At 32.8% G+C, this 84,433-nt stretch carries 84 protein-coding genes and 1 riboswitch (1 of these 85 running past the window's edge); of the genes, 37 read left to right on the top strand and 47 right to left on the bottom strand.

The window, feature by feature from the left end; translation table 11 throughout:
- A partial coding sequence (locus GBO31_RS07340; protein WP_219007683.1) for a hypothetical protein occupies nucleotides 1–1,577 on the top strand: 1,577 nt, incomplete at its 5' end.
- A 128-nt stretch (nucleotides 1,578–1,705) separates the two neighbouring features.
- On the opposite strand, the gene GBO31_RS07335 is transcribed toward GBO31_RS07340, so the two are convergent.
- Nucleotides 1,706–3,112, bottom strand: coding sequence for an MATE family efflux transporter (locus GBO31_RS07335; RefSeq protein WP_219007682.1), 1,407 nt, complete (start codon nucleotides 3,110–3,112; stop codon nucleotides 1,706–1,708).
- 305 nt (nucleotides 3,113–3,417) lie between these two features.
- Here GBO31_RS07335 and GBO31_RS07330 point away from each other — a divergent pair, with 305 nt between their 5' ends.
- The 3 genes from GBO31_RS07330 (at nucleotide 3,418) to GBO31_RS07320 (ending at nucleotide 5,578) form a co-directional block, all read left to right on the top strand.
- Entirely contained in the window at nucleotides 3,418–3,750 is a 333-nt protein-coding gene (locus GBO31_RS07330; RefSeq protein WP_219007681.1) for a T9SS type A sorting domain-containing protein, read from the top strand.
- Nucleotides 3,751–3,885: 135 nt separating this feature from the next.
- Nucleotides 3,886–4,866, top strand: coding sequence for an acyl transferase (locus tag GBO31_RS07325; protein WP_219007680.1), 981 nt, complete (start codon nucleotides 3,886–3,888; stop codon nucleotides 4,864–4,866).
- A gap of 262 nt (nucleotides 4,867–5,128) precedes the next feature.
- Entirely contained in the window at nucleotides 5,129–5,578 is a 450-nt protein-coding gene (locus tag GBO31_RS07320; RefSeq protein WP_219007679.1) for a YHS domain-containing (seleno)protein, read from the top strand.
- Nucleotides 5,579–5,704: 126 nt separating this feature from the next.
- On the opposite strand, the gene tyrS is transcribed toward GBO31_RS07320, so the two are convergent.
- From tyrS to GBO31_RS07305, 3 genes are all read right to left on the bottom strand, one after another.
- Nucleotides 5,705–7,000, bottom strand: a complete 1,296-nt coding sequence (gene tyrS / locus GBO31_RS07315; RefSeq protein WP_219007678.1) for a tyrosine--tRNA ligase — start codon at nucleotides 6,998–7,000, stop codon at nucleotides 5,705–5,707.
- A 93-nt stretch (nucleotides 7,001–7,093) separates the two neighbouring features.
- A complete protein-coding gene (locus GBO31_RS07310; RefSeq protein WP_219007677.1) occupies nucleotides 7,094–7,834 on the bottom strand; it encodes a tetratricopeptide repeat protein in 741 nt (246 codons plus the stop codon).
- Between the two features lie 4 nt (nucleotides 7,835–7,838).
- A complete protein-coding gene (locus GBO31_RS07305; protein ID WP_219007676.1) occupies nucleotides 7,839–8,426 on the bottom strand; it encodes an RNA polymerase sigma factor in 588 nt (195 codons plus the stop codon).
- Between the two features lie 192 nt (nucleotides 8,427–8,618).
- Between GBO31_RS07305 and GBO31_RS07300 the strand changes: the two genes are divergently transcribed.
- A complete protein-coding gene (locus GBO31_RS07300) occupies nucleotides 8,619–11,528 on the top strand; it encodes a CHAT domain-containing protein (RefSeq protein ID WP_219007675.1) in 2,910 nt (969 codons plus the stop codon).
- Between the two features lie 93 nt (nucleotides 11,529–11,621).
- Nucleotides 11,622–12,635: an NAD-dependent epimerase/dehydratase family protein gene (locus GBO31_RS07295; RefSeq protein WP_219007674.1), complete on the top strand. Its 1,014-nt coding sequence runs from the start codon at nucleotides 11,622–11,624 to the stop codon at nucleotides 12,633–12,635.
- Here GBO31_RS07295 and GBO31_RS07290 read toward each other — a convergent pair.
- From GBO31_RS07290 to GBO31_RS07280, 3 genes are read right to left on the bottom strand one after another with little or no spacing between them, the layout of a single operon-like run.
- A complete protein-coding gene (locus GBO31_RS07290) occupies nucleotides 12,601–13,146 on the bottom strand; it encodes a DUF4296 domain-containing protein (protein ID WP_219007673.1) in 546 nt (181 codons plus the stop codon). The two genes, GBO31_RS07295 and GBO31_RS07290, sit on opposite strands and share 35 nt — an antisense overlap.
- Complete coding sequence (locus GBO31_RS07285; RefSeq protein ID WP_219007672.1) at nucleotides 13,143–14,483, bottom strand: dihydroorotase; 1,341 nt, start codon at nucleotides 14,481–14,483, stop codon at nucleotides 13,143–13,145. The genes GBO31_RS07290 and GBO31_RS07285 overlap by 4 nt, the downstream gene beginning before the upstream one ends.
- Before the next feature lie 2 nt (nucleotides 14,484–14,485).
- On the bottom strand, nucleotides 14,486–15,217 hold the full coding sequence (locus GBO31_RS07280; protein ID WP_219007671.1) for a polyprenol monophosphomannose synthase: 732 nt from the start codon (nucleotides 15,215–15,217) through the stop codon (nucleotides 14,486–14,488).
- Between the two features lie 175 nt (nucleotides 15,218–15,392).
- Here GBO31_RS07280 and GBO31_RS07275 point away from each other — a divergent pair, with 175 nt between their 5' ends.
- Together GBO31_RS07275 and GBO31_RS07270 are read left to right on the top strand one after the other, a co-directional pair.
- Complete coding sequence (locus GBO31_RS07275; protein WP_219007670.1) at nucleotides 15,393–16,046, top strand: DUF4271 domain-containing protein; 654 nt, start codon at nucleotides 15,393–15,395, stop codon at nucleotides 16,044–16,046.
- A gap of 31 nt (nucleotides 16,047–16,077) precedes the next feature.
- Complete coding sequence (locus GBO31_RS07270; protein ID WP_219007669.1) at nucleotides 16,078–16,824, top strand: uroporphyrinogen-III synthase; 747 nt, start codon at nucleotides 16,078–16,080, stop codon at nucleotides 16,822–16,824.
- 85 nt (nucleotides 16,825–16,909) lie between these two features.
- Here GBO31_RS07270 and pckA read toward each other — a convergent pair whose 3' ends face one another.
- The gene (gene pckA, locus GBO31_RS07265) at nucleotides 16,910–18,526 is read right to left on the bottom strand and encodes a phosphoenolpyruvate carboxykinase (ATP) (RefSeq protein WP_219007668.1); all 1,617 of its coding nucleotides are present in this window, start codon (nucleotides 18,524–18,526) and stop codon (nucleotides 16,910–16,912) included.
- A gap of 67 nt (nucleotides 18,527–18,593) precedes the next feature.
- Nucleotides 18,594–18,977 carry a DUF423 domain-containing protein gene (locus tag GBO31_RS07260; protein WP_219007667.1) on the bottom strand — a complete coding sequence of 128 codons (384 nt, stop codon included), beginning with the start codon at nucleotides 18,975–18,977 and terminating at the stop codon, nucleotides 18,594–18,596.
- A 153-nt stretch (nucleotides 18,978–19,130) separates the two neighbouring features.
- On the opposite strand from GBO31_RS07260, the gene GBO31_RS07255 reads away from it, so the two are divergent.
- Together GBO31_RS07255 and GBO31_RS07250 are read left to right on the top strand one after the other, a co-directional pair.
- Nucleotides 19,131–20,501, top strand: coding sequence for a saccharopine dehydrogenase family protein (locus tag GBO31_RS07255; protein ID WP_219007666.1), 1,371 nt, complete (start codon nucleotides 19,131–19,133; stop codon nucleotides 20,499–20,501).
- Between the two features lie 67 nt (nucleotides 20,502–20,568).
- The gene (locus tag GBO31_RS07250) at nucleotides 20,569–21,039 is read left to right on the top strand and encodes an Lrp/AsnC ligand binding domain-containing protein (RefSeq protein ID WP_219007665.1); all 471 of its coding nucleotides are present in this window, start codon (nucleotides 20,569–20,571) and stop codon (nucleotides 21,037–21,039) included.
- 53 nt (nucleotides 21,040–21,092) lie between these two features.
- On the opposite strand, the gene GBO31_RS07245 is transcribed toward GBO31_RS07250, so the two are convergent.
- The 6 genes from GBO31_RS07245 to GBO31_RS07220 form a co-directional block, all read right to left on the bottom strand.
- Entirely contained in the window at nucleotides 21,093–21,785 is a 693-nt protein-coding gene (locus GBO31_RS07245) for a zinc metallopeptidase (RefSeq protein WP_219007664.1), read from the bottom strand.
- A 106-nt stretch (nucleotides 21,786–21,891) separates the two neighbouring features.
- The gene (gene ald / locus GBO31_RS07240; protein WP_219007663.1) at nucleotides 21,892–23,007 is read right to left on the bottom strand and encodes an alanine dehydrogenase; all 1,116 of its coding nucleotides are present in this window, start codon (nucleotides 23,005–23,007) and stop codon (nucleotides 21,892–21,894) included.
- Between the two features lie 133 nt (nucleotides 23,008–23,140).
- Entirely contained in the window at nucleotides 23,141–23,401 is a 261-nt protein-coding gene (locus GBO31_RS07235; protein WP_219007662.1) for a SemiSWEET family sugar transporter, read from the bottom strand.
- 126 nt (nucleotides 23,402–23,527) lie between these two features.
- Nucleotides 23,528–26,341, bottom strand: coding sequence for a leucine--tRNA ligase (gene leuS, locus GBO31_RS07230; RefSeq protein WP_219007661.1), 2,814 nt, complete (start codon nucleotides 26,339–26,341; stop codon nucleotides 23,528–23,530).
- A 59-nt stretch (nucleotides 26,342–26,400) separates the two neighbouring features.
- Nucleotides 26,401–27,342 (bottom strand): ketopantoate reductase family protein, encoded by a 942-nt coding sequence (locus GBO31_RS07225; protein ID WP_246615794.1) that lies wholly within the window; start codon nucleotides 27,340–27,342, stop codon nucleotides 26,401–26,403.
- Between the two features lie 20 nt (nucleotides 27,343–27,362).
- The gene (locus tag GBO31_RS07220; RefSeq protein WP_219007660.1) at nucleotides 27,363–28,499 is read right to left on the bottom strand and encodes a hypothetical protein; all 1,137 of its coding nucleotides are present in this window, start codon (nucleotides 28,497–28,499) and stop codon (nucleotides 27,363–27,365) included.
- Between the two features lie 263 nt (nucleotides 28,500–28,762).
- Between GBO31_RS07220 and GBO31_RS07215 the strand changes: the two genes are divergently transcribed.
- The 6 genes from GBO31_RS07215 to GBO31_RS07190 all read left to right on the top strand — a co-directional run bounded on the left by GBO31_RS07215 (nucleotide 28,763) and on the right by GBO31_RS07190 (nucleotide 32,698).
- A complete protein-coding gene (locus GBO31_RS07215; protein WP_219007659.1) occupies nucleotides 28,763–29,641 on the top strand; it encodes a cell division protein FtsX in 879 nt (292 codons plus the stop codon).
- A gap of 15 nt (nucleotides 29,642–29,656) precedes the next feature.
- Nucleotides 29,657–30,046: a hypothetical protein gene (locus tag GBO31_RS07210; RefSeq protein WP_219007658.1), complete on the top strand. Its 390-nt coding sequence runs from the start codon at nucleotides 29,657–29,659 to the stop codon at nucleotides 30,044–30,046.
- A 70-nt stretch (nucleotides 30,047–30,116) separates the two neighbouring features.
- Complete coding sequence (locus GBO31_RS07205) at nucleotides 30,117–30,383, top strand: DUF3098 domain-containing protein (RefSeq protein WP_219007657.1); 267 nt, start codon at nucleotides 30,117–30,119, stop codon at nucleotides 30,381–30,383.
- Between the two features lie 59 nt (nucleotides 30,384–30,442).
- Nucleotides 30,443–31,237, top strand: a complete 795-nt coding sequence (locus tag GBO31_RS07200) for an undecaprenyl-diphosphate phosphatase (RefSeq protein ID WP_219007656.1) — start codon at nucleotides 30,443–30,445, stop codon at nucleotides 31,235–31,237.
- Nucleotides 31,238–31,246: 9 nt separating this feature from the next.
- Entirely contained in the window at nucleotides 31,247–31,954 is a 708-nt protein-coding gene (gene truB, locus GBO31_RS07195; protein ID WP_219007655.1) for a tRNA pseudouridine(55) synthase TruB, read from the top strand.
- A gap of 33 nt (nucleotides 31,955–31,987) precedes the next feature.
- Entirely contained in the window at nucleotides 31,988–32,698 is a 711-nt protein-coding gene (locus GBO31_RS07190) for an energy transducer TonB family protein (RefSeq protein ID WP_219007654.1), read from the top strand.
- Nucleotides 32,699–32,703: 5 nt separating this feature from the next.
- Here the strand turns inward: GBO31_RS07190 and GBO31_RS07185 are convergent, their stop codons facing one another.
- Nucleotides 32,704–33,315, bottom strand: coding sequence for a thioredoxin family protein (locus GBO31_RS07185; protein WP_219007653.1), 612 nt, complete (start codon nucleotides 33,313–33,315; stop codon nucleotides 32,704–32,706).
- A gap of 172 nt (nucleotides 33,316–33,487) precedes the next feature.
- On the opposite strand from GBO31_RS07185, the gene GBO31_RS07180 reads away from it, so the two are divergent.
- Nucleotides 33,488–34,051 carry a DNA-3-methyladenine glycosylase I gene (locus tag GBO31_RS07180; protein ID WP_219007652.1) on the top strand — a complete coding sequence of 188 codons (564 nt, stop codon included), beginning with the start codon at nucleotides 33,488–33,490 and terminating at the stop codon, nucleotides 34,049–34,051.
- Between the two features lie 2 nt (nucleotides 34,052–34,053).
- Here GBO31_RS07180 and upp read toward each other — a convergent pair whose 3' ends face one another.
- The 4 genes from upp to GBO31_RS07160 form a co-directional block, all read right to left on the bottom strand.
- Nucleotides 34,054–34,707 carry a uracil phosphoribosyltransferase gene (upp, locus tag GBO31_RS07175; RefSeq protein WP_219007651.1) on the bottom strand — a complete coding sequence of 218 codons (654 nt, stop codon included), beginning with the start codon at nucleotides 34,705–34,707 and terminating at the stop codon, nucleotides 34,054–34,056.
- Nucleotides 34,708–34,733: 26 nt separating this feature from the next.
- Nucleotides 34,734–35,372: a leucyl/phenylalanyl-tRNA--protein transferase gene (aat, locus tag GBO31_RS07170; RefSeq protein ID WP_219007688.1), complete on the bottom strand. Its 639-nt coding sequence runs from the start codon at nucleotides 35,370–35,372 to the stop codon at nucleotides 34,734–34,736.
- A 234-nt stretch (nucleotides 35,373–35,606) separates the two neighbouring features.
- Nucleotides 35,607–35,981, bottom strand: a complete 375-nt coding sequence (locus GBO31_RS07165; protein WP_219007650.1) for a DUF3127 domain-containing protein — start codon at nucleotides 35,979–35,981, stop codon at nucleotides 35,607–35,609.
- 8 nt (nucleotides 35,982–35,989) lie between these two features.
- A complete protein-coding gene (locus GBO31_RS07160) occupies nucleotides 35,990–36,865 on the bottom strand; it encodes a flavin reductase family protein (RefSeq protein ID WP_219007649.1) in 876 nt (291 codons plus the stop codon).
- Between the two features lie 133 nt (nucleotides 36,866–36,998).
- Here GBO31_RS07160 and GBO31_RS07155 point away from each other — a divergent pair, with 133 nt between their 5' ends.
- Both GBO31_RS07155 and GBO31_RS07150 read left to right on the top strand, forming a co-directional pair.
- Nucleotides 36,999–38,216 carry a sensor histidine kinase gene (locus tag GBO31_RS07155; protein ID WP_219007648.1) on the top strand — a complete coding sequence of 406 codons (1,218 nt, stop codon included), beginning with the start codon at nucleotides 36,999–37,001 and terminating at the stop codon, nucleotides 38,214–38,216.
- A 37-nt stretch (nucleotides 38,217–38,253) separates the two neighbouring features.
- Nucleotides 38,254–38,616 carry a hypothetical protein gene (locus tag GBO31_RS07150; RefSeq protein WP_219007647.1) on the top strand — a complete coding sequence of 121 codons (363 nt, stop codon included), beginning with the start codon at nucleotides 38,254–38,256 and terminating at the stop codon, nucleotides 38,614–38,616.
- Nucleotides 38,617–38,623: 7 nt separating this feature from the next.
- Here GBO31_RS07150 and GBO31_RS07145 read toward each other — a convergent pair whose 3' ends face one another.
- The 3 genes from GBO31_RS07145 to greA form a co-directional block, all read right to left on the bottom strand.
- Nucleotides 38,624–39,040, bottom strand: coding sequence for an acyl-CoA thioesterase (locus GBO31_RS07145; protein ID WP_219007646.1), 417 nt, complete (start codon nucleotides 39,038–39,040; stop codon nucleotides 38,624–38,626).
- Between the two features lies 1 nt (nucleotide 39,041).
- Nucleotides 39,042–39,431, bottom strand: coding sequence for an HIT family protein (locus GBO31_RS07140; RefSeq protein WP_219007645.1), 390 nt, complete (start codon nucleotides 39,429–39,431; stop codon nucleotides 39,042–39,044).
- 121 nt (nucleotides 39,432–39,552) lie between these two features.
- On the bottom strand, nucleotides 39,553–40,029 hold the full coding sequence (gene greA, locus GBO31_RS07135; protein WP_219007644.1) for a transcription elongation factor GreA: 477 nt from the start codon (nucleotides 40,027–40,029) through the stop codon (nucleotides 39,553–39,555).
- A 132-nt stretch (nucleotides 40,030–40,161) separates the two neighbouring features.
- On the opposite strand from greA, the gene GBO31_RS07130 reads away from it, so the two are divergent.
- Nucleotides 40,162–40,596, top strand: coding sequence for a hypothetical protein (locus tag GBO31_RS07130; protein WP_219007643.1), 435 nt, complete (start codon nucleotides 40,162–40,164; stop codon nucleotides 40,594–40,596).
- Here GBO31_RS07130 and moeB read toward each other — a convergent pair.
- On the bottom strand, nucleotides 40,589–41,656 hold the full coding sequence (moeB, locus tag GBO31_RS07125; protein ID WP_219007642.1) for a molybdopterin-synthase adenylyltransferase MoeB: 1,068 nt from the start codon (nucleotides 41,654–41,656) through the stop codon (nucleotides 40,589–40,591). The genes GBO31_RS07130 and moeB overlap by 8 nt on opposite strands.
- 133 nt (nucleotides 41,657–41,789) lie before the next feature.
- Between moeB and GBO31_RS07120 the strand changes: the two genes are divergently transcribed.
- Complete coding sequence (locus GBO31_RS07120; protein ID WP_219007641.1) at nucleotides 41,790–42,401, top strand: hypothetical protein; 612 nt, start codon at nucleotides 41,790–41,792, stop codon at nucleotides 42,399–42,401.
- A gap of 10 nt (nucleotides 42,402–42,411) precedes the next feature.
- Here GBO31_RS07120 and thiH read toward each other — a convergent pair whose 3' ends face one another.
- The 9 genes from thiH to thiS form a co-directional block, all read right to left on the bottom strand.
- Nucleotides 42,412–43,527 carry a 2-iminoacetate synthase ThiH gene (gene thiH, locus GBO31_RS07115; protein WP_219007640.1) on the bottom strand — a complete coding sequence of 372 codons (1,116 nt, stop codon included), beginning with the start codon at nucleotides 43,525–43,527 and terminating at the stop codon, nucleotides 42,412–42,414.
- 26 nt (nucleotides 43,528–43,553) lie between these two features.
- Entirely contained in the window at nucleotides 43,554–43,910 is a 357-nt protein-coding gene (locus GBO31_RS07110; RefSeq protein WP_219007639.1) for a four helix bundle protein, read from the bottom strand.
- A 57-nt stretch (nucleotides 43,911–43,967) separates the two neighbouring features.
- A complete protein-coding gene (locus GBO31_RS07105; protein WP_219007638.1) occupies nucleotides 43,968–44,744 on the bottom strand; it encodes a thiazole synthase in 777 nt (258 codons plus the stop codon).
- A 3-nt stretch (nucleotides 44,745–44,747) separates the two neighbouring features.
- Nucleotides 44,748–45,392: a thiamine phosphate synthase gene (locus GBO31_RS07100; protein WP_219007637.1), complete on the bottom strand. Its 645-nt coding sequence runs from the start codon at nucleotides 45,390–45,392 to the stop codon at nucleotides 44,748–44,750.
- A gap of 5 nt (nucleotides 45,393–45,397) precedes the next feature.
- Nucleotides 45,398–45,766 (bottom strand): four helix bundle protein, encoded by a 369-nt coding sequence (locus GBO31_RS07095; RefSeq protein WP_219007636.1) that lies wholly within the window; start codon nucleotides 45,764–45,766, stop codon nucleotides 45,398–45,400.
- A gap of 54 nt (nucleotides 45,767–45,820) precedes the next feature.
- Complete coding sequence (locus GBO31_RS07090) at nucleotides 45,821–46,579, bottom strand: hydroxymethylpyrimidine/phosphomethylpyrimidine kinase (RefSeq protein WP_219007635.1); 759 nt, start codon at nucleotides 46,577–46,579, stop codon at nucleotides 45,821–45,823.
- A 6-nt stretch (nucleotides 46,580–46,585) separates the two neighbouring features.
- Nucleotides 46,586–47,194: a thiamine phosphate synthase gene (locus GBO31_RS07085; RefSeq protein ID WP_219007634.1), complete on the bottom strand. Its 609-nt coding sequence runs from the start codon at nucleotides 47,192–47,194 to the stop codon at nucleotides 46,586–46,588.
- Between the two features lie 105 nt (nucleotides 47,195–47,299).
- Nucleotides 47,300–49,159: a phosphomethylpyrimidine synthase ThiC gene (thiC, locus tag GBO31_RS07080; protein WP_219007633.1), complete on the bottom strand. Its 1,860-nt coding sequence runs from the start codon at nucleotides 49,157–49,159 to the stop codon at nucleotides 47,300–47,302.
- Nucleotides 49,160–49,206: 47 nt separating this feature from the next.
- Nucleotides 49,207–49,407, bottom strand: a complete 201-nt coding sequence (gene thiS / locus GBO31_RS07075; protein ID WP_219007632.1) for a sulfur carrier protein ThiS — start codon at nucleotides 49,405–49,407, stop codon at nucleotides 49,207–49,209.
- Between the two features lie 73 nt (nucleotides 49,408–49,480).
- Nucleotides 49,481–49,576: riboswitch (TPP riboswitch) on the bottom strand.
- Between the two features lie 229 nt (nucleotides 49,577–49,805).
- Between thiS and GBO31_RS07070 the strand changes: the two genes are divergently transcribed.
- Nucleotides 49,806–52,250: a hybrid sensor histidine kinase/response regulator gene (locus GBO31_RS07070; protein ID WP_219007631.1), complete on the top strand. Its 2,445-nt coding sequence runs from the start codon at nucleotides 49,806–49,808 to the stop codon at nucleotides 52,248–52,250.
- On the opposite strand, the gene GBO31_RS07065 is transcribed toward GBO31_RS07070, so the two are convergent.
- From GBO31_RS07065 to GBO31_RS07045, 5 genes are all read right to left on the bottom strand, one after another.
- Nucleotides 52,247–53,599: a sigma-54-dependent transcriptional regulator gene (locus tag GBO31_RS07065; RefSeq protein ID WP_219007630.1), complete on the bottom strand. Its 1,353-nt coding sequence runs from the start codon at nucleotides 53,597–53,599 to the stop codon at nucleotides 52,247–52,249. The two genes, GBO31_RS07070 and GBO31_RS07065, sit on opposite strands and share 4 nt — an antisense overlap.
- 183 nt (nucleotides 53,600–53,782) lie before the next feature.
- Nucleotides 53,783–54,112, bottom strand: a complete 330-nt coding sequence (locus tag GBO31_RS07060; protein ID WP_219007629.1) for a hypothetical protein — start codon at nucleotides 54,110–54,112, stop codon at nucleotides 53,783–53,785.
- 199 nt (nucleotides 54,113–54,311) lie between these two features.
- The gene (gene arfB, locus GBO31_RS07055; protein WP_219007628.1) at nucleotides 54,312–54,713 is read right to left on the bottom strand and encodes an alternative ribosome rescue aminoacyl-tRNA hydrolase ArfB; all 402 of its coding nucleotides are present in this window, start codon (nucleotides 54,711–54,713) and stop codon (nucleotides 54,312–54,314) included.
- Complete coding sequence (locus GBO31_RS07050; RefSeq protein WP_219007627.1) at nucleotides 54,710–56,275, bottom strand: DUF4301 family protein; 1,566 nt, start codon at nucleotides 56,273–56,275, stop codon at nucleotides 54,710–54,712. Before GBO31_RS07050 ends, arfB begins: the two co-directional genes overlap by 4 nt.
- 238 nt (nucleotides 56,276–56,513) lie before the next feature.
- Nucleotides 56,514–57,146, bottom strand: a complete 633-nt coding sequence (locus GBO31_RS07045) for a 4'-phosphopantetheinyl transferase family protein (protein WP_219007626.1) — start codon at nucleotides 57,144–57,146, stop codon at nucleotides 56,514–56,516.
- Between the two features lie 136 nt (nucleotides 57,147–57,282).
- Here GBO31_RS07045 and ahcY point away from each other — a divergent pair, with 136 nt between their 5' ends.
- Nucleotides 57,283–58,599, top strand: coding sequence for an adenosylhomocysteinase (gene ahcY / locus GBO31_RS07040; protein WP_219007625.1), 1,317 nt, complete (start codon nucleotides 57,283–57,285; stop codon nucleotides 58,597–58,599).
- A gap of 197 nt (nucleotides 58,600–58,796) precedes the next feature.
- On the opposite strand, the gene GBO31_RS07035 is transcribed toward ahcY, so the two are convergent.
- The 4 genes from GBO31_RS07035 to GBO31_RS07020 form a co-directional block, all read right to left on the bottom strand.
- Entirely contained in the window at nucleotides 58,797–59,132 is a 336-nt protein-coding gene (locus GBO31_RS07035) for a hypothetical protein (protein WP_219007624.1), read from the bottom strand.
- A 94-nt stretch (nucleotides 59,133–59,226) separates the two neighbouring features.
- Nucleotides 59,227–59,487 (bottom strand): 50S ribosomal protein L27, encoded by a 261-nt coding sequence (rpmA, locus tag GBO31_RS07030; protein WP_211073876.1) that lies wholly within the window; start codon nucleotides 59,485–59,487, stop codon nucleotides 59,227–59,229.
- 45 nt (nucleotides 59,488–59,532) lie between these two features.
- Complete coding sequence (rplU, locus tag GBO31_RS07025) at nucleotides 59,533–60,207, bottom strand: 50S ribosomal protein L21 (RefSeq protein ID WP_219007623.1); 675 nt, start codon at nucleotides 60,205–60,207, stop codon at nucleotides 59,533–59,535.
- Between the two features lie 96 nt (nucleotides 60,208–60,303).
- Nucleotides 60,304–60,777, bottom strand: a complete 474-nt coding sequence (locus GBO31_RS07020; protein ID WP_219007622.1) for a DUF4199 domain-containing protein — start codon at nucleotides 60,775–60,777, stop codon at nucleotides 60,304–60,306.
- Between the two features lie 169 nt (nucleotides 60,778–60,946).
- Between GBO31_RS07020 and GBO31_RS07015 the strand changes: the two genes are divergently transcribed.
- Together GBO31_RS07015 and GBO31_RS07010 are read left to right on the top strand one after the other, a co-directional pair.
- Nucleotides 60,947–62,272, top strand: coding sequence for a M16 family metallopeptidase (locus GBO31_RS07015; protein ID WP_219007621.1), 1,326 nt, complete (start codon nucleotides 60,947–60,949; stop codon nucleotides 62,270–62,272).
- A gap of 17 nt (nucleotides 62,273–62,289) precedes the next feature.
- Nucleotides 62,290–64,356, top strand: a complete 2,067-nt coding sequence (locus GBO31_RS07010; protein ID WP_219007620.1) for a M16 family metallopeptidase — start codon at nucleotides 62,290–62,292, stop codon at nucleotides 64,354–64,356.
- Between the two features lie 50 nt (nucleotides 64,357–64,406).
- Here the strand turns inward: GBO31_RS07010 and GBO31_RS07005 are convergent, their stop codons facing one another.
- From GBO31_RS07005 to mutY, 5 genes are all read right to left on the bottom strand, one after another.
- Nucleotides 64,407–65,282, bottom strand: a complete 876-nt coding sequence (locus GBO31_RS07005; protein ID WP_219007619.1) for a DMT family transporter — start codon at nucleotides 65,280–65,282, stop codon at nucleotides 64,407–64,409.
- 80 nt (nucleotides 65,283–65,362) lie between these two features.
- A complete protein-coding gene (gldD, locus tag GBO31_RS07000) occupies nucleotides 65,363–65,938 on the bottom strand; it encodes a gliding motility lipoprotein GldD (protein WP_219007618.1) in 576 nt (191 codons plus the stop codon).
- Nucleotides 65,925–67,262 carry a gliding motility-associated protein GldE gene (locus tag GBO31_RS06995; protein WP_246615792.1) on the bottom strand — a complete coding sequence of 446 codons (1,338 nt, stop codon included), beginning with the start codon at nucleotides 67,260–67,262 and terminating at the stop codon, nucleotides 65,925–65,927. Before GBO31_RS06995 ends, gldD begins: the two co-directional genes overlap by 14 nt.
- A gap of 24 nt (nucleotides 67,263–67,286) precedes the next feature.
- Nucleotides 67,287–67,754, bottom strand: coding sequence for a single-stranded DNA-binding protein (locus GBO31_RS06990; RefSeq protein WP_219007617.1), 468 nt, complete (start codon nucleotides 67,752–67,754; stop codon nucleotides 67,287–67,289).
- 40 nt (nucleotides 67,755–67,794) lie between these two features.
- Nucleotides 67,795–68,853, bottom strand: a complete 1,059-nt coding sequence (gene mutY / locus GBO31_RS06985) for an A/G-specific adenine glycosylase (RefSeq protein ID WP_219007616.1) — start codon at nucleotides 68,851–68,853, stop codon at nucleotides 67,795–67,797.
- A gap of 131 nt (nucleotides 68,854–68,984) precedes the next feature.
- Here mutY and GBO31_RS06980 point away from each other — a divergent pair, with 131 nt between their 5' ends.
- The 12 genes from GBO31_RS06980 to GBO31_RS06925 all read left to right on the top strand — a co-directional run.
- Entirely contained in the window at nucleotides 68,985–69,275 is a 291-nt protein-coding gene (locus GBO31_RS06980; protein ID WP_024768281.1) for an HU family DNA-binding protein, read from the top strand.
- A gap of 281 nt (nucleotides 69,276–69,556) precedes the next feature.
- Nucleotides 69,557–71,095 (top strand): Rne/Rng family ribonuclease, encoded by a 1,539-nt coding sequence (locus tag GBO31_RS06975; RefSeq protein ID WP_219007615.1) that lies wholly within the window; start codon nucleotides 69,557–69,559, stop codon nucleotides 71,093–71,095.
- 284 nt (nucleotides 71,096–71,379) lie between these two features.
- Complete coding sequence (locus GBO31_RS06970; protein WP_219007614.1) at nucleotides 71,380–75,096, top strand: hypothetical protein; 3,717 nt, start codon at nucleotides 71,380–71,382, stop codon at nucleotides 75,094–75,096.
- Nucleotides 75,097–75,109: 13 nt separating this feature from the next.
- Nucleotides 75,110–79,312 (top strand): DUF6443 domain-containing protein, encoded by a 4,203-nt coding sequence (locus GBO31_RS06965; protein ID WP_219007613.1) that lies wholly within the window; start codon nucleotides 75,110–75,112, stop codon nucleotides 79,310–79,312.
- A complete protein-coding gene (locus GBO31_RS06960; RefSeq protein ID WP_219007612.1) occupies nucleotides 79,313–79,624 on the top strand; it encodes a hypothetical protein in 312 nt (103 codons plus the stop codon).
- A gap of 493 nt (nucleotides 79,625–80,117) precedes the next feature.
- The gene (locus tag GBO31_RS06955) at nucleotides 80,118–80,720 is read left to right on the top strand and encodes an REP-associated tyrosine transposase (protein WP_219007611.1); all 603 of its coding nucleotides are present in this window, start codon (nucleotides 80,118–80,120) and stop codon (nucleotides 80,718–80,720) included.
- Between the two features lie 103 nt (nucleotides 80,721–80,823).
- Entirely contained in the window at nucleotides 80,824–81,516 is a 693-nt protein-coding gene (locus tag GBO31_RS06950) for a hypothetical protein (RefSeq protein WP_219007610.1), read from the top strand.
- Nucleotides 81,517–81,686: 170 nt separating this feature from the next.
- Complete coding sequence (locus tag GBO31_RS06945; RefSeq protein ID WP_219007609.1) at nucleotides 81,687–82,037, top strand: hypothetical protein; 351 nt, start codon at nucleotides 81,687–81,689, stop codon at nucleotides 82,035–82,037.
- 252 nt (nucleotides 82,038–82,289) lie between these two features.
- Nucleotides 82,290–82,763, top strand: a complete 474-nt coding sequence (locus GBO31_RS06940) for a hypothetical protein (protein WP_219007608.1) — start codon at nucleotides 82,290–82,292, stop codon at nucleotides 82,761–82,763.
- An 83-nt stretch (nucleotides 82,764–82,846) separates the two neighbouring features.
- On the top strand, nucleotides 82,847–83,041 hold the full coding sequence (locus tag GBO31_RS06935; protein ID WP_219007607.1) for a hypothetical protein: 195 nt from the start codon (nucleotides 82,847–82,849) through the stop codon (nucleotides 83,039–83,041).
- A gap of 120 nt (nucleotides 83,042–83,161) precedes the next feature.
- Nucleotides 83,162–83,737, top strand: coding sequence for a hypothetical protein (locus tag GBO31_RS06930; protein WP_219007606.1), 576 nt, complete (start codon nucleotides 83,162–83,164; stop codon nucleotides 83,735–83,737).
- 598 nt (nucleotides 83,738–84,335) lie between these two features.
- On the top strand, nucleotides 84,336–84,433 hold the start of the coding sequence (locus GBO31_RS06925) for a cellulase family glycosylhydrolase (protein WP_219007605.1). Its footprint extends 1,375 nt past the window's final position; 98 of the gene's 1,473 nt are visible here — the first part of the coding sequence; it begins with the start codon at nucleotides 84,336–84,338; its stop codon lies beyond the right edge, outside the window.

Here is an 84,433-nt window from a genome sequence, read left to right as displayed (position 1 = left end):
GAGCTTGGGGTGGATTAGTAATCTGTGGAGATGCTACCACTACTGAAGGAACAGATGCTACTGCTGAAGTTGGTGGTCTTATCTATGGTGGTACTAATAATACTGATGATTCTGGTAGTATTAACTATCTAATCATAAGAGATGCTGGTGCACAAATCAATGCGGATTCTCAGTTTAACGGTCTTTCCTTATATGCTGTAGGTTCTGGAACTTCTATCACTAATGTAGCAATCATTAACGGAACTGATGATGGTGTTGAATTTTTTGGAGGAACTGTATCTGCAACAAATATGTACTTAGAAAACAATGAAGATGATTCTGTTGACTGGACTGAAGGTTGGAATGGAACACTTACCAATGCATATGTTACTAATACAATCGCTAGTTTCTCTACTGCTATCGAAGCTGATGGTGTAAACAACAACCCAACACTTGTTAACTTTACTGCAATCTCTTCTACTGGAGGTACAGCTATCCAAATCAAAAATGATTCTGGTGCAACTATCAACGGTTTAACATTAACTGGTTTTGATACTTCTTTCGACTTTAGAGACAATGCTCCAGCTTCTAACTTACAAATTGATGGTGCTGACGCTGATACTGCTGCTGATGCTGTATTTAGTTCTTCTTCTACAAATGCTAGTTTATTTGCATGGGTAATTGATGCAGGAACTGGAACTGGAAACGTTCTTCCTGCTACTATTTCTAGTAATCTTACTCTTGATGCTTCGGTTGCATATGAAATAAATGGACCTGTTTTAGTAAGTAACGGTGCTACATTAACTATTCCTGCTGGAACTACAATTACTTCTGAGTCTGGAACTGCTAACTACTTAGCTGTTTTAAAAGGTGCTTCTATCGATATCCAAGGAACTATGGCGAATCCAGTAGTTATGGAATCAACAGATGGTGAAGCTTGGGGTGGATTACTTATTTGTGGTGATGCTACTACTACTGAAGGTGTAGATGCAATCGCTGAAGTTGGTGGTCTTGTATATGGAGGTACTAACGACACAGATGATTCTGGTTCTATCAACTACTTAGTACTTAAAAATACTGGTGCTCAGATCAACGCTGATTCTCAGTTCAACGGTTTAACTTTATATGCCGTTGGTAGCGGAACATCTATCTCTAACGTTGCTGTTATCGGTGGTTCTGATGATGGAGTTGAATTCTTCGGAGGAACTGTGGATATGACTAATTTCTATGCTGAAAATCTTGAAGATGATGCTGTAGATTGGACTGAAGGTTGGAATGGAACACTTACAAACACATATGTAAACATTACAATCGCTGATTTCTCTACAGCTATCGAAGCTGATGGTGTAAATAACAACCCAACACTTGTTAACTTTACTGCTGCTTCTACAATGGGAGGAACAGGAATCCAGATTAAAAACAATTCTGGTGCTACTATCAATGGACTTACACTAACTGGTTTTGATACTCAGTTTGATTTTAGAGATAGTGCTCCAGCTTCTAACTTACAAGTAAATGGTGCAGATGCTGCTGAAGGATTAATGTACAGTAATTCTACTACTACCGCTGCTGATTTTGCTTGGGCAACTTCTTTATAATAATTATTGAGGGATAATAAATATCTCTTTATCATAAAGTAAAAAACCGCTTCAAAGATTGAAGCGGTTTTTTTATATCAATAATTAGTGATTGTCACAAACAAAAGTCTTTTTCATACCTAATTCATCTACACTTTCACTGATTTCCAATTTCCTTTTCTAAACCATATGATACTGATCACTGCAATGAGTACTTCTGCAAAGGTAATGGCAAGAAAAACTCCCATAGCTCCCCAATCAAATAAGATAGCAGCTAGGTAAGCAAAAGGTAATTGAAACACCCAAAAACAGAAGAAATTAATAATTGTAGGTGTTTTGGTATCTCCAGCTCCATTAAACGACTGAATAATAACCATTCCATAGGCATAAAACACATAACCGGCAGCAATCACACGAAGACTTAATGCTCCATAAGTAATTACTTTTGGTTCCTCACTAAAAAACCCAATAATATATTCGGCCAATATCAAGTATACAAAGGAAACGAACACCATAAAGATTGCATTATACTTACCTGTTTTCCATACAGATTGTTCAGCTCGTTCAGGTTTACCAGCTCCTAAATTTTGTCCTACCAAAGTCGCAGCAGCATTACTCATACCCCAAGAAGGCATTAAGGTAAACATCAAAACACGAATCGCAATCGTATATCCTGCTAATACTTCGCTACCAAACTCTGCCATAATTCGCATTAAAAATACCCAGCTTGACGTTCCAATTATAAACTGTCCAATTCCACCAAGAGAAACTCTAATTAGATTAAGCATTACTTGAGATCGAAGCACTATGTCTTTGAAGGTGACTTTAATTTTACTCCAACCAAAGAACAAAATCAATAGTTGCAATATGACCGCAGTTCCTCTCCCAATCGTCGTAGCAATAGCTGCTCCTTGAACTCCAAAACCTGGAATGGGTCCAAACCCAAAAATAAATAGTGGGTCCAAAATAATATTAAGAACATTAGAAACAATCAATACAATCATCGCTACTGATGCGTCTCCTGCTCCTCTAAATACTGCATTGATCAAAAACAACAGCATGATGGTCATATTACCACCTAACAAGACCTGCGTATACCCATATCCTTCAGCAATAAGATCTGGTTCTGCTCCCATCAGCGCTAAAATTTCTTTTGGAAATAGTATCCCAACAATACTAATTAATATTGCTACTGTAATTCCTAGAAATATAGATTGTACCGCAGCCTGTGAAGCGCCTTCGATATCTTTTTCTCCCACTCTTCGCGCAACAATTGCAGTGACTCCCATACTGAGACCAATAGCTACAGCATATATTAATGTGATTACAGATTCGGTAATACCAACAGTTGCAATTGCATTGGCTCCAAGACTAGAAACCCAATATGCATCTACTAATGCAAAAATGGATTCCATCATCATTTCTAAAATCATAGGAATCGCTAGCATGAATACTGCTCTGCGAATACTGCCAGACGAAAATTCTTTTTCTTTGCCAGTTACAGCTGTTTTAAAATAAGAAAATAGTTTAGTAAAGGTTAGTTTGTTTTGTGCCATGAAAATAGGATTATGTTTAAAAAAAAGATAGAATGGAAAGGTGACTAAAAAGAAGGTTTTTTAGTCAAATAATACCGAATTCGATATTTCCATAAATGTGTACATAAATCCTTATAACTTCATAATGGACAAAGATGGGACTTTTTCCCGAGACAACAAAAAAGAAAAACCTTAATTTAGAAAAGGATATCCCATAAAAGTGAAAATAAATTTGTTCTTTTGTAGATATTTAACATATAAAAATGGTTCCCCCAACTCTATTTTTAATAAAATATTGTACTTTTATAGTCCCAAAATAAAGTTTTATGAAGAAAATCTACTTACTACCCATACTTATCGGCCTTTTTGTCCTCTCCTTTTCTTCAGGAGTTAGGGCACAATCATCCTTTGAAATAAACGACCAAGAAGAAATAAGAGTATTTCCAAATCCAGTTACGGGAGACGTACTTAATATTACATCAACATCTGGGAAATCTATAACGTGTAGAGTGTTTAATGTTCTAGGAAAAACTGTTTTGTTTAAAGTAGTGACAACTAGAGAACCTAAATTAGATATTTCTTCATTGCCTCCTGGAGTATATGTTTTGAAAATTAAATCTGGCAAAAAGAACTTTTCTAGAAAGTTAGTGAGACAATAATTACTTATTTCTTTATAAAATACATTTTTTGATATCAATTGTTTCGATATCATTATACTATAATACTTTTAAAACACTCTATCTGAAAAGAGTGTTTTTTTATACCTTTGTTGTAACAATACGCTGAAAGGTTTTATGCTATCTGAAAAAATTTTTGGGATTAAAAATGATGAAGAATTTGAGCAACTAGCCCTAAGAGTTTTCCAACATCAATATATAAATTGTAAGGTTTATCAACGTTTTTGTAATCTACTTGGTGTTACAAAAAATTCAGTAAAACAAATCACAGATATACCTTTTCTTCCTATTGAGTTTTTTAAAAAGGAGAAAATTGTCAGCGCTCCATCCAACGTTCAACAAACCTTCACTAGCAGTGGTACCACAGGAAGCATTACTAGTAAACATTATGTTACGAATCTAAAAATTTATGAAAATAGCTTCAGAAAAGCCTTTCATTATTTTTATGGCGATATTACTACCTATACTGTACTAGCTTTATTGCCATCCTATCTAGAAAGAGAAGGCTCTTCTTTAGTATACATGGCAGATCAGTTGATTAAAGACAGTAAAAATTCTAATAGTGGGTTTTATCTCAATGAAACAGTAGCTCTTCTGCAGACCATTCATGAACTATCTGAAAAACAAGAAAAAGTATTAGTGATTGGTGTTTCCTTTGCACTACTTGATATTGCAGAAAAACAATCTTTATTTCTGAATGATAATATAACTATTATGGAAACAGGTGGAATGAAAGGGAGACGAAAGGAAATGATTCGAGAAGAGTTACACACTACTCTAAAAAATGGATTTGGAGTATCCAAAATCCATAGTGAATATGGAATGACCGAGTTGTTATCTCAAGCGTATTCTAAAGGAGATGGATTGTTTTATTGTCCACCTTGGATGAAAATCTCTGTACGAGATCCAGAAGATGCTCTAACTTTATTTGAACATAACAAAACTGGCGGCATCAACATTATTGATCTAGCCAATATAAATTCCTGCTCCTTTATTGCCACGCAAGATTTAGGTAAAACTTATAAAAATGGAAGTTTTGAGATCTTAGGTAGATTTGATAATAGTGATATCAGAGGATGTAATCTCATGTTATTGTAAGCAATACGAATACGCTACAACTTATACTAGAAGTTTGCACTAAATACTATCGTTAAAATATTGTTATTATCTGAAAGAGCTTGCTATTTTATGCAACATGGTTCTAATTAAGACGTATTTATAAATGTATAACGTTTTTAGGATATCGGCATATAAAACTTGCTACATTCAATTCACTAAAAACCTATAATTATGTTAAAATTGTAATGTTCCTATTTTTTTACGACTGAATCGGTGTAACAACAAAAAAATAGTACAACAAATGAAAAAGTTCATAATCTTACTGTTTTTAGGATTAGCCACCAACTTAACAGCACAGAAGATTGATTACAATCTAAAAAAAGGATTTGTAGCAGAAGGATACGATGTTACAGAATACTTTAACAACAAAGCTGTAAAAGGAGAAAGTAAATACGCCACTACTCATGATAATGTGAAATATAAATTCGCAAGTCAGGGGAATTTGGATAAATTTAAAAAGAACCCAGAAAAATTTGTCCCTCAATATGGTGGATATTGTGCCTACGCGATTGGAGCAAAAGCAGAAAAGGTAGACATAGATCCTGAAACTTATGAAATAAGAGATGGTAAACTGTACTTATTCTATAACTCTTGGGGTATTAATACTCTAACTAAATGGAATGATGAAGGTGCAGAAGCATTAAAAAATAAAGCCGATGTAAATTGGCAGAAAATAAAAACGAAAAAATAATCGAGTATATCGATAAACGTATAGAACGCTAAGTTTTTTTCAATAATTGATTGGTTAGTTGACAAAGCCTGCTAAGAAGTATTTCTTGCAGGCTTTGTTTTTTTTATACAGTTTTATATTTTGTACTTATACAACTCTAATCACAAAATAGTTTTTCTTTCCTCTTTGTAAAAGAACAAATTGATTATTGATCAGATCATTTGAAGAGATAGCATATCCCTCTTTTACTTTTTCTTTATTAACAGAAATAGAATTTTCTTTCAATGCTCTTCTTGCTTCTCCATTCGATTTTAAAAATCCCGTATGTTCTGCTAAAGCTCCTATAATATCTAATCCGTTATTTATAATATCTTTAGCTATTTCAGCTTGTGGAACGCCATCAAACACATCTAAAAACGTAGCTTCGTCTAAACCTTTTAAATCTTCAGAAGTTGATTTACCAAACAAAATATTAGAAGCTTTGATTGCATTGTCTAGATCTTCTTGAGAATGTACCATAACAGTAATTTCGTCTGCTAACTTCTTCTGAAGAATTCTTTGATGTGGCGCTTCGTTATGAGCTACAATTAAGTTTTCGATTTCCTCTTTCGTGAGAAAAGTAAAAATCTTAATATATTTTTCAGCGTCCTGATCACTTGTATTTAACCAATACTGATAAAATTTATAAGGTGATGTTCTTTTGGCATCCAACCAAACATTACCACCTTCTGATTTACCAAATTTAGAACCATCGGATTTTGTAATTAACGGACACGTAAGCGCATATCCTTTTCCTCCTCCAATTCGTCTAATCAACTCTGTTCCAGTTGTAATATTACCCCATTGATCGCTACCTCCCATTTGTAAGGTGCAATCATGTTCTTTATACAAGTGTAAAAAATCATACCCTTGCACTAATTGATAGGTAAATTCTGTAAATGACATTCCATCTGAAGATTCCGACGAGATTCTATTTTTTACAGAATCCTTAGCCATCATATAATTTACGGTGATATGCTTACCTACATCTCTAATAAAGTCAAGAAATGAAAACTCCTTCATCCAGTCATAATTATTAACCAAGACAGCAGCATTAGACTCATTGCTTTCAAAATCTAGAAATTGTGCTAGTTGTAATTTTATAGCTTCTTGATTATGGCGAAGTGTTTTTTCATCTAAAAGATTCCTTTCTGCAGATTTTCCAGAAGGATCTCCAATCATTCCTGTAGCACCACCTACTAAAGCAAAAGGCTTATGTCCTGCTCGTTGATAATGAGCTAATAACATAATTGGTACTAAATTTCCTATATGCAATGAATCAGCGGTTGGATCAAAGCCTACGTATGCAGCTCGCATTTGCTCCATTAAATACTCTTCTGTACCGGGCATTGTATCGTGTAGCATTCCTCGCCAACGTAGTTCTTCTATAAAATTTACAGCCATTTGTGTAATGTTCAAATTATGGCGCAAAGATAAAAATATGGATTATATAGCCCTATGAATAGTTTAGAAATTACCTTTTCACTTTTAAAAACACTAGTCTTCTAATTTTGTTAAAAGCTCTTGTGCTTTTTCTCTATAAATACCATCAAAATCAATAATTTTTCTGAGTAACACGGAAGCTTTTTTAACCTCTTTCAATTTTAAATATGTTAAAGCACTATACCAATTGGCATTCTCAGAATATTTACTATCTAATCTTATTTGTTCGAATTGCTTTAATGCATCTTGTTCTCTTCCTAAATTGAGATAACTATTCCCTAAATATAACCTCATCTGCTCAGTTAATGAAAAAGAAGTGTCTTGAGAAAGGATTGCAACAACCTTTTCATAATTACCTTGTTCATAATTTTTCATAACAAGATCTAACTCAGTAGCAGCAGATCCTCTTGTTACATCTTCCACTGGATATACTTCATAATATGCCGTGTATAAATCCATTAAATCATCTGAAGTATTTAGGGTATTCCATAACAAAGTTCCCACTCCAATAAGAATCACAATTGAGGCTGCTATTTTCCAGAATAAAGAGTATGATATAGAAGCACTTTTTGAATTTTCTTGTTTTATCTCTTCACTTATCTTTTGCAATTTTTCCTTAAACCGAAGTGTATCTGTATCACTCAATACTCTTTGAAGTTCGCGATGTTTTTCTACTTCGAGTTCTAGCTCAGAATTCATAGTCATTTCTTTTTCAAAAGCTATCGTCTCTTCAACAGACATTTGTTTTGCTAAGTAAAGTTCTATTCTTTCAAATAATTCCTGAGTTCTTTCCATCACATTATTCTTTTATAGAAGTTACTTTCAACTCTTTGTACATTGGATCTTTTTCTAATTTTTCAATCAATGATTTTTTACAATCATATTTCTTTTTTCTAGCATGTCCCTCTGAATACTTAGTTATACTCGCAATTTCTTTCATACTCTTACCATCAAATACTAGACGTAATATCTCTTTGCAGGAATCGCTCAAAGCAAGGAAATATTTTCTGTACAAATGCTCACGCTCTTTTTTTTCTAATTCTTCACTAATCGAAATGTCTGTTCCTTCATTCTCCTTTATAATCCCAGGATCTACTATCATTTTTTTTCTCTTTCTTAATCGACTTAGCCAAAGATTTTTACAAACCCCGTAAAGATAAGATCTAACAGTAACATTTTCATGAATGTTTAAGGAACCTTCTTTTAGTTTTTCATAAATAACAACTAGCGCATCCTGAAAAACATCTTCTGCATCTCTCGTATCACCTGAGTTATTAAGGATATAACTCTTTATATAACTATAATTATTTTGATAGAATACTTTAATAGCTTGTTCATTACCATCTCGAATTCCATCTAAAATTTTACGTTCTTCATTAGTACTCATATGTTAATGTCCTAAAACTGCAATCTGTTACCCTTTACGCCAAATTTTATGCATTTGTAAAAGTAACGTTTTTATGTTTTTTGTTATTAACAAAATATGTGGTTATATTTTTAACAAAGTATACACAACAAAATTAAGATGGGTTTAATTGAAAAAGTGAAGCATCTTGTCAAGATACCAATATCATAATTTATGAAACGACTGGAATATTTTTTTACCTTGAAGATCATACATCTTGTTATTATTTTTATTCCAATATGTAAAACTTTTGCCCAATTTCCTAAAGACACTTTACTAGCCAATAAATACCTGAAAAAAGCTGAGCTTCTATTCGAACAAAAAAAACTTGAGCTTTCTGTTGAATATTATAAAAAAGCATTGAATGTTGAATCTAAAATTTATGGTCAGAATCATGAAAAAATTATCATCCATTATCATAGAATAGGCTTAATTTACAGAAACTTAGGTGAGCATGAAATTGCTCTTGATTATTTTGAAACCTTTGTGAGGCTGTCAATTAAGAAATACGGATGGCGTCATTTTTATACAGGAACAGGGTTTCTGTATATTGGTGTTACCTATAAAAGTCTATTGCAATATGACTTAGCTTTAGAGAATTACGAAAAATCTCTTCTCATATCCCAGTATTCCCAAAAGAAAGATATGGTAGCTTTTACCTATGAAAATATTGGTGATGTGTATATTAAGAATGGGGAACACAAAAAAGCAATTGAATATTATAATAAAAGTATAGATATAGGGACTAAACTTTTTGGAGAAAACTATACCGAAAATGGAATAAGCTATCAGAAAATTGGTAATCTTTATAAGGATCAAAAAAAATATGATAAATCATTAACTAATTATTTAGAAAGTCTTAGGATACACATTCATGCTTATGGAGAAAATAAAATCAAATTAGCCCAGCTTTACATAGATATCGGGGATATTTATGGCTACAAAAAAGAGCATGATATTTCATTATCTTATTATCAAAAATCTCTTAAATCTTATATGACTGTTTTGGACATGAATGATCCTAAAGTCGTAAACCTAAACCTAAGAATTGCAAATATCTATATACAAAAAAATGAATATGACAATGCTTTGCAATACTATCAAAAGGGTTTAGCTATTTTTCAAAACAATTATGACAACAAGCATATAACGTCTGATTTTTATCTCAATATCGCAAAAGTTTATAACAAGAAAAAAGAGTTTACCAAAGCAATATCCTACTATGACAAGGCTGTAAATGCTAACAGAAAATCAAAGTTTTCAGATAATCAACAAATCACTTTTGATCCTACTGAATATTATGACTTAAAACTACTTTTAACAGCACTTCAGGGAAAAGCAATTACACTCCAATTAAAATACGAAGAATTTGAAAAAATAGAAGATTTATGCGCTAGTATTGAAATATACGAACAAGCAGATATACTTATTAATTATATTAGAAAATCCTATCAAGATTATCAGGAAAAACTTTTGTTTGCAGAAAATGCTAGGGTTGTTTATGCCAACGCTATTAAAGCTTTATTTAAGTATTATAAGGAAATAGAGGCTGCACAAATTCTTGAAAAAATAATTTATTATATAGAGAAAAGTAAAGCAAATACTCTTAAAGATTTAATCAATGAATCAAAAACTAAAAAATTTGCCGGACTATCCAGCAAGCTACTTGAGTTAGAAAAAAATCAACGAGCCAATCGTGCATTTTATCAATCAAGAATAATCGACGAAACATCAAAGTCTACTATCAATAAATCTAAAATTCAGGAATATGAAAACAAATTATATCGACTTAGCCAAACAGAAGATTCGTTAGCTATTGTATTAAAAAAGAACTATCCAAAATATCATAAATTAAAACACCAAAATTCATTGATTTTAGTGGATGATATACAAAACATGTTATCACTACAAACTACTCTTTTAGAATTTTTTATCAGTAATGATATTGTCTATATTTCTATTATAAATAAAAACAAAATTTCTATAAAAGAGCTTTATATTCCTAATTTAAAAGAAAAAATATCTCAGTTTAGAAGAACTATTGAAGATCGAAATACTAATACTTACAAAAAAATAGCACGTGCACTTTATAAGGATATTATATTACCAATTGAAAATGAAATCTCTGGGAATGAACTAATTATTGTACCCGATGGCGAACTATGGTATCTTAATTTCGATTTGCTGCTTAGTAAAGATGATATTACCAATAATCCAAAAGAGTTATCATATGTTTTAAAAAAGTATGCAATTTCATATGCTAACTCTGCTAACTTATTGTTTTCTAGTCAGAAGAAAAGTATTTTCAATTTCAAACAATATCAAGGAGAATGCTTAGCTTTTTCTTTTTCAAGTGAGTCTAATGAACAAAGTTTAAATACAATAAGCTTAGCCAATCTTACAGGATATGAAAAAGATTTACCAGGAACACGCAAAGAAATTAAAGCTATTGCTAATATCATCAATGGGAATTATTTTTATGGATCCAATGCGGTAGAAACCAATTTTAAAAAGAATGTCAGCAAATATGATTTTCTACATCTTGCATTGCATGGAAAAGTAGATAATGAACATCCTGAAAATTCGAAATTATTTTTTACGCAGAATAAGGATACTACCGAAGACAATCTACTATACAGTCATGAATTATTTGCCTTAGAGATTCCAGCAGAACTTACCGTACTTAGTGCCTGTAACACAGGAACAGGAAAAATTGCCAAAGGTGAAGGAATTATGAGTTTAGGTACAGCTTTTCAATATGCAGGAGCTAAAAGTCTATTATTAAGTAGCTGGGAAGTATCAGATCTCACTGCTCCAGACTTAATGACTAACTTTTACCTGAATTTAAAAACAGGAATGACAAAATCCAAAGCACTACAACAAGCAAAGCTACAATATTTAAACAATGCGGATATTAACCGGATCCATCCATTCTACTGGGGAAATTTTTATTTACTTGGAGATATCAATCCCGTCCAATTTGGAAATTATTATTGGTATTGGATAGTTATAGGGATTGTAACCATAACCCTACTTCTGATATTCTTACTTTGGTATCGCAAGAAAAATATTCTTAAACAATAAAAGTGCAATTAAATTTGAATATAACTTCTTTTTTAATTGATACCATATAAATTTATCGTTTATTCTTTACATTAGTATTACAGAACTATAACAATGATATTAGTCACGGGAGCAACAGGTTTAGTGGGTACTCATTTACTGATTAAACTATTACATGAGAAAGAACAGATTCGAGCACTATACCGAACAGAGGAAAAGAAGGAATATGCGAAAAGTGTATATTTACAATGCTGCAACCTTGAAGATCAGATAGCTTTTGATACCATTGAATGGATTCAATGTGACCTCACAGATATCCCTACATTAACAAAAGCTTTTCTTGGAGTTACTAAAGTTTATCATTGTGCAGCAATGATTTCTTTTAATCCTTCACATTTCAAAAAATTACGTAAAACAAATATCGAAGGTACCGCAAATATTGTAAACCTATCATTAATTCACAATATTCAAAAACTCTGTTATGTAAGTTCTATCGCTACTTTAAGCGAAAACACATTACAAACTCCCATTAATGAATCCTCAGAATGGAATCCAGAAATCTCGGATTCGGTTTATGCTATTACAAAATATGGAGCAGAAATGGAAGTTTGGAGAGGCACTCAAGAAGGGTTGGATGCAGTTATTGTAAATCCAGGTATTATAATAGGCCCCGGCTTTTATAACTCTGGTAGTGGTTATTTATTCAAAAAAATATTTAAAGGAATGAAATATTACACGACAGGAACTACTGGCTATGTTGCCGTAGAAGATGTGGTAGAAATCATGTTCCGACTTACCAACAGTACCATTAAAAATCAAAGATATATTTTGGTTGGTGAAAATCTAAGCTTCAAAAGTGCTTTTACCATGATTGCCAAATCGTTACAGAAAAAAGCACCGAAAACTAAAATATCTCCTTTAACCATTAAAATAGCTTATTACCTTCAAGAATTTAGTCATTTCTTTTTTAGAACTAAAAAAATATTATTTAAGTCCTCTATAAAAAGTGCTTTTACAAATTCATTTTATGAAAATGAAAAAATTAAAAAAGAACTTTCTTATAACTTCGTATCTATAGAAAAAGCGATAAAAACTACTGCTTCTTTTTTCTTGAAGCAGCTGGAATAGATTTACTTCTTTTCTTTACCGCGTTTTCCATTTCAAGATTCATCAACTCTTCTTTAATATCGTCAAGTTCTCCGCTATTCTTTTTACCCTCTTTTGCATATATAGAGTCTTTTTTAGCTCTTTTTATTGAGTCATTAATCCTTTTTATAGAGTCTTCTTCTTTCTTTAACTTTTCAAATTTTATTTTAGATATTTCTATCTTTTTTTTCACCTTCCCAAAGATTTCCTCGTATCTATCTAGTTCGCTAACGTACCATCTATTATTTTCTGCAAATACGATGCTATCTATCCCATGCTTTTCCAAGATGTAAGATTCAGGATTTATTTTTTCAATATCAAAAACCTTCTTGTAACTTCCTTTAGCAGCTTTTACAAAAGCAATGTCAGCAAGGATTTCAATCATTTTATCTTCTTCGATGAGATTTTTGGGTTTATCAACCTTATCCAGATTTTGACAAGAAAAACTCAAAAGAACCAACAATAGAACACTATAAATTACACTCTTTTTCATCTATCAAAAGTTAATCTTTGTGCATTTTTAACATCGTAAAACTTAAAGTTCTTATACACCAAACTACCATTTATAAAAGTATGCGTAATTCTAGATTTAAAGGTAGTTCCTTCAAATGGTGACCAACCGCATTTGTATGCTATATTATCAGAGTTCACTGTCCAAGGAGCATTCAGATCAACCAAAACAGCATCAGCACAATATCCTTCTTTAATATATCCTCTTTTAGAAACTTGAAATAAAATTGCTGGATTATGACACATTTTTTCCACTATTTTCTCCAGAGAAATTTTACCTTTATGATAAAACTCTAACATTGCTGGTAACGCATGCTGTACTAAAGGTCCACCAGAAGGCGCTTTGGTATATACATTACTCTTTTCTTCTTTGGTGTGCGGAGCATGATCCGTAGCAATAACATCTAATTTATCTTCTAATAAAGCTTTAAATAACGCATCACGATCTTTAGAGGTTTTTACGGCAGGATTCCACTTTATAAAAGTTCCTTTTTGCTTATAATCTTCATCAGAAAACCATAGATGATGGATACAAACTTCTGCTGTTATTTTTTTCTCTTTTAGAGGAATTTTATTAGTAAATAATTCAAGCTCCTTTGCTGTAGAAAGATGAAACACGTGTAATCTCGCTCCTGTTTTCTTTGCCAGTGCCACGGCGCTAGAAGAAGATAGATAACAAGCTTCTTCACTTCGGATTACGGGATGCATTTCAATAGGAATATCATCTCCATACTGTTCTTTATATTTGGCTGTATTATTCCTGATGGTTTCTTCATCTTCACAATGAACTGAAATTACCAGATCTGTAGACGAAAAAATCTTTTCTAAAACTTCAGGATTATCGACTAACATATTTCCTGTGGAAGAACCCAGAAAAAGTTTAAGACCCGCTACTTTACTAGGATCTAGTTTTATAATCTCTTCTAAGTTATCATTTGTTCCTCCGAACATAAACGAATAATTTGCATAGCTAGTTTTTGCAGCTATATCAAATTTCTCCTCTAACTTTTCTATAGTTGTTGTCTGAGGATTCGTATTTGGCATTTCCACAAACGAAGTGATCCCTCCTGCTACAGCCGCTCTAGACTCTGTTTCTATGGTTGCTTTGTGTGTTAATCCTGGTTCTCTAAAATGAACTTGATCATCAATTACACCTGGTAAAAGATATTTACCTTCTGCATCAAAAACTTGAACATCTGGAGATTTTGCACTAATCTGAGATGCGATTTCCTTAAAAAATCCATTTTCGATGTAAACATCTCCATTAAAAATTTTTCCTTCATTAACAATGTTCGCATTCTTAATTAATACACTATTCATAATTATATATCATAACTATTAAACAAACTCTTTAATTTCATTGCCAAAACTCCAAAAACAGCTTCAGAAATGATTCCTTTACTCATTTTAGAATTCCCACGCGTTCTATCCGTAAATATTACGGGAACTTCTTTTATTTTAAATTTTAATAGGTGTGCTTTAAACTTCATTTCGATCTGAAAAGCATAACCCACAAATTTGATCTTATCTAAATTAATTTTTTCCAGGACTTCTCTTTTGTAACAAACAAAACCAGCTGTAGTATCATGAATATTCATTCCTGTTATTAACCGTACGTATCTTGAAGCGCCCCAAGACAATAAGACTCTACTCATAGGCCAGTTTACTACATTAACTCCAGTGACATATCTTGATCCTATAGCGACATCAGATGATCCTTTTGTACAAGCATTGTATAATCTTATTAAATCATTTGGATTATGAGAAAAATCTGCATCCATTTCAAAGATATATTCATAAGAATTTTCCAATGCCCATTTAAACCCAGTTATGTAGGCAGTTCCCAAACCTAATTTCCCTTCCCTTTCTACCAAAAACAAGTTTTCTTGATATATCTCTTGCAGCTCTTTTACCTTTGCTGCTGTTCCGTCCGGAGAATTATCATCTACGATTAAAATATCAAAATCACGTTGTAATGCAAGCACATTTTTAATAATACGCTCTACATTTTCAATTTCATTATAGGTAGGTATAATTACTAAGGAGTCTACCATCTAAGCTGTTTTCAGGCAAATATAACTAAATAATCACTAGATTATTTTTTGTTTTTAGTGCAATATTACGGTTTGGTAATATAACTATCTGAGGAAATTGGTGTTGCAAAATTATTTAGTTTACTTTCATTTTCTATTGTAATTAGGATGACTTAATTTTGACCCACTAATTATTATGGAATTTATAACTAGAGAGATCATTACTAACGATTGGATAACCATTGTATTTATGGTTTGTATTGCATTATTGGCTTCTGCAAAGCTTATAAACACAGTGCTATTTCACGAATTCGCAATGCTCTTTAACACCAACAAATATGTTGTTCTAAATCAGAAAGGAAATAAACTCTCTACAGCATTTAATGCAGTTTTAATTCTGGCTCAAATACTTTCAATTTCTCTTTTTGCCTATTTATGTGTAGATATTTTTGAGTGGAAAGGAGAACCTTTGAATTTTATATTGTATTTTAAAATAGTTTTACTGTACTTATTCGTATTTATATGTAAAATTTTGGTAGAAAAAATCATTTCTGTCATTTTTTCAATGGAGAGTTTAATCGAGGATTATTTATTCTACAAAATATCATATCGTAATTTTTTAGGCGTTATTTTATTACCTTTTAATTTATTATTCGTTTATGCTGCAAAACCTTCAAAAATTGTTCTAATATCCATTATTGTTTCTTTGGCGCTATTAAACCTAATTACCCTCTTTTCGGCGTACAAGAGAAATGAAAACATCATTTTAAACCACTTGTTTTATTTTATTTTGTATCTTTGCACACTTGAAATTGCACCCTATTTTATGCTTTACAAGCTAATTATATAATTTAGGAATACGCTTATTAATAAAGATATATATGAAAGTGAAAACGATTTTGGTCTCGCAACCGGAGCCTAAAGTAGAGAATTCGCCTTATTTCGAGCTTGAAGAAAAGGAAAAGGTAAAAATTGACTTTATACCTTTTATACATGTGGAGGGCGTAGATGCGAAAGAAGTGAGACAACAAAAGGTTGATTTATCTCAATATACAGCAATTATACTTACTAGTAGAAATTCTGTAGATCACTTTTTTAGAATCGCTGAAGAAATGCGTTTTAAAGTTCCTGATACTCTTAAATATTTTTGTCAGAGTGAAGCTGTTGCTTATTACCTTCAAAAATATGTAGTGTATAGAAAGAGAAAGATTTATGTAGGAAAACGTACGTTTCAGGAATTAACACCTCTCATCAAGAAATATAAAAACGAAAAGTTCTTACTTCCTTCTTCTGATAAATTGAAACCATTGATCCCTGACACTTTAAACTCTTTAAAAGTAGACTGGAAACAAGCAATTTTTTACAGAACCGTAGTAAGTGATCTTTCAGATTTAAGAGATGTTTTCTATGATATTTTAGTATTCTTTAGTCCTTCAGGAATCAAATCATTATTTGAAAACTTTCCTGATTTCAAACAAAATGATACACGTATTGCTGTTTTTGGTAACTCAACGGTTAAAGCTGCTGAAGAGCACGACTTAGTCGTAAATATCCAAGCTCCTACTCCTGAAACTCCATCAATGACCATGGCACTTCAGAAATACATTAAAGAAGCTAATAAAAAATAAGATCTTATTTTTTATTTCGATTATAAAAAGCAAAAAGCCTGAAATTTACATTTCAGGCTTTTTGCTTTTTATATCTTTATTAGAATTAGAAAGCATATCGTTGAGGACCTCCTCTACGTATTTCTTCATTCGCATAGGATTCGAACTTCTTGAAATTCTCTCTGAATGCATTTGTTAACTTAAACGCTGTTTTATAATACGCCTCATCATCATTCCATGTTGCTCGCGGACTAAGTACAGTTGTAGGCACACCAGGACACTCTCTTGGTTGTGCTACTCCAAATACTGAATGAATATGATAATTATCATATGAGTATAATCCCAGATCACCGTTCAGTACTGCCTGAATCATAGCTCTCGTATATTTTAGTTTTATTCTAGTACCTACACCATATGGACCTCCAGTCCATCCAGTGTTCACTAACCATACATTCACTCCAGTATCTTTCATTTTTTCAATTAGCATTTCAGCATATTTAGCCGGATGTAATGGCATGAATGGGGCTCCAAAACAAGCTGAGAAAGAAGGAGTAGGTTCTACAACTCCAGCTTCAGTACCAGCTACCTTAGCAGTATATCCAGAAATAAAATGATATGCTGCTTGACTTGGAGTTAACTTAGAAATTGGTGGAATTACACCAAAAGCATCCGCTGTTAAGAAGAATATATTTTTAGGATTTTTACCTATTGAAGAATCCTGTATATTTTCTATATGATAAATTGGATAACTTACTCTAGTATTCTGAGTAATCGAAGTGTCCGCATAATCTACTTCTCCTTTGTCATCTATAATTACATTTTCAAGAATAGCTCCTTTCTTAATAGCTCCAAATATTTCAGGTTCTTTTTCAGCAGAAAGGTCTATTACTTTAGCATAACAACCTCCTTCAAAATTGAAGATCGTATTTTCTTTAGTCCAACCATGCTCATCATCTCCTATCAATTTACGATTAGGATCTGTAGACAATGTCGTTTTTCCAGTACCGGAAAGCCCAAAAAATATCGCAGTATCTCCTTTTTCACCAACATTCGCAGAGCAATGCATTGGCAATGTATTTCTGTAAACAGGCAAAATAAAATTCAAAGCAGAAAAGATACCCTTTTTGATTTCACCAGTATAACCAGTTCCACCGATCAGCGCTATCTTCTTTGTGAAGTTTAGAATTGCAAAATTATGCTGACGAGTTCCATCTACAGAAGCGTCTGCCATAAATCCAGGTGCATTAATTACTGTCCATTCTGGATCAAAATCCTTTAACTCCTCTTCTGTTGGTCTTAAAAACATGTTATAAGCAAACATATTAGACCATGGATATTCATTAATTACCCTGATATTTAATTTATAATCAGGATCGGCACAGGCATAACTATCTCTAACAAATATTTCCTTACCTGAAAGGTATGATATTACCTTGTCGTATAATGCATCAAAGGCATCTGCCTCAAAAGGAATATTAATATCACCCCACCAAATCTTGTCTTCTGTGATTTGGTCTTTAACAATAAAGCGATCCATTGGAGAACGACCTGTAAACTCACCAGTGTTAACAGCAAGTGTTCCAGATTTTGTAATTCTTCCTTGTCCTTTTTGTACCGTTTCCTCCTGAAGTTCATCTGGAGATAGTTGGTAACGTATTGTTGCATTTTCAATACCGTAATGCTTTAACGAAATCGTTTTCGTAATTGGATACAGTCGTTCCATAAAAATATGTTGTGTTTGTTATGTTTGGCAAAATTATAAATAAAAAGTACACCAACCGCCAAAAAAATCACTTAATCTTGCTGAGGGAAATAATAAACAAAATCCATCCAAAAATTAACATCAATCCTCCTAAAGGTGTAATAAAACCAATACTTGATAAAGAAATTCCAAATACTTCATCCAATACTAAAAGATAGATTGAACCTGAAAACAAGATGACTCCAATCAAGAATAAGTAAAAAATACGCTTTTTCGAAATCTGACTTAGCGTAGTCATATTTCCCAAAATAAGAAAAACAATGGCATGATACATCTGATAACGAACACCTGTTTCAAAAGAATTAATATTTTCACTATCCACTAATTTCTCTAATCCATGCGCTCCAAATGCACCTAATACTACGGATAATAAAGCCAATGAAGCCCCAGTAATCAAAATTGTTTTATTCATTCTTATTTTAATAATAATTGATCATTTTTTAAGTCAAAAAATGAATTTTAGACATATTTTACTTTAAAATATAATGAATACGTAAAAATTAAGAACTTACTTTTTGATGTATTCACTACTTTCGTATCAAAGTTATCAAAATAATCATTAGCTATGCGTAAGATACTGGTCATTGGTGCAGGTAAATCAACAGCTGTTTTAATAAAATACTTTCAGGATAAATCTGTTTCTGAAAACTTACATATTACTATAGGAGATATTTCTCTTGAAAACGCCAAAGAACTTGCAGCAAATCATCCTAATACTAACGCTATTGCATTAGATGTTTTTGATCAAACAGCTAGAGAAGAAGCTATAATAGCTGCTGATATAGTCGTATCTATGTTGCCTGCACGATTTCATATCGAAGTAGCTAAGGATTGTCTTCGATTTGAAAAATCCATGGTTACCGCTTCTTATGTAAGCAATGAAATGAAAGCCTTGCACGAAGAAGCAGTTCAAAAAAAGCTTGTATTTATGAATGAGATTGGTGTAGATCCAGGCATTGATCATATGAGCGCTATGCAAGTTATTGATAGGATTCGAAATCAAGGTGGTAAAATCATATTATTTGAATCCTTTACAGGAGGATTAGTAGCCCCAGAAAGTGATACCAATCTTTGGAACTATAAGTTCACCTGGAATCCTAGAAATGTTGTTGTAGCAGGACAAGGTGGTGCAGCGGAGTTTTTGCAAGAAGGAACCTATAAATATATTCCATATCATAAATTATTTAGAAGAACTGAGTTTTTAGAAGTGGAAGATTATGGTCGATTTGAAGCATATGCCAATAGAAATTCTTTAAAATATCAGAGTATTTATGGTCTTGATGATATTCTAACTTTATATCGAGGGACCATAAGAAGAGTTGGTTTTTCTAAAGCATGGAATATCTTCGTACAATTAGGTATGACTGCAGATGACTATACTTTAGAGAACTCAGAACATATGAGCTATCGTGATTTTACAAATTCGTTTCTTGCCTACTCACCAACTGATTCTGTTGAATTAAAACTACGTCACTATCTAAAAATTGACCAAGATGATATTATGTGGGATAAGTTACTAGAACTGGATATTTTCAATACCCACAAGAAAGTTGGAATTCCAAATGCAACACCTGCACAAATCTTACAAAAAATACTTACTGATAAATGGACATTGGATCAAGGTGACAAAGACATGATCGTGATGTATCATAAGTTTGGATACGAAATAAATGGCGAGCGCAAACAAATAGACGCAACTATGGTCAGCATTGGGGAAGACCAAAAGTATACGTCCATGGCCAAAACAGTAGGACTTCCTGTGGCAATGGCGACACTAAGAATTCTAAATAAGGAAATCACTACTCCTGGCGTTCAAATACCTATTCGAGAAGAAGTATACAACCCTATCTTAAAAGAACTAGAAGAATATGGTATTGTTTTTAAAGAAAAAGAATGCGAATATTTAGGTTATAATCCTGACGGTGTAAAAGGATAAACTCCATAAAAGTTTCAATTTCATATACTAAATCTTATTTTTGATTAACAATTGAAACTTTTTTTACATGAAAGGACAATATGGTAATCTAAAAATTGATGGGATTGACAAAGAAATCCTCCGCAACCTTATGGAAGATGCCCGAAGACCTATTCTAGAAATCGCTAGAAAAATTGGTATTTCTGGAGCCGCTATTCATCAAAGATTAAGAAAATTAGAAGCATCAGGACTTATCGCTGGGTCTAAGTTTATAATCGATCCAAAGGTTCTTGGATACAAAACTATGGCATTCGTAGGTGTCTACTTGGATAAAGCAGTAAGCAACCCAAGAGCTGTAAAACAACTAAAAGATATTTCAGAAGTTATCGAGTGTCATTACACCACAGGAAACTGGTCTATTTTTATTAAAATTCTCTGTAAAGACAATGAACATTTAATGAATGTTCTTAACAAACAAATTCAAGCTATCGAAGGAGTATCAAGAACAGAAACTTTTATTTCACTAGACCAACAGATTAGTAGACAGATTAAGATATAAAAAAAGCTCATACGTATTGTATGAGCTCGTAAATTATAAAACAAGGCTGTTGATTAATCTCTTCTTCCTAAAAACATAGAGATAAAATAAAGTAATGTTGCTAACGAACCTAATGCAGCTACGAGATATGTTCTTGCAGCCCATTTTAAAGCGTCTTTTGCTCCATTATATTCTTCTCTAGTCACCATATTTGCATCTTCTAACCAAGCAAGTGCTCTATTACTAGCATCATATTCTACTGGCAATGTTATAAATGTAAACAAGGTAGTAACGGCAAACAAAATAATCCCAATTAAGAAAACAAGATTTCCAAAAACACTACCTCCAACAGACAATGCCAAACCTACCATAATCACAATATTCGAAAACTTACTAGCTATTCCAACAGCTGGAACAATTTTAGAACGTAACGTCAACCAATTATAAGCAGTTGCGTGTTGTACAGCATGACCAACTTCATGAGCTGCCACCGCTGCGGCTGCAGCATTTCTTTGATTATACACACCTTGACTTAGATTAACTGTTTTATTTCTTGGATTGTAGTGATCTGTTAGCATTCCTGGTGTAGATATTACCTGTACATCCCTAATTCCATTATCATCTAACATTTTTTGCGCAATCTCCGCACCACTCATTCCATTTTGCAAATGAACTTTAGAGTAATGCTTGAATTTACTTTTTAGTTTATTGCTTACATAGGAGCTTACCAAAAAGATAATACCCGCTATGACATAATATCCCATCATAATTAAAATACTTTTTATTATTAAAGTTACGATAATAAAAGCAAAAACCTCGCCATAAAGACGAGGTTTTCAGTTAAATAAACTTGAGTTAGCCAATAAGTCGAGTTTAACTTATATAGTTATTTACATCTTCCAGAGGAAGGTTAAATGCTTCTGAAATAGCAGGATACACCACATCTCCATTGATTACATTCAATCCTTTTTTCAGTGGTTCGTTATCTGCACAAGCTGCTTTCCAACCTTTATTTGCTAATTGGATTGCATATGACAAAGTTACATTCGTTAATGCCAAAGTAGATGTATAAGGCACTGCTCCTGGCATGTTTGCAACCGAATAATGCACTACATCATCAATAATATAAACAGGATCTTGATGTGTAGTAGGTTTTGTAGTTTCGAAACAACCACCTTGATCTACGGCAACATCTACCAACACTGTACCCGTACGCATATCTTTAAGCATATCACGAGTAATTAGTTTTGGTGCTTTTGCTCCTGGAATTAATACACCTCCAATAATCAAATCAGAAGTTTTTATATGTTTACGAATTGTATATTCGTTAGAGAATTCAGTATTTACATTAGCAGGCATTACATCATCTAAATAACGTAATCTTTTCATACTTATATCCAGAATAGTAACATCAGCACCCATTCCAGCAGCCATTTTTGCAGCTTGCGTTCCAACAACACCTCCACCAAGTACTAAAACTTTAGCAGGAGCAACTCCAGGAACTCCACCCAAAAGAATTCCTCTTCCTTTTAATGGTTTTTCTAAGTATTTAGCACCTTGTTGAATAGACATTCTACCAGCAACTTCGCTCATTGGAGTCAATAAAGGTAAACTACGATCTGGATCTTCTACAGTTTCATAAGAAATACAAACCGATCCACTTTCGATCATTGCTTTTGTTAAAGGCTCACTAGAAGCAAAGTGAAAATATGTAAATAACAATTGATCTTTCCTGATCAATTTATATTCTGGTTCAATAGGTTCCTTTACCTTGATTATCATTTCAGCGGTTGCATATACCTCTTCGATTGTAGGTAATATTTTTGCTCCAGCCTCTATATATTCTTCATCACTAAAACCACTCTGAAGACCAGCATTCTGCTGAATGAAAACAGTGTGACCATTTCTAACAAGCGCCATTGTACCAGCAGGAGTTACACCCACTCTGTTCTCGTTATTTTTGATTTCCTTAGGAACACCAATTATCATATTCTTAATTTTGGGTCGAAAATAGAAGTTTTCTTGAAATAAAACAATAAAATAGGTTTAAAAAATATCTTATCCTTAATTTAAGAAAACATATTGAAAGTTGTTAAAAAAACAACAGAGTCGTCAATTTTATTCAGTTTTTATAACGAAATTTAAAATAAAGAAGAAAAACTCCTGAAATCGCAGTAATTCCATTTGCCAAAATCACTGGTAAACTATCGATCAAAAAACCGTAAACCAACCAACATAGAACCCCACTTTCAAAAATCAACAACATCGTCATGGATAAACTTTCTGCAGATTTTGCTTTCCAAGTTTTATATACTTGAGGCAAAAAAGCCACTGTAGTCAATATTGCCGCTACTAATCCTAATATTTCTATTGGGTCGATCATATTATTATTACACTACAAAGACTTTTAGTATTGTTTTATTAAAAGCACTTCGACACTTGTCCGCCTATGGAGGAAGCTCAATGTGACACTCCAAATTCCTTAACTAACTGATGCTTTGATTAATAGTTAGCCTACGATATTCACAATTTTACCAGGCACAACGATCACTTTTTTCGGCTCTCGCCCTGCGAGTTGTTGTTGCGTTTTTTCATGCGCCATTACTGCCGCTTCAATATCATCTTTACTCATATCCAATGGAAGTTCCATCGTAAAACGCATTTTTCCATTAAAAGATATCGGATATTGTTTTGAACTTTCAACCAAATGTTTCTCATCAAATATTGGAAATGCAGCTGTAGCAATAGAATCACTATGACCTAATTTGCTCCATAATTCTTCTGCAATATGTGGAGCATATGGTGATACCAATATTAGCAGTGGTTCTAAAATTGCTTTGGCATTACATTTTTGAGCAGTTAATTCATTCACCGCAATCATAAAAGTACTGACAGAAGTATTAAAAGAGAAATTCTCTATATCTTCTTCTACTTTTTTGATGGTTTTATGCAACGTTTTTAAATTATCCTTTGTTGGTTCTGCATCGGTTACTCCAAATTCTTCTCCATTATGGTATAATTTCCAAAGCCTCTTCAAAAACCCATGTACTCCTGTAATACCCGCAGTGTTCCAAGGCTTCGCTTGCTCTAATGGTCCTAAAAACATTTCATACAAACGTAAACTATCTGCTCCATACTGTTCACAAACTCCATCAGGGTTTACAACATTGAACCATCTTTTAGACATTTTTTCTACCTCACGTCCCACTATGTATTTACCATCTTCCAATTCAAATTCTGCATCTTTAAATTGAGGCTGCCAATTTTTTAAATCATTTGGATCTAATTCATCAGAAGCATTGATCATGTTTACATCTACACGAAGTTCTTCAACATCATATTGATCTTTCAATCCTTTAGAAACATACTTATTGGTTCCACTTACTCTATAGACAATAGCACTTGTTCCCAAAATCATTCCTTGATTGATCAGCTTTTTTGCAAACTCATCAACAGGAACAACTTCACGATCAAATAAGAACTTTTGCCAGAAACGTGCATATAACAAATGCCCTGTTGCATGTTCGCTACCTCCAATATATAGGTCAACTTCTTTCCAATAATCAATAGCTTCTTTAGAAAATACTACCTCATCATTATTCGGATCCATATACCTATTAAAGTAATACGAACTTCCTGCCCAACCAGGCATCGTATTTAACTCTAATGGAAAGACAGTAGTGTTATTTATTTTTTCATTACTAACTACTTTATTGGTTGCTGTACACCAAGCCCAAACATCAGCACGACCTAAAGGTGGTTYTCCGGTTTCAGTAGGTAAATATTTTTCTACTTCTGGCAACTCAATAGGTAAGTTTTCCAACGCTATCATCTGTGGCATTCCATCTACATAATATACTGGAAATGGTTCTCCCCAATATCGTTGACGGCTAAATACTGCATCACGTAGTCTATAATTAATTTTACCTTTTCCTTGACCAATTTGTTCTAGTTCGTAGATCGCTCTTTTCGTTGCTTTCTTATAATTCAGACCATCTAAAAAGTCTGAATTTGCAATGATTGTTTTTTCTTTATCTGCAAATGCTTCTTCGCTAATATCTACTCCATCAAAAATATTAGGAATATCAATCCCGAAATGTTTTGCAAAGTCATAATCACGTTGATCTCCACAAGGTACTGCCATCACTGCTCCAGTACCATAACCAGCTAGTACATAATCTCCAATCCAGATAGGTACAGGTAATTTGGTAAAAGGATGTTCTGCATAAGCTCCTGTAAACACACCACTAATGGTTTTTACATCTGCCATACGATCACGTTCACTACGTTTTGCTGTAGCTTCAATATATGCTTCGATCTCTGCTTTTTGCTCTGGAGTGGTAATTTTAGCTACCAATTCATGCTCTGGTGCTAATGTCATAAAACTTACTCCAAAAATAGTATCAGGTCTTGTAGTAAATACTTCTATTACCTCATCATGATCCTTTACATTAAAGGTAACACTTGCTCCTTGCGAGCGACCAATCCAATTGGTTTGTGCATCTTTTAAAGGTTGTGGCCAATCAATAGTAGCTAATCCATCTAGCAAACGCTGTGCATATGCCGAAATTCGCATACTCCATTGCGTCATTTTCTTACGAATCACTGGATGACCACCACGTTCAGAAACTCCATTTACAATTTCGTCATTTGCTAAAACAGTACCTAGTTTTGGACACCAGTTTACTTCGGTTTCTGCTAGATACGTTAGTCTATATTTTAAAAGAACTTCTTGTTTCTCTGTAGACGAAAAAGCATTCCACTCTTCAGCAGAGAAAGTAACAACATCTTCATCACAAACGGCATTTATAGTTGTATTTCCTTCTTTAGAAAACACTTCTTCCAGTTCATTTATAGCTCTTGCTTTATCAGCATCATTATCATACCAAGAATCAAAAAGTTGGATAAAAATCCACTGTGTCCACTTATAAAATTTTGGATCACTCGTTTTCACTTCTCTGCTCCAATCAAAAGAGAATCCTATTTTATCTAACTGCTCTCTATAACGGGCAATATTCTCTTTGGTGGTTATTGCAGGATGCTGTCCTGTCTGAATCGCATATTGTTCAGCCGGCAATCCAAAAGAGTCATATCCTTGAGGATGTAATACATTAAAACCTTTATGACGTTTATATCGTGCATAGATATCACTGGCAATATATCCTAACGGATGCCCAACGTGTAATCCTGCTCCAGAAGGATAAGGAAACATATCCAATACATAATATTTTGGTTTATCGCTATTATTTTCAGCTTTGAATGTTCCATTCTCCGCCCAATAAGCCTGCCATTTGGCTTCAATCGTATTAAAGTCGTAACTCATGATCTGAAATTAAGACCGCAAATTTACGATTTTATGTGAGTTTCCTATAGTTTTTTAGGTTAGTTTTTAGCGCTTCTTACTTTTGCTTCCATCGGTTGTAAGCAACTATAAATAAACGTATTTGTAGGTGTATCGATACCAAGTTTTTTTCCTTCTTTTACAATAAAACCATTAAAATTATCCAACTCCGATGGTCTACCTTCCATAATATCTCTTTGAGTGGATGCAGTAGCGTCATACGGTTGGTTTTTAATAAAATTCATAATACCTTCTACAATAGTTGTGGGCATCGCTACTTCTTTTGCAATAGCAACCTGATAAATTTCGGAAGCTGTAGCTCTCAATATACTATTAAGCTCTGGATGCTCATACATTTCTCCAATGGTAGCTTTGGTTAATGCCCCCAATCCACTTACTGTGGCAATAAACATAAATTTACTCCAAATATCTACTTGAATATCCTCCGAGATTTTGTTTTTAAAACCTGCCTTATCAAATACTTCTTTTATACGAAGCAGTCGATCTGACTTACTTTTATCCAATTCGCCAAAAATAATCTCTGGCGGATGCCCAAAATGAGAAATTACTCCTGGTGATTCAATCTTGCTATAGATTTTGCATAAGCCTCCTAGTACATGTTTATTATCTATTACAGAAATGATCTTTTCTGCATTATCAGCTCCATTTTGTAATGGAATCACAACAGTAGTATCTTTAAGTAATGGCTTTATAAGTTCTGCTGCTTCTTGAACTTGCCATGATTTTGTACAAATCAATATTAAATCGGCTTTATCAATTTGACGTATATCATCCGTTACCAAAAAAGGTGCTGTGACAAAATTTCCTTCAATACTCTTTACTTGTAATCCATTCTGAAGTATCGCTTCGAGATGTGCTCCTCTGGCTAGCATAGATACTTTCTGACCCGAAAAAGCAATTTTACCTCCAAAATACCCTCCTACTCCTCCTATACCAATAATTACTGTGTGCATATTTTTCATAATAAATCCTATAAAACAACTTACCTCCTATATTTTCTAAAAGCTTGAATTGTTTGATAAATACCATATAAAACCAAAATTTTCGTACAGAAATGCAAAAAATACAACCAAAATCCAGCATCATTATCTTTGAGAAAATCTATTTTATAAATAGGAGAAAAATTGCTGAATAATATCTCAAGATAGTTAGTAGATGGTTCAAAGAATTTATATGGACCATCGTATATTAAATTATTTAATAATATTGAACCTAATAAACTTATTAGAATAGTAAAAACAAGACCTCTAGTCCAGCTAATACCATAACCATTAGATATCCTGTTAAGGAATAACAATAACTTATCTCCCAATTGTTCATTCCATCTATTGATTTTCCATAAAGAATTGTTTAATATTCTTTGCTCACAAGCTATGGCATTTAAAAAGTCAAATGTATTACTAGACTTTTCAAAATTTTGTTTAAACAATCTTATGATTTCAATATCAGATTTTCGTGCTTTACTGATACGCAAAAATTGGATATCAATATCCTTATCTTTAATTAAATGCTTTGGTATATTTAATCTAAAACTTACACTTACATTATATAATCGAATGTAAGGTAATTTTTTCTCGTATTTTTGAAAAGGCAGCTCTAATGTATTAAATCTTGAATTTGATATATCAGCAGAGCCAAAAAGAACATTGCGTAACAATAGTGTATTGATGTTAGAATCTGAAATATTAATAAACACTCTACTACTATTAACACTATTACTTTCTATTCTACTAATTTTGGAGTTTGATATTTTAAACTTAGTAAAGAAAAGCTTTAGATGAGAGTCATTTTGAGCGCGATTAACACTTAAATCTATTCCGTTTTTGAATAATGAATTAATTAATTCAAATTCTATATTAATATTAAACTGTACTTTATGTTTTTTTAAATCATCTTTTGAATATCCTTCTTTATTAAGCATTACTACGCTTAGAGTTTCCAAATTATTACAATTCAAATCGAACAATAAAATACTATTTTCGATTTTAATTTTTAGTTTAAAACTAAAAATTAAAACCTTATTAATTATGTCTTTAGTTTTTTCTAAATGTTCAAATTCAATATACTCTATTAGTTCTTCAACTTTTGATATTTTCTTTTTTTTATCAACTCTAAACACAATATTTTTATTTATAAATCTATAAAAAAGATATCGCTATTTAAACATAAACAAATCTTTCTTATTAACCGATTTTAAACATTCATTAATTAATAATCAATGCTTAAAAAATATCTAGAATAATGATACGTTACTTTTATAAAGTAAGTTAAAACATCATACTTAAGGAATTCCTTTTTCGGTTAATTAATTCCAAAATCAGGTACCTTTTAGATTCAAAAGTCTGATTAACTTTATTATTTTTACCTGCAAAACAAATCTTTATGAGCTCATCCTTTGAAAAATATCAGAAACGCAGACTTATATCCTCTTATTTCTCTGTGGTGATTAGTATTTCTCTGGTACTTTTTTTATTGGGACTATTAGGTCTTTTAGTGTTGAATACCAAAAAGGTAGCAGATCATTTTAAAGAAAAAATTGCGTTAACCATTTATTTAAAAGATACAGCAAAAGAGGTAGAGATTAAACAAATGGAGAAAAGCTTAGCACTAGCAGAATATACAAAATCTACAACCTACATTTCTAAGGATGAAGCTGCAGAAGAACATAGCAAGGATATCGGTGAGAATTTCATGGATTTTTTAGGATACAATCCTTTACAAAATTCTATAGATGTATTTCTTAAAGCCGATTTTGTAGATCAAGTAAAGATTGATGAAATAACCACAAGCATTACCAAAAAAGATTTTGTAGATGAAGTAATCTATGACAAACCTTTAATCTCATTACTAAATGATAATATTAAAAAAATAAGTTTTTGGGTCTTGTTAATCAGTGGGATTTTCACATTTATTGCTGTATTGCTTATCAATAGTTCTATACGTTTATCCGTATACTCAAAACGTTTTATTATTAAAACAATGCAAATGGTAGGTGCGACGAAAAAATTCATTCGCAGACCTTTTGTTTGGAAGAGCATTCGTCTAGGTATGATCGGAGCAATTGTTGCATTAATAGGAGTAGGAGTTGTATTATATTATTTAGACCAAGCCTTTCCTGAACTCGGATTATTGAATGACAAAATCTTACTCATCGGTTTATTTGGAGGTGTTTTCGGAATTGGAGTTTTTATTACCTGGATTAGCACTTTCTTTGCTACACAGCGTTTTCTGAATCTTCGAACTGATGAATTATATTATTAATTATCACACGTTCTCATGAAAAAGACTGGAAGAATTTTCTTTTCCATATCATCTATATTGTTTATCATTTTTATGTGGATTGCCATTCAAACGTTTAAACCGATCCGCAACGTACAACCTGATGATGTTATAGAAATTACTGGCGTTGTTACCAAAATTGAAGAAAAAGGCGGTTTTGATATCGCCATTACTTTACAAAACGATCATCATTATTACTATATCAATCGTGGATTACAACAAGGTTTAACTATCCAACAATTACAAGAAGAATTAATGGGCAAAAAAGTTACTTTGTATTCTATTCATAGATGGACTATATTTACACGTGATAAAATTATGGGTCATATATCTAAAATACTAGTAGATGATCGCGTAATTTTTAATGAAATTAAAGAAGAAGAATAGTCTAAATTGGTGAATTCTATTTGCCTATGTATAAAAATAGAAACTCCAAATAAAATTAATAACAATACTCATGAGCAAACAATCCAATAATAACACCGTACACAAACCAGATTTCGTTTTTGGAAAGAAAAACTATGTAGTAATGGCAATTGGTATTGCTGTGATTGCTTTAGGATTTATTCTTATGGCAGGCGGAGGAAGTGATGACCCTAATGTTTTCAATCCTGACATCTATAACTTTAGAAGAATTCGCTTAGCGCCAATGATTGTTTTAATAGGATTTGGAATAGAAGTATATGCTATTTTATTAAATCCTGACAAGAAGAAAACCGCCTAAACAAACGATTTATCTTATCGTAGTTATATATTTGCATCGAATTTTACAAAACGTTCCTTATGGAAACTATTGATGCTATTATTTTAGGTGTTATACAAGGACTTACTGAATTTTTACCAGTTTCTTCCAGTGGTCATTTAGAATTAGGGAAAGCCATTCTTGGAGATCAAAGTGTACCTGAAGAATCGCTGCTTTTTACTGTTGTTTTGCATTTTGCAACTGCCTTAAGTACTATCGTTGTATTTAGGAAAGATATTTTACAGATTCTAAAGGGTCTTTTTCAATTTAAAAAGAATGAAGAAACTATGTTTTCTTTACGCATCATCGTTTCTATGATTCCTGCTGTTCTTATTGGTTTATTCTTTGAAGAACAACTGGAACAACTTTTTGGAGGAAACATCATGTTCGTTGGTTTCATGCTTCTGATAACTGCTGTACTTTTATGGTTGGCAGATAAAGCTAAAGACACTAATAAAATAGTAAGCACACCCAACGCTTTTGTTATTGGAATCGCTCAAGCCATTGCTATGTTACCGGGAATTTCTAGAAGTGGCGCCACCATTTCTACTTCCGTATTACTGGGTAACGACAAGACGAAAGCAGCAAGGTTTTCCTTTCTTATGGTAATTCCACTAATTTTTGGAAAGATTGCCAAAGACTTGCTCAGTGGTGATTTAAATATCTCTTCAGAGAACAGTTTTCCATTAATTCTAGGATTTTTAGCTGCCTTTATTTCTGGGCTTTTTGCCTGTACATGGATGATTTCTTTAGTAAAAAAGAGTAAATTATCATATTTTGCCTTATATTGTATTATTGTTGGTGTCATAGCCATCATCTTTGGTTTTATTAAATAGTCCCCAGTAATGCTAACCGAACAAGATTATAAAGACGGCCAGATTGTTCTGATCGACAAACCACTTCAATGGACATCCTTTCAGGTTGTTAATAAATTACGTTGGCTTATTCGCAAAAACTTTGGGATTAAAAAAATTAAAGTGGGTCATGCCGGTACTTTAGACCCTCTTGCTTCTGGATTGCTAATCATTTGTACGGGTAAGTTTACTAAGCGAATACAAGAATTCATGGGGCAAACCAAAGAATATACCGGAACAATTACATTAGGTGCCACCACACCTTCTTATGATCTAGAAACAGAAATAGACCAAACTTTTTCAATAGAGCATATTTCAGAAGAGAGCGTATTAAAAGCTACAGCAGGATTTATTGGAGAAATTGACCAATATCCACCCGTTTTTTCAGCGTTAAAAAAAGATGGAAAAAGGCTTTATGAGTATGCACGTGAAGGAGAAGAGGTTGCCATAGCAGCAAGAAAAATTACTATTTCAGAATTTGAAATCACTCGAATAGCATTACCGGAAGTGGATTTTAGAGTTGTCTGCGGAAAAGGAACTTATATAAGATCATTAGCACATGATTTTGGAAAAGCATTACAGAGTGGAGGTCATTTAAGTGCACTGAGAAGAACCAAAATTGGAGCTTTCTCAGTAGCTGATGCTGTCAGTCCTGAAATATTTGAAAATCAGTTAGGTGCAGAAATTGAAACCCTATAAAATATTGTAGTAGAAAAGGAGTTATAGATACCAATGGAATTTATAGAAAAACATAAGGCACTAATTATCACATCTATGTTGATGGGAATTTTTGTGATGACACTCTACAACATCAACATGGTGAATAAAAAGAAAGAGCAGTCGGAAATTCTTATGGAAATTCCTGAAGAGTTAATGGAAGAGCTTGCCAAACAAGAAGAACCTGAAGAAGAACTAGCTCCACAAGAAGATAGGGAATTAATCGCTTCTAAAAGAACTCACGACGCTTTTAATGAAGATTTCGAAGACTCTGAGGATTTCGAACAACGATTAAAATCTCTTACTGAATCTCCAGAAGCCACTGAACAAACTTCTGATAATGAAGAAATGGTAGAAGGGCAGGAAACCGTAAATGAAGAAATTATCGAGGAGAAAGTTGAGGAATCAAAAAAAGATGTAAAACCAATTTCTGAAGAAGTTAATAACAGAAATAGCTCTGTAACTTTTACATTAAAAGGAAGAAAGAAAAAAGACATTCCCAATCCAATTTATACGTGTAATGGAAGTGGGAAAGTCGTTGTAAAAATCGAGGTAAATCAGAACGGCTACGTTACCGATGCCAAGATTGATAAAAAAAGATCTTCTACTCGAAACGAATGTCTTTTTGAAAATGCTATTGAGTATGCACGAGATGCATTATTCTCTTCTTCTGAGATAGAAGAGCAAAAGGGCTATATTACATATTACTTTAATTATGGAGGATAGATAACTTACAATAGTTTTGCTAAATCCTCTGCAATATTATTTCCTTTATCCTTATTATACCAAACTTGTAAATCTTGTTTAAACTGTGGATCTAAGCTACCATGTAATTCTTTGTAATCATTTACCATTTTAGTAGCTACCGATGGTCTTGGACCCCAACTATCTACTACTTCTTGAGTCTCTTTATTATAAGCAATCAACTTCGGAATAGATTTTCCTCCATTGGTAAGAAAGTTATTCATTAGCTCATCATTATCATCTCTGGAAATAATTCTTAACTTAATTCCATCGTTCATTTCCGCCAGCTTATTAATAACAGGTAATGATTGCGCTGCATCTCCACACCAACCTTCTGTTAATACCAACCAAGTGATATCTGTATTAGCATTTGTGAAAGCATCTTTCACTTTATCATCTATTTTTAAGGTTTTATCCAATCGTTTCATTCTACGATCGTTAAGCATACTGTAATTAGTTAAGGCATCAGATTGTTCATGACCTGTAGACTTACCGTCAGCTAACAAATCACTTACTAAATCTCTATATTCTTGATAGGAATATGAATTATCAATTCCTTGTTCTATTAAATTATGTATTGTCATTGTTGTTGTTTCCATAGTTGTTATTTATCTCACAAACTAAGACGATAAAGATTTCTAAAACTTACAAATCATCCAACTCTTACTAAAGCATCAAAAGTACAATTTCAAAAAAAACATTTATGAGGTGATCCAAAAATATCAACTGGAATAGTGTATTTTTAAACAATAAATTTTTAAAATGTACTTCATGGGAAAAACTCGATGTGGTTGGTGTATTGGTGATCCGTTGTATGAATCTTATCACGATAATGAATGGGGTGTTCCTTTACACGATGAACGATTATTATTTGAATTTCTGGTTCTAGAGACTTTTCAGGCTGGATTAAGTTGGATCACTATTCTGAGGAAACGAGATAATTTTAGAGTTGCTTTTGATAATTTCGATTATCAACTTGTTGCGCAATATGATGAAAATAAAAAAGAAGAATTATTGCAAAATCCGGGTATTATTCGAAATAAGCTAAAAGTAAATTCGGCAATAACCAATGCTCAGAATTTTATCAAAATCCAAGAAGAATTTGGAAGTTTTGATGCTTATATATGGGGATTTGTAGATGGGAAACCTATTAAAAATGCCTGGAAAGATCACAAAGATTGTCCTGCAAACACACCGCTTTCAGATAAAATCAGTAAAGATTTAAAGAAACGAGGTTTTAAATTCGTTGGATCAACTGTAGTCTATGCTTTTATGCAAGCAATTGGAATAGTAAACGATCACATAGTGGACTGTTATAGATACAATGAGGTATAATATCACAATTTAGCACCATAAGAAAGATCTCCAGAATCTCCTAAACCAGGAATTATATACCCTTTAGAATTTAATTCTTCATCAATAGCAGCAATCCAGAGATGTGTGTTTTCGGGAAATATATTTTTAATATACTCCACTCCTTGATTTGACCCTATTACCGAAACAATATGAATTTGTTTTGGTATTCCATGATTTTTTAAAGCGTTCAAAGTATTCTCCAATGTTTTTCCAGTAGCCAACATTGGATCTACTAACACTAAAGTTTTATTTTCTATTGAAGGTGAAGCCAAGTAACTTACGATTACATCAAAATCATCACTATTTTCTTTATGTTCTCTATAAGCAGATATAAAAGCATTTTCCGCTTGATCAAAATAATTGAGAAGCCCTTGATGCAATGGCAAACCTGCTCTTAAGATTGCACAGAGCACCAGATCATTTTGAGGAGTTGAAATTTGCTTAATTCCTAAAGGTGTATGGACTTCTTTATCTGAATATATTAATGTTTTACTAAGTTCATACCCTAAAACTTCTCCTATCCGCTCTATATTCTTTCTAAAACGCATGGCATCTTTTTGGATAGCAACATCTCTTATTTCAGCAATAAATTGATTTAAAACTGAATTTTGGGTTTCAAGATTGTGAATAACCATATAAGTGAAAATTTTCTCCTATAAATCTACTTCAAAAATTTTATAAAATCATCTCTGGGGATTTCTTTTGCTCCTAGACTTTCTAAATGATTTGTATGCACTTGACAATCGATTAGTTTCACTTCATTTTGTTGCAAGAATTCTACTAGTTTAATAAACCCATATTTAGAGGCATTACTTACTTTAGAAAACATACTTTCTCCGCAAAATACTTTTTTATCTTTTAACCACACTCCATACAGACCTCCAACCAATTCTGAATCTTTCCAAACCTCAACTGAAGTTACGTATCCCATTTCATGAAGTGCTGTATACGCCTTTTTCATATCAGAAGTAATCCAAGTTCCTAACTGATCTACTCGATTTATGGTCGCACAATTTTCAATAACATTATTAAAATCCTTATTAAAGGTGACTGTAAAAGTATTTCTTCTAAATAGTTGTTTCATACTTTTACTAATCCTTATATCATCARGAAAAAGTACCATTCTGGGATCTGGACTAAACCATAAAATAGGTTGATCTTCATCATACCAAGGAAAAATTCCATTAGAATATGCATTTAACAATCTAGGTATCGATAGATCTCCGCCAATAGCTAGCAAACCATCTTCATTAGCGTTGGATACAGGTGGAAAAGCAATGGAATTATTAAGTATATACAAATCTAAATAGGCTAAGGTTTCTACAACGTTAAATATCAATTAGTTGTTTGAATTGACCAAAAAAATCACAATATTTGTTAAGACCTTTTAAGATAAATTTTGTTCATCATTGCTTTTTTGAGTTTTATTAAAAGGTTAACCTAAAACCACAATATGAAAAGTCCGACACTAATGTATCGGACTTTTTGCTTTCTATTTCAACAAGTTGCTGTTACTATTTGCAACAAATTATGCTTAAAATGGTAGATCGTCGTGATCTTCTTCTTTAAAATCGGTAGCAGGTTCAAACGCATCAGCAGGTGGCATTGGTGCTGGAGCTGAAGGAGCTGCTGCTTGTAAATTTTCAATTCTCCATCCTTGGATAGAATTGAAATATTTAGTTTCTCCCTGAGGATTTACCCATTCACGACCACGTAAATTGATACTTATTTTTACATCCTGACCTATCTGAAAGTTATTTAATAAATCACATTTATCTTGAATAAACTCAACCATTATATGTTGAGGATATTGCTCATCTGTAGTCACCACTATCTCACGCTTTCTGAAACCATTGCTTCCAAACGTTTGTGTTTCACCGACCATCTTTACTTTACCTTGTACTTCCATGTGTTTAATTATTGTATTGCTGCTAAAATATTCCATGCAGTCTGAATATCATCTTTATTCAAATACTGCTGTGCAAATTTATGAATTTCTATTAGGTTAGCATCCCGAATTTTATCCTTAATATCACTATTGTTATTAACAAAATCTTTTGCTTTGTTCATTTCAGGGATGCTTTCTACATTACCAAGTTTTCCCAAATCATTTCCTGTAAAAACACTACTATTTTTAATATGATTAGGTAATAAATCAATCCCTATTCCGATTGTGCTTAAAGGTTTTGGCACTTCAAACATGCCCATATTAGCTCTTGAATACCAATTACCACCCATACGTGCTACCTGATCTATCTTATACTGGTCAATTTTACCATTCTCATCTAGTATCTCTTCTTTCACATGCATCAGCAAAACTTCACAAATAACTAGATTGCCTGCTCCTCCATGATCTCCTAATGCTATTACCTCATTTACTTTACATTCGAACTGAACGGGAGCTTCTGCCACTCTAAATGATTGTATCTTTTCTGAAGGTAACATTGTCAAACCAGCTTTCTCAAACTCGTTCACCCCTTCTGGATACTCAGTGCTCGATAATGACATTTGCTGAACAATATCATAATTCACAATATTAATCACCACTTCCTTAGTTGCTAATACGTTTTCTAAGGTATGCTTGGTAGAGTTGTCTCTTACTCTTCGTGCAGGAGAAAAAATTAGTATCGGCGGATTCGCACTGAATACATTAAAAAAACTAAATGGAGAAAGGTTGGAATTCCCATCCTTATCTATAGTACTTGCAAAAGCTATCGGTCTTGGACCAATAGCGCCAAGCATCATTCCGTGTAATTTTCCTGTGGAAACTTCTAAAGGATCAATTTGTATCATATATAAATCTATTACACAAAGATAATTAAACTTTAACTCGATTAAAGCTCATTTATTTGGTTTTACTTACCTTGGTATAAAACAATAAAATCGTATAAAAACGTTTATATTTAGGACTTGCAATACACTTTTTATGAACTTTTCTGACGAACGTAATTTAGCTAGTTACTTTATAATATTTGCAGTTCTTGTAATTACAGGTCTTGTATTATGGAACACTTCCTTATTTCTACAGCGATTAAAAAAGGATGAAAATATTAAGATGCAGGTTTGGGCGCAATCTTTTAAAGCTTTGAGCAGCTCAGGAATCGACGGATCTGACAATCTTAGTCTCGATGATTATCTCGAATTATCAAATCTAATTAATCGCACTAACAATACAATTCCAACAATTATTACTAATGCCGAAGGCAACCTTATAAAGGATTCAAATGGTAATATTGACATTCAGGGCACAACACTAAATTTATCTGAAGATATTTCTGAAACTGAATTAATAGAATATTTGGAAAACATGAAATCCGAAAATGAACCCATAGTTTTGGATCTTAAAGACACCGTACAATATGTATATTATGGAAACTCTTCTATTCTAAATAAATTAAGATACTACCCAATAGCAATTGCATTAATTATCTTTCTGTTAATAGGAGTTATTTATTTCTTTTTCACCACCTCTAAAGCAAGTGAACAAAATAAGCTATGGGCAGGTATGGCAAAAGAAACTGCTCATCAGATTGGAACACCACTTTCTTCATTAGTTGGATGGAATGAAATTTTAAAAGTGGAACAAGTAAATCCAGAATACATCGTAGAAATAGAAAAGGATATTTCGAGATTGAAAGTTATTACCGAACGTTTTTCTAAAATAGGTTCTATACCTAATCTGGAGGAAGCAGACATTGTTAAAGAAACCAGTGAAGCATATATATATCTGCAGAGCAGAAGTTCGAAACTGATTAATTTCTCTATAAACATACCAGATGATGAATCGATTCCTGTGCTTCTAAATTCACAATTATATAGTTGGACAATTGAAAATCTAGTCAAAAATGCAATCGATGCCATGCGTGGAAAAGGAGATTTGAATATTGATCTTTCTCAAGACAGTAAACGTGTGTATATTAGAATTACCGATACTGGAAAAGGAATCCCTAAAAGTAAGTTTACTAAGATTTTTGAACCTGGTTATACTTCCAAAACTAGAGGATGGGGACTCGGGCTTTCTTTAGCAAAAAGAATCATTGAAGAGTATCATTCGGGAAAAATTCGTGTGCTAAGATCTGAAATAGGTAAGGGTACAACTTTTCAAATTACCTTAAGCAAATATGATGCTTCTAGTATAACATAATGTTTTTCTATGCGTTATCTTTTAAAATAAATGCAACGTGAAAACCGAGTATATCATTTTAAAAAACGCCATTCTAAACAACAATTGCCCTGAATGTTACGCTACAAAAAGTTTACAACTTTCTTTTAAACAAAAAAAGGTACTTTCTAAATTTTACATTAAAACAGAAAAAGAAGTTATAGAAAGTATGGATTGCCAAAAATGCGGAACAAATATTTATCCTGGTCGATGGACCGATGATATTGAGAGAGTATATGAGTATCATAAAAAAACAATAGATAAAAAATCAGCTGGGATTAGATTTACAAAATTATTTTATCTGCTATTGTTTTTGGCTATAGTTATTTGTGCATCAATTATTTACACATACATATCTTTCCCTGAATATTTTACGGTATAAATAATCTCTATAAATATCCACTCATCACCACACGTAGGTCATCAGGAATTGTAAAAGTTTTGTCTATATTAAAATCAAAACATACAGCCACATCATTACCTATAGCGCATAAAACATCTTCATTATTATAAAGCTCATGATACAATCCAAAGCTTGAATTTTTAATATATGCAACCTTTGTTTTTATCAATACATTCCCTGGAAAAAATAACGGGTTTTTGAAATCGCATTTTGTAGAAACAAGCATTGGACCTTTTTTTGTTTCTGAATGCATTTTTGCCAAACCAGACACCTCCCAAAACTGAACACGTGCACTCTGCATATACTTCATGAAATTCACATTATTTACGTGTTGATAGGTATCCATTTCACTCCAATCAATTCGAAGTTGTAGTGAAAGTTTAAACTCTGAAGAGGTGTTCATTTTATAAATTAGATTGAATCTTTTCGGCTAATTGCTCAAATTCATCTTTGGTCATTGATACCTTATGTTGAAATGTCATTTCTCTCATATCATTAAGAGGTATTAAATGCACATGAACATGCGGTACTTCTAAACCAACTACCGCAACTCCAACTCTTAAGCAGGGTACTGTTTTTTCTATTGCTTTTGCTACTTTACGAGAAAAACGCATTAGCTCTATATAGGTTTCCTCATCAAGATCGAATATTTTATCTTCTTCTTTTTTTGGAATACATAAAGTATGCCCTTTAGCATTAGGATTGATATCCAAAAACGCATAAAAGTTCTCATCTTCGGCGACTTTATAAGAGGGTATTTCGCCAGCAACTATTTTCGTGAACAGGGTAGACATTCGTTTAAAAATTTTGGTTGGTTTATTGTTACGAAATATAGAACATTTCTATGAAAATAAAGGTTATAAAAAAACCTTTCTCAATTTTTTAAGAAAGGTTTTTCGTAATTGATAATATCTTCTATTCTCTAGTGATTTCTACAACGTCAAATTTCATAATTCCATTGGGAACTTGAATTTCGGCAACTTCACCAACACTTTTACCTAAAAGACCTTTCCCTATTGGTGAATCTACTGAGATTTTTCCTGTTTTAAGATCTGCCTCACTTTGTGCTACCAATTTATATGTCATTTGGGCTCCATTCGTTTGATTCTTAATCTTTACGGTAGAATGTATTAGTACTTTTGATGTATCTAATTGTGATTCATCTATAAGACGAGCTCCAGATAATGTTTCTTCTAGCTTAGAAATTCTCATTTCTAATAACCCTTGCGCTTCTTTTGCAGCGTCATATTCTGCATTTTCACTTAAATCTCCTTTATCACGTGCTTCTGCAATTGCCTGTGATGCTTTAGGTCTTTCTATATCTTTAAGGTTATTTAACTCGTCTCTTAACTTTTTTAGCCCTTCTGCAGTGTAATAAGATACTTTGCTCATAACTTCATCGTTTATATAAATACAAAAAATCCCATAGTTATGGGACTTTATCTTTAAACAAATATAAGAAAAAATAATACCGAATCACATTTTTGATTAATTTGGTGGTTTAAAAAATCCCTATTGGAACAAATGAAAAAAATACTCTTCATATTATCCATTTCGCTTTGTATCATTTCTTGTAGTAGTGATGACAATCGTTCAAATAATCCCAATCTTCCTTCAATTAGTTTTAATCATACGGTAAATTTAGATTTGCCACAGTTTAATGACCTTAAATTCCCAGGAAATTCTGAAGTCATTAGGATTGAAGGAGTAGGTATTCAAGGAGTTATTATATATAATGTGGATAATACTTTATATTCTGCTTTTGAACTCAGTGATCCTAATATTCCTCCAAGTGACTGCTCAGCACTGAGCATAAATGGTATTAGAGCTGAATCTAATTGTGGTAATGATAACGCCTATGAAATTATTAATGGTCAACAATTAGAAGGTGAAGGAGGGTTTCCTCTCTTAAGATACCAGATCAGAAGGGAAGGGAATATTTTGGTAATTTCTAATTAAAAGTAGCTAATCCATTGCTAAGATTAATAAGTTCTAGATCATTCCTTTGTTCTTGAATAATCTGTATAGCTCTTTTGCTACGAACACCAGACTGACAACAAACCACTATTGGTTTGCTGTTGTTCAACTCCATTGTGCGATCCAAAATGTTTTCTAAAGGAATATGCGTACCACCAATATTAAAATGATCAAACTCGGCAGAAGATCTAACATCTAAAATTTGATAGTTTTCTAAATGCTGCTTTAATTCAGAAGCAGAAATTTMCTGAATAGTATCAGAACTTATTCCGCAAAAGAAGTCGTAATCCTCTTCTAGTTGGTCTATTTCGATGTCATGATTTTTCTTAAATGCAATGACCTGTTGTTGCATGGTTAGCGTATCAAAATAAAGTAATTTCCCTTTCAATACTTCTCCAATTCCGGTAATCATCTTAACAACTTCATTGGCTTGAAGACTTCCGATAATGCCAGGAAGTACTCCTAAAACTCCTATATCCGAACAGTTAGGCACCGCTCCAGGAGCTGGAGGAGTTGGAAATAAACAACGATATGTTGGTCCATCTTGATAATTTAACACAGAAACTTGTCCTTGAAACTTAAAAATAGATCCAAATACTAGTGGTTTATCTGCTATTACACAGGCATCATTGACTAAATATCTTGTTGGAAAATTATCACTTCCATCAACTATAATATCATATGCTGAGAATAGTTCTACAGCATTGTCCTTATCTAATACTTCTTCATATACCTTAAAAAAGACAAAAGGATTTAAACCAGATAATCGTTCTGAAGCTACTCTAGCCTTTGATTTTCCAACATCATCTATAGTATACAGAATTTGTCTTTGTAAATTTGTTTGATCTACTACATCATTATCAATAATTCCAATTGTTCCTATTCCCGCAGCAGTTAGGTACTGTAAAATTGGACATCCTAATCCACCTGCTCCAATTACCAAAACCTTGGCAGATTTTAATTTTTCTTGCCCTTCAATACCGATCTCATCTAATAAAATATGGCGACTATATTGAATATTCTCTTCTTTAGTAAGCATCATATTACATCAAACTTGCAATTTTATGGTAAAATTAAGCAATTAATAAAGAGTTTTAATTCTAAAAAATATTGTTTTACTTGTGGTATATAAATATTATCTAATAAACCTCAATATAGATTCCTAATTTACTTTTATGAAATTATTTAATAAACAAATTGATCCTAATCTAATCATTGCGGTTGGTGTTCTAATTGCTAGTTTTTCAGCACTTTTTGTATATATGCGTCAGGCTTCGATTATGAGTGAACAAACTAAAATCCTTTTACAACAAACTAAAGCAAACGCCTGGCCTTACCTAGATCTTTCTTATTCTTATAACAGCAGTGGCAACAATGATTTGAATAAAATTTTTTCTTTTGCGCTCCATAATAAGGGTATTGGTCCAGCAATTATTCAAAATGTTTCTATTATTTATAATGACACTTTAGTGCATAATTGGGAGGAGTTTCATAAGAAACTACAAATTAATGATTCCTTACTAGAAATTGGATACAACAATTCTTCTATTAGTAACAAGGTGATTTCTCCCAATGAAAAAATCAGGTTTATTGATTGGTCGGAAAATCCAGGATTAGCAGATATCATAAGAAAAAAAGCTGGCACAATAAAAATTAACGTTTGCTATAAATCTGTATTTGACGAATTTTGGAGTGTAGAACGAATTGGTTTTGATGGAATTACTAAGGAGATTACCTATTCTCAACCTGAAACTTGTTCTTCTAATACAGCTACTTTTGAGGATTAAATAAAACGTACTATTGCCAATTATGCGCCCAATCTTTCCAAACCACTTCTAAACCTTTAGACTTTAACATAGATACTACTTCCTCGGTAGAGCGTTCATCTGATATTTCGAACTGTTCTAAAGATTGAGGTTCTACAGCATATCCTCCAGGATTTGTTTTGGATTCTGCACTTATAGAAGTAATACCAAGATTCACGATGTTTTCTCTAAAAACTTCACTTTCGCGAGTGGACATAGATAATTCCACATCTTCATCCAATAATCGAAATGCGCATATCAATTGAACTAAATCCGAATCAGTCATTTCTACTTTTGGCTCCAGTCCTCCACTATGAGGTCTTAATCTAGGAAATGATATGGAATATTTTGTTTTCCAATACGTTTTTTGAAGATATTGAAGATGTAAAGCGGTAAAAAAACTATCCACTCTCCAATCTTCTAGACCAAATAATGCTCCTAGTCCTATTTTGTGAATTCCTGCACGCCCTAATCGATCTGGAGTTTCTAATCTATAGTCAAAATTCGACTTTCTCCCCTTTGGATGGTGTTTTTTATACTCATCTTTATGATACGTCTCTTGATACACCAAAACAGCATATAAACCACTATCTATAAGTAATTCGTAGTCCTCTTGATCGAGTGGTTGTACTTCTATCGTGATATTAGCAAATTTCGACTGAATTAATCGTATTGCATTATCTATATAGGACACTCCTACAGTTCTATTAGCTTCTCCAGTAACCAATAAAATATGATCATACCCTTTAGATTTTAGATATGTTACTTCCTTAAGTATTTCATCATCTGTTAATGTTCTTCTAGGAATTTTGTTGGTCATACTAAAACCACAATAGGTACAGATATTTTGGCATTCATTACTAAGATACATTGGCGCATACATCTGTATTGTATTTCCAAATCGTTTCTTAGTAAGCTGATAACTTAACTGCGCCATTTGTTCTAAAAATGGTTTAGCTGCAGGCGAAATTAAGGCTTTAAAATCCTCGATAGTTCTTTTGGAATTATACAATGCATGTTGAACATCCTGCTCATTTTTTTGTAAAATATCAGAAAGTACGTTGTTCCAATCAAACTTGTCGAATATGTTTTTGAAAGATGTGTTCATGGCTGTTCGCTTTTTGCAATTAGCTCTTAGCTAACTTTTACTTTTGAATGTAGAACGTTTAACATTTTTCTTATCTCAACAATTGTAATATTTAAAATTTTGAATTGCTCTTCCTCTATGTATCCTATATCCTTTGAAAATTCTATCAAATATTCAACTTCGGCAGCTGAGCCTGCCGCTATATTTAGAAAATTTGCAAACTCCTTTTCTGAATATCGTCCTGTTCCTTCTACAATATTAGTTGGTACAGAAAGAGCTGCTCTTCTTAATTGAGAAATTAAACCAAACATTTCCTCTTTGGGAAATTGTTTAGTAACCTTATAAATATCAATAGAAAATTGATGTGCTTTTTTCCATACTTGATAATTTCTAAAATTCCTCATTCTTTAATTTTAATATAATTAAAAATAGATTAATGCTAACAGCTTAAGGCTAAACAGCTAATTACTTTCTGAAAGAAAACTTGTTAATGGGCTACTTGCTTCTGCATGTTTTTTAACAGGAGCTAWTTTTGCATTATAAGCTAATCGCCCTGCTTCGACAGCCATCCTAAAAGCATTTGCCATAGCTACAGGATCTTGGGAAACTGCAATTGCTGTATTTACCAGTACCGCATCTGCACCAATTTCCATAGCAAAAGATGCGTGAGATGGACTACCAATACCAGCATCTACGATTACCGGCACATTGCTTTGATCAATGATTATTTCCAAAAAATCAAACGTTTTTAAACCCTTGTTACTTCCTATTGGAGCTCCCAATGGCATTACGCATTGTGTTCCTACCTCTTCTAATCTCTTACACAAAACTGGATCAGCATGAATATATGGCATCACCACAAATCCTAATTTCACAAGTTCTTCAGCTGCTTTTAACGTTTCGATTGGATCTGGTAGTAAATACTTTGGATCAGGATGAATCTCCAATTTAATCCAGTTTGTTTCCAAAGCTTCTCTTGCCAATTGCGCCGCAAAAATAGCTTCTTTCGCATCTCTAACTCCCGAAGTATTCGGTAATAAATTAATTCTAGGATGATCCAAATGACTTAAAATATCATCTTCATCGTTTTGAACATCTACTCTTTTAAGAGCTACGGTAATCAATTCGCTTTCTGAAACCAATAACGATTCCCTCATTAGATCAGATGAGCTAAATTTTCCGGTACCCGTGAATAATCTAGATGAAAATTCTTTATCTGCAATTTTTAATGTATCCATTTTCTAACCTTTTGCTTCCAGCTTATTAGCCACTAGCACTTTTATATGTTGTATTTTTTCTTCTAATTGCTCTTGATCAGTTAGCATTCCAGAAACTGCAATTCCAGAAATACCGGTTTCGATAATGCCGGCAATATCATCTTCTACAATACCACCAATTGCCACAATAGGTATTTCTATTTCTTGAACTCTTAATTCTGAAATAATAGACCGATATCCTTCTAGCCCTAGAATAGGACTTAATTTTTCTTTTGTTGTAGTATACCTAAAAGGTCCAAGCCCAATGTAATCTACACCATCATTACTATGTTGTATACAATCCTGTAAAGTATTTGCTGTTCCACCAATGATATAATTATCTCCTAAAATTTCTCTAGCATCTTTAGGGTTCATATCTTTCAATCCTAAATGCACTCCATCTGCCTGCGACGCTTGCGCTATACTAACACTATCATTTACGATCATGATAGCTCCATACTGGTCGCAGATTTCTCTGCATTTCAATGCTGTATTTAAAATAGTTGCGGCATCTACATTTTTAAGACGTAATTGCACCCATCTAACTCCAGCTTCGCAGACTTCTCCAATATGTTGTAAATGTTCTTGCGGAGAATTTCCTTGCGATATATATTGTAAATTAGTTATCATAAGAATTAAGTAGTTATGGAGTTAAGAATAGCTTTACAATAGCTATTCAACAATTTACTGACTTCAATAATTAAATTAGTTTCATTACTAACATCTTGTGCATATTTCAAATCTTTAGTAAGAATTATATAATATCTACATTCTTCCAATGAGCCTTGAGCAATATTGAAAAATCTAAGCTTGTCTTTCACCCCTTTCTTTTTATAACCTTCTGCTATGTTAGCAGCAATAGAAACCGAAGCTCTTCTAAATTGATTAGAAAGGCCATATACTTCGGATTTGGGAAAACCTTCTGTCAACTTATATACTCTTAAGACAAATTGATGTGCTTTTTGCCACACAATAAGACTCTCAAATGATGTTGACTTTTCCATTTTACTTAATTTCTATCTTCTTAACTTCTCTTAATTTCTTCAACTACCTAGCTTCTAAAACCTATGATATCCTAATAATGTTCTATTAGAGTTTAATACCTTTTCTGTATATTTTTTTCCTCTAAAGCATGCTTTTAGCAAAGGAAAACCTAACGCTACATAAGCTGTGATCGCTGAAGATAACACACAACCACTACCGTGCTTTTCAGTAATATTATTCGCTTTAGGATTTAATGTAAAATATCTACCTTCCATCGTATACAACTCATCTTTGCCGATCATTTCTTTACGATGCCCTCCTTTTAAGAATAGATTTGTATAGCCCGAAATATGATTTATTGTCTCTTCGATATTCTTATCCTTGTATAACCTTTCAATCTCTTCATAATTAGGAGTAATTAAGTATATCTTTTTCAAGACTTCTTCAAAGGAGCGATTATCATTTTTAATAGATGAATGAAAATCAAATGAAGAACTTGATCTTAATACCGGATCTAATATGATTTTAATCTGATTATTTTTTTGAAGTAAAAAATCAATAATTTCATTTAATACCTCCCAATTCTGAACAATACCAATCTTTACAAAGTCAATCTTCATTTTTTTAAAAAGAATAGAAATTTGACTTTTCATTACTTCTTTATCAATCCAAATACACTGGTCAAAATCTGTATCATTTTGGATAGTATTTGCAGAACATACCGCTAGTCCATAACATTTTAAAGCTTCGAATGTTTTAATATCCGCAGTTAATCCAGCTCCTGATGACGGATCAAAACCTGCTATTGTAAGTACATTAGGACGCTTTTTCATACATCTTTAATTCGTGATTCTTACAACAGAATCATGAACACCTTTAATCTGAATAAAACTTTCTATTGGATCTTCTGAATTCCAAACACCACCTAAAATCCCAACACCTTTAAATCCTAAATCATAGGTTTTTTGCAGTGTAGTTTCATTAATTCCTCCCATTCCGATAATCGTATGGCTCATATCTGTAACATCAAAACCTTTTCCTTCATAACCAGCTTTAGAGATAGAACCAAAAACAGGACTTAGCAAAACATACTCAAAGTCAGCCTTGCAATCCATAATATCTTCTTTTGAATGGAAAGAACTTGTTACAGAAAAACCTTTATTCCTATACACTTGAATAGTCACTTCCAAAGCATCTTCTAAATCAATTCGTGCTTGTTCTTGAAGATGTATTCCTCTTAAGGCATATTCTTGTGTTAACTCAGGAAATTGATGTGTCATAATCTTATCATGATACTTCGTATCGATCTGTTCTAATAAAGAACGATACCCATCAATGGTAAATGTTGGTTTACGAAGGTGTAATACTTCTAAACCTTCTTTAAACAATCGATTGATTTGTTCTGCTTCATTGGACAGAACCCTTTCTGATGTGAGTACTATGATCATTTTTTAACTATTGGGCAAAGGTTTCGGTTATCAGGTTACAAGTTTCGGGTATGTAGTTTCCCAAATTCTGAAACCCACAAACCCGATACCTGATACCTGTATATCTTATAGATAAACTTCGCTTCCTTTTTCTTTAAACTCTTCTGCTTTTTCCTGCATTCCTTGCTCAAAAGCTTTTTGATCATCAATCTCTTTTTTAGCAGCATAATCTCGAACTTCTTGAGAAATTTTCATCGAACAGAATTTAGGTCCGCACATACTACAGAAATGAGCGATTTTTGCTCCTTCGGCAGGTAAGGTTTCATCATGATATTCTCTCGCTCTTTCTGGATCTAAAGCCAAATTAAATTGATCTTCCCAACGGAACTCAAATCGAGCTTTACTCAATGCATCATCTCTATGCTGTGCTCCTGGATGTCCTTTTGCAAGATCGGCAGCATGTGCTGCTAACTTGTATGTAATTACTCCAGTTCTCACATCTTCTTTATTTGGTAATCCTAAATGTTCTTTTGGAGTAACATAACATAACATTGCCGTTCCATACCAACCAATCATAGCAGCTCCAATTCCTGAAGTGATATGATCATATCCTGGTGCAATATCTGTAGTTAAAGGTCCTAATGTATAAAATGGAGCTTCTCCACATGCTTCTAATTGCTTATCCATGTTTTGTTTAATCATATGCATAGGCACGTGACCTGGACCTTCAATAAAGGTTTGTACATCATGCTTCCAGGCAATTTTTGTCAATTCACCTAAAGTTTCTAATTCTGCAAACTGAGCTTCATCATTGGCATCTGCAATACTACCAGGACGCAAACCATCTCCTAACGAAAATGCCACATCATAAGACTTCATAATCTCACAAATCTCTTCGAAATGAGTGTATAAGAAACTCTCTTTATGATGTGCTAAACACCATTTTGCCATTATCGAACCTCCTCTAGAAACAATCCCAGTTACTCTTTTTGCTGTCATCGGTACATAAGCTAAACGAACTCCAGCATGAATTGTAAAGTAATCCACTCCTTGTTCAGCTTGCTCGATTAAAGTATCTCTGAATATTTCCCAAGTAAGGTCTTCTGCTTTACCATTTACTTTTTCCAAAGCTTGGTAAATAGGCACTGTTCCTATAGGTACTGGAGAGTTACGTACAATCCACTCTCTAGTTTCATGAATATTTTGACCCGTAGAAAGGTCCATTATATTATCTGCTCCCCAACGACAAGCCCATACTGCTTTTTCTACTTCTTCTTCGATACTAGAAGTAGTTGCGGAGTTACCAATATTAGCATTAATTTTAACTAAAAAGTTACGTCCTAATATCATTGGTTCAGCTTCTGGGTGATTGATATTAGAAGGAATTACCGCTCTTCCTCTTRCTACTTCTTCTCTTACAAACTCAGCAGTAATTTTCTTAGGAATACTTGCTCCAAAATCCTGACCAGGATGTTGTTTAGCAATTCTAGTTGCTTCCTCGATTTTTTGATTCTCACGAATGGCAACGTATTCCATCTCTGGGGTTATAATTCCTTGTTTCGCATAATACATCTGAGAAACATTTTTTCCAGCTTTTGCTCTTTTAGGTTTTCTCAAATGATTAAATCTTAAATGATCTAAACTTGAATCATTTAACCTTTGATTACAGTACTCAGAGGAAAAACTATCCAATTCTTCAACATCACCACGATCTAAAATCCATTGTTCTCTGATACGTTCAATTCCGTTATGTACATTAATTTCCTTAGATGGATCTGTATAAGGGCCACTCGTATCATACACAACAACAGATTCATTTGGCGTTTTCTTACGAGTCATTGAGTCCACTGTATCACTCAATTCAATTTCTCTCATTGCCACCTTGATCTGTGGGTGAATATTTCCTTCTACGTAAACTTTTTTCGAATTAGGAAAAGGTGTAGTGGTGATTTTTCCTTGCTGTGGTGCAGTATCCTTTTTCTTCATAAATGTATCATTTTAGCTTTTGATGATCGTTTGTTTCTATCTTTTATTTATCCTCCTTGAGTTGCCTGAATTATGGTAATATTATCATCAACTTCAATTAAAGTTTGGTTCCATTTGTTTTTGGTGATAACTTCATTATTTATCGCTATTGCAATCCCATCTTTTGCAATAGATAATTGATCTAACAAAGAAGTTACCGAACTATTCTCTGGAATAATTTGTTCTTGATTATTAACGTTTATGGTCATTGTTCCTATTTATATCCATAAACTTTAGGAGGCGAAGTAAATGCCTAAAAAGTAATATACATACCTATATTTAAGGTACTTCTTAACTTTTCCCTTCGTCGGTATGAGCCGCATCAGGTTCAAAGGGTATTTCTCAGACTCCTTCTAGGAGACACCCCTAAAGTTTATTTTGTAAAGGTAAGGAATCTAAAAACAATTACAGTATCTACTTCACTATTTCTAAGCTTTTTATCAAAAATTTAAAATTAGAACTTTTTGATGTATGGCCACAGTAAACGAAAAAGAAATATACTACAATATTTCACCCCTATTAACTATAAAATCAGGCTTTTTCAATGATTTATTGTAACTTTATTCTGTTTAAAACAATGCTACTGCAATTTTGAAGTTATTAACATATGAATAATACAAAACGCGCCATAACGTCAAAAATAATTATAGGTTATAGTCTTGCCGTTGTTTTAGCAGTTCTTTCTTTTTGGATAATTTACAGCCAATTAAACAATTATACAGAAAGTAATAAAATTAAAAATGAGAATAATGAAAAGTTAGTTCTTGTTGGAGAAGCTATTACACGATTATATGAAGCGGAAAGCCTCACGAGAAATATTATTCAAACTTCTAATAAAAATAAAAAATTTGAAAACTACACTGCCAAAGTAGATTCTATTATTAATACTATTGATAAACTTGCTTATGTTTCATCGGATAGTATCCAAATTCGAAAAATAGATAGTATCAAAATTTTAGTTGACAATAAAAATAAAAACTTTGCGGAGTTAATTGATATTTATAAACAACGTAATCGAAAAGGCACCTATCAAACGGCTATTGATGAGTTGAAAAAAACTAATTCTAACTTTGAGGATTACGACACAAATTATGAAAAGCGTTTTAAAGACAAGTCTCCTGACAAAAGAAGGCTTTTCTCCAATGTTTTAGAGCTTTTAAAAAAGGATAATGAAAAAAGGCTAACCAACGAAACGGTAGAATCTCTTACCAATACTGTAAAGGAAGTACTTGCTGAATTAGAAGCAAAAGACAGAAGATATAGATATGAGATTTGGTATAAGGAAAATAAACTTCTAAAAAACGATCAGGTTATTACTCAAAAGCTGAGAGATATTTTGGCTCATATTGAACAGAATGAGAGAAGTGAATTTAATAAGAGATTCCAAGCTTCGAGTGAAGTTATGGATAAAACCTTTACATTCATTATTATCATCTCCGCTATTAGCCTTGTCATTGCAATTATTTTTATTGTATTAATTACAGGTGATGTTTCTAAAAGTMAGAAATTTAGAAATGAATTAGAGAATGAAAAAACATACACTGAATCTCTATTAAAAACTCGAGAATCTTTAATCAATACGGTAACTCACGACCTACGCTCCCCTCTTAATACAGTTATTGGATATTCTGATTTATTAGAAAAGACCGGTCTAAATAATAAACAAAAACACTATTTAGGGCACTTAAAAAAATCATCTGATTACATTCTTCATCTGGTAAATGACTTATTAGATTTATCCAAACTTGAAGCAGGAAGAATGGTTATCGAAGAATTGCCTTTTTCTCCAAAAAAGTTAATTGCAAATACAATTACTAGTGTTATACCTATAAACGATACTAAAAACCTAGATATCCATATAAATTCTGAAAAAGAGCTAAACAAGCAATATCTTGGAGATCCTTTCAGAATTAAACAGGTACTTACTAACTTATTAAATAATGCTTATAAATTCACTGATAAAGGATCCATCTCTATTGATGCAAAAATCACAGAAAATGGACTTGCAGAAAAAGAATTAGTTATCTCTGTGAAAGATACAGGAATTGGTATCACCAAAGAACAACAAAAATATATTTTCGAGGAATTTTCGCAAGGGGATGATGATACGGAAAAAAAGTATGGTGGTTTTGGTTTGGGCCTAGCAATTACAAAAAAAATAATCAAATTGCTTAAAGGTAAAATAAAGTTGGAGAGCGAACCTAACAAAGGAAGTAACTTTACTTTTTGTATTCCTATCAAACTTGCTAAAAATCAAATTCCTGAAGAAGAGCATGAAGTAGTGGAGATAAAGCATTTTAATAATAAAAAAGCACTTATTGTTGATGATGATCTAAGTCAACTTGACCTAACAAGTGAAGTCGTTTCTTTGATGGGGCTATCATATGACATTTGTGAAAACGGTATAGATGCCTTAGAGCTTTTAGAGAAAAACAATTATGACTTAATCCTTACTGATATTCAAATGCCTAAAATGGATGGATTTGAACTATTAGAAAACATTCAAAATAATCTTTTGTATAAGGACTTACCCATTATTGCGCTTTCAGGTAGAACAGATACCTCAGCATCTGAATATAAAGCTGCTGGTTTTTCTAGTAGTCTTCGAAAGCCATATGTTCCTCAAGCTCTTATAGATTTGATTGCTTCTGTATTAAAAATCGACACTCCAGACATCGAATATGAAAACCCTGTTTCTAACCACGAAAAAGATGCCGATTATTCTTTAAAAGACTTAATGCTTTTTGCTCAAGGAGATTCAGAATCTCTTTATGCTATTTTAGAAACATTTTGTGATAGTACTACGGACCATATAATTGAATTAAAAACTGCTATTTCAAATGATAAAGGAGATCTAGAACAAATTAAAAGGCTTGCACATAAAATGTTACCAATGTTTAAACAAATAAAAGCAAAAGAGATTGTGCCTATTTTAGATACATTGGAACACTTAGATAATTATGAACTTGATCCTCAAGAAGTTCTTACCCTTACTAAAGAAGGTATTGATAAAATAGAAAATCTAATTGACAAACTAAAGGTAAAGAGCTAAAGACTAATGTCATATTGCTTTAACTTGTTATAAAGTGTCTTTCGATCAATATCTAGCATGCGCGCAGCTTTTGCTTTATTCCCGTTTGCCTTTTCCAAAGCATCCAAAATTAACTCTTGTTCATTTTGATTTTTGAATAAACCATATGTCTGTTTCGCATTATGAGAAGCATAAGCCACATCATTAGGAAGCACATCTAAAGTAATCATATCATTCTGAGAGAGTAAAACAGATCTTTTTACAATGTTTTTTAATTCTCTCAAATTACCAGGCCAGTCATATTTTTTAAACGTATCTAACACTTCATCCGCAAAACCAACAACATGCTTATCTAATTCTATATTTGACTCTTCAAGAAAATAATTTGCAAACAACATCAAGTCTTCAATTCTATCCTTCAGTGGCGGAACCTTTATTGAAAACTCATTAAGTCTATGATACAGATCTTCTCTAAAATCGCCTTCTTTTACAGCATTACTTAGATCCTCATTTGTAGCAGCAATAACTCTGATATCTACCTCTATTTCTTTATTACTTCCTACTGGTTTAATTTTTCTCTCTTGTAATGCTCTTAATAATTGAACTTGCAATTCATAACTAAGATTTCCAATTTCATCCAAAAATAACGTTCCTCCATTTGCTGCTTCAAAATGACCCACTTTATCATTCACAGCACCCGTAAAGGAACCCTTGATATGACCAAAAAATTCACTAGAGGCAATTTCTTTAGGAATAGCACCACAGTCTACTGGAACGAAAGGTTTATCAGCTCTTTTACTCGCCTTATGAATACTACTCGCTACATATTCTTTTCCAGTACCGCTATCTCCAATTACCAATACCGACATTCTTGTGGGAGCGACTAGAGCAACGTACTCGTTTAATTTTTTAGATGCGTCGCTAATCCCTTTCACGAAAGAGTTATTAGCACTTACCTCTTTTTTTTCTTTTTTAGAAACTTCTTGTCGAACAGGCTTAGGAACATCCTTAGTAACTTTTAAAGCATTTTCTATTATCTGTAATATCTTGTCTGGATTAAATGGTTTCGACACATAATCAAAGGCACCTTGTTTAATAGCACTTACCGCCATATTAATTTCAGCATAACCTGTCATTATAACCACCTGAGTTTTTGGATTTTTTTCTCTGATATCATCTAACAGAGTGATTCCATCTCTATCTGGTAATCTTACATCTGTAAGAACGATATCAAATGTATGTTCCTGAATTTGCAAAATAGCTTCATTTCCAGAAAATGAAGTCAATACTTCATATCCTTTTTTTTGTAAAAAAGTTTTAAGCATTGTGCAAAAAGCCACATCATCTTCAACAATCAATAATTTGGACATATGAATCTCATTTAATTCTAAATGTATTATATAAAATTATATATTAAAAACATTTAATAATTCTCTACATCAAAGAAACGTAAAAAATAAAAAAGAGACCCTTGGGATTGGGTCTCTTTTTAGCACTAAACAACTTTATATCGTCTTTTGGTTGCAAAACGATATCCTTTTCTACCCCTAGATTTAAGATTTGTCGTCTGGCTTAATCCATTCGCCATTAGCGCTTGCAAATACAACTTTAGTATAGTTATCTTTACCTTTAAGGATAATTTTGTAGGTGTTATCCTTAGATATAAATGCTCTATAAATACGTAAGTTTTCAAAATCTTTAGCAGCCGCATCCTGAACCATCATAGGTAATTCTACAATTTCAATTTCAGTATACTCTTGCAGCTCATATTCGTAATCCATAAACTCCCATCCGTCATTTTCAGCCAGCTCATCCTGCGCTATCACTCCTTGTGCTGATATAATACTTACTACTATCGCGATGATCATTTGTAAATTTTTCATTTTTAATATTATTGTAAAAGCATGTTTTACGATAATATAGATAGGAATAATTGTTCCAAAAAAATAAACAAGAAGACACAATACACAAAATACTGATATACAGTGTTTTATATATTTTTGATTGAATTTAAAAACTGTAGAAATTTGTAGAATCCACATAAATGTGTAGAAATTTTACACACTTTTGATTGCTACAATATTAAAACAATGGTTTTTTACGATTCGATTTTTTAAGAGAATGCATTTTTTTGTTTTCTAAACGTTTTCTAACTGATGCTTTCGTAGGTTTAGATGACTTCCTTGATTTTGGAGTGTATAAACTAGCTTTTAAAATATCTAAAAATCTACTTATTACTAGTTCTTTGTTTTTATGTTGACTTCTTGTATCCCCACATTGAAGAATTAACTGACCTGATTTTGTAATTCTAGAAGCTAGCTTATTATAAATTTTTAATTTTTCGTCAATAGTAATCCCCTTTGAATCTTGTATATGAAAACTTAGCTCTACTTTAGTAGACACTTTATTAACATGTTGACCACCAGCGCCAGAACTTCTTACTGCTTTAAATTTTAATTCACTAAGAAGGACGGAAGTGTTCACGAAAAAAGTTTTACTTGATGTGCAGACTTCAATAAATCATTTACAGTTTTTACAGGATTAAATGTTGTAAGAGGAACTTCGACAAAAACACTAATCCAATTTGACATGGCTCCATTCCATAATCCAGGAAGTTCTAAAGCTTTCAGCACTTTACCATCTAGTGATTTAGTTGTGATAAAACCTGCATCAGGATCTACATATTTCAATAAATCAAATTTATTTCCTTTGTAATCTCTTACACCACAAACAAGATCTACTGGGTTAAAATGTGTGGCACTTTCTAATATTTCAAGCTGTCTATGATCTTCAGGATTTATTTGTGGAGTTTCTATAATTTGCAGTACTAATCTTCCATTGTCATTTTTAACCCAAAAAGGACCTCCTCCAGGTTCTCCTTCATTGATTACCATTCCGCAAACTCTAATAGGCCTATTCAAGGACTCTTTTAAGAATTGAAGCTTATATTTTTCGGAGAATTTATCAAAATCTATTGGTAATCTCACATTAAGTTGTTCTACCAAAAACTTCTTTATATCTATCAATTCGGCTTCCGATGGAGATTTTTTATCAATCGCATTCAAAATTCGAAAAGCTTCATCCTGAATTTCAATTAATTTACCTGCTAATATTTTTTTATATCCCGAGACTTCATCCTGATATTTACGAACTACAACATTATCTATATTTTTTATATAAATAATATCAGCATCTAGATCATTTAAATTTTCTATCAAAGCCCCATGACCACCAGGTCTAAAAAACAGGGAACCATCTTCCTTTCGAAAAGGCTCATTGTTTTCATCCACAGCTATGGTATCGGTTTCTGATTTTTGAAATGAATATGTAATTATAAAGTTTGTATTTGTTTTTTCTTCAACTTTTTTCTTGATCCTTTCGAATTCATCTTTAAATGCATCTAAATGCTCTTTAGAAATCGTAAAATGCAATTTCGAATCACCATTTGTATTTTTATTATAGCCTGCTGCTTCATATAGATGCTCTTCAAACGAAGTAGAAATACTATCTGGATATTTATGGAAAGGTAGTAGTCCTTTGGGATAAGATCCAAAATTCAATCCTTTCTCTTTAAGCATCATTTCTACAAAAATATGAAGCTGTCTACCTTCAGAAAGAGATTCAAAATTAGGATAGGAGCTTTTCACTTTCTTCATTACCGTCTCATAAAAAGGGAACTTTTCTAATCCTATCAGGAATAACCGTATTGCATTCGCCTTTTCATGATTGGTATAAGAGTTCAAACTTTCTTTTCGATATTCATAATTATCGAGAAATTTAAACAGTTCTTTGAACATTCTAGTTGCTGCTCCAGAAGCAGGAACAAACTTGGTTGTCTCTAAATCAGAAGATCTAGATTCGTACAATTTGGTTAATTCTGTTTGGTAATGCTCAGAAAACTTCAAAATACCATTATCCAAACTTGCCGCACTTCTTAAAGCAACAAAGGGAATTTCATTTTTAAAGGTTTCTATTTGTGATAAAACTTTTTCAACGGTTAATCTTTTAGAAGTAATAAGCTTAATATCTTTATCCGTAATATTCACGTTCCTATTGGTTAATTTAATTAATATGAAGGTTTTAAAACTACTCATAAAACAAGTAAAGTCATTTAAACACACATCCTACCACCCCTATTCATTACAAACTAACTTGTTTTATACTCGCAAGAGTTTTCAATATAAGTTAAAAGATATGAACCTTATATTTTTTTTGTAAAAAAATTATTCAAAGGATGAAAATTCCCTCTTTTTACTAGTTATTAAGAGTTATACAACTTAAAAACTAACCATAAGGCAATGCATACACACAAGTAAACCCTTCAAACTCTAGAAAAGTAATATCATAATGACTGATTTTTTCTTGGTAATGAATGCTTCCTGTAGTAAATGGCATATCAAAATTAAACGGAGTAATGTGAATATGTTGCTCGAAACTCAAACCAGCCGTTCCATATAACTTATACAAGGATTCTTTTGCTCCCCAAATAACAGTTAAAGCTCTGATTTTATCTTCCTGAAATTGATTGACAAATTCTTGTTCTGATTCTACAAACTTATGAGCAATTCGAACAATTTTATCTCTTTGTTTTTCTATATCAATTCCAACCAGTTTATCACTTACAATAATACCAGCATATTCGTAAGAATGTGTAATAGAAATTTGTTTTCCATCTTTTAAGTGTGGTTTTCCAAAATCATCGTAAAATAAGTCGTAATCCGTATATCCAAAAATAGCCAACAGATGCCGAACACTCATAAATCCTCTCCTATGTAGATCAGATTTCATATTATCTACTCTTTGTCTACAATGATCTGTTAATTCAATCCCTTCAGACAGCTCTTCAAAAGATTCTTCTATCTTCCAAATCAATATATTAGTGGTTTCATCTACTGTTATAGTTTTGTAAAGAGGCATGCGAATTCTTAAAGTTATTATGTACCTTTGCAAACTGAAAATCGAGAACTACAATCTTGATTTCAGGGAAACGAATTTAGAATAATTTGGTGCGAAATACTAAAATATTGCACTTCATAACTATAAAACGACTATTATGAGTACCAAAACAGTACCTTATGTTCCTTACAAAGTTAAAGACATTTCATTAGCTGCTTGGGGAAGAAAAGAAATCGAACTAGCAGAAGCAGAAATGCCAGGTCTTATGTCTTTGAGAGAAGAATATAAAGACGAGCAACCTCTTAAAGGAGCTCGTATTGCTGGTTGTCTTCATATGACCATACAAACTGCTGTATTAATAGAAACACTACAAGCTCTTGGAGCCGAAGTTACTTGGAGTTCTTGTAATATATTCTCTACTCAGGATCAAGCAGCTGCAGCAATAGCAGATGCCGGAATACCAGTTTACGCTTGGAAAGGTATGAATGAAGAAGAGTTTGATTGGTGTATTGAACAAACTCTATTTTTTGGAGAAGATCGTAAGCCATTAAATATGATCCTTGATGATGGTGGAGATTTAACAAACATGGTATTAGATAAATATCCTGAATTAGTAGATGGTATCAAAGGGCTTTCTGAAGAGACTACAACAGGAGTTCACCGTTTATACGAAAGAATGAAAAACGGAACTTTACCAATGCCAGCAATCAATGTAAATGACTCTGTTACCAAATCTAAATTTGATAACAAATACGGATGTAAAGAGAGTGCCGTTGATGCGATCAGAAGAGCAACAGATGTAATGTTAGCTGGTAAGCGCGTAGTGGTTTGTGGTTATGGTGATGTTGGTAAAGGAACTGCTGCTTCTTTTAGAGGAGCTGGTTCTATTGTAACTGTAACAGAGATCGATCCAATTTGTGCTTTACAAGCAGCAATGGATGGTTTTGAAGTTAAGAAACTAGAAACAGTAATTGGAAATGCAGATATCGTCATTACTACTACAGGTAATAAAGATATCGTACAAGGACAGCATTTCGAAGCACTAAAAGACAAGGCAATTGTATGTAATATCGGACATTTTGATAATGAAATCGATATGGCTTGGTTAAACAAAAACTACGGAAATACTAAAGACACTATCAAACCTCAGGTAGACAAATACAATATTAACGGTAATGATGTTATCATTCTTGCTGAAGGTCGTTTGGTAAACTTAGGATGTGCAACAGGTCACCCTAGTTTTGTAATGAGTAATTCTTTTACAAACCAAACCTTAGCACAAATTGAGCTTTGGAAAAACAGTGAGAGTTACAAGAATGAAGTATATATGTTACCAAAACATTTGGATGAAAAAGTAGCTAAACTTCACTTAGCAAAAATCGGAGTAGAATTAACAGAATTACGAAAAGATCAAGCTGAGTATATCGGAGTAACTGTAGAAGGTCCATTTAAGCCTGAGCATTACAGATACTAAAATAGAGCGCGATGCCGCTAGATTTTTAGAMCGCTTCGCTTTTAGATATTAGATAGAACCCTCACCAAAAAGTGAGGGTTTTCTTTTTTTATATATTTAATTAATTATAAAAATCCCACAAGTTGATAAAATTTCAACTGATGATAAATCTACTCCAGCATATTACTTAAATAGGATTTATAGTCTAAAATTATTTCTTATTTCCGTTTTCGGAAAATATAACTCATCCATACTGGGTCATTTTCTTCGGACACCACAGATTGGCGGTCTACAAACTCCCAATTGGCAGCATTCATATAGCTTAACAAATCTGATGTCCCATCTAAATCTTCAATTTCTTTGATGGTAATTTTTTTACCTTCTAAAGATTTCTGCTCTTGTACCTTTATTCTTTTTACTCTTCCGCTATTGTTAGCTTTTTGAACAACAATGATTTCTAAATAATCATATTTTGGTATTTCTTGAGACATTACTGCGTTTGACATTAAAAGAAAAACAAAACAAGATAACACTCGGCTTATTAGTAATTTCATAAAATTTAGATTTAAAAGAAGTATGATTCAAATAAAAAGCCCTTTTCAAGTTCATTTGAAAAGGGCTTCATCTTTATTACAAAGGAAAATATTCTTATGCTTCAAAAGGAACTATAGAAACATAAGATTTATTATCTTTTTTCTTAGTGAATTTTACTACACCGTCAACTTTAGCGTGTAGCGTATGATCTTTACCAGCGTATACATTTTCACCTGGTTTATGCGCTGTACCTCTTTGTCTTACAATGATGTTACCAGCTACGGCAGCTTGTCCACCAAAAATCTTAACACCTAATCGTTTCGATTCTGATTCTCTACCATTCTTCGAACTACCAACTCCTTTTTTATGAGCCATAATTTCTAGGTTTTATTATGTTAAACTTAAAATTGAATGTAGCTATTAAGCCTTACCACCATCCAATTCGTCTTGCCATTTCTTTAATTCATCCCACTTACCTTCAGCAGCTAATTTTGCTTGCTCAGGCCAAGTGTCAGTTACGTGGTTACCACGTACACCTGCTATAATTTCTGAGATCTTAGCAGCATCTGTTTTTGCTAAATCAGCAAAAGTAGCGATACCTGCTTCTACCAATGTAGATGCAATTTTTGGTCCAATACCTTCAATCTTTTTAAGATCATCAGCTTTTGCTGCTTTTTTAGGAGCAGCTTTCTTTGGTGCTTCTGCTTTTTTCTCTACTTTCTCAGCTTTAGCCTTCGGCTCAGCTTTCTTAGTTTCTTTCTTTGGAGCAGCTTTTTTAGCTCCAGAAGCAACAATACTTTCAATTACGATTTCAGTAAGAGATTGACGGTGACYATTTTTCACACGGTAACCTTTACGTCTCTTTTTCTTGAAAACAATAACTTTATCACCTCTTAGGTGTCTTGTGATTTTTGCTCCAACTTGAGCTCCATCTATAGCCGGGGCGCCTAAAGTAACATTATCTCCATCTGCTGTTAGAAGAACTTTATCGAAAGAAACTTTATCTCCTTCTTCTCCTGCTAAACGATGAACAAAAACTTTTTGGTCTTTCGCAACTTTAAATTGCTGCCCTGCTATCTCTACAATTGCGTACATAGCGTAACGTTTAATTAATTTTTTATATAAAAAGAACAACCGCCTATTAAATAAGCGGATGCAAATATACTGCTAATTAATTAACTGACAAATATTTTACGCCTCAATAGGATGAGAATTATGCTTTTTCTTAATATTCCAACTTTCTTTAAATAATTGCATAAAGGACAAGGTAAGTACAAATGTTGTTGCAAATCCCATAATAGCTGCCACGAACACCACTATTCCCACACCAACATGATAATGAGAACTCCAATTAGCCAACATTTCTGGAAGGAAACTAGTATTGATATTAGTAACATATATAGCGAAGAAAATTGTAAAAATTAAAGTAGCATTAAAACCCGTAAATAGACCTGCCATAAATCCTTTTTGGTATTCAAAAGCACTTCCTTTTTCTAGTTTATAATCTCTCATAGCTCTGTATAAACCAAAGGCTACTATAAAACCATTACCCAAGCTAAAAGCGGGATTGGTCTGTACACCAAATAGTGATAAAATTAAAAAATATGCAACTAGTCCAATCGCAATCAGAACACCATACTTTACAGGAATTGTAGACTTTTTCATAATTTTCTTGTTTGGATTTAACAGAAATTTATGAATAATTGTCGGTTTTCAGGCTTAAAAAACTGTTAATTTATTAAAAACTAACTATTTACACCACTCAAATTCTTAATTCGTTAAAATCGCTGCAAAATGCGATCTTTGCATACAAATTCAATAAAAATTGTTATAAATGAAAACTAAACTTTACACAATTGCTTGTGGACTCTTGATGGCTATCTCAGGAAGTGCACAAGAAGTAGAATTTACAGAGTATGATCTAGATAATGGTCTGCACGTAATTCTACATCAAGAAAATAAAGCACCTGTTGTAACAGTAGGTGTTATGTATCATGTTGGCGCTAAAGACGAAGAAACCGGAAGAACCGGATTTGCTCACTTTTTTGAACACCTATTATTTGAAGGAACTAAAAACATAGAAAGAGGAAAATGGTTCGATATTGTTTCTGCTAATGGTGGAAGAAACAATGCCAACACTACACAAGACAGAACCTACTATTATGAGACACTACCTTCAAACAATTTAGAATTAGGATTATGGATGGAATCTGAACGCATGTTACATCCTGTGATTAATAAAATAGGTGTCGACACTCAAAATGAGGTTGTAAAAGAAGAAAAAAGACAGCGTATTGATAATGCGCCTTACGGAAAGATCATCTATAGAACTGGAATCAATAAATACATCTTCAAAAAGCACCCTTATGGCCAATCTGTGATCGGAAGTATGGAAGATCTAGATGCAGCAAAGCTTGACGAATTTATTGCATTTAACAAAAAATTCTATAATCCAAACAATGCAACTTTAGTAGTAGCAGGAGATATTCAGATTGAAGATACTAAGAAAATGATTGCTGATTATTTTGGGCCAATCAAAAACACTGGAGACAAAATAACAAGAACTATAATCAAAGAAGATCCTATTACTACAGAGATCAAAGCAACAGAGAAAGATGCAAACATCCAAATTCCTGCAAAAGTATTAGTATACAGAACACCAAAACAAACTGATAAAGATGCCTATGTATTGAACTACATATCAACAATACTAACTGGTGGAAACAGTTCCAGAATGTATAAAAATATGGTAGAAGATAAAAAAATGGCTTTGCAGGTACTTGCATTTACAGATGCACAAGAAGACTATGGAACATATATCATGGGAGCTTTACCACTTGGAAATGTTAGTTTAGATAAGCTGCAAGCAGAAATGGATGCTGAAATTGAAAAATTACAAAATGAATTAATCTCTGAAAGAGAATTTGAAAAACTTCAGAATCAATTCGAAAATAACTTCGTGAATTCTAATTCAAGTATTGAAGGGATTGCAAATTCTCTAGCAAGATACAATATGTTATTAGGTGATACTAATCTTATCAATAAGGAAATCGACATCTACAGATCTATTACAAGAGAAGACATCCAGAACGTTGCCAAAAAATACTTGAACAAAAATCAACGTCTTAATCTTGACTATTTACCAGAGTCAAGCAAATAATAAAAAAGAATATTACGATGAAAAAACATATAATCTTTATCATAGCATTTGTATTGATCGCGGTAAGTGCACAAGCACAAATAGATCGGTCTAAAATGCCAAAATCAGGACCAACTCCTGTGATCAAATTAGGAGAACCCTATACCTTTAAAATGGGTAACGGCTTAACGGTTCTTGTTGTTGAAAACAAAAAACTACCAAGAATAACAGTTAGTTTATCTCTAGACAACCCTCCTAATGCAGAGGGAAACAAAGCAGGAATCGAAGCAATTGCTTCAGAAATGATGGGAAAAGGAACCAAAAACATCAGTAAAGATGTTTTTAATGAAGAAGTTGATTTTCTAGGAGCTTTTGTAAATGTTGGAGCTTCTGGTGGTTTTGCACAATCATTATCAAAGTATTCGGATCGAATCATTGAATTATTCGCTGACGCTTCTTTAAATCCAAATTTTACTCAAGAAGAATTAGATTTGGAGAAAAAGAAACTTATCGAAGGTATTAAGTCTGGAGAAAATAGCGCAGAAGCTGTTGCCAGTAGAGTACGAAGTGTATTAGCCTATGGAAAAAATCATCCTGCAGGAGAATATACAACTGAAAAAACAGTAAACAACATTACACTTGCTGACGTTGAGACCTATTATAGAAAAAACTTTGTTCCGTCTAACGCTTACATGGTAATCAGTGGAGATATTAGTAATGACAAAGCAAAAGAGCTCGTAGAAAAACATTTTACCTCTTGGACTTCTGGAAAAGCACCATCTTTTGGCATTCCTGATGTAAAAGATGCACAGTACAGACAAATTAACTTCATAGATATGCCGAATGCTGTGCAAACAGAAATGGCTGTAATGAATATTTCTGATCTTAAAATGGCAGATGAAGATCATCATGCTGCTTTAGTGACAAACTATATTCTTGGAGGATCTTTTGGTAGTTATGTAAACATGAACCTTAGAGAAGAGCATGGATATACGTATGGAGCAAGATCAACAATGCCGAGAAACAAAAACTTCAAGACGGCATTTAGAGTTACTGCCAAAGTAAGAAACATGGTTACTGATAGCGCTGTAGTAGAAACTCTTAAAGAGATCAAAAGAATCAGAACTGAAGATGTAGATGAGGAAGTATTAAAAAATGCAAAAGCAAAATTCTTAGGTAACTTCATTTTAGCATCTGAAAACGATAGAACCATCGCTTCAAGAAGTATTGATATCAAAACTCAAAATCTTCCAAAGGATTTCTACGAAACGTTTATTGCCAAAATTAATGCTGTAAGCAAAGATGACATTAAGAGAATTGCTAACAAGTATTTTAATTTAGATAAAGCAAGAATTGTATTAGTAGGCAAAGGAAGTGATGTTCTTGAAAACTTAGAAAAAATTCAGTTTGAAGGAAAGAAAATTCCAATTCTATATTTTGATAAATATGGAAATAAAGCTGAAAAACCTGAATACAATGCTGCAATACCTGAAGGAGTAACTGCACAATCAGTTTTTGACACTTATTTTAAAGCTATTGGAGGAAAAGACAAGCTAGAAGCAGTTACTTCTACCTTTACTTCTGCTCAAGCATCTATGGGTGGAGCTACACTGGATATGACCCTTAAAACCACTTCTAAAAACCAAATGCTTACGAACATATTATTTGGAGGAAATTCTGTAAGTAAAAATGTTTTTGATGGAACTAAAGGATATGCAATGGCGCAAGGTCAAAAAATTGATTTTACTGAAGCTCAGATAGCAGATACTAAAAAGAGTTCCTATCCATTTCCAGAATTAAAAAGTAAAGATGCTACTCTAGAAGGAATAGAGCCTTATGAAAATGGGAAAGCGTATAAATTAAAAATGAGTGATAAAAAGACCTCATTCTTTGATACTGAAACGGGACTTAAAATAAAAGATATCGTTATACAAGAACAAGGAGGGCAAAAAGTATCTTCTACAATATCATACAGCAATTATAAGGAAGTAAATGGTATTAAATTTCCACATACTATCTCTATCGCTGCTGGTCCTCAAAAATTTGATTTTAACGTATCTTCAGTTAAAATTAACGAAGGTGTAACAGATGAAGATTTTAAATAAGAGTTAACTCTTATCAATATAACCATAAAGGTTCGTAGTAATACGGACCTTTATTTTTTTCTGTTGGCAATATATACTCCCAAAATAATAACTCCTGCTGCTAGTACCTGATAAAAAGAAAATTCCTCTCCATCTAATAATCCCCACATTAATGCTACAATCGGTATCGTATACGTAACAGAAGTGGCAAAAACAGGACTGCTAATTTGCACCAACTTATTAAACAATACTTTTGCTATTCCAGTACCTACAACGGCAAGAATAGAAATATATATCAAACTTGTATGTACTTCTGGGCTCTGAATTACTTTAGTTTCAAAGAAATCGGAATAATATAAAACGATTAAAGAAGGAATAACCAATACAATAAAATTACCATTAGCAATTGCCATTGGCGAAATCTGTTGCATATATCGTTTGATAATGTTCACATTAGTAGCATAACAAACTGATGAACATAGTACCAAACCTGCATACCAATAATTCTGGTTCGGGTTTACAGAAGCTCCTTCGAATATAAGCGCCAAACAACCTATTAATCCAATAATGACTCCAATAAGTTGATTTCTACTAAATCGAATAGAAAATAGGAGTACTCCTAATATTAATGTCACTAAAGGAGTTGTAGAGTTAAGAACAGATGCAATACCACTGTCTATTTCCGTTTCAGCAAAAGCAAAAAGAAATGCTGGAATAAATGTTCCTAAAAACCCAGAAATTACTATCCATTTCCATTCTTCCTTTTTGATGGTTTTCATACTTCGAAAACCTATCAAGAACAAAAATACCGCTGCAAACAATGTTCTCAATGCTCCTAATTGCAAAGGTGTTAGGCCAATCAAAGATTTCTTGATTAGAATAAAAGAGCTACCCCATACAAGCGATAATATCGCCAGATATATCCATTTAAGCTTTGTTTGTTGCATTGGTAATTAATAAGCTGCAAAAATCAATAAAATAAATAAGCAATAATTGGGAAATTAGAAAAATTAACGAACGTTTAGCGTTATTCTTTCCACTGCACAGTCTCCATAAAATGAATCACATCATTTCTTAGATATTTAACCGCTGGCAGAATAGAATCATAGTTAGGTTTTACTTTAAAATAAACAGAACCGGACACAAAATTCCGAACACTATCTGTTAAGTAAAACTGGCAAGAAGAGGCTGCATTACCCGTTACTTCATATATTCTTCCATAGACTTTTTTTTCAGGATACACAAAATCCTTTGGCTGTATCGCATCTGCTTTTATAAAGTGTTCTTGAGTAAGATTTTGCGCATCTCTTAACAACGAATCCAGATTTTTATCGATGTTATAGTAAGACAAATAGATCGTCGCTTTTAACTGTGGATATTCTATATTATACCAACATTCTTTTTGATTCCTTGCTTTTTGGAAACTTGCAATGCTATTTTTCTCAAATGAATAGGAGCAGTCTAATGATGCTTGTTCATACTTGGGAGAAGGATACGATAAACGCAACATTGCTTTTGGTTTTGGCAATGTATCACCTCCACAAGAATATAGCACACTAAAAGTTATAGCGGTCAAAAATATGTATATCCTACTCTTCTTCATTAATGGTTAATTTTATCCTTTTAATCCGTTTGTTATCTAAAGATTCTATTTTAAAAACATATTGTTGCAGTGTGATCATATCATTTCGTTTTGGAAAACTACCTGAAATTTCTAATAACAATCCTGCAACTGTTTCAGCATCTCCTTTTTTATTTTCAAAAATAGTATTGTCTTCTAACTTTAAGACTTTGTAAAAATCTTTTAAAGAGGTCCTTCCTTCAAAAACATAATTACGATCATCCAGCTTAGAAAAAACCAGATCTTCATCATCAAACTCGTCACTAATATCACCTACTATTTCTTCAATAATATCTTCTAAAGAAATTAATCCACTGGTGCCGCCATATTCATCTACCACAATTGCCAAATGATTCTTTTTATTCTTAAAATCGTTTAGCAAATCATCTAACTTTTTATTTTCAGGAACAAAATATGGATCCCTTACCAGACTAACCCAATCAAAGTTTTTTTGATTGATATAAGGTAACAAATCTTTTACATACAAAATTCCGATTACCTTATCGATACTTTCTTCATAAACTGGAATGCGAGAATATCCTTGTGCTATGATCTCAGGCATCACCTCTGCATATTTCCTGTCTTTATTTAATGCAAAAATATCGATCCTCGGTTTCATTACCTGTTTTGTATCAGTATTACCAAAGGATACAATCCCTTCTAGGATTTTCTTTTCTTCGGAAGTAGTATCTGTATCAGAAGTTAATTCTAAGGCTTGCGATAACTGATCCACACTAATATTGGATTTTTGCTTACCTAATTTATTATGAATTCGCATCGTAACACTGCGCATTGGCAAACTAATAGGTATAATAACCCAATCCAGAAATCGCAATGGGCGCGCCATAAAATTTGCAAATTTCACCTTGTTTCTACTCGCATATATTTTTGGTAATATTTCTCCAAACAATAAGATTAAAAAGGCTACCAAAATCACTTCCACCACAAATCTAACATCGATCCACATTGCCCAAGGAATTATAAGATCATCAAGACCTTTAAAATAAACTTCTCCTAAAGCATCAAAAAGTAGCACAATGGCGATATTAATAAAGTTATTAGCCACCAAAATGGTAGCCAACAATTTTTTGGGTTTACTGAGTAATTTCGAAATAATTTTTTGGTGTACTGTTTCTTCTTCGCCTTCTGTTTTTAGGTCTGAAGGAGTTAACGAAAACAGTGAGACCTCACTACCAGAAATTAGGGCAGAACATATTAATAGCATCACAAGAACAATCAGATTGATTGCCTGCATAGAGTCGAAAGTTGCTAAAACAATAAATAACGGTTCAGGATCAGGATCCAAATTATAGCAGTTTAGTTAAACATATTAAAACGGAAGATCATCTTCTTCCATATCTGATGGTGAAGATGAAACCGATTGTGGTGTACTAACTGATGGAGTATTACCCATAGTTGGTTGTTGTTTTTCTGGAACTATTTCAGCGTGCTGACCTTCAGTTTTAGGAGTTAAAAATGTAAAATCGGTACACTGTATTTCGGTACTATATCGATCTTTTCCTTGTTCGTCTTGCCATTTTCTGGTTTTAAGACGTCCTTCAATATATACCTTATCTCCTTTTTTTAAATACTTTTCGCAGATCTCTGCAGCTTTATTACGTACCACAATATTATGCCACTCTGTAGAAGTAACTCTTTCTCCTGTGGTTTTATTTACATAAGAATCATTAGTTGCCAGTGGAAATCTACCAATACAGTTCCCTCCTTCAAAATAATGCATCTTCACTTCATCACCTGTATGGCCAATCAGCATTACCTTATTCAACGTTCCAGACATACTCTTTATTATTAGTTATAGTAAATGTAATAAAAAAGCATCATACCTTAAAAAAGGAATCTATAAAATTACCTAATAATATAGGAACGGGATATTCTTTGATTTCATCAATAGGCACCAACTTAGATCCTTCATCTATTTTAGGGATTTCATCTGTCCTTATTATATAGAATCTTGTGTACAGATGTTGGTGTGATAGTTTATGGACGGTAAACTCTTCTTTATAAACAGAAATGTCATAAGAAACCTCTCCAACAATATCTTTTACAATTGAATGCTTTGTGATATATTCCAGATCCACATCCTTATCGCTTTCTATAAGTGGAAATTCATATAAATTTTGCCATATACCTTTACCTGTTCTTTGTCTTATAATAGTCTGTCGATCGTTTACCGAGAAAATCAAATAATTAAAATAGCGCTTCTTAACTTTGAGTTTTTTCAATTTCACTGGCAAAGAGGTAACTGTTCCTTTTTGTAAAGATTCACAACTTTCATTTAAAGGACACACTATACAATAAGGATTTTGTGGTTTACATTGTAGCGCCCCAAATTCCATGATTGCCTGATTGTAGGTTGCCGGTTGTTCTGGATCAATAACCTGAATAGCCATTTTTTTAAACTCCTTAATTCCTTCAGTACTATTAATAGGAGTGCTAATATTAAAGTACCTAGATAAAACTCTGTATACATTTCCATCTACTACAGGTACCACTTCATCATAACATATAGAAGCAATAGCACTTGCCGTATAATCACCAACACCTTTTAATTGCAATAAATCTTTATATGAAGTTGGGAAAACACCGTTAAGATCATTGGCTACATACTTTGCAGTAGTGTGTAAATTTCTTGCTCTGGAATAATACCCTAAACCTTGCCATAATTTTAGCACTTGTTCCTCATCTGCATCTGCTAAATCAAAAACAGTTGGATATTGCTCTGTAAAAGCCAAATAATAAGGTAATCCTTGAGCAACTCGAGTCTGTTGCAAGATAATTTCGCTCAACCAAATGCGATATGGATCGGTAGTTTCTCGCCAAGGCATTGATCTTTTGTTTTGTAAGTACCACGAAATGAGTTTTTTAGAAAAAATCATAAGAAAATCATAAGTTTTGCAAAATTAAACCTTTAAAAGATGATAATTTCATCTTAAGTATTGATATTTTGGATTTTAAATTGCTATATTTGCCCCCTTGAAAATTTAAAAACCCCTAAATAGGTAATATAATGACTAAAGCAGATATTGTAGCAAAAATTTCAGAAAAATTAGGAATTGAAAAAGGAGATGTTCAGGCAACTGTTGAAACATTCATGGAAGAAGTAAAGAGTTCTTTAGAGAGTGGAGACAACGTTTACTTAAGAGGATTTGGAAGCTTCATCATCAAAACGAGAGCTGAAAAAACTGGACGTAACATTTCTAAAAACACTACAATCAAAATACCTGCACACAATATTCCTGCATTTAAGCCAGCGAAAGTATTTGTAGAAGGTGTGAAAACTAACGTAGAAGTTAAGTAAAAAATTAATAATCAATAAATTGACACACTATGCCAAGTGGTAAAAAACGTAAAAGACACAAGGTAGCTACGCACAAGCGTAAAAAAAGAAGAAGAGCTAATCGCCATAAGAAAAAGTAGTTTTCTAACTACTTTTTCTGGTATTAAGAATGTTCTTTGAAATCGAAATAGAGTTTCTTATATCACTACCTTTATAAGACTTTGTTTCAACGGAATTATTAAAAATTCCTGTGAAAAAATTTGTTTAATCCATTCGCCTCGGCGAATAAAAATCTAATCAGAGTGAACAAAGAATTGATCATTAGATCTGGTTCCTCTACAGATTTTGCCTTATTAAAGGATGGAAAACTAATTGAATTACATAAGGAAGAAGACGACAGTAATTTTTCGGTAGGTGATATTTTTATTGCCAAAATTCGTAAAGCTGTTCCAGGTCTAAACGCTGCATTTGTAAATGTAGGATATGAAAAAGATGCATTCTTGCATTATCATGATCTGGGTCCTCAAGTATCTTCTTTATTAAAATTCATTAAACGTGTAAGCACAGGTAAAGTAAAAGATTATTCTCTTAAGAATTTTTCTTTTGAGAACGATATTGATAAACACGGAGTTATAACCGACGTGTTAAAGTCAAATCAATCGCTATTGGTACAAATAGTAAAAGAACCTATTTCTACAAAAGGCCCTCGAATTAGTTCAGAACTTTCGATTGCTGGTAGATATATTGTTTTAGTACCTTTTTCTAACCGAGTTTCTATTTCTCAAAAAATAGAATCTTCAGAAGAAAAAGAACGTCTGAAAAGACTTGTTAAAAGTATTAAACCAAAAGGATTCGGAATTATTGTCCGTACTGTAGCGGAAGGCAAAAAAGTAGCAGAGCTAGATAGAGATTTGCAAAACTTGATGGACCGATGGGAGTCTATGTGTAAGAAATTATACAAAGCACACCATCCATCAAAAATTTTAGGTGAAATGAATCGAGCATCTTCGATATTAAGAGATGTTTTTAATGATACCTTCACCTCTATTGTTGTAGATGAACAAGATCTCTACAACCAAATTAAGGAGTATCTGCAAGAAATTGCACCAAAAAAAGAATCAATTGTAAAGTTACACACGTCTAAAGTACCTGTTTTTGAGAAATATGGTATCGAAAGACAAATTAAAACCAGTTTTGGTAAAACGGTATCCATGAGTAAGGGAGCCTATTTGGTAATTGAACACACTGAAGCAATGCATGTTATTGACGTAAACAGTGGTAACCGATCTAATAAAGCCAAAAACCAAGAAGACACTGCACTAGAAGTCAACCTAATCAGTGCAACCGAAGTTGCTCGCCAACTACGTCTAAGAGATATGGGAGGTATTATCGTAGTCGATTTTATAGATATGAATAATGCCGATAACCGCAGAACACTCTTCAACCACTTACGAGAAGAGATGAAAGACGACAGGGCGAAGCATAAAATTTTACCGCCAAGTAAGTTTGGCTTGATTCAAATTACGCGACAACGCGTTCGACCAGAAATGAATATCAAAACCCGTGAGGAAAATCCTAACGGAGGAAATGGCGAAGTTGAGGCGCCCATAGTTTTAGTAGATAAAATAAAGGTCGATTTAGAAAAATTAATTAAAAAAGATCATAAAAAGATAACGCTAAGCACGCATCCTTTTATTGCAGCTTTTTTAACTAAAGGATTTCCATCCGCCCGATCCAAATGGTTTTTTGACCATAAACGATGGGTAAAAATTATACCTAGAGACGCTTACACGTATTTAGAATATCATTTCCATGATCAAGATGGAGAAGTGATAAAATAAATAATCCAAACCCAGTTTACTATAGTAGGCTGGGTTTTTTTATACACTTTGTTTAGATATTCGTAGCGAATACAATTAACCTATTGCTGAGGGCTGAGGTTCTCGAAGCCCAACACCCAACTCCTGACACTTAAAAACCCTCTCCAAAAAAATATTTCAAAAAAATCCAAAAATCATGGTAACACTTACTCTATAAATGACACATAGTAATACAGGGGAGTTTTCTTTCAAACATTCTCCTAAAGAAAAACAAAAAAAGTATAGTAAATAAATCAGTGAATTTTATGAGAAACATTGTAAAGTGTCTCACACTCTTTTTGATGGTAGTGAGATTTGGGTATGCGCAATTAGTAGATGATGGCAACGCTTCTTCGGCATTTGATTACAGTGCAGAATTAGCAAGAAACATATCCATTCCTAATGCACCAGAAGCAGAAGCTTTTGTAAAATACGGAGATATTCCCTTAAATCATTTCACCGGTACTCCTTCTATTTCAGTACCTATCTGTCAAGTAGCTGGTAAACGTTTTTCGCTTCCTATCAGTATGACTTATGATGCCTCAGGAATCAAAGTCAATCAATTAGCTACCAATGTAGGATTGGGTTGGAACCTGAATTACGGAGGTGTCGTTTCCAGACAAGTTCAAGGATTACCAGATCAATCTTCTGGGTCTTATGTACATATCACAAATCCATCTACAAGAGATGCATTAGAAGTATTGTATAACAGTCCACAGATGACTAGTTATGATAATTTACAAGATTTGGCGCTGGCAGAATCCTTCATGGAGAATTACAACCTCAATAATATCGATACACAAGCGGATACGTTTAGCTTTTCGATTAATGGCTTATCCGGCACGATTGCTATCAATTATGATGTTACTGAAAACGGAAAATATCAAGTGTTCTGTATCGAAGATCCTACTATAAAAATTGATTACACTATTACTGGAACCACTCAACCAGAAATTACCTCTTGGATCCTTACTGATACCCAAGGAACTATCTATACGTTTGCTAAAAAAGAATATACCGAAAGCCAATATAGTACTTCTCAGAATGAATATGTCTCAGAATATGTATCCTCTTGGTATATTTCTGATATCAAGACAGCAGATACAGAAGATCATATCACATTTGCATATGATGCCGGACAATATTACACTCAGGAAGTGCCTCTTCCCGTACAAACTATGCAAGAAATCTATTATCATCCTGTAGTAAATAATACTAGATATTCTTCTGAAATAAGTCAGCATAGTCAAACACTCTACAAAATAAAACAGTTCAATCTTTTAGCAATCTATCATAATAACAAACAAATTGTAGCACTACAACATGCGCTTTCCAGACAAGATTTACCAGGAAGATCAGCTATTACCGGCATAGACGTATTCAATACCGTGGGACAAAGGATAAAAGATTTTGACTTTAACTATTCTTACTTTACTGCTACCACTAATGGAAGTAGTTTTGGAAATAAACGTTTAAAATTAGATGAGATTAGAGAAGTAAATGCTGTGGATAACACTCAAGATAAAGTACATAGTTTTGAATATCACAATCCTAACAGCTTACCTCATATTGCCAGTGGAGGCGCTGATCTATGGGGATATCAGAACGGAAGTAATAGCAATAGTATTGTTGATTATTACAACGCGAAAGCTTTAGGTAATTCTATAAAATACAATGAACAATACGGAATCTCACCTGTAGATTTAAGCTATTCTGGAGCAAATCGTTCTGCTCTTCTCTCTAGTGCAATCAATGGAACCTTGAAAAAGATTACCTATCCTACTGGTGGAAGTAGCACATTTACCTATGGATTGCACCAAGGACCAAAACTACAAGGAGCAAATGGAACTTTCACTAATTACTTTAGTGTGCAAGGAGGTAGTAACAGTCACGTTACCGAAGATGTTGCTACTTGTAATAATGATGATCTTGGACAATTTTACAATTTACAAAATGCAGTAAAAGAAGGTTTTACCATTGATGATAACAATAAGAACAAGCCTATCGTATTTGATATTGAGTATACAAGCAACAATGGTGGTGTCAACAATAATGAAGTTCGGTTTATAGCAATTTATAAATCTAGATTTGGAACGGGATGTGAAACCAGATTATGTCCAGATAGTGGATTACAACCCAATGGATGTTCTATTAGGGTACCGAATGACACTTATGAATATTGTGATAATGGATTTCCCGCCAAATCTTATTGTGAGCTTATTGGAATGGGACCTAATCATCCTGATGTGATGTATATGTCTTCCAATCCAGGAGCAGATGTTACGCTAACACTTCCCAAAGGAGATTATAGAGTTTTAATGGTAAATGGAAGACCTGATTCTTCTTTAAGAATCACCTATAGCCTGATTAGAGAAAATGCCGTTCCTATAAAAAACGAAGTCGGTGGGTTACGATTATTAAAAACCGAAAGCAGACCAAATAGCAGTGCAACTCCTATTACCAATTATTATTATTATGATACCATTGCCGAAGATCAAGCTGTAACATTAGATATGATGAATAATCAAACTACATCTTCTGGAATCATTCATCAAAAGCTTGTTTTTTCTAAAAAGCAAAAACATACAGGAAGATTTTCTCGTGTAAATCCATTAGGCTGTGGTGGAGGATCAAACTTAGGAGGTGGATCTAGTACCGAATATGTAGATGGAGACATTTTCACCTTTTATAGTAGTAATCTGGCTCCTAAAACCAAACATAATATTACCTATTCGAATGTATCTGAAGTTCGCTTTAGAGGAACCATATATGAAGGACATACTACCTATACATTTTATAATCAGGATGAAGGATTTACACAAGAAAACAGACCCTTTTATACAAGATATCATCTCAATGGGAAAGTAAAAACAACAACCCATTATAATGATCAGAAAAGCATAGTTCAGCAAACTACACAAAACTATACACAACAAGCACTTGACACAAATATGCCATTAAATGGACTATTTATGATGCCTGTGGATATTTATCACAAAGCTTGCGTGACAACACAATCAAGTCAAGGTAATTACTCATTACTTGTATATGGAATAACCGGTGAGGCTAGTTGTAATCTTTATCCTTGCGTAGGAGGTGTTGTAAAACCAATGAACACCTATTTCGCCAATAATTATCGTTTCACTCCTGTATGGACACGATTGGAAGAAACTATCGACAAGCAGTTTTTTGATGATCAAATTCTAGAGAAGAAAACCAATTACTTCTATGATAATGCTACTCATAAACAACTCACCAGAACAGAGACGATTCAAAATAATGGAGAGATCACCATCTCTAAATTGTATTATCCACAAGATAGATCGCAGTTAGGAACCTTAAGTACTAATGCTAATAAAGCCATTGATAAGATGATCACTACCCATCGTATCGGGATGCCTTTGCAAGTAGAGGCTTATTCCAAACGAGGAAGTACAACTTCTTTACTTTCTAAACAACGAACCGATTATCGATTGTGGGGAAATGCAAAAAAGATATTTCCAGAGTTTGTATAYACGGCCAAAGGAACAGCAGCTCTTGAAAAACGAATGCAATACCATAACTATGACACCTATGGAAATCCTTTAGAAGTCTCACAAACTGATGGCACACATTCGATATACATCTGGGGGTATAATGAGCTATATCCAATTGCCAAAATTGATAATGCTACCTATAGTGGAATGCCTGGAGATGTGACCAGCCTGATCAACACGATAAGAGCTGGTTCTAATACCGAAAACACCCTTGGAGAAGAAAACACTATGAGAGGGCAGTTCGAAACGCTGCGAACTAAACCATTCTTTGCTAATGGACAAATGAGTTATTATATCTATGACCCAATGGTAGGTGTAAAAAGTATGACAGATCCTCGTGGATATACCATGTTCTATGAATATGATACCCTGAATCGATTGTCTAAAGTAAAAGATCAGGATGGAAATATCCTTTCAGAGAATACATACAATTATAAAAACAATTAATACAGAACACAACATGAAGACATTACAAAATTTGATGACTGTAGTTGCTGTATTAGTAGCTACCATAACAAGCGCACAGACAACATCAGAAAATTATGTACAAACCACCGCTTATCAAACCGAAGTGCAAGACGGACAACAATCACAGGTATTAGAAAGTGATAAGATAGTATCGGTAAACTATTTTGATGGATTAGGAAGAGCCAAACAATCTGTAGCCGTAAGAGCTGGTGGACAACAACAAAATACCAATATTTTAGATTGGACGGATGACTGGAAAACAGGTTCAGGATCCACACCTTTGTTTAATCAAAACGGACAAACTTCTGAAAACCAACGAATATTTGGAACCAATCCGTTTGGAGAACAATCCCTTTTATGGAGATGTGGTAATGACAGTAATAATGATGCCGATGGTGGTTGGAATACGGACTATATTGCTGTAGATAAAAATGTAGCCTATCGCTATACGGTGTGGGTAAAACGTACCGGATCGCAAAATGGTAATACGTATCATGGTACACAAAATGTAAATAATCTAAGTGGTACTGCTAATAACAATCCTTACTTTTGGCATGGTGATATGCCGAATCTTAATCAGTGGTATTTATTAGTAGGTATCATACATCCATATACCTATACAGGTAGTAACTCTGGAATGAGTGGAGTATATGATATCAATGGAAATAAAGTAAAATCAGGAAATGACTATAAATGGAGAAATAACACTATAAACTCTCGATTTAGAAGTTATCTATACTATGCTACAGATACTGGAACACGCCAATATTTTTGGAATCCTGTATTGACAAAAATTGATGGAAATGGAGAGCCTATTATAGAACTATTGGAACAAACCAAACCTAAAGATATCATTACTCATTATGAGTATGATACCTATGGTAGGAAAGCCAAAGAGTATTTACCCTATGCATCTGATGATACCCAAAATGGAGCGATCTATACCAATCCATTAACAGAACTGAATGCGTTTTACAATACACCAAAGTATCAAAATACTCCTAATCCGTATTCAGAAACAATTTTTGAAGCTTCTCCTTTGAGTAGACCTTTAAAACAAGCAGCACCAGGATTGGATTGGCAAGCGAAAATATCTGGAGATGACCATACCATCAAACTGGATAGAACTTTAAATATAGCTGCTGATAATGTTGTCTATTTTAAAGTGAATTATACTAGTGGAAACACCTTAGTGCCAACTTTACAAAAGGTAGGAAATTATCCAGCAAATGAACTTTTTGTATCGATCACTAAAGATGAGAACTGGAGCTCAAGTGATGGTAATAATCATACTACAAAAGAATATACAGATAAACGTGGAAGAGTCATTTTAAAAAGAACCTACAATAGTAATGTCGAGCATGACACCTATTATGTGTATGATGATTTTGGAAATCTGTCCTATGTATTCCCTCCTAAGGTGACAGTAGACAATGGAATATCGGGTACAGAACTCAATGAACTGGGATATCAGTACAGATATGATCAAAGAAACCGATTGGTAGAAAAGAAAATACCTGGAATGGGTTGGGAGTATATTGTATACAACAAACTGGATCAACCAGTGATGACGCAAGATGCTAATCAGAGAGCAAAATCTCCTAAAGAATGGCTGTTTACCAAATATGATGCTTTTGGAAGAGTGGCCTATACAGGTATTATAAAAAATAATAGCTCAAGAGCAGCGCAACAAACTTCTGCAGATACTAATACTACCTACACTCAATTTGAAAATAGACAGACTGGTAATAGCACTTTAGCAGGAACAACACTTTATTACAGTAATAATGCTATCCCAAGGTTTATAGATCAGATTTTAACCATCAATTATTATGACAACTATACTTTTGATAGAGACGGGTTAAGCAAACCTGCTAGTGTATATGGAGTAGCCACTACCAATACCACCAAAGGATTAGTTACAGGATCTAAAGTACGCATACTAGGAACAGATCAATGGATCACTACAGTGATGGCTTATGATGCTAAAGGACAAGTGATATGGACTGGTAATCGTAATGATTATTTGAATACTACGGATATTACAGAGAGCTTATTAGATTTTACTGGAAAACCAATCAAAGTAAAAACCACACATACTAAGGGAAGTAATGCTGCTATTGTCACTACTGATACCTTTACCTATGATCATATGGGAAGAGTATTAACCCAAAAACAACAAATTGGTTCGCATCCTGAAGAGCTGATTGTACAAAACAATTATGATGAGCTTGGGCAGTTAGAAAGTAAAAAAGTAGGAAATGCAGAACAGGCACCATTACAAACCGTGGATTACAAATACAATGTACGTGGATGGCTTACCGATATCAATGATGTGAATAGTATTGGAGACGATCTGTTTACTTTTAAGATTAGTTATAATAAACCAACTGTTGCCGGCATTGGAGTACCAGCGTTATTTAATGGAAACATTAGTGAAACTCAATGGAAAACCAAAAATGACAATACCAAAAGAGCCTATGGGTATTTGTATGACAATCTAAACCGATTAAAAATCAGTCGATTTACTGACAATATGAATGCTTACACTGGACAATACAATACAACCTATGTTTATGATAAAATGGGGAATATGTTAACGCTCTTAAGAAATACAACCAATGGAGTAGGATCATATAACCAAATCGATAATCTAAGCTATAGTTATTCTTCATCAAGTAATAAATTATTAAGAGTAACTGATAATAATTCATCTACCCTAGGGTTTTATGATGGTAATAAAACAGGTAATGACTATGCATACGATGTAAACGGGAACATGACCATCGACCGTAATAAGGGAATTACTGGGATTAGCTATAATCATTTAAACTTACCAACATCGGTAGCAATAAATGATCAGGTACGATCCAACGTGGGAAATATTAGCTATATTTACGACGCTACTGGAGTCAAACAAAAAAAGATTGTCTCTGGTGGAAGTTCTTTAACAACAGAATATGCTGGTAACTATATCTATGAAAATGGACAGTTACAATTTATGAGCACCACTGAAGGATATGTAGAACCGATATTTGCGGGCAATGGCGTGGCAATCTCATCCTTTGACTACATCTACCAATACAAAGACCATTTAGGAAATATCAGACTATCCTATTCTGATAAGAATAATGATGGTAATATTGTTGTGATTCCGGGATCAGCAGCAAGTGAAATCTTAGAAGAAAACAACTATTATCCTTTTGGGTTAAAACATAAGGGGTATAATAGTCTGGTCACAGATAGCAATAAAGCGTTAGATTTTAAATACAATGGTGTTGAGCTGGAAGAATCCTTAGGATTGAATCTCTATGAGATGCCTCTTCGCCAATATGATCCGACTATAGCCAGATGGACAGGGATTGATCCTGTTACACATCATTCTTTATCACCCTATAATGCTTTTGATAATAATCCTGTATTCTGGGCTGACCCAAGTGGAGCGAACTCTGAAGACTTAATAAATGATATTTGGAATAATTCTAGTAGTGGCTCAACTACTTGGACAAATACTGGAAATGGTAGTTTCTCTGATGGCAATGGCAATACAGTAACTGACAATAGTAATAGTGGAGATTCTTCCAACGGAAGCAGTGAAGGAGGTATTCTAAATGCTGATGGTACTTGCTGTGCAAATAGTGGATCAGCTAATTCTGTAGAACACAGAACGACTTTAGCTCGTCGAGCTCATATTGAAAGTCTAAGTGATGAAGAACGGGAAGCTTATCTTGAAAAAGAAAAAGATTTTTACATAGCAATAGGAGCTTTAGCTATTCCTATTGGAGGTGCTATAAGAGTTATTTTTAGGGGAGGAAAATGGATTGTTACATTGGCTAGAGGAGGAAAATTAGTAACAACGACAGTATCTTCCTCTAGATTTGTGAAATTACTTAAACCTGTTAGTGAATTTGACGAGGCTGTAACACTTTTTAGAGGAACAACAGGGTCAGAAGCAGGTTCTTTGTCATTATTTTTAACTGATAATGCTGCTGTTGCAGCTACTTATGTTAAAAATGGTGGACAGGTAGTATCATATAGAGTATCTCAATACGCTTTAAAATTTTTAGAACAATCAGGATCTTTAAATAGATTTAAAGGTATACACAAAGCTACGGGAGCAGTTAATAATGAATTTCAATTCATTGGAAAAGAACTGGTTGAAGCATTAAATAAATTAGCAAATCCATTAAAATAGATGATTTTAAGTAATAAACGTGACAAAGCTTGCTGTACTAAATTGAAAGGTTTGTATGATGTAAGTTCTGAATCAGGAATAAATTTTAGAGTTATTAAAAACTCTAGCGAATTTATTGAAGAAAGTAAAAACAGAGGTTTTCCTATTGAAAACGATAAACTAAAATATGTCCTTACGGATGGTTATTCAGGAAGACTATCTTCCGAAGAATCCAAATTGTTATTTATAGAATATTGTCCTTTTTGTGGAAAAAAATTGAGTAAGATTTTTAAAGATGATTCTCAGATTAATGAAAAGAACCACGAATGGTAATATATCCAGCTCTTCGAAGAGTGATGCTCTGCGATAGTTTTTAACTTCGCAGCGGTATAAGTAAGAATGTAAAGTTTGCAACTTCGTAGCTGTAAAAACACAAATAAAAACAAGAACCAGTTACACCAACTTGTAACTGGTTTTTATGTCAAACTTAATAATAATCATTAATAACCCGGCTCTCCGAAGAGTGATGCTCTGCGATAGTTTTTAACTCCCCAGCTCTTCGAAGAGTGATGCTCTGCGATAGTTTTTAACTTCGCAGCAGTATGAGTAAGAATGTAAAAGAGAACACGAAGTTTGCAACTTCGTAGCTGTAAAAACATAAATAAAAACAAGAACCAGTTACATGAGCTTGTAACTGGTTTTTATGTCAAACTTAATAATAATCATTAATAATCCTTCGAAGTTCTAAATAAGCTCTGCGAATGTCTTCGACTTCGCAGCATTACTTGCACTTCGTAAAACAGTTATTTATTAGTATATTCATTTAATGCAAACAGATGGCTACAAAATAAGAGATCAATCAAAAGCTCACTTTATAACATTTACTGTATTTGATTGGGTAGATATTTTTACAAGAAAAAGATATAAAGATACTATTATAGAGAGTCTACAATATTGTATTGAATATAAAGGAATGGTTCTTTTTGGATATGTAATAATGAGTAACCATATTCATATGATTATTCAGAGTAATCAAAATGATCTTTCCGGATTAATTAGAGATTTTAAAAAACATACGGCAAAAGTAATTATCAAACAGATACAATCAGAACCTGAAAGCAGAAGAGAATGGATGTTGAACATTTTTAAAAAAGCTACGAACACTCATAATCGCAATAAAGAATTTCAGTTTTGGAAATATGGAAATCACCCTGAAGAAATTTACAGTCAAAAATTCTTATGGTCTAAACTGGATTATATTCATTTAAATCCTGTTAGATCTGGAATCGTAAGCAAAGCTTCATATTATAATTATTCTAGTGCTTCCAACTATGTAAATGGAAACGGCATCATAGAAATTACATTAACCGATGTACCTATTGTTAGTATTAATAGCGATCATAACTTTTGGAAAAGTATTTCATGGTGATCCTTCGAAGTTGCAAACTTCGAAGAGCAAAATGCCACTAGTTACAAACTAGCGATAGCGAAAAAAAAGCAAACAATTTATCTGGATATTTATAAAATAATTTATGAAAAATATTTTATACCTACTCGTCATAGGGAGTTTACTTTCTATCAGTTGTACTAAAACTTCAAATACGAAAGAGTATACCTGTTCTTTTGAGGGAGAACCTCAAGATATTAAGCATTTTCTAGGCCTAGAAGAAGGCGTTAAAAATAAAGATATACGGATGCAACGATTTGCAAATCAATATATGTTTACCAATAAGGAAGAACCTCTGATGATATATGGATTTGATGAAACCACAAATATCTTTGAAACCCTTAAATTAAATGCAATTTCAACACAATTAAAAAGAGACAGAAAGTATAAGATGCAGATATTGGATTCAACTGATAGAGGTTTTCAATTAAAAATAACATCTGGAGATAAAACTTTTACTCCAATGAAAGGTAAATCTATTATAATAGATTGTTTTAATAATCCTTCGAAGTTTGTGGCTTCGAGGAATAAGGATAGTAAAAATAGATGTCAGGAATATCTAAGTGAATTAAAATTTTTAAAAGAATATCATAACAATACTAAAGACACTACTTATTTAATCACAAACATTAATACTAAAATAGATTCGATTGAAGCCTTAACAGGTATAAAAGCAGTTAATCAAGGTGATTGGGCTGGCAAACATGAAGTCATAATAAAGACATCAAAGCTTGGGAAGATTGGTTTAAAGAGAATTGTAAACAATAAAAATCACTAGTTATAAACTAAGCAATCCTTCGAAGTTACAAACTTCGAAGAGTAAATTCTATCACAAAAAATGAGTAAAGTAGTAATTAAAGAGAATAGGTTGATTTTTGATGGCACTACAAAAGAAGGTTCTGTTTTTTTCGCCAAAAGAAATTTGAATTACCCTTAGATGAAATAAAAGTGATAGGAGTAAAATTTGGGATGTTTCTTGATGATGAATACGCGATCATTGTTATCATTTCTAAAACAAACAAAAAGTTCTTTTTACACCTTAATTGTATTGAAACAAAGACAATGGAAGCTTTAAACATCAAATTCGACATTGATTTATTGCATGCTGCTTCCGAATATTTTGAACACGAAGTTCATCAATTCCGAAGTGAAATTTTATATCCAATAAAATTAGCTGGGAGATCTATTTTTAAAGACAAAAATCTTATTACAGGATTGTATTTAATGTTTGGCAAACTATTTTTACAATTGCATTATGCCGATGGTTTATTAACAAGAGATATAAAAAAGATCCTCTAACGCCCTATAAATCCTAGTTAATTGAAACGTGCAATTTATAATTAGAAAGTCCAAAAGGTTTTCAACTTTGCATTCATATGGACAGAGGACGTAGAAATTAATAACCAGCTACTACTAACTGTAGCTGGTTATTAAAAAATCTAAACAAATGTGTTTAACACATTTATACTTCCTACAAACAATTAACAAYTACTTTTTAGGCTTTTGATTCTAATCAAAAGCGAGAATATCTATTTCCTAATTTGAAAACATATGAAACAAGAACAACAGTTGTTATATAAGGTCATGCGTAATTTTGAAGGCATGCAAAAAATTGAAGTCTTTGATTTATTACACAGAATAGAAGTTTTATTATTTTATGCTAAGAGCCCTTTACAAGCCGAGCATTTAAAAAGAATTATCAATTCGGATTTTGATGAGGAAAAAGAAATAGATCCTTTTGGATTTACTATTCTACCCAACGGCAATTTTTGTGAATTTGAAGGTTCTAATAGTTGGATACATATTTACAAAGAAACTAAAAGAGGTATTAACAAGTTAAGTCCATTTACCTCTTACTATTTTAAGACAAAATATGCTCCGCTTGAGCTGTTAAAACTAACCAAGAAAAATTTATTGGAGAATGTGCAAAATACACCTCACCAATCTATAATAACCGAATTTTTAAATAAACATAAAATATCAAAAAAAGATGCGATAGGAAATATACTGCTATTGGGATTATAAAAGCATACAAAACAACAACTTAAAAAGCACTATGAATATATAAATACAATAAAGGGGAAAACAACTAAAACACACAATCATCTATGGAACCTATGGATATATTCTATCAGATCCTGCATGAAGATCTGAATCCATTGACCAGCCAAACAAATCAAAAATCAGTTCAGGAATACTCAAAAAACCTATATAAAAACAATGAAAAAGAGAATCTAAAAACGGATAAAGGCACATTCGATTTCTATGAAGATCTATTACCGCTACCGCTAGTTTGTAACTAGTGGCCCCGCTACAAGAGTAAACCCACAAGATGGAAGTTTAGATTTTAGCCAAGGGTCTCCTACCGYAAAAGTAGTTGTACCAATAAATAATCCTAATAAATACAAGGTTATAAAGAAAAAATGAATAGTAATATTAAAATCGTAATCTCTTTTTTATTTCTAGTGCCTTCTTTGTTTTTTTCTCAAGAATGCAAATTAATAAATGAAAAGAAGATAGGTGAAACACTATTAGATAGTGTATTTCATTATCCAAAYAAACAAATGGAATTAGTGGCAAATGAATTTAGAAAACATTCTAATAATACAGATTATCAGTTTCTATATTATCGAAATACAGGAGAAGAAAATTTGACTTATTTCGAAGTTCKAAATGATAGTACAAAAATCATTAATAGTAACGGTTTTAATGTTATTATCAATAATTACAATCGAAATAAAATTGAAATTGATAAGAATTTAGATAAAATGTCTCTAGACTCAAAGGTCTATGAACAATCTTGTCCCAAAGATTATTTTCTTATTGGRGGACAAATAATAGAGCAAATCTGGATAAAAAAGAATGAAAAGCTAAGTTTTGTATATTTTGGGACAAAAGATCCAATTATGCAAATGAAAGATGAAAATAATATTAGAGAATTAAAGAATTTATTAAAAATAATATTTTATAAATGGGATGACGAATGGGGCTACCGCTAGTTTGCCCCGCTACCGCTAGTTTGTAACTAGTGGCGTCAAAGATTAGCACGGATCAAAATAAACAATAAAAAAGAAGACAAAAAGCTATGCCAGATAGGTATAGCTTTTTGTATTTTGTTACTGTCTCGTCCTGAAATAGCGTTACATTAAACCCAACTCTCCGAAGAGTGATGCTCTGCGATAGTTTTTAACTTCGCAGCGGTATGAGTAAGAATATAAAAGAGAAAACCAAGTTTGCAACTTCGTAGCTGTAAAAACATAAATAAAAACAAGAACCAGTTACACCAACTTGTAACTGGTTTTTTTATGCCTACCAAAAAAATTACAGACTCACACTCCTTCAAAATTAAAAACTTCGAAGAGCAACATGAAATACGACAATGAGGATTTTATTGCATTTGCAAAGAATAATTTAAGGGAATTTTCCAAAAATCAATCGCAAAAAATTACACTAATCGCAAAAACAGAGAGGAAAACATAGAGAAACACAAACGTCTGAAATAAAAATCTCATAAATACATAAAAACACACTATAAAATACTAAAAACGAATACCCTTACGTTAGCAGTCATACAAATCATTACTAAGCTTAACTAAAATGAAAAAAAACTACATCCTATTCTTGATGGCAATGGTATTGTCATCGGGAATCGCTATTTCCCAAGAAAATTGTCAAGGTAACTGGCTAAGCGTAAG

The organism is Aquimarina litoralis, assembly GCF_019295435.1.
GTDB classification, from domain to species: Bacteria; Bacteroidota; Bacteroidia; order Flavobacteriales; family Flavobacteriaceae; genus Aquimarina; species Aquimarina litoralis_A.
This window is presented reverse-complemented; position numbering and strand designations above follow the sequence as displayed.

Coding starts and splice junctions, on each gene's coding strand:
- GBO31_RS07335 (WP_219007682.1), bottom strand. CDS start 3,112: ATGGCACAAAACAAACTAACCTTTACTAAACTATTTTCTTATTTTAAA.
- GBO31_RS07330 (WP_219007681.1), top strand. CDS start 3,418: ATGAAGAAAATCTACTTACTACCCATACTTATCGGCCTTTTTGTCCTC.
- GBO31_RS07325 (WP_219007680.1), top strand. CDS start 3,886: ATGCTATCTGAAAAAATTTTTGGGATTAAAAATGATGAAGAATTTGAG.
- GBO31_RS07320 (WP_219007679.1), top strand. CDS start 5,129: ATGAAAAAGTTCATAATCTTACTGTTTTTAGGATTAGCCACCAACTTA.
- tyrS (WP_219007678.1), bottom strand. CDS start 7,000: ATGGCTGTAAATTTTATAGAAGAACTACGTTGGCGAGGAATGCTACAC.
- GBO31_RS07310 (WP_219007677.1), bottom strand. CDS start 7,834: ATGGAAAGAACTCAGGAATTATTTGAAAGAATAGAACTTTACTTAGCA.
- GBO31_RS07305 (WP_219007676.1), bottom strand. CDS start 8,426: ATGAGTACTAATGAAGAACGTAAAATTTTAGATGGAATTCGAGATGGT.
- GBO31_RS07300 (WP_219007675.1), top strand. CDS start 8,619: ATGAAACGACTGGAATATTTTTTTACCTTGAAGATCATACATCTTGTT.
- GBO31_RS07295 (WP_219007674.1), top strand. CDS start 11,622: ATGATATTAGTCACGGGAGCAACAGGTTTAGTGGGTACTCATTTACTG.
- GBO31_RS07290 (WP_219007673.1), bottom strand. CDS start 13,146: ATGAAAAAGAGTGTAATTTATAGTGTTCTATTGTTGGTTCTTTTGAGT.
- GBO31_RS07285 (WP_219007672.1), bottom strand. CDS start 14,483: ATGAATAGTGTATTAATTAAGAATGCGAACATTGTTAATGAAGGAAAA.
- GBO31_RS07280 (WP_219007671.1), bottom strand. CDS start 15,217: ATGGTAGACTCCTTAGTAATTATACCTACCTATAATGAAATTGAAAAT.
- GBO31_RS07275 (WP_219007670.1), top strand. CDS start 15,393: ATGGAATTTATAACTAGAGAGATCATTACTAACGATTGGATAACCATT.
- GBO31_RS07270 (WP_219007669.1), top strand. CDS start 16,078: ATGAAAGTGAAAACGATTTTGGTCTCGCAACCGGAGCCTAAAGTAGAG.
- pckA (WP_219007668.1), bottom strand. CDS start 18,526: ATGGAACGACTGTATCCAATTACGAAAACGATTTCGTTAAAGCATTAC.
- GBO31_RS07260 (WP_219007667.1), bottom strand. CDS start 18,977: ATGAATAAAACAATTTTGATTACTGGGGCTTCATTGGCTTTATTATCC.
- GBO31_RS07255 (WP_219007666.1), top strand. CDS start 19,131: ATGCGTAAGATACTGGTCATTGGTGCAGGTAAATCAACAGCTGTTTTA.
- GBO31_RS07250 (WP_219007665.1), top strand. CDS start 20,569: ATGAAAGGACAATATGGTAATCTAAAAATTGATGGGATTGACAAAGAA.
- GBO31_RS07245 (WP_219007664.1), bottom strand. CDS start 21,785: ATGATGGGATATTATGTCATAGCGGGTATTATCTTTTTGGTAAGCTCC.
- ald (WP_219007663.1), bottom strand. CDS start 23,007: ATGATAATTGGTGTTCCTAAGGAAATCAAAAATAACGAGAACAGAGTG.
- GBO31_RS07235 (WP_219007662.1), bottom strand. CDS start 23,401: ATGATCGACCCAATAGAAATATTAGGATTAGTAGCGGCAATATTGACT.
- GBO31_RS07225 (WP_246615794.1), bottom strand. CDS start 27,342: ATGAAAAATATGCACACAGTAATTATTGGTATAGGAGGAGTAGGAGGG.
- GBO31_RS07215 (WP_219007659.1), top strand. CDS start 28,763: ATGAGCTCATCCTTTGAAAAATATCAGAAACGCAGACTTATATCCTCT.
- GBO31_RS07210 (WP_219007658.1), top strand. CDS start 29,657: ATGAAAAAGACTGGAAGAATTTTCTTTTCCATATCATCTATATTGTTT.
- GBO31_RS07205 (WP_219007657.1), top strand. CDS start 30,117: ATGAGCAAACAATCCAATAATAACACCGTACACAAACCAGATTTCGTT.
- GBO31_RS07200 (WP_219007656.1), top strand. CDS start 30,443: ATGGAAACTATTGATGCTATTATTTTAGGTGTTATACAAGGACTTACT.
- truB (WP_219007655.1), top strand. CDS start 31,247: ATGCTAACCGAACAAGATTATAAAGACGGCCAGATTGTTCTGATCGAC.
- GBO31_RS07190 (WP_219007654.1), top strand. CDS start 31,988: ATGGAATTTATAGAAAAACATAAGGCACTAATTATCACATCTATGTTG.
- GBO31_RS07185 (WP_219007653.1), bottom strand. CDS start 33,315: ATGGAAACAACAACAATGACAATACATAATTTAATAGAACAAGGAATT.
- GBO31_RS07180 (WP_219007652.1), top strand. CDS start 33,488: ATGGGAAAAACTCGATGTGGTTGGTGTATTGGTGATCCGTTGTATGAA.
- upp (WP_219007651.1), bottom strand. CDS start 34,707: ATGGTTATTCACAATCTTGAAACCCAAAATTCAGTTTTAAATCAATTT.
- GBO31_RS07165 (WP_219007650.1), bottom strand. CDS start 35,981: ATGGAAGTACAAGGTAAAGTAAAGATGGTCGGTGAAACACAAACGTTT.
- GBO31_RS07160 (WP_219007649.1), bottom strand. CDS start 36,865: ATGATACAAATTGATCCTTTAGAAGTTTCCACAGGAAAATTACACGGA.
- GBO31_RS07155 (WP_219007648.1), top strand. CDS start 36,999: ATGAACTTTTCTGACGAACGTAATTTAGCTAGTTACTTTATAATATTT.
- GBO31_RS07145 (WP_219007646.1), bottom strand. CDS start 39,040: ATGAACACCTCTTCAGAGTTTAAACTTTCACTACAACTTCGAATTGAT.
- GBO31_RS07140 (WP_219007645.1), bottom strand. CDS start 39,431: ATGTCTACCCTGTTCACGAAAATAGTTGCTGGCGAAATACCCTCTTAT.
- greA (WP_219007644.1), bottom strand. CDS start 40,029: ATGAGCAAAGTATCTTATTACACTGCAGAAGGGCTAAAAAAGTTAAGA.
- GBO31_RS07130 (WP_219007643.1), top strand. CDS start 40,162: ATGAAAAAAATACTCTTCATATTATCCATTTCGCTTTGTATCATTTCT.
- GBO31_RS07120 (WP_219007641.1), top strand. CDS start 41,790: ATGAAATTATTTAATAAACAAATTGATCCTAATCTAATCATTGCGGTT.
- thiH (WP_219007640.1), bottom strand. CDS start 43,527: ATGAACACATCTTTCAAAAACATATTCGACAAGTTTGATTGGAACAAC.
- GBO31_RS07110 (WP_219007639.1), bottom strand. CDS start 43,910: ATGAGGAATTTTAGAAATTATCAAGTATGGAAAAAAGCACATCAATTT.
- GBO31_RS07100 (WP_219007637.1), bottom strand. CDS start 45,392: ATGATAACTAATTTACAATATATATCGCAAGGAAATTCTCCGCAAGAA.
- GBO31_RS07095 (WP_219007636.1), bottom strand. CDS start 45,766: ATGGAAAAGTCAACATCATTTGAGAGTCTTATTGTGTGGCAAAAAGCA.
- GBO31_RS07090 (WP_219007635.1), bottom strand. CDS start 46,579: ATGAAAAAGCGTCCTAATGTACTTACAATAGCAGGTTTTGATCCGTCA.
- GBO31_RS07085 (WP_219007634.1), bottom strand. CDS start 47,194: ATGATCATAGTACTCACATCAGAAAGGGTTCTGTCCAATGAAGCAGAA.
- thiS (WP_219007632.1), bottom strand. CDS start 49,407: ATGACCATAAACGTTAATAATCAAGAACAAATTATTCCAGAGAATAGT.
- GBO31_RS07065 (WP_219007630.1), bottom strand. CDS start 53,599: ATGTCCAAATTATTGATTGTTGAAGATGATGTGGCTTTTTGCACAATG.
- GBO31_RS07060 (WP_219007629.1), bottom strand. CDS start 54,112: ATGAAAAATTTACAAATGATCATCGCGATAGTAGTAAGTATTATATCA.
- GBO31_RS07045 (WP_219007626.1), bottom strand. CDS start 57,146: ATGCCTCTTTACAAAACTATAACAGTAGATGAAACCACTAATATATTG.
- ahcY (WP_219007625.1), top strand. CDS start 57,283: ATGAGTACCAAAACAGTACCTTATGTTCCTTACAAAGTTAAAGACATT.
- GBO31_RS07035 (WP_219007624.1), bottom strand. CDS start 59,132: ATGAAATTACTAATAAGCCGAGTGTTATCTTGTTTTGTTTTTCTTTTA.
- rpmA (WP_211073876.1), bottom strand. CDS start 59,487: ATGGCTCATAAAAAAGGAGTTGGTAGTTCGAAGAATGGTAGAGAATCA.
- GBO31_RS07020 (WP_219007622.1), bottom strand. CDS start 60,777: ATGAAAAAGTCTACAATTCCTGTAAAGTATGGTGTTCTGATTGCGATT.
- GBO31_RS07015 (WP_219007621.1), top strand. CDS start 60,947: ATGAAAACTAAACTTTACACAATTGCTTGTGGACTCTTGATGGCTATC.
- GBO31_RS07010 (WP_219007620.1), top strand. CDS start 62,290: ATGAAAAAACATATAATCTTTATCATAGCATTTGTATTGATCGCGGTA.
- GBO31_RS07005 (WP_219007619.1), bottom strand. CDS start 65,282: ATGCAACAAACAAAGCTTAAATGGATATATCTGGCGATATTATCGCTT.
- gldD (WP_219007618.1), bottom strand. CDS start 65,938: ATGAAGAAGAGTAGGATATACATATTTTTGACCGCTATAACTTTTAGT.
- GBO31_RS06990 (WP_219007617.1), bottom strand. CDS start 67,754: ATGTCTGGAACGTTGAATAAGGTAATGCTGATTGGCCATACAGGTGAT.
- mutY (WP_219007616.1), bottom strand. CDS start 68,853: ATGATTTTTTCTAAAAAACTCATTTCGTGGTACTTACAAAACAAAAGA.
- GBO31_RS06980 (WP_024768281.1), top strand. CDS start 68,985: ATGACTAAAGCAGATATTGTAGCAAAAATTTCAGAAAAATTAGGAATT.
- GBO31_RS06965 (WP_219007613.1), top strand. CDS start 75,110: ATGAAGACATTACAAAATTTGATGACTGTAGTTGCTGTATTAGTAGCT.
- GBO31_RS06960 (WP_219007612.1), top strand. CDS start 79,313: ATGATTTTAAGTAATAAACGTGACAAAGCTTGCTGTACTAAATTGAAA.
- GBO31_RS06955 (WP_219007611.1), top strand. CDS start 80,118: ATGCAAACAGATGGCTACAAAATAAGAGATCAATCAAAAGCTCACTTT.
- GBO31_RS06950 (WP_219007610.1), top strand. CDS start 80,824: ATGAAAAATATTTTATACCTACTCGTCATAGGGAGTTTACTTTCTATC.
- GBO31_RS06940 (WP_219007608.1), top strand. CDS start 82,290: ATGAAACAAGAACAACAGTTGTTATATAAGGTCATGCGTAATTTTGAA.
- GBO31_RS06935 (WP_219007607.1), top strand. CDS start 82,847: ATGGAACCTATGGATATATTCTATCAGATCCTGCATGAAGATCTGAAT.